Origin of the sequence: Cupriavidus necator N-1 (assembly GCF_000219215.1) — a bacterium.
Lineage (GTDB): Bacteria > Pseudomonadota > Gammaproteobacteria > Burkholderiales > Burkholderiaceae > Cupriavidus > Cupriavidus necator.
Genome location: NC_015723.1, coordinates 1523513 through 1638855 on the forward strand (window position 1 = coordinate 1523513; position 115343 = coordinate 1638855).

Here is a 115343-nt window from a genome sequence, read left to right on the forward strand (position 1 = left end):
TACGCCGCAAGGGCCGCCTTGTCGCTCGCCGGTACGCCGTAGACGCGCACGCCGATGATCGAGCGCTTGTAGATCTCGCCAAAGTCGAGGCCAAACGAAGCAGTCTGCGCGACAGAAGAGACCGTCTTGTACAGGTACTCCTTCTTCGGAATGGCCACCATCAGATCATTCGTGTAGAAACCTGTTGCGTGCCTGCGTGCGCGGTCGGCATAGAAATTGGCTGAGTAGACCAGATCGTCACCAGGTACTTCGTCTCGAATCGCAAGGGCGATATGGCCGGCCGATCCGCCCTTGGAAGTGCCGAAGCTGATCAGCAACTCCAGATCGTAGGGATCCTCGCGAAGAAGGTCGGTAATATGGTCGATGTTCGCGGGATCGGGCCCGCCCTTGCTGCCGAAGCTGGCGGCGACTACCGCCCCGGACCACAAAACGGCCACGACTACAAGCCAGATTGCCAGCCGCATCCCCATCGTACCTCCTACGCCATCGGCTACCACGTTACCCATACAGTGGTTCCTTGGTAATTATTACCGGTGTTAGCGGCATTTGTGTGCATGATGGCCGCACGAGACGCCCGAGAAGCGGGGCTGTCAGAGACGGCCGCAGCTTCGCGGTGGGCGTCCGACAGACGCCGGCCAGAAGCGGTCAATCACATAGCCGCCTCGCGCCCCGATAGCAGTCGGTCCAGCGGGCTGCACACCGCCAAGCCGCCCATCCGCATCACGTGAGTGTAGATCGTCGTCGTGTCCACGTCTGCATGGCCCAGCAGCTCCTGCACCGTGCGGAGATCACACAGCCGCTAGCCAGTTGTAACGGCAGCGCTAGAACGGCAAACTTAATGCTGGATGAAAGTACAGCCAATGAGAGCAAGACTATGCAGGATCAACGGCTACATGCTCGGAATCTGCACGTGTTAGAGCGCATCATCCGTATTAGGGCGCGTTACACATCGCCTCATAACAGGTTAGGCCTCACAAACAGCACCGACCTCAACCGAAGGACCGAAATGACGAAATACCTTATCTCCTTTCCTGGAAAAGCGATGGAAGTCCCCGCCGAGGACTTTGCCGCCGTGGGCGAAGCTGCGCGCGAGGTCATACGCGAGGCGAAGGCTGCAGGCGTGTACGTGTTCAGTGGTGGTATCAACGAGGATGTCGCACCACTCATGGTCGCCTCAGACGGCACGGTCACAAACGAAACCTATCCCCAGACGAAGGAGTTCGACGGCGGCTTCTGTGTCCTGCAGCTCCCGTCGCGCGAAGCCGCCATCCTGTGGGCTGCGAAGATCGCCAAAGCTTGCCGCTGCTCGCAGGAACTCCGCGAGTTTGGGTATGACCCCGAGAGCTGACGGGCAGGGCCCGTACCCACTGCGATCGAAGATCGCTCTCCCGCATCTACTTTCTTTATCGCCGCGTGCGCGGCTCCGCCGATTTAGCGCTCCGCTGCCCCCACTCCGCTGCCCCCAGTCCACGGAACGGCGTATTATCGGTGGCATTCCGCCTGTGACTGCCGGAACGCCTGCGATGACCAACGATCCTCACCTGTCTCCCAAGCTTCACCTGACCGCCGAGCATGGATTCGCCCTGCATGACAGCCGACAGCCTGCTTTTCGCCGAGCATGGCACGTCCACGACTGCGGCATGCTGTTGTGGCCGCGCATGGGCAGGCTCAGGACGGTTTGGAACGATTCGTCCGGCGAGCCAGACGCACTGCATGCCGCTTCGCTGGTGCGCGGTACCGCTGTATTGCTGCATGCGTCGACGTCGCACCTGACGGCATCCGAGCACGGCCTTCAGCAGCACGGGGAACTCTATCTGCCGCCCGATCGCCTGCCCGTGTGCCTACGGTTCGGCGCCATGCACCTGGACGCCGCGACGATCGCGATGCTTGAGGCGCTGCTCGCGCCTACGATCTCATACAACAGCGCGTCCTGGCTCGTGCGCGCCATCGTGGCGCAGATCATGACGAGCCGGCCGCTGGCGATGCCCGAAGAGCCGGCGTCCGTCGCACTGCGCATGGTCCAGCGCTTCCATGCGGCGCTCGAACGCGACATGCCCTTGCCATCGATCGATACCGTGGCCGGCGAACTGGGCATCTCGATCCGTCATTTGCAGCGCGCCTGTCAGATCGAGTTCGGCGCGACGCCCGTGACGGTACGGCGTCGTATTCTGGCCGAGCACGCACGCAAGCTGATTGCAGGAGGCCGGTCCGCCGCCTGCGTCAGCATGGATCTTGGCTTTGCCTCCAGCGGCCATCTGCACCGGCTGCTGCGCGAGGTGCCGGCGCCGTCGTAGCCTAGCGGCCGACGCCTTCAGGCCGTCATCACAATGGCGTCGACCTCAATCTCCGTCCAAGCCCGGTCCGGTAAGCTCGCCACGCCAAGCGCGCTGCGTGCCGGCAGCGGCTGACCGGGGAATGCTGCGCGCATAACCGCCGAGGCCGCATCGAGCACTGCCGCATGTCGTGTAAAGTCCGGTGCCGCGCGGATGAAGCCACGCAAGCGAACGATCTGGATCACGCGCGACAACTCGCCATCGCAAGCCAGCCGCAGTATGGCCAGTGCATTCAGCACCGATACTTCGGCGGCATGGCGGGCGAGTTCCAGATCATCGTCGCTCCGGCATTGGCCGGCCATGGCCACGCCGTTCCGCCGGCATACCTGACCAGCAATCGACACCCATTGCGATGTGCCGACCTGGATCGCGCAATACGGCGCATAGCTGCCACGTGGACTTGACACTTCGGGCAACGTGAATCCGGCTGCGGCAAGCCGCGCCTCGGGGAAGCTGTCCGTCACGCATCGCTCCAAGTCACACTGCCGCTGAGCCAGCATCCATCAGGCTCGCCCGAATCCGTATGGCACGGCGCCACGAGAATTTCCGAGGGGCTGCCCATAGCATCGCCTTGCCAGACCGCGATGGAAGACACCTTTCCGTCAGGGCCAGCCAGTTCACCCGCCTGGTTCAGAAAGCCCCATAAGGCAGCCGCCGCTATGCCGGTGGCGGCATCCTCGGGATAGCCGGACGACTTTGGAAATTGCCGCGCATGGATCACGGGTCGGCCGTCCGCTTTCGATACGCCAAATGCATAGGGATAGAGCCCGGTCGAGCCGATCGATGCGCAGAGCGACTCCATCGTCGAGAAGTCCGGTTGCAAGCTATCGAGCACCGCCACGGAAGGCAAGGCGATGAGCGTCTTGACGCGACTCGTCGCGGCATTGGTGGCCCCATACGTACCGGCCGGAAGACCAAGTTGCGCCCCCACTCGGCCCGATGCCCCGGCGTCCAGCGCCTGGGTACGCACCGCCGGCTGCGAGACCCAAACGGATTGCTGCGCATCGTCCCAATACGCCAGCACGATGCCACTCAGCGTCTCGATGCGCACCGCCGGGGTCGTCCAGCGGCCCCATTGGCGCAACGCCCACAGCGTGCCCACGGTGGCATGGCCGCACATCTCCATCTCGTGCTGCGGAACGAAGAATCGGAAACGCCAGTCGCAACCGATATCACTCGGCAATACAAAGGCGGACTCGTGCCCATATGCGGCAGCAACCCTTCGCATTACCGCCGCGCTCATGCCACGGGCATCGGAGACCAGCGGCACCGGATTGCCGCCTCGCCCATCGCGTACAAAGACCCGGATCAGACTGACATTACTCACCTGTAGCTCCCACGGAACTGGCAATCTTGCCCCAGTACGGGATGTCTGCTTGAACCGCGGCCTGCAGTGCGGCGGGTGTACCGGGGCGCGCCGCCACACCTTTGCTCGATAGATCGGCCACGACCGCATTGTCAGAGAGCACCTTGTTCAGTGCTGCATTGAAGCGATCGACAATCGCAGCGGGCGTTCCCTTCGGAAAGGCGATGCCGTACCACAGTTGCTGCTGGAAGCCTGGCACGCCTTGGCTGGCGAACGTCGGTACATCGGGCAGCAGCGGTGTCGGAGCGGTCACGGCAATGGCGGCAATCTTGTGTGCCTTGATGTATGGCGCCAGTCCCACCGGATTGTCGAACATGATTTGCACCTGTCCACCAATCAGATCAGTGTACGCCGGCGCCGCACCGCGATACGGGACGTGAACCATCGGCACGGCGACGAGCTTCTGAAACTGCTCGCCCATCAGGTGCGACACGGTGCCGACACCAACCGAACCGAAGCTGTGCTGCGCCTTGTCGGCCTTCAGTCTGCTGACAAGCGCCCTGGCATCCGCCACCTGCAAGGTGTTGTTGACGGCCCGCATATAGGGCGACGTGCCAATGAATCCGGCATAGGCGAAGTCCTTCGCCGGGTTGTACGTCAACTTTGGATACAGGGCGACGCTTACCGCGTGCGTGCTCGTCGTGACCACCCCGGCCGTATATCCATCGGCCGCAGCCCGCGCGACATAGGCAGACCCAAGCGTGCCGCCTGCGCCGCTGCGATTGTCGATCACGACGGGGCGGCCGAGCTCACGCTGCAACAGCGGCTGGATGGAGCGAACCACCAGATCGGTACCGCCGCCAGCCGGAAATGGCACGACCACGGTGATCGGCTTTGATGGCCAGGTTTCCGCATACGCGGCGACGCAACTTGCTGCGGCCGCGGCCGCCAGCACTGCGCAGCGGGCCTTGCGCGTTGAAATGGACAGGATGGACATGTGCACTCCGCTTGTTGGAATGCATGGAGTCTACGAACGTGTCGGGCGGGCTACGAACCGGAATGCGACGTTCAGCCATCCGAAATGCGCATGCGCCGGGGGCTTGGAATGACGACCGGCGGTTGCCGGCCAGTAGCGTTCAATCGGCGCACGATCGGGAAAATCGAGGCCGGCAAGGAAGGACTCGTCGGAGAGATCGGCTACATTGGCGTAATTGCACCGGGGACGAGTGCCATCACCAGATTTGAGTCCACCATGAGTACTGCCGCACCTCAAGCCCACGCCTTCTATCGCGAAGTCGCAAATTCGGGCGTGGTCTGGTCTATCCGCGACGACGACGGTTTTCCGGCGCCCTTCGGTTACGACGGAAGGCGCGGGGTCGGAAAGCGCCGGTCGCCCCCCCCTCAACTTACGTCCCTCAGAATGAGGCAGAGTTAGCCGCATGCATGACCGATACACGCGCTCATGTCGGTTTGATCATGTCACGCGCGTATGCGAGCCCCGTGCCATACCCACCACCATGCTCAACCACGATCGAGCGAGCCTTCTCATATGTGTCATGACGCGTCCAGTCTCTCTGAAATTCGAGAAGGAGTTGGAGCCAGGATGTCATGACTGCGCCAGCGGAAGCCATCCGTCGCAACGCAAGGTCATGGCTTGTTGGTGTCAGTCCACCGCAAGCATCGGCAACCACGTAGACTTGATATCCCTCGGACAGCGCTGAAAGAACCGGGAAGCTCACGCAGGCCTCCGTCAGCATGCCCGCGATGATCAGCGTACGCTTTCCGGTAGCCGTAATCGCGTCGCGGACCGCATCGTCTTCCCAAAGGTTCATGTTGCGGCGTTCAATCGGCGTGACGTTTGGCAGCACTTCCCGAAAAGCCGGCATCAATGGGCCGCTGTAGACCTTCGAGGCCGAAGTGGAGACCACAACCGGCAAGTCAAAGGCGACCGCCGTCTTCGCGACCGCAAGGCCATTACTGCGCAGAATCTGGGGGTCCTGAGAACCCGCGGCGAACGCAAGGCCCGCCTGTTCATCAACGAGGATCAATGCACAATCCGCGGGTTCGAGCAACGGTAGTTTGGACATGGGAGTTCTCCTGTTCATTTGAGACCGCGATCTTGCTTCAAGCCGCGGTCTGAGTCAGTCGGGATTGAAGTAGGCAGTTGGCCCCGTTTCTGAAATGACTGGACGTCCTATGGAACGTCCAGCCCGCGAATGCAGAATTACCGCTCGATCACCTGTGCATGGACCGGAGCCAGCGATTCGTGCTTCGTGGCGGTGCGCTGCTCGGCCTTGTGGACCATGGTGTAGGCGTAGTCCACGCCCATGCCGTAGGCACCCGAGTGTTCCTTGGCCACCTTCATTACCGCGTCGTACGTGTCGCGGTTCTTCCAGTCGCGCTGCCATTCAAGCAGCACCTGCTGCCAGGTCACCGGCACCACGCCGGCCTGCACCATGCGCTGCATCGCGTAGTCGTGCGCTTCCTTGGTGGTGCCGCCCGAGGCGTCGGCCACCATGTAGATCTCGTAGTTGCCTTCGAGCATCGCGCAGAGCGCGAACGTGGTGTTGCAGACCTCGGTCCACAGGCCGGCGACAATCACCTTCTTGCGGCCGTTGGCGGCCAGCGCGTCGCGCACCTTCTGGTCGTCCCACGAGTTCATCGAGGTGCGTTCGAGCGTCTGCTTACCCGGGAACACGTCGAGCAGTTCGGGGTAGGTATAGCCCGAGAACGAGTCAGACTCGACCGTGGTAATGGTGGTCGGGATGTCGAAGATCTTGGCCGCCTTGGCCAGGCCGACCACGTTGTTCTTCATGGTCTGGCGGTCCATCGACTGCACGCCAAAGGCCATCTGGGGCTGATGGTCGATGAAGATAATCTGGCTGTTGTGCGGGGTCAGGACTTCCAGTTTGGCGTTCGACATAATGTTCTCCGGTATATGTTGATTCAATGATTTTGAGCTTCTGGCTGCCGGCGCTGCTTTCGCTCTGTTGCGTTGTAGCGTCGTCCATGTGCAGAACTATAGCGGCGATAGCTTTGCTCAAAGTGATCCATTCGCTGACATGTTATTCAAATATTTTGAATTTTTGAGATTCACCAAACGGTAACTCCGGAGGTGCAGCGAGGGATGCGACTCGGGAAGTGCCAACCGGGCACGGGTCGACCTATGGCGCTTCCCGGCCCAGTCGCCAAGGGCAACTCTCGGGTAGGCCGCGCTCCCTTTACTATGCTAGTCACCATCGACCGGCACGGGAGCGAGCTTGGATAACCCGGATCTTCTCGATAGCGACCAAATGACCGCGCACGTCGTCGCTGCCCAAGCGAGCCCGTGCGACGAACTCGTCATCCGCACGCAGCCCACCGCGGTCGACCGCCCGTGCCGGCGCAAGCGTCTGGCACTCGCCGCGACGATCCTCGGCTCAAGCATGGCGTTCATCGACGGCTCCGCCCTCAATGTCGCGCTACCCGCCATTCAGAGCGAACTCGGCACGAGCGTCGCTGCAATGCAGTGGATCGTTAACGCCTACCTGCTCTTTCTCGGGTCCCTCGTGCTGGTGGGCGGATCGATGGGCGACAAGCTCGGCCGCCGCACGGTGTTCATCGCGGGGATCGGGGTCTTCACGCTGGCGTCGGCCGCTTGCGGGTTCGCGCCGGACGCGAATTCGCTGATCGCCGCGCGCGCAGTGCAGGGCATTGGCGCAGCACTGTTCGTACCCAGTAGTCTCGCGATCATCGGCGCCGTGTACGAAGGAGAAGCGCGCGGACGGGCAATCGGCACCTGGGCGGCCGTCGGGGCGATCACGTCCGCGGTGGCGCCGGTGGCGGGCGGCTGGCTCGTCGACGTGTTGTCCTGGCGCGCGATATTCTTCCTCAACGTCCCGCTTGCAGCGGTGACGATCGCGCTCGCGATTTCGTCGGTGCCGAACAGCCACAAGCTCGATGCGCCTCAACGGTTGGACTGGCCCGGCGCGCTTAGCGTCGCAGCGGGGCTCGCTGCCCTCACTTACGGTCTGACCAAGGCGTCTGCGCGCGGTTTCGCGGATCCGCTTGTACTGTGCGCGATCGGCACCGGCGCGTTCGTGCTGGTCGCATTCGTGATGATCGAAGCGAACAGCCGTCACCCCATGATGCCGCTCGACGTGTTCCGCTCACGCGATTTCACCGGCGCCAACCTCGTCACACTGCTGCTCTACTTCGGCCTGAGCGGCGCACTGTTCTTCCTGCCGTTCACGCTGATCCGCGCACATGCCTACACCGCAACCGAAGCGGGCGCGGCGCTGCTGCCGGTGCCGGTCATCATCGGCTTGTTGTCGCGCTTCACCGGCGGCCTGACGAGCCGCTTCGGTTCACGGATCCTGTTGAGCGCTGGCCCGAGTGTCGCCGGAATCGGGTTCGTGATGCTGGCGTTGCCGTTCGTGCGCGGCAGCTATTGGGCCGGATTTTTCCCTGCGCTCAGCGTGCTCGGGCTTGGCATGACGATCACCGTCGCGCCGCTCACGACGATTGTGATGGACTCCGTGCCGGCTGACCACGCAGGCGTTGCGTCCGGCATCAACAATGCGGTTGCACGTGTGGCGAGCCTGCTGGCGATTGCGGTGCTGGGCATCGTGTTCGTGTGGTCGCACCAAGCGGCGCTGTCGGCGCAGCTCGATGAACTGGACGTTCCCAGGGACGCACGCCGGACCGGGCAGTTGCTGGAGCCTGGCGCGCAAGCCGGGGTGGCAGAGGGCGATGCCCATTTGCCGACTCAGACACCCGTGGCGCTGGCAGAAGCCGAAGCTATCACCGACGCGCTGCGCGCCGTTGCGCTGGTGTCCGCTGTGTGCGCGTTCGCCGGAGCGGGTCTCGCGGTGGCGACCATCCAACCCCGCAGGTGATATGCCTCGTGTCTCCGGACGCGTCCGTTGCCTGTCGGCGCCCTCCCCGCGGCGAAGGCAGATGGGTCAAGAAACCGGGGAATGTCGTGCCGCTGGCGCCATTTCTGGCGTCGCAGCCGGATGCCAGTCCAGGCGCAGGAGCAGCCGGTCGCCGCTTACAGCGGCCCGGGCAGCGTCTTCAGGCCGATCCAGAGCACCACGATGACAACATTGACCGGTACGCAGAGCGCGCCGGGCACGTAGAAGAGCGCGGACAGCGCAGGCGCGGACAGCACCAGTTCCACCACGCTACCCAGCCCATAGCAACAGACACCGCACCAGAGCCAGCGCCGCATGTACGTTAGCAGCCAATGCGCGCGCGCCTTGTTGAAATGCCAGGCGAGGGCTCGTTCAGCGCGGTTGCCCTGGCTGGCGTCCCGGTACAGCCAACCGAAGAAAAAGTAGCGGTACAGCAGGGCGCGAAAGGTCTGCTCTTGCATGATCACTCCTTTGGCCGCTGCCAGCCTGTGGAGTGTAAAAGTCATTCAAGCCCACAGCGCAGGCCGGATGCCAGCGGCGCAGGCCAATTTCCGTTCTGTTCAATGTCATTGGTAGAAACGCCCGGCACGGAAGTCAAGCGTGACGGGAATCGCTGCCGGCACAGGACGGTCACGTGGTGGCACTGCTGCGCCGCAGCGCAAATGGGCAAGCGCACTGGAACCCGGCCAGCCATTTGGCCTGACTCGGCAGACGATGCGGTTGCGCCGACTCTCTTGCCTGGGATCACGGCAGCAAGACAGCGATGACTCGGATGGAGGGCCCCCTGGGGCATAAGCTGCCCGCGCCGAACGGGATTTTCCCCTATTTGGAGTAATGGGCTGGTCGTGCTACGCTCCTCAGCGAGCGATACCCGTCCTGACGTCGTGCCCCGGTGGGGCCGCGCATCTGCAGGGCAATCCGCAGGGCGTTTCGGGCTCATTCTCATCGCTTATCCAAATTTATCTGCATTCGAACCTGAGCGGCATTTCTCCGCTCGTGGAGCCGTGCGCGCGGGAAACCGGCACGGATGACGTCGCGTCGTGACCGGCGACGCAACTTCATTTGTGGTTGGTCATCCTCTTGCGCGTGCGCCTCAGGGACGTACCGGACGGGGCATCTCCGTGATCGATCGCGATCCGGGCGCCCCGGGGATACGTGCGCCCAAATGACGCCGCGGGTCTCGAATGCGATCGCCCCCACTCCTGGCAGCAGGGATGGGCGGAAGAAGAAATGACGATGAGACCACGATGACTTACACCACCAATATCGGACGTCGGCAGTTCCTCAAGATACTTGGCTTTGGATCTGTTGCCGTCTCGGCCTCGGCCCTGGGCCTGGGTACAGCCTGGGCGCAGGCGCCTGCCGGCGTGCGCCCCTACAAGCTGCTGCGTGCGAAAGAGACGCGCAACAACTGCACCTATTGCTCGGTCGGGTGCGGCCTGCTGATGTACTCGCTGGGTGACGGCGCCAAAAACGCGAAGCCCCGCATCTTCCACATCGAGGGGGATCCCGATCACCCGGTCAGCCGTGGTTCGCTCTGCCCCAAGGGCGCGGGACTGCTGGACATCGTCCATTCGAAAAACCGGCTGCAGTATCCGGAATACCGCGCGCCGGGATCAAAGGAGTGGGTGCGCATCAGTTGGGACGATGCGACCAGGCGCATCGCCCGCCTGCTGAAAGACGACCGCGACAAGAACTTCATCGCGCGCAACGAGAAGGGCCAGCTGGTGAACCGCTGGCTGAGTTCGGGCATGCTCGCCTCGTCGGCGGCTTCCAACGAAACCGGGGTTCTCGACTTCAAGTTTGCCCGCTCGCTGGGGATGCTCGCGCTGGACTGCCAGGCACGCCTGTGCCACGGGCCAACGGTTTCGGCACTGGCGCCGTCCTTCGGCCGCGGCGCGATGACGAACCACTGGGTGGACATCAAGAACGCCAATGTCGTCATCGTCATGGGCGGCAACCCGGCCGAGGCGCATCCGGTCGGCTTCAAATGGGTGATCGAGGCCAAGATCAGGAACAAGGCCAAGGTCATCGTCATCGATCCGCGCTTCAACCGCACCGCCTCAGTTGCCGATATCTTCTCGCCGATCCGGGCGGGGTCGGACACGGCCTTCCTGATGGGCATGGTCAACTGGCTTCTGCAGCACGACAAGATCCAGCACGACTATGTGCGCGCCTACACCAATGCATCGCTCATCGTGCGCGAGGATTTCGGCTTCGACGAAGGGCTGTTCTCGGGCTTCGATCCGCAGAAGCTCGTCTACGACAAATCCTCCTGGAACTATGAGCTCGACGCGGCGGGGAACGCGAAACGCGATCCCTCGATGCGCCATCCGCGCTGCGTGCTGAGCCTGCTGAAGCAGCACGTGTCACGCTACACGCCCGAGAAGGTCGAGGAGATCACCGGCGTCAAGCGGGCCGACTTCCTGCAGATCGCCGAAATCGTCGGCTCGTGCTCGGCGAAGGACAAGACACTGACCTGGCTTTACGCGCTCGGCTGGACGCACCACACCGGCGGCGCGCAGATCATCCGCGGCGCGGCCATGATCCAGTTGCTGCTGGGCAATGTCGGCATGTCCGGCGGCGGCGTGAATGCGCTGCGCGGGCATTCCAACATCCAGGGCTATACCGACCTTGGCCTGCTGTCGGTGCGGCTGCCTGGCTACATGGACCTGCCCACCGACAGGCAGCAGACCCTGAAGCAATACCTGGCCGATGCCACGCCCAAGGCTGTGCTGCCCGATCAGGTGAACTACTGGATGAACCTGCCCAAGTTCTTCGTCTCATTGCAGAAGAACCTGTTCGGCAAGCACGCCACTGCGGAAAACAACTGGGCCTTTGACCTGCTGCCAAAGTGGGACCGCAGCTACGACATGCTGGCCTATTTCGACCTGATGTACCAGGGCAAGGTCAATGGCTATCTCGTCCAGGGGTTCAACCCGCTGGCGGCGATGCCCGACAAGAACAAGACCTCGGCCGCGCTGTCGAAACTTAAGTTCCTCGTGGTCATCGACCCGCTGGTGACCGAGACCTCCAACTTCTGGCGCAACGAAGGCAAGTTCAACGACGTCAAGACCGAAGAGATCATGACTGAAGTCTTCCGGCTGCCGTCGAGCTGCTTTGCCGAGGAAGACGGGACGGTCGTGAACTCCGGCCGTTGGCTGCAATGGCACTACGCCGGCCAGCAGCCGCCGGGCGAGGCGCGGCACGATCCGGCCATCCTCGGCGGCATCATGATGGAGCTGCGGCGGCTCTACGAGAAGGAAGGCGGCGCCTGCCCGGCACAGGTGTTGCACATGACCTGGGACGAGGCAACCTATCACGATCCCCACAGCCCCCATCCCGAGGAAATGGCCAAGGAAGCCAACGGCTATGCGTTGGCAGACGTGTTCGACGAGACCGGGAAGAAGATCCTGCGCAAGGGCCAGCTGCTGGATTCGTTCGCGCAACTGCGCGACGACGGCACGACCTCAAGCTACTGCTGGATCTTCACCGGCTCCTGGACCGAGGCGGGCAACCAGATGGCCCGGCGCGACAACACCGACACCGGCCTGGGGAACACGCCGGGTTGGGCCTGGTCCTGGCCTGCCAACCGCCGCATCCTCTACAACCGCGCCTCGATGGATGAGATGGGGAACCCCTGGGATCCCAAGCGCCAGATCCTGCATTGGAACGGCGAGAAATGGGTGGGCGCGGACGTGCCCGACTTTCCGCTCACTGCGGCACCCGGCACGCCCGTCGGACCCTTCATCATGCTACCCGAAGGCGTTGGGCGCCTGTTCTCCGTCGGCGGCATGATCGACGGCCCCTTCCCCGAGCATTACGAGCCGATTGAAAGCCCGATCGCGAAGAACCCCCTGCACGACAAGGTCACGCACAACCCGACCGCCCGCATCTTCCAGAACGATGCACAGCGAATGGGCAACCGCACCGAGTTCCCCTATGTCGCCACGACCTATTCCATCACGGAACTGTTCCGCCACTGGACCAAGCACTCGCACCTGAACGCCATGCTCCAGCCCGAGCAATTCGTCGAGATCGGCGAAAAGCTGGCCGCGGACAAGGGCATCGCCCATGGCGACACGGTGAAGATCACGACCAAGCGCGGCCATATCACTGCCAAGGCCGTGGTGACCAAGCGCATGCGCACGCTCCAGGTGGCCGGGCAGGCGGTCGATCAGATCGGCATCCCCTGCCATTGGGGCTTCGAGGGGGCGACCCGCAAGGGCTATCTCGCCAATACGCTTGCGCCGGGTGTCGGCGACGCCAATTCGCAAACGCCGGAATTCAAGGCATTCCTTGTAAACATTGAAAAAGTGGCGGGAGCACAAGCATGAACTCGCAGAACATCATCCGTAGCTCGGCCTCGTCGGAGCTGACACCCGCCCCCCGCATCCGCGACCATCAGATGGAAGTGGCCAAGCTGATCGACGTGTCGATCTGCATCGGCTGCAAGGCGTGCCAGGTCGCCTGCAACGAATGGAACGACCTGCGCGGCGACGTGCAGGAGAATGTCGGCGTCTACGACAATCCGCGCGACCTATCGCCCAACACCTGGACCCTGATGCGCTTCACCGAGCATGAGGACCAGGCGGGCAAGCTGGAATGGCTGATCCGCAAGGACGGCTGCATGCATTGCGAGGATCCCGGCTGCCTGAAAGCCTGCCCGGCGCCCGGCGCCATCGTCCAGTACGCCAACGGCATCGTCGACTTCCAGTCCGACCTGTGCATCGGCTGCGGCTATTGCGTCGCCGGCTGCCCCTTCGACGTGCCGCGTATTTCCAAGATGGACAACAAGGCCTACAAGTGCACGCTGTGCTCGGACCGCGTCTCGGTCGGGCAGGAGCCTGCCTGCGTCAAGACCTGCCCGACCGGCGCCATCGCCTTCGGCTCGAAAGCGGAGATGCAATCCCTTGCCGGCGAGCGCGTGGCCGAGTTGAACGAGCGCGGCTATGCCAAGGCCGGCCTGTATGACCCGGCGGGAGTCGGCGGTACCCACGTGATGTACGTGCTACAACATGCCGACGACCCGAAGCGTTATGCGGGCTTGCCGAAGGACCCGGGGATCAGCTCGGTGGTCGCCGGCTGGAAGGATGGACTGAAACCCGCCGCCGGCTTCGTCGGCGCGGCGGCGGTGGTGGGCATGGCGGCGCATTTCATGGCGGTCGGCCCCAACACCACCGAAACAGACGATCACGACGCCCCGACTGACGGCGCGGCATAAGCGGAGACCGGAAATGGCGACCAACAACGACAGGATCCTGCGCACGAAATTCGCCGAGCGGCTGTGTCACTGGGCGATCGTGCTCTGCTTCTTCCTCGCGGCGGTTTCGGGAATCTCGTGGTTCTTCCCGACGGTGGGCTGGCTGAGCGGCTTCCTTGGCACGCCGCAGATGGCGCGGCTGCTCCACCCGTTCCTGGGCATCGCGGTTTTCGCGGGGCTTTGCTACATGTTCTGGCGCTTCGTGGGCTACAACATGCCCGCGCGCACCGACGCGATCTGGTTCCGCCGCGCCAGGGAGGTGCTGCTGATCCAGCATGGCGGCGAACCGCTGCAGATCGGCAAGTACAACGCCGGCCAGAAGGTGCTGTTCTGGCTCATCATGGCGTCGATCCTGGCCCTGCTGATCTCCGGGTTGATCATGTGGCGCGCCTATTTCGCCGAGTATTTCCCGATTCCCGTGCTCCGCCTGGCGATCCTGGCCCATTCCGTCGCGGGGATCGGCCTGATCCTGCTGATCGTGGGCCACATCTATCTTGCAATCTGGGTCCGCGGCTCGATCACGGGCATGGTGACGGGCTACGTCTCGCGTGCCTGGGCCAGGCAGCACCATGACCGCTGGTATGGCGAGTTGAAGGCGAAAGAGTTGAATCAGTCGAAAGCGGCGCAAGCGAAGGGCCACGAAGCATGAACCAGCATCAGACCACGCCGGGAACACTGTCATCGGACGAGGCCTCCCGCCATTTCACCCCGCTGATCCAGCCAGACCTTGCCGGTCTTTACAGCCGCCGCGCCGCACGCCTGCGTGCGCTGGCCGACGGGCACGACCTTGCCGATTACCTGCTCCTGGCCGCCCGCGTGGCCGAAGTACAGGCATCGCTTGCGCCCGGGGCCGGTGGGTCCGGCCCGGCAGACGCCAGGGCCATCCCGCAGGAGGGGCATTGGGGTGCCCTGCTTGATCGGATGATTGAGCGGCTCGCGCACGATGTTCCCGCCCCGGTCGCCCCGCATCTTGCGGCGCTGCGCGCCCTCCCTGCGGACGCGCGCCTTGGCGCCGCCCAGGCGCTGACCGAGGGCCGCTTTGATGCGGTTCCGGCGGCAATCGCGCCCTTCCTCTGGGCTGCACTCTCGCTGCAATGTGCCAGCGCCGCGCGGGCCGCGCCCGTGCCCGACAGCGGCCCGGCCGAGCACGCGTCCTGCCCGGTCTGCAGCACTGCCCCCGTGGCAAGCCTGATCCTGATCGGCGATCGCCAGGGCATGCGCTATCTGCATTGCGTGCTCTGCGAGAGCCAGTGGCACATGGTGCGGGCGAAATGCACCAACTGCGGCGACGCCTCGGAGCTCGACTACCTCAGCTTCGACACCCCCGAAGCCACGGTGCGCGCCGAAAGCTGCGGCGTGTGCCACGGTTACCTGAAGGTGATCTCACTGGAACGCGACCCGCAGGCCGAGGCCGTGGCCGATGACCTTGCCTCCCTGGCCCTGGACGATGCGGTGACGGCGGAGGGCTATCAACGCACCGGGTTCAATCCCTTCGCGCTGCCGGGATGAGGGGCTGCCCGACATATCCATTGCTAACCGCCAGATTTTTTGCTTACCCGAACGCCCGCACGCCGGTCATCCATTCATGAAGCACGAATCCGAACAGCGCCCAGCCCGCCAGCCCGACGACCGCCACCATCGCATCGCGCGCAGGTGTCCCGGTCGGGTAGCTGGTTCGCGCTTCCCGGTCCCGCCCGCGCGCTGACACGAAGTCCGCCACCGCCCACGCCAGGAACGCGCCAAACAGCACCAATGCGGCGAGTGTTCCGTTGGCAAGCAGGTGCCCCAGGGCCCAGGCCTGCACGCCTGCCAGCATCGGATGACCAAGCGCAGCCTTGATGCGGTTGCGAGGCACATATGCCGCCGCAATCAGCACAAAGGCCGGGATCGTGAGCAATGCGGCAACGTACCGCCCCCACACCGGCGGCGTCCAGACCACCACAGGATGCGCGCTGGCCAGGCCGTAGCCCCAGATAACCAGCGCCAGGCCGGCTATCGAAACCAGGGTGTACAAGCCTTTCCAGCGGCCGGGGCCGAGCCTGGCAATCTGCGCGGTGCGCCATGGGTCAGCAGCCATGCGTACCGAGTGCGCACCCAGAAAAATGAGCAATCCCAAAACCAGTACCGTCATGCTGCCACCCCTTTCTTTAGCGCCCGCCGCACGCCTATGCTAGACATATTGCGTTGCAGCGGTCCAGCCTTATTCAGGAGGGTTTCCCATGCTTCAGAACAGTGACGTCGCGGCCAGGATTCCTGCGCAAGACCTCGCAAGGGCGAGATCCTTCTACTCGAGCAAGCTCGGTCTTGAGCCAGTCGAGGAACGGCCGGGCGGACTGCGCTACAAGTGCGGCAACAGCTACTTCGTACTTTTCGAGTCGGCTGGCTCGGCCTCTGGAAGTCACACACAAATGGCCTGGGAGGTCGATGACATCCAGGCAACCGTTAGCGAGCTGCGGCACCTGGGAGTCGTGTTCGAAGAATACGATCTTCCCGGCCTCAAGACCATCAATGGGATCGCCAGGTCCAGGGGAACTACCTGTCCAAGGGTGGCATAGGCGAGAAAGGTGCCTGGTTCAGAGACAGCGAGGGCAATCTCCTTGCCATCGGGCAACCGATCAGGTGAGTCCGTCGGCCTGATCGAACTACCCGCGGCTGTACCAAGCTGTCTTGTCTCTTGCCTGCAACCCCGGTGGGAGATAAAAGGACTGTTCGAGGACGAGCTGTCATCACCGAAAGCAGGGGGCAATCCATGTGGATGAATTTGCTTCTGATCTTTGTGCCGATCGCAATCGCCCTGGAATTCCTTGCTTCCGATCACCACCTCCTGATCTTTATCGCTTCCTCCCTGGCCATCCTGCCGCTTGCCGGGCGGATGAGCCATGCCACCGAGCAACTCGCAGAGCGCATGGGCGAGGCGGTCGGGGGGCTGCTAAATGCGACATTCGGCAATGCGGCTGAACTTATCATCGCACTTGTCGCCTTGCGTGCCGGCCTCCATCAGGTGGTGGAAGCCTCCATCGTCGGTTCCATTGTCGGGAATATGCTGCTGGTGTTTGGCGCCGCGATGCTCGCAGGCGGCATTCGCTATCCTGAGCAAAGCTTTAACCCGCGCGGCGCGCGTTCCCAGGCGACCATGCTCATACTGTCGGCGATCGCGCTGATCCTGCCTGCCAGCTTTGAAGCGGTAGAAGGCACGACAGCCGTGCTGTACCGGCTCAGCGCCTGGATTTCCATCGCGCTTCTGGTCGTCTATGCGCTGTACCTGGTGTTCTCGCTGGTCACTCACCCCGCGCTGTTCCGCGGCGCATACGAAGCAAAGGCGGTTGCTCCGGAAGGCGTGGAGGACCAGCCCTCCTCGTCCGTAGCGCGGGCGATAGCGATACTGGCGGCAGCCACCGTAGGGACGGCGTGGATGAGCGAGATCATGGTGGGTGCGCTCGGCCCCATGATGCGCGACTACGCCCTCAGCGACATATTCGTCGGTGCCTTTGTGGTAGCGATCCTCGGAAATGCGGCCGAGCATGCATCGGCCATTACCGCAGCCTTGAGGAATCGCATGGACCTGTCGTTCTCCATTGCGGTTGGCTCGAGTGTCCAGGTGGCGCTGTTTGTCGCGCCGGTGCTGGTACTGACGAGCCATTTTCTCGGTCCGGCCCCGATGGACCTGGCCTTTCGTCCCGCCCTGGTCCTGATGGTGGTCCTGTCCGTGCTGGTCACGGCGCAAATGGCGAGCGACGGGCACGCCGACTGGTTCAAGGGCACGCAGCTCCTAATCGTCTATCTTGCCCTCGCCCTCACCTTCTTCTTCCTGCCGCGCTGAAGACTGCCGCGGGCGACTTTGGCATCAGACACCCGCTACCGCCGCCGCGGTGCAGCATGCCGCGGCGGATAGAGTTTCTGGAACTGTGCCGTCGTGATCCCCATTGTGCCCTTGTCATCGATGATCGTCATCTCGCGCCACGCGCTCGGCGCGCCTTCAAGTCCGGGGAATTCCCTCAACTGCCAGATGCGACCCGTCTGCGTGTCGAGCAAGAAGGGGCCTGCACGGACCTGGGGTTGACTCACGATCTGATAGCGGCCAGGTCCAGCCTGTTGCGGCATATCATCGGCTCGCTGGGGCGGCGGTATGGCAACCGCTTCACTGCCGGCAGCGACGGGTGTTTTACCGCTTGCCGGGGCTGGCGGCTGCTCGCGGTTGCCGCATGCCCCGACCAAAGCCATCGACAAGCACAACGCATAAGGTGCAATGTAGTGCATGGTTGGCTCCGTGATCTCGCCCTTCGCATCCATTGGAAAGCCGCCTGGCCGCCGTTCGGCGACCCCACAAGACGCCAGGACATCGCTGCGCGCGGCCGCGCGCTCGCATGGCGCGACGCCTCGCAAACCGGACGTTCGATGCCGAGCCTATGCCATCAGGAGCGCCTCGTATTCCTCCCGGAACTGATGGAGGGAACTGTCCACCACCGTCACGGCGCCGTCGATCAGGCCACAACGCCCGCTGCCGGGAAGGATGCGGCACAGGTTTTCCAACGATTCCAGGTCCGCGCGCACGCCGCGGCCCGTATCGATCCGGTTCAGCAGGCGCATCAGCTGGAAGGTCCCGCCCTTGCATGGCGGGCACTGGCCGCACGAGCCCTGGGCGAAGAAGCTGACGTACTCTGCCACCTTGCGGACGATGCTGGTCCCTTCCGACACCACGATCATCGCACCGGTTCCCAGCCGCGAACGCCGTTGCCGCACGGAGTCGAAGTCCAGCGCCACATCGAGATCGCGCTTGGTCAGCAGCGTATTGGAGGGACCGCCCGTGAAGACCGCCTTGAACTCCTTGCCCTGGAGCATCCCGCCGCCATGCCGGAACACGAGGGTTTCAAGGCTCGTGCCCATCGGCAGCTCATACAGGCCAGGCCGCAAGACATCGCCCGAGAGCGAGTACAACTTGGTTCCGGCGGCATGACCGATGCCGAGGCCGCGATACCACTGGGCACCGTTGCGCAAGATGCCCGGTACGTGGGCCAGCGTCTCGGTATTGTTGACGACGGTCGGTGCGCCATGCACGCCGTATTCGGCGGGAAAGGGCGGCTTGCGGCGCGGAAACGGGAACCCGCCCTCGACGCTCGAGATGACCGCGGTTTCCTCGCCGCCGATATACAAGCCAGAGCTGGGCAGGACGCGAAGCGACACCGGTCCGCCGACCAGCCCGGCCAGCTCGGCGAACTGCGGGTGTGCCTGCCATTGCTGCACCGCCTCGCGCGTCCGCGCCAGCGACAGCGGCTGATGGGGATTGACGTACAGCACGACATGGTTGGCGCGGGTGGCGGCCGCGGCGATCAGCGCGCCCTCGATCACCTGGTGCGGCGTGTGCTCAAGCAGAAAGCGGTCCTTGAATGTCCCCGGCTCGTCTTCGTTGCCATTGCAGATGATGTACTTGTCGCCAGCCGCCGCGGCGGCCACCGGCGCCCATTTTCGATGCGTCGCGAAACCAGCGCCGCCCATCCCGCGCAGGTCGGCCTGCTCGATCTCGGCGATGACCGCGGCCGGTTCGCGCAGGGCCCGGGCCAGCCCCTCTCCGCCGCCGCGTGCCAGCCAGGCATCCAGGTCGGCGCCAACCCGGATGTCCTCGTTGAGCAGAACCTGATTGAGCTGTTCCATCGCGCGCTCCGTGCCCCGCTTACCGGGTGCCGCCGACCGCCCGGCCCCACGCGCCGGAGTGCAACCCTGCGTCGACGCGCAGATCGAAATTCGCGTAGCCGGGGAACAGCTGCGGTGCCTTGAGATGCAGGGGCAGCCCGGCCAGCGTCAGTTCCCGCTGCCAGGCGTGCACGTGGCCGATGCCGGCGCGGGCGGCCATGGCGCTGCGCCCGGCTTGCGCCGCGCTGGCACCGGCGCGCCGGCCCATGCTCAGGATATCGAGCAGCGCGTTGCCCATCAACCGGTTGCGCCCATGAATGCCGCCCGTGACCTCGCCGACGCAATAGAGCCCTGGCACGCTGGTCGCGCCCTCCTTGTCGATGGCAACGCCGCCGTTCTGGTAGTGCAGGGTCGGGTAGACAAGGAACGGCTCCTGGGACGCATCCTGCCCGCACTTGTGGGCGAGATGGCGCAGCGTCACGAGCCGCTTTTCCAGGATGCCGGGGTTCTCCATTTCCAGCGTCGGCGTGTCGAGGAAGACACCAACCTGTCCGCCCCGCTCGATGCCGCGCCCCTGCGCGCATTCGCGCAGGATTGCCGAGGCCACGATGTCCCGCGGCTTGAGTTCATCGACGAAACGCTCGCCCTCGCCGTTGATCAGCTTCGCGCCGGCCGAGCGGGCGGCTTCCGAGATCAGGCCGCCCGCCAGGTGCGGCGGGTAGGCGATGCCGGTGGGATGGTATTGAAACGAATCCAGCTCGCGCAGGCGCGCCCCGATCCGATACGCCAGCACCAGGCCGTCTGCGGTAGCCCCGTAATGGTTGGACGTCGGGAAGGCATTCAGGTGCAGGCGCCCCGCCCCGCCGGTGGCGAGAATCACGGCGCGCGCGCGCACCAGCATAAAGGTGCGCCATTCGAGGTTGTAGATCACCGCCCCGGCGCAGCGCCCCCGCTCGTCGGACAGCAGCTCGACTGCGGGGCAGCGGTTCCACACCGCGATGCCGGCCTCGAGGTCCACCGCCTCGCGCAGCACGCGCATCATTTCCAGGCCGGTATAGTCCCGGTAGGAGAGAATGCGCGCGGCCGATGCTCCCCCTGGCTTCTTGCGCAGAAGGTTGCCGCCGAGGGGCCGGTCTTCCTCCTGATCGAACATCATGCCCAGCCGGATCAGCCATCGGATCACGTCGGGTCCGTCCATCACCATCTGCGCGACCAGCTCGGGCTCGCCGCAGAAGTGCCCGGCGCGCAAGGTGTCCTCAAAATGCAATTGGGGACTGTCGTCCTCGCCGATGGCCGCCTGGATCCCGCCTTCGGCCATCACGGTGTTGCTGTCACCGAGGCGCAGCTTGGTGGCGAGAATCACCTGCGCGCCTTGCCTGGCCGCGGTCAGCGCCGCCGCGCAGCCGCCACCGCCCCCGCCGATGATCAGCACATCGGTGGACACGAGTTGCGCCCCGGCAATATCGACGTCGTCGATCAGCGCATTGGCTTGCAGATAGCGCGCGAGATCCGGCTGACAAGGCTCGCCGCGGTTGACGCCGACGGCCAGCGCGACGCGCGCATTGGGCCCGTGGTCGGGGTGATAGGCCTTTAGCAGTGCTTCGACGGAGATGTCATCGCCGCGCACCGCCGGCGCCACACCTGGACGGTAGCGCTTGCGCGCCTCTTCGTAGGGGATGCCAGCTGGCATGATGGTTCGTCCCGTCAGCGCGGCGGCTGCGCGCCGGGTGCGTCAAAGTCGATCGTCATCGCGCCGTTCTCGATCTGCTGCAGGCGCAGCATGAGATTGGCCGGCCGCAGCGTCTGCGCCGCGATCATCCGCCGCACGAACAGGCCGAGATGGTTGGGCCGGATATGCTCTGGGCAGGCCAGCGTGCAGAGGTTGCACATGACGCATTCGTCGAACACCTGGCCCGAGGCGGTCAGCTTGCCCTCCACCGCGAACCTCACGCCCTCCTGAACATCGAGTCCCTTCGGACAGGCCCGGTCGCATCCGCTGCAGTGACGGCAATGCGCGGCCTCCGGGAATACTTCAGAGATTGTTTGCAAGGCGTCCCAGCTGTCGCCGATCTCCTCGATACGATAGAGGTGCCGCTCCGACGCCGTGAAGTAATCCAGGAACGCGACCTGCATGCCATCTTCGACCAGCGTTTCGCAAGCGAGCGCGGTCTTGACATCCTGCTCGCCGTTGCGCCGCACCATGACGCGGCATGAGCCGCACACCCCCTGGCCCATGCAGCCGACGCCTTCGACAAACGTTTCCCCCGCGTGCAGGAAGGCCTGCAGGATGGAGCAGTTTGCCGGTGCTTCGACCGAGCGTCCTTCGATGCTCAAGCGTACCAGTCCCATCGCGTCGCCTTTATTGCCCGGCGTCGTTAGCGCCACACTGGCATTTCCACAGAAAAGGTCATATAAACCTTAGCACAAGGGAGGTCATTGCGAAGGGGGCGCCGCATCCAGGCTTGCTGGACACCGCTCGCTTCGCCGCTTGCGGCAACCGGGATCGCGGCGTGATCTGCATCGCCGTATTCCCTATGACCGGCGTGCCGCTCTTGCTTTGAATCGGAGCCCTGAGGACCCATGCTGCACCGCACTTCCCACCGCCGCGATCAGGCCGCATGCGTGGATCCGCCTGCGTGCCCAAACGCGACCCGCAGCCCGGGGCTGACCATTTACGCCAGATGGCGCCTTACCATGCGACCAGCGTGCCGGCAAACCATGACGCTCAGGGACCGGGCCATGGCAAGACTGCCGAGATTTTCTTGCGGGCTCCTCGCCGCGCTGAGCTGCATCTGCCTGTTTGGCGCGACGCATGCCTTCGCGCGCCAGGTTTTCGACTCGCCGGATGCAGCCATGGCGGCCTTTGGCCAGGCGGTCCTCAATGACGACGAGACGGCCATGCGAGCCATGCTGGGCGCCAACTACCGCGACATCATTCCCCCGGTCGGCGCCGAAGCGCGGAACAAGTTCAACACGGCCTGGGCACAAGCGCATCGCGTGCAACAAAGTGGCAAGCAAGCGTCCATCGTCGCGGGCGACGATGGATGGACCCTGCCCGTACCGCTGGTCAAGTCAGCCAAGGGCTGGCAGTTCGACACACTGGCCGGCGCCCGGGAAATGCGCCTGCGCCGAATCGGGCGCAATGAACTCGCGGTGATCCAGACCATGCGGGCCGTCTGCGATGCGCAGACCGAATACGCCCAGACGACCCACGATGGCGAGAAACGGCTCGTCTACGCCGGCAGGCTGTCCAGTTCACCGGGCAAACACGACGGGCTCTACTGGCCGAGCGGACCGGATGAGCCGCAAAGCCCGCTCGGGCTGGCTTTCCGTGACGCCGGCACGCGCAATGCGAGCAAGGAGGGTTACCACGGCTACCATTACAAGCTCCTTACCGCGCAAGGGGCGCACGGCGATGGCGGCAGCTTAGACTATGTCGTCGATGGCAAGCTGTTCGGAGGCTTCGCGGTCATGGCCTGGCCGGTACGCTACGGCGACACCGGCGTGATGAGCTTCATCGTCAGCCACAAGGGCCAGGTCTATGAGCGCGACCTCGGTACCAACAGCGCCACCAAGGCAGCGGCAACGACATCCTTTGATCCGGCTCCCGGCTGGCGGAAGGTGTCGCCATGAGCCCGCGCGCCCTGACTACCGCTTGCTGTGTCCTGCTTGTGCTCGGCGGGTGCCAAAGCGCCGCTCCGCCCGCAGCGGGTACGGCCACGCCGGCGATGTCCCGCGAGGGCGCGGTGCAGGCCCAGAAGGAACCCGCGCCTTACAAGGCGGAAGAAATCGAGGCGCTGGTCGCGCCGATCGCGCTCTATCCCGATCCGCTGCTGTCACAGGTCCTGATGGCCTCCACCTACCCGCTGGAAGTCGCCCTCGCCGCGCGCTGGAGCAAGGCCCATCCGAACCTCAAGGGTGACGACGCAGTCAAGGCGGTACAGAACGAGTCCTGGGACGTCAGCGTGAAGTCGCTGGTGGCGTTTCCGCAGATCCTTGCGCCAATGGGCGACAAGCTGGACTGGACCCAGAAACTGGGGGATGCATTCCTGGCCCAGCAGAAGGAGGTGTTCAATGCCGTGCAACGCCTGCGTGTGCGCGCCCAGCAAGCCGGCCACCTCAAGTCGGGGCCGCAGCAGACCGTGACCGTGGAAACAGCAACCTCCGGCGAAGCCGCGCAGCAGACCATCGTGCGCATCGAGTCGGCGGATCCCCAGGTGATCTATGTGCCGGTGTATGACCCGGCGATCGTCTACGGCGGCTGGGGCTATGCGGGCTACCCGTACTACTACTGGCCACCCTACGCGCCCTACTACCCCGGCGATGCCTTCGTCGGAGGCATCGCATGGGGCATCGGCCTGGCGGGGGCCATTGCCATATTTGGCGACTGCGACTGGAACAATGGCGGGGTACATGTGGAGCACCACAAGGCCCGGAACATCGACCGCAATTTCGACGCCAGCAAGTTCAAGGGAGGCCGCTGGCAGCACGACGCGCGGCACCGCCAGGGTGTTGCCTATCGCGATAATGCCACACGGGAGAGATACGGCCGGAGCATGGCCGATGCGGCGGGCCGCAACAACTTTCGCGGGCGCGATGCTTCGGGGGGCCGGGACAATGGCTTCCAGGGCGTGGGCAGTGGCGGCAAAGCGGTGCAGCGTGATGCCAGCCGCGGAAGCGCGAGCCTGCATTCAGGCTCCGGCCGCGCCGGCGGTTTCGGCGGTGGCTTTGGCGGCGGACGAGGTGGCGGTGGACGACGTTAGGGAAGCAATGCCCGTCTCGGGCGGTGTAGGTCGCGTTCCTCTGGTCGGCGGTTGGGCTGCCCTGTCTGCATCCGGAACTCCATCAACTCTTCTGGGAAGGATCGCAAGATGCTCACCAAACTGAAAGCGGCGTTCCTCTACTTCAATAGCGTGGTCCCGTTCCGGCTGGGCCCCGCCCTGATCACGACGGTGGTGCTGATCACCTTGCTGCTGCTGCCTGTGCCAGAGGGGCTCACGCCCAAAGCTTGGGGCCTGGTTGCCATCTTCCTGACCACAATCGTTGCGATCATCCTGAAGGTCATGCCGATCGGGGTGATGGCGATGATGGCCATCGTGGTCCTCTCGTTGTCGCAGGTGACCTCGACCTCGTCCAAGGGGGCGATCGCCGATGCGCTGACCGCCTTCGACAGTCCGTTGATCTGGCTGATCGTGGTGGCCATCCTGATCTCCCGCGGCGTGAAGAAGACCGGCCTGGGCACCCGTATCGGCCTGATGTTCATCGCCCTGATGGGGAAACGAACGATAGGCATCGGCTATGGCCTAGCCACCTGCGAGTTGGTGCTGGCGCCCTTCACACCGAGCAATACCGCGCGCGGTGGCGGCATCGTGCATCCGATCATGAAGTCGATCGCCAATGCATTCGACTCGGACCCGGCCAAGGGCACGGAGGGCAAGGTCGGCACCTACCTGGCGTTGGTCAACTATCACGCCAATCCTATCTCCTCGGCGATGTTCGTGACCGCCACCGCCCCGAACCCGCTGGTGGTGGACTACATCGCCAAGGCGACCAACCAGAGTCTGCATCTGAGCTGGACGAGCTGGGCACTTTGCATGTTGGTGCCCGGCCTGCTATGCATGCTGGTGATGCCGCTGGTTATCTTTGTGTTGTCGCCGCCGCAGCTCAAGGCCACACCCAATGCGGTGGAGTATGCGCACGCCGAAATGGCGAAGATGGGTCCAGTGTCGCCGAAGGAAATGGTCATGATATTCACCTTCGCGCTGCTGCTGCTGCTATGGGCCAACGTTCCGGCGATGGTGTTCGGTCCTTCGCTCACGCTGGACCCGACGGTGGTCGCCTTGGTCGGCTTGTTCGTGCTGATCATCACTGGCACCCTCGACTGGGACGACGTGCTGTCCGAGAAGAGCGCCTGGGACACGCTGATATGGTTTGGTGCGCTGATCATGCTGGCCGAGCAACTGAACAAGCAGGGTGTGATCGGGTGGTTCTCGAAGGGCATGAGCGACGCGATTGTGGCCAGTGGCATCGGCTGGGGTGGCACGGCTGCGATCCTGGTGGCGGTCTTCGTGTTCTCGCACTACCTGTTCGCCAGCACGACCGCGCACATCAGTGCGATGATGCTCGCCTTCCTGACAGTCGGAGTCCATCTGATGCCGCCAGAGTATGTGGTGCCGTTCATGCTGCTTATGGCGGCCGGCTCGGCGATCATGATGACGCTGACCCACTATGCGACAGGCACCTCGCCGATCATCTTCGGCAGCGGTTTTGTCACGATGGGAACCTGGTGGCGCGTCGGCTTTGTGATGTGCGTGGTGGAGCTGCTGATCTTCGCCGTGGTCGGGAGCGTCTGGTGGAAGGTGCTTGGCTTCTGGTGAACACGCAGCCGGACGACGCCCGATGAACCGCTCGTGATCCCGCCAGGTCGACGCGTTCGGCCGCTTCTTCGCCTCGCTCTGAACCCGGAGACGCAAAATGCCATCCGTAACGTCCGACGGTGTTTCGATCCACTACGAGGTCAAGGGCCAGGGTTCGCCCGTGCTTCTCCTGGCGGGGCTTGCGGGAGTGGGCGCCTCCTGGGGGCCACAGATCGACCTGTTCGCCGGGCATCACCAGGTGATCGTGCCGGATCACCGCGGCACCGGTCAGTCCGAGCGCACCGCGCGCGGCATGACGATTGCGCAACACGCGCGGGACATGGCGCGGGTCATCGAGGCAGTCGGGTATGGGCCGGTCCATGTGGTCGGGTCCTCGACCGGAGGCGCCATCGCGCAGCTGCTGGCGATCCATCACCGCGAACGATTGCGCAGCGCGACCATTGTCTCTTCGATTGCTCGCGCGGACGCCTTCTACCGTCGCCAGTTCGACATGCGGCGACGCATGCTGACCGATTCCGGCCTGCGCGCGTCCACCGAGGCGAACGCACTATTTCTGTTCGACCCGAAATTCAGCCGCGAGCACCCGGAGCAGGTGCAGGCGTGGGTGAATGCCGCATCGGCCGGCACGTTCGACCCGGAAATCGGCTTTGCCCGGATCGACATGATCGTAGGACACGACGCCTTCGATGATCTTCCATCGATCACGACACCGACGCTGGTACTGGTGGGCGAGCGCGACTTCTGCGCCCCGCCGTACTTCTCTGCGGAGCTTGCAGCGCGGATTCCGGGAGCGGAGTTTGCCACCCTGGACGGTGGCCACTTCATCTTCCTGGAGAAGCCCGTACTCCTGCACGACACTGTGGAAGCCTTCATTGCCAGGCACGAGCGATGATCGGTTCGAGGACACGGCACCATCATGCCATGTCATGGCTCACCGCCGCCCGCCTCTGCCTGCGCCGGGGCCGCCCCGTCCTCGCGCAGCCAGACAATGAACTCGGCGCCCTGTCCCACCGCGCTCTCCACGGTAATGCGGCCGCCGTAGCGCTCCACCAGCGCATAGCTGATCGATAGGCCGAGGCCCGTCCCCATCTGCTTTTTGGTCGTGAAGAACGGATTGAACAGGTTGGGCAGGTCTTCTTCCCGGATGCCATGGCCGGTGTCGCGCACGTGCAGCGTCACGCCCTGCCCTTCCCAGTCGCGCGTGCCCAGCGTGAGCGTGCCGCCCTCGGGCATGGCGTGGATGGCATTGGTCAGCAGGTTGACCACGACCTGCTGCAACTCGCTGCGGCTGATGCGCACCTGCCGTGTGGCCAGGCAGTCCAGCTCGACCCGGATCGACGCGCCCTTCAGCATGTGCCGGACCAGGTCGACGCAGCCGGCCGCCAGTTCACCCACGTCCAGGCGCTCCATATTGCCGGCGTAGGCCTCTGGCCGGACAAACTGCAGCAGCCGGTTGGTCAGCTGCTGGATGCGTCGGACCTGCTCGTCGATCAGCCGCAGCTCATGGCGGACCGGCTCCGCGGCCGGGCCCAGGATCTCGCGCGCCACGTCCAGGTTGCCCTGGATCACGGCAATCGGGTTGTTGACCTCATGGGCCACGCCGGCGGTGAGCTGTCCCGCCACGGCGAGCTTTTCCGACGTGATCAGCTGCTGCCGGGCCGCCCGCAGGACGGCGTTGGATTCTTCCAGCTCGCGGGTGCGTTCGGCCACCTTGCGATCGAGCGAGTCCGCCCAGTCCTTGAGCTGGGCGTTGCGCTGCTGCAGGTCAGACAGCAACTGGTCGAACTGGCCGGCAAGCTGGCCCAGCTCGTCTTCGCTGCCCACCGGGCCGACGCGTGCCCCGGTGTTGCCGGCCTTGAGCGCGCGCATGGTGCCGACCATCCGCGCCATCGGCGCAAACACGCGCCTGGCCCACAGCAGCGAAAAGAGCGCGCCGGCCACGCCCAGCAGCAGGAACAGGCCCACCAGCACGCCCAGCGCCAGGTCCTTGGCCTGGCTGATCGGCTTGGCCAGGTAACCCACGTACAGCATGCCGATGCGCTGGCCGCGGCTGTCCGCGATCGGCTCATAGGCGCTCATGTACCAGTCGTTGACCACGAAGGCCAGGTCCAGCCATTTCTCGCCGCGCAGCAGCACCTTGTCGCGTACCTGGCGCGAGACCCGCGTGCCCAGCGCGCGCTCGCCATGGAACAGCCGCACGTTGGTGGCGATGCGCGTGTCGTCCAGGAACAGGGTCGCCGTGCCCTGGCTGCCGCGGGGCAATGACTCGGGCTGGTAGACCAGCGCGTTGATGGTGTCGATAAAGCCGAGGTTGTTGTTCAGCAGGGTGCCGCCGTGCAGGATCGCCACCAGTGTGCCGGCTTCATCGAACACCGGCGCCGCCGCGTGCACCACCATGCCGCGGGTTTCCAGGGTCTTGTCGGTGGGCACCGCATTGGCGGTGGGCCGCAGCGCCACCTGCGCGCGCCGGGCAAGCTCGGCGGACACGGCTGCCAGCTGGGCCGCGGACCAGGCGTCGGTGGCGGCCGCCGCGCGGCCGGCCGCGGCGCTGCTCACGATGCGCCAGGCGGCAGGGTCAGCCCCTGTGCCAGCGGGCGCAGCGGCAAGCAGCCGCCCTTGCGGATCCAGCAGTTGCAGGAAGTCCAGCCCGTGCGTGCGCCGCGCGTCGGCCAGGATGGCGGGCATGGCGTTGCCGCGGCCAAGCCCGGCCACCAGCGCATGTGAGCGCGCCTCCTGCAGGACCCGGTCTTCCACGCCGCCCACCATATGCTCGAAGTACTCGTGGGCGACCAGCAGGTCGCTGTTGACCTTGTAGGCCAGCAAGGCCTGGAACGCGCGATTACCCCACAACCCCATGATCAGCAGCAGCACCAGCAGCGCCACCAGCAGCGGCGCGACCACGATGGACACAAGCTTGGCCCGCAGCGAGGCGCGATAGCGGCGCAGCAGCGCGGCCGGGCTCAAGGACGCAGGCCCCACTGCAGGCATTTGCGGTCCAGCGTGCGGCGCGAGATGCCAAGCCGGCGCGCCGCTTCCACCCGGTTGCCGCCCTCGGCCGCCAGTACCTGCAGGATGTGCCTCCGCTCCACCGACTCCAGCAGCGTGCCGTCGTCGGCCGGCATGGCTGCGTCCTCGTGCTCCGCTTCCGGCAGGTTCGCTTGAGGCGAATCGGCCTGGTGCGCGAGCAGCTCGACCGGGTATTCGCCAAGGATCAGCGCCCGCTCCACGAGGTTGCGCAGCTCGCGCGCATTGCCTGGCCAGTCGTAGCCCTTGAGCACCCGGATCAATGAGGGCGAGAGCGGCACCGCGGGCAGTCCGAGCTGGGCCGACAGCTGCTCCGAGAAATGCTCGGCCAGCGGCACGATGTCTTCCGGCCGCGTGCGCAACGGCGGGATGGCGATGGACACAACGTCGAGCCGGTAGTACAGGTCCTGGCGGAAGCGCCCGGCGGCGACCTCGTTGGCCAGGTTGCGGTTGCAGGCCGCGACGATGCGCACGTCCACGGCAATCTCGCGCTCGGTGCCGAGCGGCCGGATGCGCCGGTCCTCGATCACTCGCAACAGCTTGGCCTGCATCCCCAGCGGCAGCTCCGAGATCTCGTCCAGGAACAGCGTGCCGCCGTCGGCATAGAGAAACAGGCCATGGCGCCCGCCGGCCGCGCCGGTGAAGGCACCCTTGGCGTGGCCGAACAATTCGCTTTCGATGATCTCGGGCGCCATCGCGCCGCAGTTCAGCGGCACGAACTGGCCCTGCCGTCCGCTCAGGTGATGCAGTTCGCGCGCCACCACTTCCTTGCCGGTGCCGGACTCGCCCGTCACCAGTACCGTCGATGGCATCGGTGCCACCCGTGCCACCAGCGCCATGACCTTCTTCATGGCCTCGGACTCGCCGATGAAGTGCTTGTGGATGGTGTACTTGTCCAGCTCGCGGCGCAGCAGGTAGTTCTCCCGCGCGAGCCGGGTCCGGTCAAAGCAGCGCCGGATTGCATTGAGCATCTGGTCGACACGGAACGGCTTGACGATGAAGTCCGCCGCGCCCGAGCGCAGCGCGGCGATCGCCGTGTCCATGTCGGCGAAGGCGGTCATCAGGATCACATCGGCGGGGTTGCCGGCCGCGCGCAGTGCCTTGAGCCACTCCACCCCGCTGATACCGGGCAGCGCCACGTCTAGCAGGATCAGGTCGAAATGCCGTTGCTCAAGCAGCGCGGCACCCGCTTCGGCGCTGTCGGCCGTCACCACGCTGCCCACCTTGCCTTCGAGCGCGCGCGACAGGAACGAACGCATGCCGGCCTCGTCGTCCACCACCAGGATCGTGCGGCGCTGCCAGTTGTCGGCATCGGCTGCGTTGCTTTGTCTTTCGTTCATCACTTTAGTAGTTGCGGGGGCAAGAGAAGAGTCTAGCGACAGTGCGCTATCCGCCTGTATTGGGGGTAAACCGAGCCAGCCCCGCAAACCGCGGCCACGGATGGACAGTTTGGCCCGCGCGAGGGGCTGCTGCCAGGACATTTTGTCCACGGCTGCGCCTGACGGCCCGGTCCGCGCGCGGCAAGCCATTGACGGCAAACGAAATCCGCCATGGGCATGGCTTTTGCTGAACCACGCACTCCAGCCCATCGCATCACGCGCAAGAAGAGGCTGCCACTTCCAGGTAGGAGACAACTTCATGTCATACCCCGCGCAAGCGCAAACGCCCTCGCAGAAGTCCCAACACGCGTCGCCGTCCCGGCCAACGTCACGCCCGTCGGCCTTCTCCAAGGAGGCCATCATCGCCCGCCCCGGCTTCAACCGCTGGATGGTTCCGCCCGCCGCGCTGGCGGTGCATCTGTGCATCGGCCAGGCCTATGCCTTCTCGGTCTTCAACGAACCGCTGACCCGGATCCTCGGCGTCACGCAGTCGGCGCCGGGCGACTGGCAACTGACCACGCTGGGCTGGGTGTTCTCGCTGGCGATCTTCTTCCTCGGCATCTCTGCCGCGTTTGCCGGCAAGTGGCTGGAGAAGGTCGGGCCGCGGCGCACCATGTTCACGGCGGCGTGCTGCTTCGGCGGCGGCTTCCTGGTGTCGGCGCTCGGCATCTGGCTGCACCAGATCTGGCTGCTGTACCTGGGCTACGGCGTGCTGGGCGGGATCGGGCTGGGGCTGGGCTACGTGTCGCCGGTGTCCACGCTGATCCGCTGGTTCCCCGACCGCCGCGGCATGGCCACCGGCATGGCGATCATGGGCTTCGGCGGCGGCGCGATGATTGGCGCGCCGCTCTCGGTCGCGCTGATGAACACCTTCAAGAGCGCAACCAGCGCGGGCGTGGCACAGACCTTCCTGGTGATGGGCGTGGTCTACTTCATCTCGATGTCGATCGGCGCGCTGGCCATCCGCATCCCGCTCCCGGGCTGGGCGCCCCCGGGCTACGTTCCCACCACCAAGGCCCGCAAGATGGTCACGCACGCCCACGTGCACATCGACCAGGCGCTGAAAACGCCGCAATTCTACCTGCTGTGGGTGATCCTGTTCCTGAACATCACCGCCGGCATCGGCGTGCTGGGCCAAGCTGCGGTGATGATCCAGGAAACCTTCAAGGGCAGCATCACTGCGGCAGCCGCCGCCGGCTTCGTCGGCCTGCTCAGCATCGGCAACATGACGGGGCGCTTCCTGTGGAGCTCCGCCAGCGACTACTTCGGCCGCAAGATCACCTATGCCATCTTCTTCGCCTTTGGCGCCGCGCTGTACATGGCGGTGCCGGCCGTCGGCGCGTCCGGCAACGTGGCCCTGTTCGTGGCCTGCTACTTCTTGATCCTGACCATGTATGGCGGCGGCTTCAGCACCATTCCCGCCTACCTGGCCGACATGTTCGGCACCGCCTACGTCGGCGGCATCCACGGCCGCCTGCTGACCGCCTGGGCCGCCGCCGGCATTGCCGGCCCGGCGCTGGTCAACTACATCCGCGAGCACAAGCTGGCCATGGGCGTTCCCAGGTCAGAGGTCTATGTCGACACCCTGCACATCATGGCCGGCCTGCTGGTGGCGGGTTTCGTCTGCAACCTGCTGATCCGGCCGGTGCATGAGCGCCACCACCTGCGCGAAGCCACCAGCGCAGCCTGAGCGCCCCCCCGGATTCCGATACCAATACTCAGGAGACACCACCGTGCAAGACGACCGAACTTTCGGCAAGACGCTGCTGCTGCTCGCGTTCTGGGCCTATGTGCTGATCCCGCTGGGCGCGGGCATCTGGTCGACCCTCGGGAAGGCCATGAAGCTGTTCAGCTAAGCGCTCGCCCTGACCGTCCGCTGCATCACGATCCGTCGATGCAGCGGGGTCCATCCATGACTGTGATCCCGCGCAATGGCGCTATCTGTATTTGCTTTGCGGCGCCTGGCGAGCGCTTCTTCCGGCTCTGCAAACTGAGCTTTAGCGGTTCTGCAAGAACTGTATCCTTCGCGGGCAGGCTGTACTCCTTACGCTTGTCCGTAGTGTCGCGCGACACGCCGTCGTGCCGGCGGCAACCCCACGGAGAGCACATCGATGCACGGACTCACAGCCCTGGAGCTCGCTCGAATCCAGTTCGGATTCACGGTTTCCTTTCATATCTTATTTCCCGCCATCACGATCGGGCTGGCATGTTTCCTGGCGTTCCTGGAAGCACGCTGGCTCTACACCAAGGACACGGTGTACAGGACCCTGTACCAGTTCTGGATCAAGATCTTCGCGTTGAACTTCGGCATGGGGGTCGTTTCCGGCCTGGTCATGGCCTATGAGTTCGGCACCAACTGGTCTGGCTTCTCGCAGTTTGCGGGGAGCGTCACCGGACCGCTGCTGACCTACGAGGTGCTGACCGCCTTCTTCCTGGAAGCGGGCTTCCTGGGCGTGATGCTGTTCGGCTGGAACCGCGTCGGGCCGGGGCTGCATTTCTTCTCGACGGTGATGGTGGCTCTCGGCACCATGATTTCCTCCACCTGGATCCTGGCGTCGAACAGCTGGATGCATACGCCGGCCGGCTACGTCGTCGTTGCCGGCAAGGTGGTGCCCACCGACTGGCTCGAGGTGATCTTCAACCCGTCGTTCCCCTACCGGCTCACGCACATGGTGATCGCCGCGCTGCTGTCCACGGCACTGTTCGTGGCGGCATCCTCGGCCTGGCAGCTGCTGCATGACCGCGCCGTGCCCGCCGCCCGCAAGATGCTGTCGATGGCCCTGTGGATGGTACTGATCGCGGCGCCGATCCAGGCGGTGGTGGGCGACGCCCACGGCCTGAACACGCTGGAGCACCAGCCCGCCAAGATCGCGGCGATGGAGGGGCACTGGAACACCGCCGCCAGGGATGTCAAGGGCGGCTTCCCGCTGATCGTCTTCGGCATCCCCGACATGGAACGCGAGGAAACCCGCTACGCCATCGAGATTCCGCGCCTGGGCAGCCTGATCCTCACGCACAGCCTTGACGGCCAGATCCGCGGCCTGAAGGACTTCCCCAGAGAAGACCGCCCCAATGCCACGGTGCTGTTCTTCACCTTCCGCGTCATGGTTGGGCTGGGCGTGGCGATGATCCTGTTCGGCCTGCTGGGTTGGGTGCTGCGCCGCAATGGCGCCCTGTACCGGTCCAAGGCCTTCCTGCGCCTCGCGGTGGTGATGGGCCCCGCCGGCCTGGTCGCGCTGCTGGCCGGCTGGATGACCACCGAGATCGGCCGCCAGCCGTGGGTGGTCTATGGACTGCTGCGTACCCATGATGCCGTTTCCGCGCATGCCGCCGGCCCGGTGGCGCTGTCGCTGGCGTTGTTCGTGGTGATCTACTTCGTCTGCTTCGGCGTGGGCATCCGCTACATGCTCAGGCTGGCCAGCGCCGGCCCCGCCCCCGACGCGCACCCGCACGATGAGCCGTCCTACGGCCCCGGCAGCGTCGTTCCCGCCGCCATCGCCGCGGCTTCCACACCCAACCCGATGGCCCCGCACGGCCAGCGCGAATCCTGAACAGGTGATCAACATGGGTATCAACCTTCCCGTTATCTGGGCCGCCCTGATCTTCTTCGGCGTGATGATGTACGTCATCATGGACGGATTCGATCTTGGCATCGGCATTCTCTTCCCCTTCGTCGGCGACCGTCATGACCGCGACGTCATGATGAACACGGTGGCGCCGGTCTGGGACGGCAACGAAACCTGGCTGGTGCTGGGCGGCGCGGCGCTGCTGGGCGCCTTCCCGCTGGCCTACTCGGTGCTGCTCAGCGCCTTCTACCTGCCGCTGATGTTCATGCTGATGGGGCTGATCTTCCGCGGCGTGGCCTTTGAATTCCGCTTCAAGGCCAGCGACCGCAGCCGCCCCTACTGGGATGCCGCGTTCACGTGGGGATCGGTGGTCGCCGCCTTCTTCCAGGGCGTGACGCTGGGCGCCTATATCGACGGCATCACCATGGAAGGCACCACCTTCACCGGCGGCGCGCTCGACTGGCTGGCGCCGTTCCCGATCTTCTGCGGCGTGGGCGTGGTGATTACCTATGCCTTCCTCGGGGTCACCTGGCTCATCATGAAGACCGAGGGCCGCCTGCAATGGACCATGCTGCGCGTGACCAACGTGCTGACCGGCGTGATGCTGGCAATGGTCGCCGCGGTGAGCGTGTGGACGCCGCTGACCCATCCGGAGATCGCGCAACGCTGGTTCGCGCTGCCCAACCTGTTCTTCTTCCTGCCGGTGCCGCTGCTGGTGCTGTTCTCCGCCTTCGGCATCTACCGGTCCCTGCGCAACCACCCGAACGTGTCGCCGTTCCTGTACGCGCTGCTGATGATCTTCATGGGTTATACGGGGCTTGCCATCAGCATCTGGCCCAATATCATCCCGCCGTCGATCTCGATCTTCGATGCGTCGTCGCCCCCGCAAAGCCAGGGCTTCGCGCTGGTCGGCACCCTGTTCATCGTGCCGATCATCCTGGCCTACACCTCCTGGTCCTATTACGTGTTCCGCGGCAAGGTCAAGCGCGGGGAGGGGTACCACTAATGACCAGGATCCTGCATTCGCGGCTGGCGGCCCGCCTGGGCTGGCTGCTGGCCCTGTGGCTGGCGGGGGTCGGCACGGTCTTCGTCTGCGCCAGCCTGATGAAGCTGCTGATGCGCGCAGCCGGGCTTGCCAACTGAAGCCATGCCGTCCTCAAGCCCGCTCTCCCGCCCCGCGCTGCCCGCGCGCACCACCGGCGTGCTCGACACGCTTGCGGCAGCCTGGGCGCGACGCGCCGACCTTGCACCCTGGCTGCATTCCCTGAAGGTGTTCGGCGCGGCAATGCTGGCGCTCTACGTGGCGCTGGCGCTCGGGCTGCCGCGGCCCTACTGGGCCATGGCCACCGTCTACCTGGTGTCCAGCCCGCTGGCCGGCGCCACCTATGCCAAGGGCACCTACCGCGTCTTCGGCACGCTGCTGGGCGCCGTGTGCGCGGTGGCGCTGGTGCCCTGGCTGGTCGACGAGCCCATGCTGCTGATGGCCGCGATCGCGTGCTGGACCGGCACCATGCTCTACCTGTCCTTGCTGGAACCGGCGCCGCGCAACTACATCTGCCTGCTGGCCGCCTATACACTGCCGATCGTGGCGCTGCCGACGGTCACCAACCCGGCCACCGTCTTTGACGTGGCCCTCACCCGCATCGAGGAAATCATCATCGGCATCGTCTGCGCCAGCGTGGTCAGCGCGGTGGTCTTTCCCTCGCGCACCACGCCGGCGCTGGCCGCACGCGCGTCGGCGTGGCTGGACCATGCCTCGCGCTGGATCACCGACGTGCTGGCCGCCGGTGCCAGCGCAGGCCAGCGCCATGACAGCTTCAGCCTGCTGGCCGCCGATATCCTCGCAATGGAAACCCAGCTGGCCCAGCTGACCTATGAAGCCGACGGCGCCCTGACCCTGCGGCGCGCACGTGCCCTGCACCAGCGCATGACGGCCCTGCTGCCGCTGGTGCTCGCGCTGGCCGATGCCGCCAGCGCCTTGCGCCGGCATCCGGCGGGCATGCCTGACGCCGTCGCGCAGCGCATGCGCGCCACGCTGGCCTGGATCGCCGGCGACGCCGGTGCGTCCCGGCCCCCGCCTTCCTGGTACCCGGCAGGCAGCACGCCGGCCGCACCCGCGGACTGGCATGCACGGCTGGTCGCGGCGACCTGCACTTACCTGGATGAACTGGGCGATCTCTGGCAGGACTGCCGCCTGCTGCAGGCCAGCCTGCGCCAGGGCGGGAGCGAGCCCACCGCGCTGCGCTACCGCGTGGAACCCGCCGGGCAGGCCCGGCACCATGATCACGCGCAGCTGTTGTTCCGCGGCGCTACCGCCGGCTCGGCCACCTTCGTCGCGGGCCTGCTGTGGATGGTGTCGGGGTGGGTCGATGGTGCCGGCCCGGTCGGCCTGGCCGCGCTCGCCAGCTGCTTTATCGCCACCACCGCGGAGCCGCGGCTGATGGCCGGCCGGGTGATCGCGTGGAGCATCGGCTGTGCCTTGCTGTCCTGGTACTACCAGTTCGTGGTGCTGCAACTGGCCCATGACTTTGGCTCGCTTGCCGCCCTGCTGTGCAGCCCCTACCTGGTCATCGGCGCCATGACCACGCAGCCGCGCAACGCGCTGTTCGGCGTGTTGCTGGCGGTCACGGCGGCGTCGTTCCCGGGCCCGCAGCACCTGACCGCCGCCAGTTTCGCCGGCATCTTCAACAGCAGCCTGGCGAGCCTGGCGGCGCTGGTGTTCGCGGCCTTGTGGGCAGTCCTGATGCAGCCCTTCGGCCAGCAGCTGGTGGCCTACCGGCTGGCCAGGGCCAACTGGAACGAGATCGCGCTGGCGGCGCACCCGCGCGCGCCGGTCAACAGCGCGCGGCTGCGCGGCCGCATGCTGGACCGGCTGCTGCGCCAGTGGCCGCCATTGACCCGCTGCAACAATGCCAGCGGCAGGCAGGCCGGCAGCGCCGTTGCCGACTTCCTGGTCGAATCAGCCGCGCTCGCGCTGCGGCGCGTCCCGGCTGGCGTGCCCGCGCCGCGCCGCCGGGCCGTGGAGCGCGTGCTGACAGGGGTCGCACGCCACTACCGCCAATGCGCGCGCACCGGCCATGCTAGCCCGCCCGCGCCGGCGCTGGCCGCGCACATCGACGCGGCCTTCGCGGCGCTGGCCACGACGGCCCATGGCAGCCCGCGCACCGCGCTGGCGGCACTGGCCACCCTGCGGCTTGCCCTGCATCCGCATGAAGGAGATCACCATGCACGCCACTGAGTTCGACCTGTACGGCGTGTTCGTGCCAGCCACCGTGGTGTGGATGCTGGCCGCCTTCGCCGTGACCGCCGGCGTGCGCGTCGTGCTCGCCCGGATCGGCTTCTACCGCATCATCTGGCACCGGTCCTTGTTCAATTTCTCGCTCTATATCCTCGTACTGGGCGCGATCGTCGCGCTCGTCTGGCAGGCCCCATCATGATTCGCAAACTTTCGCTGCTCGGCCCCGTTGCGGTGACCTTGGCGGCCGTGGTCGCCGCGGCGCTGACCGCCTGGCATTTGTGGCAGTACTACACCGAGGCGCCCTGGACCCGCGACGGCCATGTGCGCGCAGAAGTGATCCAGGTCGCGCCGGATGTCTCCGGCCTGGTCACGGCCGTGCTCGTCGGCGACAACGCCCGGGTGCAACGCGGCCAGGTCCTGTTCGTAGTGGACCAGGACCGCTTCATCCTGGCCCTGAAACAGGCGCAGGCCGAGGCCGCTTCGGCGCGCGCCGCGCTGGCACTGGGCCGGCGCCAGGCGTCGAACGCGGCCGGCGTTGCCGCCCTGGCCGCCGCGCAGGCGCGCATCGACGAAGCCGATGCCGCGGTGGACGTGGCCAGGCTGAACCTGGCCCGCTGCCGCGTGACCAGCCCGGTCGACGGCTATGTCAGCGACCGCCTGCCGCGCGCCGGCGACTTTGCCACCCGCGGCAAGCCAGCCCTGTCGGTGGTGGCCAGCGGCTCGCAGTACGTGGAGGGCTATTTCGAGGAAACCAAGCTGCCCGCGATCCGCGTCGGCAGCGCCGCCGAAGTGCACATCATGGGCCAGCGCACCCCCTTGCGCGGACATGTGCAGAGCATTGCGCCCGGCATCGAGGACCAGGACCGCGCCATCGGGCCGAACATGCTCCCCAGCGTCAACCCGACCTTCAACTGGGTGCGCCTGGCGCAGCGCATACCGGTGCGCATCGCGCTGGACCAGGTGCCGGCCGGGGCCCACCTGATCGCCGGCCAGACCGCGACGGTGCGCATCCGGGCGCCGCGCGAATGAGGCGCCCAATTCAGCCGCACCGGTCCCGCCGGAACTGTTCTGCTTCCGCTCCTGCCGATTTGTGCGCCTGCCGGGCGGCCATCGGTTCGTACCATGGATGGCATGGCATGCGCCATGCCCTACCCCATTGCCCCCGGGAGATTCGCCATGCAAGCAGCGCTTGTGCAAAAAATGCCCGCCGCCCGCAGTTTTGAGGCGCCCGAGCCGGACCACGCATCACCCGCCTGCCGGGACCAGCTGGGCCGTCCGCTGCGCGACCTGCGCCTCTCGGTGATCGACCAATGCAACTTCCGCTGCACCTACTGCATGCCCAAGGAGCGCTTCGGGCGCGACTATCCGTTCCTGTCGCCTGAGCAGCGCCTGTCCGATGCCGAATTGCTGCGCATCGTGCGCGCCTTTGTCAGCCTGGGCGTTGAGAAGGTGCGCCTGACCGGCGGCGAGCCGCTGCTGCGCAAAGGCATCGAGTCTCTGGTCGAACGCATTGCGGCCATGCGTACCCTGGAGGGCCGGCAGGTGGAAGTGGCCATGACCACCAACGGCAGCCTGCTGGCCCGCAAGGCGCGTTCGCTGCGCGACGCGGGCCTGGGCCGGGTCACGGTCAGCCTGGACAGCCTCGACGACCAGATCTTCCGCGCCATAAACGATGTGGATTTCCCGGTCGGCCGCGTGCTGGAGGGCATCGACGCGGCCATCGCGGCGGGCTTGGCGCCAGTCAAGGTCAACTGCGTGGTCGAGCGCGGCACCAACGACGCGCAGGTGCTGCCGCTGGTCGAACACTTCCGCGGCAGCGACGTCACGCTGCGCTTTATCGAATATATGGATGTGGAAGGCCCGAGCGGCTGGTCACAGTCGCGCGTCGTCCCGTCCGACGAGATCCGCGGCATGGTCGAACGCGCGCATGCGCTGCTGCCGGTCACTCGGCGCGACGGCGAAACCGCCAGCAACTACCCGCTGGCCGACGGCAGCCTGAAGGTGGGCTTTATCTCCAGCGTTTCGCACCCATTCTGCGGCGATTGCACCCGCGCACGCGTTTCGGTCGACGGCCGGCTGCACCTGTGCCTGTTCGCCACCAGTTCCGTCGACCTGCGCCAGCACCTGGGCACCGCCCACCCGGATGAAGCCGTGGCGGACGCGGTCCGGCAAGCGTGGCAGGCCCGCGGCGACCGCTACTCTGAGCTGCGCGCTGACCGGCTGGCCAGCGGCAAGCGCCAGTACCCGACGGTGCGCATGTCGCTGGTCGGGGGCTGAGCCGCGGGCGCGGCTCCCGGTCACTCAGTCAGGATTCGGGAAGGCCTGCGCGGCAAGCTCCGCGCCGGCTGGTGTCAGGCTCGCGTGACCGCGGCCTTCCTCGTCGATCGCCACGTCCGCCAGTCCGGCGGCCTGCAGCTGCGTCAACACGCGCCGCAGCACGCTCATCGGCAGTTGTGCCCGCTTCGCGATCTTGGCGAGCGACCAGGGGCTGCCGCCACCCTCGCGCCCAGCCTGCCACAGGACCTGGAGCGCCGCGACCATGGCGGGATCGATATCAGCGTCTTGCATGCTCTTCCTCTGCGCGTTCCCGGCTGCGTGCCAGCAGGTGCTGTGCGATTTTGCCCAGCGTCTGCACGGCGGACTCGATGCCGGGCGTCCATTCCGAGCTGTAGTTCAGCCGGATGCAGTTGCCGTAAGTGGCCCCGGGCGCAAACATATGCCCCGGCGCAACGGTGATGCGGTGCTCCAGCGCGGCGTGATACATCTCCATCGCATCGATGCCCTCCGGCAGCTGCACCCACAGCACATAGCCCCCCGCGGGGCGCGACGTGGTGGTGCCGTCCGGGAAGAACCTGCGCACCGCGGCGGCCATGATGCTGGCCTGCTGCGCATAGGCCTTGCGCACCCGCCGCAGGTGGAAGTCGTAGCCGTCGTTCTTCAGGAACTCGGCAATCGCCAGTTGCGGAATCGCCGGCGTGGTCAGCGTGTTGAGGAACTTGAGTCGTTCCACGGCCTCGCGGTAGCGGCCCGGCAGCGCCCAGCCGATCCGGTAGGCATTGGTCAGCGTCTTGGAGAACGACGAGCAATGCAGCACGATGCCGGCCTTGTCAAACGCCTTCAATGAACTGGGATGGGCCTCGCCGTAATAGAGCTCGCCGTAGACGTCGTTCTCGATGACGGGGATGTCCTTCTCGGTCAGCATGGCCACCAGCGCGCGCTTCTTCTCATCGGGCATCTGGAAGCCGAGCGGGTTCTGGAAATTGGGCATCACCATGCAGGCAGCCACGCCCTTTTCATCGATCAGCCGCGCCAGCTCGCCGATGTCGATGCCCTCCGCCGGATCGGTCGCCACCTCGATGGCGCGCATGCCCAGCCGTTCGATGGCATGGAGCATGGCGTAGAAGGTCGGCGACTCCACCGCGATGGTATCGCCCGGCCTGGCCACCGCCTGCAGGCAGAGGTTGATGGCCTCGGTCGCGCCGATGGTGACGATCACCTCGTTCGGATCGATGGCGTAGCCGTTCTCCAGGTAGCGGCGCGAGATCTGCCGGATCAGCTCGGGGCTGCCGGGCGGCAGGTCGTCGAGCATGGTCCACTTGGCATAGCGGCGCGCGATGTTGTTGGCGTACTGGTTGATGCGCTGCCACGGAAACAGCGAAGGGTCCGGATAGGGCGAACCGAGCGGCACGGCATCATCGGAACGGATCGAGCGCAGCGTGGAAAGCACCAGCGCGCTGACGTCCACCGCCGAGGGCTTGGCACTGGGCCTGGACGGGCGCAGCTCGAACACCGGCTCGCCCGGCCGCGCGCGCACAAAGTAGCCGGACTGCGGCCGGCTTTCGATGATGCCGCGGCTCTCCAGCAAGACGTAGGCCCGGATCACCGTGGTGATGCTCATGCGGTGGTGCTGGCTGGTCTGCCGCACCGAGGGAATCCGCTCGCCGGGCAGCAGCACGCCCTGTTGCACCGATGCCTCGATGTCCGCAGCCAGTTTTTCATATAGTTTCACGCTGCGCTCCCCTTTCCCTTGCGCCCCGTCGGTGCCCGGACCGGCCACCTTGCCGGGCCGCCGTCAGCTGAGCCAACGATGGAGATCATAGTACGGCAGGGGCACATTTTGGAGCTGTCCGGCACATTGGGGTTCGACCCGCACAAAGCCGCTGGCCTGGCCGAGCGCCGACACCGAGGCGGCGCCCTGCTGTGCATTGACCTGCACGAAACTCTCGCGGCCGCCGAGGTTGCCGATTTCGCCCACGCGCCAGAAGGCATCGCCCCGGTGCGGGCGCGTGCCGGCCAGCGCCGCCCTGACCCGGCCTACCGGTGGGAACAGCTCGGCGCGCCCCTGCAGGCGGCGCAGCAGCGGCGTCACCAGCAGCGCGAAGGTGGCATAAGCTGCCGCCGGATTTCCCGGCAGGCACACCACGGGCTTGCCGCGCAGGCGCCCCACCGTGACCGGCTTGCCGGGCTTCATGTTGACGCCACGGCAAAGCAGCTCGCCGCCCGCCGAAGCCAGCGCCGCCGCGACCAGGTCGCGCTGGCCGACCGAGGCACCGCCGGTGACCAGCACCAGGTCGGCGTCGGCGGCAAGTTCCCGCAGCATGTCGTGCAAGGCGCGCTCGTCGTCCTGCACGTGGCGGTGGCAACTGACCACGGCGCCCATCGACTGCACCAGCGACTCGAGCATCGGGCCATTGACGTCATGCACCTGATACACGTCGCGCGGCTCGTCGTGCGCCGCCACCTCGTCGCCCGAGGTCAGGATAGCCACCTCCACCAACCGGCAGACCGTGGCCTCTGTCAGTCCCTGCGACGCCAGCGCGGCAATATGCCCCGCATGCAGCAGGGTTCCTGCCGACAGCAACAGGTCGCCCCGGCGGGCATCCTCGCCCTTGCGCCGGATATGCTGGCCCGCCACGGGTGCGCGCGCGCAGACCACACCGCGATAGGTCTCTTCGGCATCTTCCAGCGCGACCACGGCATCGGCGCCGGGCGGGATCACGCCGCCGGTGTAGATGCGGATGGCCTGGCCGGGCAACAGCGGCTGCGGCTGCGTGCCGGCGAAGACGACCTGCTGCAGCGGCAGGCAGGCGCCCTCGCGACAGTCTTCGCAGCGCACCGCATAGCCGTCCATGGCGCTGCGGTCCGCCGCGGGCGTATCCATGACCGCGGCCACGTCGCCGGCCAGCACGCGGCCAGTCAGCAAGCCCAGCCACACGGTTTCGGTCTGCCGCACGGGCTCCGCGCACATCGCGAAGACCGCCTGCGCCTCGTCAAAGTTCAGCATGCTGCGTCTCCGCGGCTGGCGTCCAATGCGGCGCTGGTATAGTCGACATAACCATCCTGGCGGCAGAAGCTGAGCAGGCGCAGGCCGGCCTGCTCGGCGATGCGGATCGCCAGCGAGGTCGGCGCCGAGATCGTCGCCAGCATCTGGATATTCATGCGCGCCACCTTGCGCACCAGTTCATAGCTGGCGCGGCTGGACAGCAGCACGAAGCCGTCGTCCATCGCCATGCGCTGCATCGCCAGGTGGCCGATCAGCTTGTCCAGGCCGTTGTGGCGGCCCACATCCTCGAACACATGCAGGATCTCGCCGCCCGCACCGCACCAGGCCGCGGCGTGGACGCCCCCGGTAGCCTGCATCAGCCGCTGGTGCGACGGCAGCGCCGCGACGGCGCGCTCGATCATCTCGCGCGACGGCGTCAGCCGGGTGGCCGGCTCGGGCATGCGCGCGGGCTCCAGGTCGAGCAGCTCGATGCTCTCGATGCCGCAGACGCCGCAGCCGGTGCGCCCCGCCAGCGCGCGCCGGCGGGCCCGCATGGTGGCAAAGGCGTGTTCGCTGATCTCCATCTGTACCTCGGCGCCGTGCGCGTGCACGCGCACTTCCAGGTCGTGGATCTCCGCATTGCGCCCGACGATGCCCTCGGTCAGCGAGAAGCCGACCGCGAATGCCTCCAGGTCCAGCGGCGTGGCCATCATCACGGCGTGCGAGATGCCGTTGTACACCAGCGCCACCGGGAGCTCTTCCGCCACGTTGTCCGTGGCCGGCTGCACCACGCAGTTCTTGTGCCGCACGATGCTGCGCGCTTCATAGCCTGAGTGTTCAACCAGTTCGGTGCATTGCATGGGGGTCTCGCCAAGATGGATGCCGCGCCGGCACAAGGCCGGCGCTGGTCGGGAGTGATCGGGTCTGTTGGGAATGATGGTAGGCGCGGACCGCCCCGTACGAGGCGTACAGTTGCGCCGATCGCCGGCATCTACAGATGCCGGCGCGCTTCGGGCTTCACTCGCCGGCGCCGGCTTCCCTGTCGTCGTTGCTGGGGAAGCGGTATTGCCCGTAGCGCAGGATCAGCACGCCGAAGGCCAGCATGACCACGCCCGCGCACAAGGCCAGCATGTGGAACTCGGTGGACTCGTTGAAGCGCAGGATCAGGTCGCGCGCCAGCGACACCATCGCGATGTACAAGGGGAAGCGCACGGGCAGCTGGCCCAGCCTCAGGTAGCGCACCACCATCGCCAGCACCTCCAGGTACAGGAACACCAGCAGCAGGTCGGTGATCGAGAAGACCCCCATGGCCGCGACCTTCCAGCCTTCCTGTGCCATGGCAAAGGTCGTGGCCAGGCCGATCACGACCAGGCCAGCCAGTTCCACCATGCCCAGGAAGGATTCCACCCGGGCGCGCACGTGGCTCTGGCCCGGCCGGGCGCCGGGGCTTTTGTCCATGTTCATGGCTGTGCTGGCGCGGTCAGGCCGCCGCCGCGGGCTGCCGACGGGACGGGGTCAGCAACACCGGCACCGACTTCGACGTGGGCGTGCCGCAGCCATCGCCAGTGCTTTCCAGCGGCACCAGCGGATTGGTCTCGGGGTAGTACGCCCCCAGGCAGCCTTGCGGGATGTCGTATTCGACCAGCACGAAGTCCTCGACCTGGCGCTGCACGCCGTCGTCCCAGACACTGGTGATGTCCACGTGCTGGCCCGCCTTCAGGCCAAGCCGCGCCAGGTCAGCGGGGCTGATGAAGACCACCCGGCGCAGGCCGAACACGCCGCGGTAGCGGTCGTCCAGGCCATAGATCGTGGTGTTGTACTGGTCGTGCGAGCGCGTGGTCATCATCACCATCAGCTTGTCGCCATACTTCTGGCGGGCCCGGCTGATGGGGGTGTCCTTTTCGATGCGGTTGACCAGGAACTGCGCCTTGCCCGACGGCGTATGCCAGACCCGGTTGCATGCCGCCGGCGTCAGGTGGAACCCGCCCGGCACCGCCACGCGCGCGTTGTAGCTCTCGAATCCGTCGATCACCTGCTCGATGGCGTCGCGGATGCGGGCATAGTCCTGCGCATACCAGAGCCAGTCGATCTTCTGCGAGCCCAGCGTGGCGGCCGCCATGTGCGCGACGATGGCAATCTCCGACAACAGGTGCGGCGACGCCGGCGCGTTCATGCCGAAGGAGATATGGACCATGCAGACCGAGTCCTCGACCGTCACGCCCTGCGCCACGCCGTCCTGCTGGTCGATCTCGGTGCGGCCCAGCGTCGGCAGGATCAGCGACTCCTTGCCGTGCACCAGGTGGCTGCGGTTGAGCTTGGTGGCGATATTTACGGTCAGGTCGCACTGGCGCAGGGCCTCGAAGGTGCGCGGCGTATCCGGCGTGGCGGTGGAGAAATTGCCGCCCAGGCCGACAAAGACCTTGACCTTGCCCTCGAGCATCGCCGAGATGGTGTGGACCACGTCATACCCGTGCTTGCGCGGCGGCTCGAAGCCGAAGGCGGCCTGCAGGCGGTCCAGGAATTCCTGCTCAGGCTTCTCTTCGATACCCACCGTGCGGTCGCCCTGCACGTTCGAATGCCCGCGCACCGGCAGCAGCCCCGCACCGGGGCGCCCGATGTTCCCGCGCATCATCATCAGGTTGGACAGGATCTGCACCGTCGGCACGGAGTGCTTATGCTGCGTCAGGCCCATGCCCCAGCAGGCGATCACGCGCTTACCCCTGGCGTAGACCTGGGTCAGCGCATCGATATCTTCCTGCGACACGCCCGACTCGGCGACGATGTCGGCCCAGCTTTCCACGCGCAGGTCTTCGATGAAGTCGCCGAAGCCGATGGTGTGCTCGCGCACGAAATCCACGTCGATCAGGCGCTCGCGGCCGTGCCGGATGGCCTCTTCGTCGAGTTCGTCCAGGCGCTTGGCCATGCCCTTGATCAACGCAAAGTCGCCGCCCAGCTTGGGCTGCACGAACATCGAGGCGATCTTGGTGCTGGAGCCGGTGAGCATCTCCACCGGGTGCTGCGGGCTGGTAAAGCGCTCCACCCCGCGTTCGCGCAGCGGGTTGATCGACACAATGGTGGCGCCGCGCCGCGCGCACTCGCGCAGCTCGCCCAGCATGCGCGGATGGTTGGTGGCCGCGTTGTGGCCGAACAGCAGGATGGTGTCGGCATGCTCGAAATCATCCAGCACCACGGTGGCCTTGCCCACGCCGATGGTCGGCGGCAGGCCCCGGCTGGTGGCCTCGTGGCACATGTTCGAGCAGTCGGGGAAGTTGTTGGTGCCATAGGCTCGCACGAACAGCTGGTAGAGGAAGGCGGCCTCGTTGCTGGCGCGCCCCGACGTATAGAATGCGGCCTGGTTCGGGTCCGGCAGCGCGCGCAGGTGGCGCCCGATCAGCGCAAAGGCCTCGTCCCAGGCGATCGCACGGTACTTGTCGGTCTGCGCGTCATAGACCATGGGGTGCGTCAGCCGCCCGTGCTGCTCCAGCTCATAATCGGTCTGCGCCATCAGCGACGTCACCGTGTGCTGCGCAAAGAACTCAGGGGTCACGCGCATGCTGGTGGATTCGGCGGCCACGGCCTTGACGCCGTTCTCGCAGAATTCAAAGGTGGAGGCGTGCTGCCGGTCCGGCCAGGCACAGCCGGGGCAGTCGAAGCCATCGGCCTGGTTCTGCTTGAACAGCATCTTGTACTTGCCTCCGGCAACCTTCTCCTTGATCAGGTTGATGGCAACGTACTTCAGCGCACCCCAGCCGGCGGCGGGGTGGGTGTAGGGGGCGATGTGGCCTTTTTCAGGGGTCGGGGAGCTCATTGGCGTGGTGTCCTGTAACGACGGGGGCGCTGTCCGGCGGCCTGCGCTGCTTATCGAAGGGGGCCGGATCGTTGCGGTGTCACCAGATTAGATTTCCCGGGTGCCCACGGGTACATACAAACAGGCGCTCCCCCGGGGAGCACAGTTGCTTCAGACCAGCGGGAACGCCTTCACCAGGTGCCGCAGCAAGCTGTCAGCCACCGGCGACAGGTGCCGGCCGGTCCGGGTGATGATGTGGATGCGGCTATTGTTCAGGATGGGATTGGCCAGCGGCAATGACACCAGCTGCCTGAACTGCGGCTCCTTCAGCGCCACCGAGCGTGCCGTCATGATGTAGCCCAGCCCCATCGCTGCATATTCCCACAGCACCTTGAACGAGTTGGTCACAAGCATCGGCTTCAGGGTGACGTGCTCGTCCAGCTCCGCCGCCTGGATATGCTTGCGCACACCGAACGATTCCGTCAGCGCCGCTCCCTGGTGCGGCGCCAGGTCCGCGAGCGTCAGCGCGCGGCGCCTGCGCGCCAACGGATGGTCCTTGTGCACATGCACGCGGATCGGCGACAGCCTTGAATAGTGCGAGCGCAGGCGCACATCGTCGGGCGGCTGAAAGACAAAGCCGATATGCGCCAGGTCCTCCAGGATATGCCGCACCGTTTCATCGGTGCCGGCCACCTGGATGCTGCAGCTCACGTCGGGATGCTTGCGCAGGAAGCCCTGCAGCACGGGATCTAGCACCAGGTCGACGAAGCCTTCGCCAAAGACCAGCTCCACGTGGCCACGCCGGGCATTCTTCAGGTTGTTGACCTCGGCAAGGAAAGTATCGTTCAGGTCCTGCTGGCGCCGGGCAAACAGCGCCAGCAGGCGCCCGGCATCGGTGGCGACAACACCCCGCCCGCGCCGCTCAAGCAAAGTCAGCCCGGTATCCTGCTCCAGTTTCGCCACGGCGCGGCTCACCACCGACGGATCCAACTCAAGCACCTCGGCCGCGCCGCGCACAGTGCCGGTCTCGATGATCTGCAACAGGCACAGCGCGCGCTTGCGGTCCAGCACATCTTCCATGTCTTCCTCCTCTGGCTCGCGGCGCCGGCCCAGGACGGCAGCGCGCGGATTCTTCTAATGTTGCAAATTATGCAACGTTTCGCTCTTACCATTGTCATGGTTTCGGCAAGCGCATGCGTGGAGAATGCGGTGGACGACCACGCTCCGATACCGCCATGAACCAGGCCCCGCTTGCCGATCTGCACCAATCCATCCAGACCCTGTCGCCGGAGTTCGTTGAGATCCGCCGAAAGATCCATGCGCACCCCGAACTGGCCTTTGAAGAGCGCCGGACCAGCGACCTGGTCGCCGGGCGGCTGGCGGCATGGGGCTACGAAGTGCATCGTGGCATGGGCACCACCGGTGTCGTGGGCAGGCTCAGGAAGGGGCAAGGCAGCAAGGCGCTGGGCATCCGCGCCGACATGGACGCGCTGCCGATCCAGGAGAAGACCGGCCTGGACTACGCCAGCACCATCGCCGGCAAGATGCACGCCTGCGGCCATGACGGGCACACGGCGATCCTGCTGTGCGCCGCCAGGTACCTGGCCGAGTCCGCCGATTTCAATGGCACGCTGAACCTGATCTTCCAGCCGGCCGAAGAGAACGAAGGCGGTGCGCTGCGCATGTTGGAAGATGGGCTGTTCGAGCAATTCCCCTGCGACGAAATCTATGCGCTGCACAATTCCCCGGGCCTGCCGGTCGGCCAGATCGGGGTCATCGCCGGCCCTGCCATGGCCTCGTTCGACCGCGCCACGGTCACGCTGCGCGGCCGCGGCGCCCATGGCGCCATGCCGCATCATGGCATCGACGCCATGCAGTGCGCCGCCAGCATTGTGCTGGGCCTGCAATCGATCGTCAGCCGCGAGATCGATGCGCTCAAGTCGGCGGTCATTACGGTGGGCTCCATCCAGGCCGGCACCACCTACAACGTCGTGCCCGATAGCGCAACGATCAAGATCGGCGTGCGCACGCTGGACCCGCAGGTGCGCACGCTGGTCGAGGCGCGCATCAGCGAATTTGTCGCCGCCCAGGCCCAGAGCTTCCGGCTGCAATCCGAGGTCGTCTACGAACGCAAGTACCCGGTGCTGGTCAACCACGACGCGCAGACCGAGCGCGCGCGCCAGGCCGCGATCCGGCTGGTGGGCGCGGACAACGTGGTCGAGCGCCCGCCGGTGATGGGCAGCGAGGACTTCGCCTACATGCTGGAGCACCGGCCCGGTGCCTACATCCGGCTTGGCAACGGCCTGGGCGAAGATGGCGGTTGCATGGTCCACAACCCCCTGTACGACTTCAATGACAAGGCTCTGCCTGTCGGTGCCGCATTCTGGGCACACCTGACGCAAAGCTATCTGGTTTGAACAACAATTCCCCGGGGACATCCGCCATGGCTTCACTGAACCGCCGCCGCTTCCTTCAATACGCCGGTCTTTCCGCCGGCACCTCCGTGCTGGCCGGCCTGCCGGCCTTTGCCGCAGACAACTTTCCCGCCAAGTCGCTGTCCCTGGTGGTCCCCTACCCGGCCGGCGGTGCCAGCGACACTTCTGCCCGCATCTTCGGGGAATCCATCGGCAAGAGCGTCAGGCAGCAGGTGATCGTCGAGAACTACGGTGGCGGTACTGGGCTGATCGGCGCCAACAAGGTGCTGGGCGCACCGGCTGATGGCTACACCTTCTTCCACGGGTCGATCAACGAGGTCTTCCTGGCCCCCATGCTCAACCCGGCGGCGCGCTACAAGCCGCAGGACTTCCAGCTGGCCGCACCCATCAGCGACGCCAACATCGTGCTGCTCGTCAGGAACGGCATTGCCGTCGATGTCCTGGACAAGTTCCTGGACTATGCGAAGCAAAGCAAGGGAAAACCGCTGACCTACGCCACGGTCGGCATCGACTCCATCTATCACCTCATGGGCGATGCCCTCGCTGCCCGGCTCGGCGTGCCCTTCCTGCACGTGCCGTACAAGGGCGGCGCACCGGCGCTGCAGGGCCTTGCCGGCGGTGAGGTCGACTTTGCCATCCTGCCTTACCAGTCCAGTTTCGACAGCATGCAGCAACAGGGCCGGCTGAAGGTGCTAAGCAGCTTCGCCAGGGCTCTGCCCCCGGCACTCAAGCATATTCCGCTGATCTCGCAAAGCCGGATGGTGCCCGACTTCGAGTACTCGATCGGCGGCGGCTACTTCGTCAGGCAGGGCACGCCCGCGAGCCGGGTGGCGGTACTGCGCAAGGCGATTGGCGAAGCCCTGGCCAAGCCCGAGATCCGGGCCAAGCTGGAAGCCGAGGGACGTACGGTCGCACAGCCGATCGACAGCCAGGAGCAGGCGAATCAGGTCTTCGACCAGTACCTGGGACGTGTCACACAACTGATCCGGAACGTGGGCCGCAAGACCAACGCGTCCTGAAGGCTTGTCGCAGCAGGCGCCTGAGCTGGCCGGTCAGGCTGCCTTGGGTGACACACCCGGGGCAAGCCGTTCGGCCAGGAAGGCCTGCATTGCCGCCCAGGACCGGCGGTCCGCCGCCGCATCATAGGCAATGCCACGTTCCGGAAGATTCGCCCCTCGAACGTGAATGCGTGCCGGGCATGGCCATAGGCATGTAGCTGCCAGTCCGCGCCGGCGCCGGTCAGTTCCCCTGCAATGCCGAGAACGTCGTTCGGCGGCGCGACCGGGTCTTCCCAACCATGCAGTAGCAGGATGCTGGAGGTGATGGGTGCTTGCGGGCCGATCCGCGGCGCGTGGAGCACCCCGTGAAAGCTGACGGTAGCCAGAAGGTTTGGCGGGGCCGCGCGCGCCAGATACGGGGCGCACAGGGCGCCGAAGCAATACCCGAGCGCGGCCATCCGGTGCGCATCGACTCCGGGAAACCTGGTGGCCGCATCGAACCCGGCCAACAGGCGCCGGCGAAACAGGCGGCGATCGGCCATCATCGGGCCCATGAGATGCGCGTTGTCTCCCAGCTCGTCACCACGGACGCCCTTGCCGTACACGTCTGCGGCAAAGCCGATGTAGCCCAGTGCCGCGAGCTGGTCGGCGCAGCGGCGCATCGCGGCGTTGAGTCCACTCCATTCATGGGCCAGCAGCACGCACGGCGTGCGTTGCGCCAGCCCGGCGGGCCGCGCTACATACCCTTCGAAGACAGTCGTGCCATCCGTGTACTCGACCAACGATCGTTCCAGCGGCAGTTTCCCGGCGTCCATAGCATGCTTCTTTCGAGCCGCCAGAATGCGGCAGGCTGGGAGCGCTGTATTGAACGTTTGGGACGCCAGGTGCTTGCGTCGTCAGAGATAGAAGGCCGGGGCATCGTCTGGCAGGCGTCCGAAGTACTCGGCAAGCGGCGATGGCCCGTTGCGCGCATAGTCGCCCGGCGTCTGGGCCAGGCGCCGTCGCCAGCTCCGGATCTTATGCGGCTGATCGCTATAGCCCGACAGCGCGTCGCCCTCGCCGCGTTGCACGGCCTGGATGCTGAACTGCAATCGCTCCAGGTCCATCAACTGCTTGGGGCCAAGGCCAAGGTGCCGCTCGAACCAGCGGTTCAGCTGGCGCCGGTTGACGGCGGTCAGGCTGGCGACTTCCTGCACCTGCCGTCCCTGGCGCAGCAGCGCATGCGCCGCCCTGATCGTCGCCAGTTCCGCAGGCGGCCGGATAGCCGTCATGCGCTGCAGCAACCACGCGTCCAGCTGGCAGGCAATCCGCGCCGGCGTCCAGGCGGCGCTCAGGTCGGCGCTGAGCGCGTGGGCCGCGCCATCCCCAAGGTATCCGGCCAGGGCATTTAATAGCACTACCGGCGCTAGTTGACGGTGTGGCCGCCGCGGCGCGCCTTGTGATAAAGGCACTCACAGATGAATTTGTAGAGATCGCTACATAGTTGATCAACACTCTACAAATACTTAGTATCGGCCCATGGAACCAGCTCCGGAACTGTGGACCCTCCTCGTCATCAGCCTGCCAACCAAGGGCGCTACTGCCCGGATGCGCATCTGGCGAGCCCTCAAGGCACTAGGCTGCGCTGCATTGCGCGACGGCGCCTATCTGTTGCCGACGGCAAGCGCGCAAAGCGCTCAACTGCGCGACCTGGCCGATGAAACCATCCAGGAAGGCGGCCAGGCCTGGCTGCTGAACGTGCGCGCGCAAGATCCGGCGGAGGCTCACGCCTACCGGACACTGTTTGACCGCACGGCCGACTACGCCGGCTGGCTGGCCGCCCTCTCCGAGGACCGCAAGAGCTTGTCCGGCCAGGATGAAGCCGGGATCGCCCGCCTGCTGCGCCGGCACGGCCGTGCCTTTGATGCCATCGCCGGGACCGACTTTTTCCCCAACGACGCCTCGGCCAACGCCGCCTTGCAATGGCGGGACTTCAACAGTGCGGTCGAAACCCTGCGCTCGCCAGGCGAGCCCCAGCCTGCAAGCGGCGGCATCCCGCGCCGGGATCCTGCCCAATACCAGGGGCGCGACTGGGCAACGCGGCGCCACCTGTGGGTGGACCGGGTTGCCTGCGCGTGGCTGATCCAGCGTTTTATTGACCCGCATGCGCGCTTCCTGTGGCTGGAGCATCCCGCGGACTGCCCGCATGACGCGCTGGGTTTCGACTTCGACGGCGCCGCCTTCACGCATGTGGGCGACAAGGTTTCATTTGAGGTGCTGCTGGCCAGCTTCGGGCTGGACGCCGACCGCGGACTGGCCCGCCTGGCCAGCATGGTCCACGCCCTGGATATCGGCGGGGCCCAGGTGCCCGAAGCCAGCGGCTTCGAAGCCGTACTTGCCGGCGCGCGCGAGCACCTGGCGGATGACGACGCACTGCTGGCCGAAATCGGCCGTACCCTGGATTCCCTTTATGTGCATTTTTCCGGAAAGCGATAGCACCATGCCCCTGAGGTCCACGACATGAGCAACGTCTCCCAGGCCCCAACCCCTCCGGCCGCACTCACGGAACGGCCGCGCTACACCCTCTGGCAGCTGGTCGGCTACATGCTGCGCCTGGGCACGCTCGGCTTCGGCGGTCCGGTGGCGCTGGCCGGCTATATGCATCGCGACCTGGTAGACCGGCGCCAGTGGATCACCGACGCCGACTACAAGGAGGGGCTGGCCCTGGCACAGCTGGCACCTGGCCCGCTGGCCGCGCAACTGGCCATCTACCTGGGCTATGTCCATTACCGGATCGCGGGCGCGACGCTGGTCGGGATCGCGTTCGTGCTGCCGTCATTCCTGATGGTGCTGGCGCTGGGCTGGGCCTATGTGCGCTTTGGCGGCCTGACGTGGATGCAGTCCGTGTTCTACGGCGTCGGGGCCGCGGTGATCGGCATCATTGCGATCAGCGCGTACAAGCTCACCACCAAGAGCGTGGGCAAGGACCGCCTGCTGTGGGCGATCTACCTGGTACTTGCCGCGGTCACGGTGGTCACCGAATCCGAAATCGCGTGGATGTTCCTCGCGGCCGGGCTGCTGGTGTGGTTCTGGCGCGCCCCGCCCAAATGGCTGCGCCAGGGCGGCCTGCACGCGGCCGCGGCGACACAGCTGCCCCTGGCCGGCGGCGTGGCCGGCGCCATTGACTGGCCCCTGCTGGCGCAGATTGCCGTGTTCTTTGCCAAGGCGGGCGCATTTGTGTTCGGCTCGGGGCTGGCCATTGTGCCGTTCCTGTACGGCAGCGTGGTCACCGACTTCCATTGGCTCAATGACAAGCAGTTCGTGGATGCCGTGGCGGTGGCCATGATCACGCCCGGCCCCGTGGTGATCACCGTTGGCTTTATCGGCTACCTGGTGGCCGGCTTTCCGGGCGCGTCGGTTGCGGCGCTGGCCACCTTCCTGCCGTGCTACCTGTTCACCGTCCTGCCGGCCCCCTACTTCAAGAAATACGGCAAGCTGCCCGCCATCCTAGCCTTTGTCGATGGCGTGACCGCTGCCGCGGTGGGAGCCATCACCGGCGCGGTGATCGTGCTGGCCAGGCGTTCGATCGTGGATGTGCCGACGGTGCTGCTGGCGCTTTGCACGGTGGCGCTGCTGCTCAAATTCAAGAAGCTGCCCGAACCCGTGATCGTGGCCGGCGCCGCGCTGATCGGCCTGGTGGTCTATCCGCTCATGCATCATTGAGGGGGGTGCCGCGCCGAGTCTATGAGATCGCTTTGCGGTCTCGGGCGCGCAACCGGCCCACTGCCCTGGTGGCCGAAGCCACTTGCGATGGGCGGCTTTAGGGAATCTAATCCTACGGAGGAGGCGTCCCGATGCGGATCTGAGAACCCCGTGGGCGCCAACTTTTTTTGCCGAACGCCATGCCAGCCTCCCGGTCAGGGACCACCGGCTTCCCCACGATCCTGTTTGGCGCTTTCGATCGCCACAACTTCGGTGACCTGCTGCTGCCGCATGTGGTGCGAAGCCTGATCGGGCAGGCCAACCCGTTCTACGGGGGCCTGGCCGAGCGCAACCTGAGAATCCATGGCGGCCATCGGGTCCACACCCTAGCGCGGCTGGCAGCCACCGTGGGCGACAGCGCCGTCGATGTCATCCATGTGGGTGGCGAAACCCTGACCTGCTCGCTCTGGGAGGCGGCCGTGATGCTGCAGCCTCCCGAGCAAGCCCGGGCGGTGGTGGCGCTGCTCGATGCCCGGCCGCACGAGCGGACGGTCTGGGCCCAGGCGCAGTTGGGCGTACGGGACCGGGTCCCCTACCTGTTGCCGGCCGGCATCTTTGCCAATGTCCGGCGTGTCATTGTCCACGCCGCCGGCGGCATTGACTTTGGATCGGTTGAGCCTGCCATGCGGGCCGAGGTGGTGGCCAAGCTCGGGGCCGCCACCAGCGTCGGGATACGAGACCATCAGACCCGGGCCATGCTCGCGGAGAACGGCATTGACTGCCGCCCGGAGCCTGATCCGGCCGTGCTGGTGGCCGAGCTGTTCGGCGACTGCATCCGCCGGCGCGCCCGCCAGGGCGAGTGCGCCCGCATCGTGTCAGGGTTCCCTGCCGGATACCTGGCCGTGCAGTTCAGCGCGGATTTTGGCGACGACGATACCCTTTCACAGCTGGCCGCCCAGCTCGAACGTATCGCCCGGACCAGGATCCTGGGCCTGGTGCTGTTTCGCGCCGGCGCCGCGCCCTGGCACGACGACCTGGCCTGCTACCAGCGCCTGGCGGCACGGCTGCGCGGCACGCCTGTGGTCCTGTTCGACTCGCTCAACCTGTGGGATATCTGTGCGCTGATTGCGCACAGCCAGGGTTTTGTCGGCAGCAGCCTGCACGGCGGCATTGTCGCCGGCGCATTTTTCCTGCCATGGCTTGGCCTGCTCCGGGCCGCACAACACCCTGGGACCAGCAAGCAAATCGCCTTTGCCGCGGCCTGGGGCGCGGCCGGGGCGCCGGCCGCGGTCACCGTGCAGGATCTTGCGGCCGGCCTGGACGAAGCGATGGCGTCCCGGACCGCGCAGCGTAGGGAATTGGCTAGGGAATGGGCCAAGGCCTGCAGGACCGCATTCCAGTTGGTTCAGGAGAACTAGCACGATCGAGTCCCGCGGGGCATGACGACTGCTATCGGCACATCGCCATCAGCTGTACCCACGCCAGCGCAAAAGTCGGGTCGAGCCAAGATGTCAGTGCCACCATGCACAGGCCCGCCAGGCCGAGTACCGACAGCCATATGCCGAGCGCCGGTCCGCGGCGCAGACTCATGACCGCACAGGCGCGAGGCCGGTCCTGACAATCTGCCGGTCGTCGATCGGGAAGTGCAAGGCCGCGGCCAGTACGCCCAGCGCCATGGCGCTGAACCAGACCAGGTCGTACGAGCGCGTCAGTTCGAACGCGAGCCCGCCCAGCCATACGCCGAGGAACGAGCCCAGCTGGTGGCCGAAGAACACGAAGCCGAACAGCGTGGCGAGATAGCGCACGCCGAACACCTGTGCGAGGATCCCGTTGGTCAGCGGCACGGTGCCGAGCCACAGGAAGCCCATCGCCGCGCAGAACAAGTACAAAGTGGGCGTGCTCAGCGGCAGCAGCAGGAACAGCGCCATCGCCGCGGTGCGCACGAGGTAGATCCCGGCGAGCAGGTATTTCTTGCTGTGGCGCCCGCCCAGCAGGCCGAACACGTAGATGCCGGCCACATTGGCGAGCGCGATGATGGCGAGCGCGGCCATGCCGTCGGCCGGACGCATGCCACGATCCAGCAGATAGGCGGGCAGGTGGCTGGCGATGAAGGCGAGCTGGAAGCCGCAGGCAAGAAAGCCGAGGTTCAGGAGCCAGAAGCCGGAATGACCGAATGCCTCGCGCACCGCGCCGAGCAGCGACGGCTGGCCGCGGGCCGCGTTGGTCTCGTCCGCGGCCGGCGCCGGCGCGGCGGCAATCCGGTCCTCGAACGGCAGCGCAAGCGGCAGCAGCACGGCCAGTGCCAGGGCGAGCATCAGCAGCGTGGTCGCCCATCCCGATGTGACCAGCAGCCCCTGCGCGGCCGGCACCAGCGCGAACTGCGCGATGCCGCCGACGGCGCCGGCCAGGCCCAGTGCGCGGCTGCGCTGCGCGGTGTCAGCCATTCTGCTCAGCGCGCCATACACTACGCCGAAGGTCGTGCCGGACAGCGCAATGCCGATGCAGACGCCTGCCGACCAGACGAAGGCCGGTGACGTGTCGGCCTGTGTCATCCCGCAAAGTCCGGCGGCATATAACGCCAGTCCGCCGGCCATCACCTTCCACGAGCCGTACCTGTCGGCCAGCATGCCAGTGAAGGGCTGCACCAGCCCCCAGACCAGGTTCTGCACCGCCATCGCGAAGCCGAAGGTCTCGCGGGTCCAGCCGCGCTCGGCGATGATGGGCAGCAAGAACAAACCCTGCACATGGCGCACGCCCAACGCCAGCCCCATCAGCAGGCCGCCCGCCAGCACGAGCACCCACAACTCCCGCCACCATGGCGTGGCGGACTGCGGCGTGGCGATGGCGGCGCAAGTGTGCGGCAGGCGAGAAGTCATGACGGCCCCTTGTCGGACAATGGCGCCGGCAGGCGCGCGATGGCTCTATTGCAGCCGCCCCGGCGCCGTGCTTCAAACGATCATTTGGTCGTTTTGCCATGCGCGCCGCGCATGGCAAGAGGGCCGGGGATCGTGCTGTAATGGCGTATCGCGAATCTGCCAGGAGGCCACCGCATGTCCGTCCCGCTTGTCCGGCTGTTTCCGCTCGACCTGCTCAAAGGCTTCGTCGCTGTCGGCCGACGCATGAGCATTACGCAGGCAGCGGACGACCTGTGCCTGACGCAGTCGGCGGTAAGCCGGCAGATCCACGCGCTGGAGGAGCAGCTGAAGGTGCCGCTGTTCGTGCGCAAGCATCGCGGCGTGGCCTTCACTGCCGAGGGCGAACGGCTGTTTCGCAGCGCCGACAGCGCACTGCAGCAGTTGCAGGACGTGGTAGCCGAAGTGCGCCGCAACGAGGGCCAGCGCGCCGTCACGGTCACCGCCAGCATCGGCGTGACCGGCTTGTGGCTGCTGCCGCGGCTGGGGAACCTGCAGAAGACGCATCCGCATCTGGATGTGCGCCTGTCCGCCAGCAACCGTATCAGCGACTTGCGTGCCGAGGGCATCGACCTCGCCGTGCGCTACTGCCGCGACGCCGCGGCGCCGCCCGATGCTGTGCGCCTGTTCGGCGAAAACATCGCCCCGGTTGCCCATCCATCGCTGGTGGCCGGGGTCGCCCGGCACGACGAGGCGCTGCTTCAGTTGCCGCTGCTGGAATTCGACGATCCCCGTCCGTGGCTGCAATGGCGCAGCTGGCTCGAGCCACGCGGCTACCGCCAGGCGAGCCAGCACGGCGTGCTTCGCTTCAATCAGTACGACCAGGTCATCCACGCGGCGCTGGCGGGACAGGGCGTCGCACTGGGCCGGCTCGAGCTGGTGCGGCCCCTGATCGATGGCGGCCAGCTGGTGATCGTGCCGACGGCGCTACAAGCGCCGCCGAGCCCCAACGCATACTGGCTGGTCCATGCCTCCGCCGATCCGCGCGAGGACGTCAGGTGTGTAGCCGAGTGGATTTGCCAGGAAGCCGCACACACCGTCAGGACACGTGCGAGCCCCGTAGCCACCTGAGCCAGGGGAAGCCTGCACGGCGCGGGGGTGGCGGCGCCTCGATCCCGCACAAAACGGGGCCGGCGCCGTGCAGCGCCGCCAGAAACACGTCGGCGTCACCATGCAGCTGATAGCGCTCGCCGGGTGCGAGCAGGACGTCCGGGGACGGCCTGTCCCGTGTTTCGAACGTCAGCCACAGGCTGCCGCCGCGGCAGACCAGGTCCGCGCCGGCCCGCAGTCGCAAGCGCAGGCATTCCGCTTCAAGGCAAAGGGTGTATGGCATGAAAGGCTCCGGTGAGCCATTTCATTGTGCGAGCCGGCGTCGCGGCTTGCCATGAGCATTGCGTCGGCCAGCCATGCGTTATCCGATCGCATACGGCCCGGCAAAGCCACCGGGATTGCCGAGTCCCTGGTAAACGAAAAGGCGGGCTTCCGAAGATGCCCGCCCGTCTTGCCGCGAAACGCCTGCGGACCTGTCCGTCAGGCTGGCACTTGCGTCCCCGCCGCCGCCGTCTCCTTCGAGAAAAGACTCCTGGAGGTGGCAACATGGCTGGCCAGCACCGGCCGCAAGACCATGATCGCCAGGAAGGCCGCGGTCAGGTCCATGGCCGCAACCGTGTAGAGCACCGTCGACCAGGTGCCGCTCGCCTCCATCATCAGGTTGCCGACCGGCACGAACAGTGCGCCGATGCCCTTGGCCGTATAGAGCACGCCGTAGATCTTGCCGATGTGCTTGGTGCCGAAGGCATCGCCGGCAAGTGCCGAGAACAGCGAGTAGACCTCGCCCCAGGCCAGGAACACCACGCCCGACAGGATCAGGAAGGCGTACGGGTTGCTGCCGAAGTAGCCGAGCGCGATGATGCCAAGGCCTTCCAGGGTGAAGGCGATGACCATGGTCTTCTCACGGCCGATGTTGTCCGAAATCCAGCCGAACAGCGGACGCGAGATGCCGTTCATGATCCGGTCGAGCATCAGCGCGAGCGGCAGTGCGGCCATCACGAAGAAGTGCAGGTCGACCTTGAACTCCTTCACGCCCAGGTCCTTGGCGATGACGCCAAGCTGGGCCACGGCCATCATGCCGCCGGTGACGACCAGGATGAACATCACAAACATCAGCCAGAACAGCCTGGTGGACATCGCTTCCTTGAGCGTGTAGTCGCGCGTGGCCTGGACCAGCTTCTGCGATGCCCTCACCTCGCTACCCTTTGGTGCGCGCAGGAACCACGCCGCGACAAAGGCGAGCCCGCCCTGCAGCAGGCCGAAGAACAGGAAGGTGTGCTGGAAGCCCTGCGACTCGATCATGGCCGCGATGGGCAGGATCGTCGCCGCGGAGCCGGCGCCGTAACCGCCCGCGGTCAGGCCCACCGCAAGGCCACGGCGGTCAGGGAACCACTTGAGCGCGTTGTTGATGCAGGTGGCGTAGATCGAGCCCACGCCAAGGCCGCCAACGGCTGCGCCGACGTAGAAGCCCATCAGGGTAGTCGCCTGGGAATTGATGCACCATGCCGCGCCGATGAAGACCGCGCCGAAGGCAACCATCATGCGCGGGCCGAACTTGTCGATGAAATAGCCTTCGATCGGCGCCAACCAGGTCTGCACAAGGACGAAAACGGTGAAGGCGATCTGGATGCTGGCGCGCGACCAGCCGTAGGTGCCCTGGATCTCAGGGACGAACAAGGTCCAGGCGTACTGGATATTGGCGGTGGCGATCATGCAGACCACACCGACAATCAATTGCAGCCAGCGTGTGCCTTCCGGGACCTGGCGATTAGCGCCCAGCGCTGCCGATGGATTATTCATTTGCGCGCTCCTTGAATCTTTTGACCATTCAATTGCGGGGGTGCGGGCGGGTATGCGGACGCGCTTCGCCTCAGCATAAGGGTGGCTGCTGGCATTTCATGTCTCCTGTGTCATTGGCATTTATTTGCCTCTTATTCCGACGCCGACCTGAGGTCTCCGCCCTCACCCCTCTTCAAGTTCGGAGTGGCGATGGGATACACAGTATGTGATATATCAAGCAAGTCAAGAGAAAGGGATAGCAGGGTTTTCACTGAATTTATGACGGGGAAGGATCGGCACCGGATATTCACGCTGAATATGCATCATCGCCCCCGGAGAAAGGCGTCGCCAGGCGCCACCCGATGCCCATGAAACCCTTTGCTGGAGCCGCTTCCAGGCGAATCGCCGCCGATAGATGAGCGTTCGTTTTGAATGAATGAGGAAAAGGACTTAAATTTAATCATTACGAATTTGTAATGCCCGGAAGTCCACCCACCGGTCAGTCAGCATGATTACAAAAATGTCATGATTACAGAAATGTCATGATTTTGACTGCGTCGAATGATGAGCTAAATAAATCAGATCGATTAATACCGTACAAACAGCATCCTCGCGTCCCCAAAAAAAATGCCCGCAGGCAAGCCTGGCGGGCGTAGGCATGATGCGTGACATCAGCCGCAGCATGTAGATGCAGTTATAGGCGATTATTCGAGCCAGATAAACAAATAAAAATGCTTATTGCCGGGCAGCGGCCAGAAACACCTCGAAAACCCTGACGGATTTACCGAAACACCCTGAACGCCATTTTGGCCGATTCAGAAGATGGCATTTTTGTCATGATGGGTTTCGATTTGCAGGCGACCAGAGGCACCGCTACCCGGGTCGGAAGGCAAGCCCTGTAGACAAGATCATCCAGGCTACCCCCGAGAGTAGACGAAACGGTAAGTCCTGTAGAACTCCTGGGAAGCCCGGCGATCAGGTTGCCCGTCCATCGCTATAGATAGAATGGAAAGCATTTGGCCATCAAGTAGATGTTTTGGTAAATTCTGTAGAAACTCTGGTAAGCTCCGGGCAAACCCGCACCCAAGGATTGCGACTTCATATGTCTCATGCGCCACTAGGCTACGATGCGCTTATCCGCAAGTTCGGCTTGCGCGTCCCGCCGCTGCGCTCGACGTCCGCTCTCGCCGACAAGACCGGGGTCCTCAGCACGCACACCGGACCGGACGGCACCACGCGCACCGTGTACCCAAGGAACCGCTACCGCGGCGCCGACACGACCGTGGACCACCTGACGTTCGCGCTGAAGAAGGAGCACCTGGACCTGACCGTGCTGGCGGCGCTGTTCGAGCATGCGCAAGCGGTGCAGGCTGTACGCGAGTGGCTGGCGGCCACCCCGACCTCCCGTTATGCGAGGCTGAGCGCGTTCTATGCCAAATGGCTGGCCGGGGCGCAATTCGACTACAAGCTGCCGGCCGGGGCGCCCAGGGTACTGGCGCTGGACGAGACCCACTACCTGACCGGCCCGGCAACGCCGGACCTGCAGTTCGGCATCCAGAACAACCACCTTGGCCCGGCCGCGTTTTGCCCCCTGGTGCGCCGCACCGAGAAGCTGGCGCAGTACATTGCCGCCGACCTCCCCGGCCGCGTGGCCGCGGCCATCAAGCGGCTCGAGCCAGAGTTGCTGGCGCGCGCGGTGGACTACCTCTACCTCGCGGAAACTCGATCGACCTACTCCATCGAGCACGAGATCCCCGATAACCAGCGGGTCGCCAAGTTCAGGCGACTGCTGGAGTACGCCGGCAATCCCGCCCCGCTTACCGAAGAGCAGCTGTGCGAGTGGCAGAACGAAATCATCTCGGGGCTGCGCGCTGAATTCTCCTACCGCGACAAGCAGAACTGGCTGTCCCGCGGCGGGCGCATGCGCAACATCGCGGACTATATTCCCCCGCCGCCCGAGCAGCTTGGCGCGATGATGGACGGGATTGCCGCGGTGGCGGGCCTGGTCGCTGCACAGGCGGCAAACCCGATCGTGGCCGCGGCGTGTGTATCGTTTGGCTTTGTCTTCGCCCACCCGTTCTACGACGGCAACGGCCGGCTCCATCGGTTCCTCATCCACCATTTGCTGCGCCAGGCCGGTGTCACGCCCGATGGCGTAGTGCTGCCGGTGTCGGCGCGGATGCTCAAGCAGATCGATACCTATGCCGCCCTGCTGAAGTCCTATTCCGCCCCGCGGACGGCCCTGCTCAACTACGCGCTGGATTCGGACAGCGACACGATCCTGATCAAGTCGCCACAGCCCGGCTGGCTTTACGCATCCTTTGATGCGACAGCGCTGTGCGAATTCGTCTTCGAATGCATTGAGCAGTGCGTCGAGCAAGACCTTGCGCAGGAGATCCAGTACCTGCGCGCTTACGATGCCAGCGTCACACGCCTGGAAAGCTGGCTCGACCTGCGCCAGTCACGCCTGTCGAACCTGATCGACCTGATCGTCCAGAACCACGGCGAGCTGTCCAGGCGCAAGCGCAAGCTGTTCGAAGACATCACGGACGACGAGCTCGCCCGCATTGAAGCCGTCGTGCGCGACGAATTCACGGAATACCTCGAGCTCCACGGCAGCCGCTGAAGCGGCGGCACCGCGTTGGCACGCCCGGTGCGGTCACCGTGCGGCGGGTGCGGCGCTACTATGTTTCGCTCTGTATCCCGGGCCGCTGCAGACATGAAAGATTGCACGGATGCCCGGAAGCGGAAACAGCCGGGATACGTGCGGACGGTGGAATGCGTCTATCGCCAACACCGGGAGTTCTCCGCCATGTCCATCCATCCGCCGCCCCGCCCCTGCCATCGTGCCTGCTACGGCACCGCGCACGCCAACGGGGGCCGCCCATGATCGACGCCTTCCTTGCCTTTGCCGCAGGCGTGCTGACCATTGCCTCACCCTGTGTGCTGCCGGTGCTGCCCATGCTGCTCGCCGGCTCGGTGGGCGAATCCGGCCGGCTGCGCCCGCTGGCGATCGCGCTTGGCTTCGTCAGCGCCTTTTCCGCGCTGGGCATTGTCTTCGGCGCGCTGTCCAGCGCCTTCAGCGAAGCCCCGGGCGTGGTGCGCAACGCGGCCATCCTGTTCCTGCTGGGCGCCGGCCTGGCGCGGCTCTGGCCGGCGGGCTTCGAGCGCCTGGCGGCCCCGTTCGCCGGCGTGGTCGACCGCCTGGCGGGCGCCGGCGGCCGGACCGGCACCGGCGTGGCCGGCGGCTTTGTGCTGGGCATGACGCTGGGCGCGGTATGGACCCCGTGCGCCGGGCCGGTGCTGGCGTCGATCCTCGCGCTGGTGGCCAAGGCGCAAGACCTGCATCGCGCCGCCGGGCTGCTGGCGCTGTTCGCGGCTGGCGCGGCCATCCCGATGCTGGGCATTGCCTATGGCGGCCAGTTCGCCACCACTCACGTGCGCCGCCTGGCCCGTCACACGCACCGGCTGCAGCAAGCCTTCGGTGTGCTGGTGGTGGCGACCGCCATCGCCATGTACTTCCAGTACGACACGCTTGCCGTCGCCTGGCTGACCTCCCTTTTCCCTGCCTCCCAACCTGGAGCCTGAACCATGCACCGCTTCCTTCGTACCCTGCTGGCCACCACCGCCATCGTTGCCGCCCAGTATGCAGCCGCCGCCCCTGCCGACTATGGCAAGGCGCCTGAATTCACCGGCATCGACAAGTGGCTCAACGCTGAACCGCTGACCGTTGCCGGGCTGCGCGGCAAGGTCGTGCTGGTCGATTTCTGGACCTACAGCTGCATCAACTGCATCAACACGCTGCCCCATGTGCGGCAGTGGTACGACAAATACCGCGACAAGGGCCTGGTTGTGGTCGGCGTCCACACCCCGGAGTTCCCCTTCGAGAAGTCCACCGCCAACGTGCAGGCAGCGCTCAAGCGCTTCGATATCCGCTACCCGGTCGCGCAGGACAACGCCTATGCCACCTGGAACGCCTGGCGCAACCAGTACTGGCCGGCGCTCTACCTGGTCGATGCCAACGGCACCGTGGTCTACAAGCACTTTGGCGAAGGGAGTTACGCCGAGACCGAAGCGGCCATCCAGAAGGCGCTGGCCGGGCGCAAGTAAGGCTGACATACCGCCGCCATCGAGCGCGGATGGCGAACGAGCCTGCCGCGCCCCGGGCCGTGCTCTCAGGCACGGCCCGGCCCTTGGAACCTGTCTCGGGTTCCAAGACACATCCGAGCCGGTTTCCCGGCACACCAGACGAAAATTTAGATTCCTCCACAATTTATTGTTAATGCGAATCATTACTATTACTATTACAACTCACGGAGTTCTATTACAGCACATTTCGCACATCACTACGTTGGCCTGACCATCACCATGCAAACCGCAACACGCTCAGTCACCCTGGCGGGGCCGGCCGGCCGCTGCCGGGTACGTCCGCTCGCTCTTCTTGTGGCCGCCATCGGCGCGGGCACTCCGCTGCTGTCCGAGGCGCAGGCAATGGCCGCCGCGTCCGCCGTCGCGCAAACCGGCACATCCGGTGCGAGCACAAAGCAGGACAGCCCGCCTGCCAAGGCCGACGGTGGCGAGCTGAATGCGGTGGAGGTCAGGGTCGACCGGATCAAGAGCGACCTCGTCAGCCCGACGCGCCAGGTAACGGTGCTGGAACGCGAGGAAATCGAGGAACTGAAGGTGGGTTCCAACAATCTCGCGACCATGCTGAGCAAGCTGATCCCGGGCATGGCGGACTCCAGCCGCACGGTCACAGACTTCGGCCAGACGCTGCGCGGCCGCGGCACGCTGATCCTGGTGGATGGCATTCCGCTCAACACCAACCGGGATTCGGCGCGCAACCTCGCCACCATCGATCCCAGCAATATCGAGAAGATCGAGGTCATGCGTGGCAGCAGCGCAATCTACGGCGCCGGCGCCAACGGCGGCATCATCGCGATCACCACGCGGCCTGCGGGTGGCCCGCCCAGCGCGGATACCACCGTGACGCTGGGCACCCCGCTGACGCGGCTGAGCAAGGAGGGGCTCAGCGCCAATGTCCAGCAGCACTTCTCCGGCAGCCAGGGGCCGATCGACTACGCGTTCCACCTGGGCGCGCAGCATATCGGCAGCCCCTATGACGCCCACGGACACCGCATCGCACCGGAGCCGAGCCAGGGTGACCTGTTCGATTCCAACGTTTACAACGTGAGCGGCAAGCTGGGCTGGCGCATCGACAGCCAGCAGCGCATCGAACTGAGCGTGAGCCAGTACCAGGCCAAGCAGAACACCAACTACGCCTCCGATCCCTCGGTGGCCAAGCTGCCGCCTGGCACCGCGGCCGCGCGCGCGATTAAGGGGTTGCAGCTCGAAAACCAGAACGAGCTGCGCAACACCGTCGTCAACCTGGGCTACCAGAACCTGGACCTGCTCGGCAGCACCGTGTCCACCCAGATCTACTACCGCGACTACTTCACCCGCTTCCCGCCGTTCGATGCGCGCGCGGTGGCCACGCGTGGCGGCAACGTGGACCAGGTCAGCCAGAACAGCGATGTATTTGGCGGGCGCCTGACCATCAGCACCCCGCTGGGCGCGGACAAGAAGACCAAGCTGCTGTGGGGCGCGGACTACAACCAGGAGCGCAGCGACATGCCGCTCGATGTGTTCGATCCGCGCACCTATGACCAGAGCGGCGGCCTGGTCTTCAACAAGACCGGTTCGCTGACCTACATGCCGCCGCTGGCCACCCGCAGCGGCGGCGTCTTCGGGCAGCTGCAGCACAAGTTCAACGAGCAATGGTCGATGGAGGGCGGCGTGCGCTACGAGCGCGCCAACGCCAGCTTCGACGACTTCGTGCCGCTGTCGCAATCGAAGGTCAGCAACCCGGTCGCGGTCAAGGGCGGCACGGTCAACTATGGCGCGTGGCTGTTCAATATCGGCGGTGCGTACGCGCCGGTGAAGAACCAGGAGTTCTATGCCTCGTTCGGCCAGGGCTTCCAGTTGCCCGATATCGGCCTGCAGATCCGCAATGCGCGCCCGGGCTTCGATATCAATTCGTCCAGCCTGGAGCCGGTCAAGACCAACAACTATGAAATCGGCTGGCGCGGCGCGTTCGGCAATACGATGGCGAGCCTGGCGCTGTTCTACACCACCTCGCAACTGGGCGACGTGCAGAGCTTCAACAACGGCCTGATCCTGACCCGCACCAAGGAACGCATCGCGGGCGTGGAGGCTTCCGCCGACTACCTGAGCGACAGCGAGACCTGGGGCGCGGGCGGCACGTTTACCTGGATCAACGGCCGCGAGCAGCCGCAAGGCAGCAGCAGCTTCCAGAACATGACCGGCTACCGCATACCGCCGCTGAAGCTGACCGCCTACGTCCAGTACCGGCCGATCAGCACGTGGAGCAACCGCCTGCAGGTGACCTACTACGGCGGCCGCGACTACCGCCTCAACGACCAGAACAGCTTCGGGCGGCGCGAGGTCAGCAGCTACACCACCGTCGACCTGATCAGCCGCTACCAGGTCAGCAAGAAGGACACGATAACGGTGGGGATTGAGAACCTGTTCAACCGCTACTACTACCCGTTGTACAGCCAGCTGATGCGCAACAGCAACAACACCAGCCGCCTGCCGGCTGCGGGCATCACGCTGACCGCGATGTACCAGCACCGCTGGTAAAGCAGCCGCCGGACGGCGATGGCCTTGTCGGGGCCATCCTCGGCCGGCATTTTTTTAAGCTCAGATGTAAATAATTATCATTTACAAAGCGATACAAATTGCCCAGGCACGGTGCCGGGCAACATCGAATGAGGGGTAAGCCATGGTTTGCAACAGCATCATCGAGAGTATCGGCGGGACACCCGTGGTCCATCTGCGCCGCCTGTTCGGGGACACCGGGGCCGAGGTCTTTGCCAAGCTGGAGCTATTCAATCCCGCCGGCAGCGTCAAGGACCGCCCTGCCCGCTACATCATCGAAAAGGGCCTCGCCGAAGGCACCATCGGCGCCAACGCCCACATCGTCGAAAGCTCGTCGGGCAACCTGGCGATCGCGCTGGCCATGGTATGCCGGCTGAAGGGACTGCGCTTCACCGCCGTGGTCGACCCGAAGATCTCGCAGACCAACCTGACGATCCTGCGCTGTTATGGCGCCGGGATTGAGCTGGTGACCGAGAAGGACAGCCAGGGCGGCTACCTGGAAACGCGTATCGCGCGCGTGCGGCAGATGCTGCTCGACCTGCCGGATGCGGTCTGGATCAACCAGTACGGCAATCCGCGCAACTGGGAAAGCCATTACCACGGCGAAGGCGAGGAAATCCTGCGCCAGCTCGACCGGCCGGTCGACGTGCTGGTGCTCGGCGTGAGTACCTCGGGCACGGTGCATGGCATCGCGCGCCGCCTGCGCGAGGCGTGGCCCGCGTTGAAGGTGGTGGGCGTGGACGCCGCCGGCTCGGTGCTGTTCGGCCACCCGCCGGCCAGCCGCGAGCTGCCGGGCATCGGCGCGAGCCGCGTGCCGGAGCTGCTGTGCCGCGAAGAAATCGACCAGGTCATCCATGTGGACGACCACGCGGCGGCCCTCGGCTGCCGGCGCCTGCTGGCGCAGGAAGGCATCTTTGCCGGCGGGTCGTCCGGCGCGGTGGTCGCCGCGATCGGCCGCCTGTTGCAGGACCTGCCACGCAGCGCACGCCCGCCCCGCATCCTCACCCTGTTTCCTGACCGCGGCGAACGCTATCTCGACACCGTCTACGACGACGCGTGGCTGGAACGCGTCGCCGCCATCCATCGCGCGCGCACGGCTTCGGCTGCCGCGCAATCGTCCATCCCTGCACACGGAGTGACCGCATGAACGCCCCCATCCAGACCCCCGCTGCCGAGCTGCGCTACCTCAGCCGCGCCGACCTGATCGCCCTTGGCGCCGACCATTCCGACGCCTTTGTTCAGGCTATTGCCGAAGGCCTGGCGCTGCATGCGCGCGACGAATGCGTGCAGCCGCTCAAGCCTTACCTGCGCTGGGCCGGCGCCGACCATATCGCCGACCGCATCATTGCGATGCCCTGCTACGTCGGCGGCGACAACCCGGTCGCCGGCATCAAGTGGATCGGCAGCCGCCAGCACAACCCGCAGCGCCATGGTCTGGAACGCGCCAGCGCCGTGATCGTGCTCAACGACGCCCAGACCAATTATCCGGTCGCCATCATGGAAGGCGGCCTGATCAGCGGCATGCGCACCGCGGCCATCACCGCGGTGGCGACGCGCCACCTGGCGCGCGCGAGCTTTACCGACGTGGCCTGTATCGGCTGCGGCCCGATCGCGCGCATGCAGCTGCAGACGCTGCTGGAGCAGTTCCCGGGCATCCGCTGCATCCACCTGTTCGATCTGTCGCGCGACGCAATGCAGGCGATGCGCAGCCAGCTGGGCGCGCGCTTCCCGGCGGTTGGCTGGGAGCTGTCGGCAAGCGCCGAGGCGGCGGTGCGTGCCGCCGACGTGACCGTCACCTGCACGGTTGCGGATGCGCCGTACCTGGAGCATGCCTGGCTCAAGCCCGGAGCCTTTGTCGCCAACGTCTCGATCATGGACGTGCACAAGGACGTCTATGAGAAGATCGACAAGGTGGTGGTGGACGACTGGGACCAGTCCAACCGCGAGAAGAAGATCATCAACCAACTGGTGCTGGAAGGCCGCTTCAGCCGCGAGCAGCTGCATGCCGAGCTGGGCGAGATCGTGATCGGCGCGAAGCCGGGGCGCGAGCGCGACGACGAGATCATCCTGCTTAACCCGATGGGCATGGCGCTGGACGATATGGTGTGCGCGCGCCATTTCTACCAGCTTGCGCTGCAGCGCGGCGTCGGCGTGCGCCTGCCCCTGCTATGACGGTGCTGCCACACCACCCCGTACGCGAGCGGATGCTGGCGCAGGACCTGCTGGACGCATTATGGCAGGAGAACCTGTACGGCATGCGCGAGCACTGCCGGCTGGTAGCCGCTGACGACACGCCGCTGGCCGCGCTCGCCGTCGACCTGGGTACGGCCGGCACGCTGCTTTGGCTTGGCCGCCGCCTCGACGGCCCCCGGCCGCTGCAGCTTGGCGCCGGCGATGACAGGCCGCCCGTCGTCCTGCAACGCGACGGCAGCTCCATGCCGCTCGGCGCCGCCGCGGCGTTGGAAGCCTTGCAGTCGGCGGACTGGTGGCCCGGCCGCAGCGGGCGCCTGCAGACGCTGTTCGCGCTGGCCGAGGCGCAAGCCGCGCGCACGCTTGCGCACGAGCCGGCCATCCTGGATCGCCTTGCGGCGGCGCCGCGCTCGCTACTGTCGTGGGAGGCGGTTTGCTGCCTGCGCGACCGCCCTTTCCATCCGCTCGCTCGCGCCAAGGCCTGGGGCGATGCGACCGGGCCGCACGCCGGCTTCGACGCGGAATCCGGCCAGCCCGTATGGCTGCACTGGATTGCCGTGCCGTTACACCGGCTCCGGACCGGTTCGGCGATGGAAGCGTCAGCGCAACCGCTGGCCCGCTCGCTGCTGCCGCCCGACGAACTCGACCGCCTGGTGGCACGCGCGGAAGCCGCCGGCGCGCAGCGCGGCTACCTGTGGATGCCGGTGCACCCGTGGCAATGGCAGCAGCAGGCCCACGCCGCCGCCAGCGGGCAAGCGCCATGCATCGACCTCGGTAGCGGCATCGGTGCGGCCTACCCGACCGCCTCACTGCGCTCGCTCGTCATGCATGGCCGGCCCGAGCTCCACCTCAAGCTGTCGCTGGGCGTGCAGGCACTGGGGGCCAGGCGCACCCTGCCCGCGCGCTACCTGCACAACGGTGCGCTCGCGCAACAATGCCTGGCGCAGCTGCGGGCGCGCGATCCCTGGCTCGGCCAGCACCTGCTGCTTTGCGACGAGCGCGACTGGTGGGCACTGCGCCAGCACGACTCGCTGATCGCTGAGCCGGGCGAGCTCGCCTGCGTGCTCAGGCGCTACCCCGGCGACCTGGCGGCTGGCACGTGGCTGTTGCCCATGGCGGCGTGCGCGGCGCTGACCGCCTGCAACGACCTGCCGGCGCTGCGCCGGCTGTCCTGCACCGATGCCGACGAGGCCTGGGCGGCATTCCGGTGCATCGCGGCCCTGATGCTCGAAACCGGCCTGCGTTGCTTTGCCAACGGCGTCATGCCCGAGCTGCATGGGCAGAACGTCGTGCTGGTGGTCGGCGAGGCAGGCCCGCGGGCGCTGCTGCTGCGCGATCACGACACGCTGCGCATCTGCCCGTCCCTGCTCGCAGAGGCCGGCGCGGACGTGCCCGCGTACGCCGTGGACACCGCCACGCCGAATACGCTGATGCTCGATGCGCCGGCGCAACTGCTCGCGTACTTCCAAACGCTGGCGATCGAGGTCAACCTGTACGCCATCGCCGCCGCGATCGCCGTGGCCTTCGACAGCGACGAGCGCACGGGCTGGCGCATCCTGCGCGAGGAGATCGCCCGATTGCTGGCCGCCGGTACCGGCAACCGGACCGCAGAGATTGCGCGGACCGCGCTGCTGGATGCGCCGGAATGGCCATTCAAGCAATTGCTTGCGCCGCTGCTGGCGCGCGACACCGCCAGTACCGGCATGCCCAGCGCGCTCGGCAGCCTGCGCAATCCGCTGCGCGAGAGCGGAGTCCCGTCATGACGCCGGCGCCGCAAGCCGGCCCGTCGCGCGACATCGCCCTGCTGCTGGCCGGCCAGGCGGTGGTGACGACGGGCCTGATGACGCTGGTGCCGATCATGCCGCTCTACCTGCGCGACCTCGCCGGCCCCGCTGCCGCGCACTGGAGCAGCCTGGCGCTGGCCGCGCCGGGCGTCGGCGCGCTGCTGCTGGCGCCGTTCGCCGGCAGCTGGTGCGAACGATGGGGCTACCGCCGGCCCTTGCTGCTGTCGTTGTCGGCCTTCACCGCCAGCCTGCTGCTGATGGGGCTGTCCACGCACGTGGCCGGCTTCATGGTCGGCCGCCTGTTGCAGGGCGCGAGCGCCGTCGGCGTCTTGCTGACCATCTGCATCGGCCGCGTCAGCACGCCCGGCATGCGCGGCCGTGCCTTCGGCATGCAGGAATCGGCCGTGGCCACCGGCGCGCTGCTGGGCCCCGTGCTCGGCGGCGTGCTGCAGGACTGGTGGACGGTGCGGCCGATGCTGCTTGCAGTGGCCGCGGCCAATGCCGTGCTGACGCTGCTGCTCGCATGGCGGCTGCGCGAGCCGGCGCCACAGGCGTTGCCAGGCGCCGGCTCGTCGCGCGGATTCGCCGCCATGCTGGCGGACGCGTCGCTGCGCCGCTGGCTGCTGGCCGGCTGCCTGACGCAGGCCGGCGCGTTCGCGCTGGTGAACGTGTTCGCGCTCTACCTGCAGCAGCGCTACCCGTACGATGCCCTGCTCGGCAGCAAGACCGGCTTCCTGCACGCGCTGGGCTGGCTGGCCGCGATGCTCGCCAGCCCGCTGTGGGGCCGCTCAGCGACCGCGGCACGACCGTGCGCGTATTCATGTTGGCCGCCGGCGGCTGCGCCGTCGCGCTCGCGTTGCTGCCGCTTGCCGATGCGCTCTGGCAGATCGGCGCGCTCCGGGTCGTGCAGGGCGCGCTGTTCGCCGCGCTCGCGCAATCCATGCTGTCCTATTGCTGCGCCCGCCTGCCCGCGAGTTTGCACGGCAGCGCCACCGGCATCGCCAAGAGCGCCATGACCGCCGGGCAACTGGTCGGGCCGCTGGCGGTGATGGCGTGGCTGCCACGCTCCGACCCGGCGGGCACGTTATGGCTGATCGCCGCCATGTTCGCGCTGGCCGCCGCACTCGTCGTCCCTGATCGCTCATCGTTGTTTGCCACCGTCCCTGATGCGAGGTAACTGCATGCTTTCCACTCTCCTGCCATCGACCACCGTGGCGCCGCAAGGGCGCCTGCGCGCCCATCGCCCGGACCGGGATGCCGCCGCGCCCGACGCCGTCGAGCGCCGCCTGATCGAGCAATTCTTCAACACCTACTGCCGCGAGACCGGCATCGTCGATCCCCGCCTTGACGCGCACCTTCCGGCCCCGGTGCCGGCTGCGCTGAGAAGTACCCTTGCGCGCTGGCGTGCCGAGGGGCTGGTACCGGCGGTGCTGGCACTGGCGGATCGCGACGGCCGCCACCGCTGGCTGGCTGCTGCGCTCTCCTACGTATCCCCGATCGGCTACCACCGGCTCGCGGATGCGGTGCTGTCCGACGGCAGCGCCTTCGCCCCGCTGCGCCGCGCCGAGAATCTGGCCGATGCCATCACCCAGGCGCTCGCGCATGCCTACCCACAGAGCGCCGCCACCGACTGGCCGGAGCGCTTTGCCACGCTGATGAAGAACGGCGTCCAGAAGGTGCGCCTGTACCACCGCGAAGCGCCCGCACGGCAAGCGCCCTCGCGCTTTATCGCTGCCGAGCAGGGGCTGCGCTTCGGGCACATATTCCACGCCACGTCGAAGGCGTCGGAAGGGTTCAGCCACGATGCGCTGCAACGCTATGCGCCGGAGCTCGGCGCCGCCTTCCAGCTGCACTACTTCGCCGTCGCCAGCGACCAGTTGGAGAGCAGCGCCATCGACGGCCAGCCGCTGCCTATCGACCCCGCGGCAATGGAGGCCGCCGCGGACCTGCTCAAGGAGGGCGACTACCGCCTGCTGCCCTGCCATCCCTGGCAAGCCACGCAGCTGCTCGCGCACAGCGAGATCCAGCCACTGCTGGCCAGCCGCGCGATGATTTCCCTCGGGCCGCTGGGAGAGCTGGCCTGGCCGACCTCGTCGGTACGCACGGTGTGGCTGCCGCAGCAGCAACGCTTCCTCAAGCTGGCGCTCGATATCCGCATCACCAACTTTGTCCGCAACAATCCGCCCGAGCACGTGCGGCGCGCGCTGGATGCCAGCCGCGCCATCGCCATGCTGCCCGAGGCGGCGCGTTCGTCCGCACACTTCACGGTGCTGGCCGAAACCGGCTACGCCGTGCTGGCCCTGCCCGACAACGCGCTGCGCGCGAGCACCGCGGTGATCTTCCGGCAAGGCATGACCGGCCCGCATGGCGACGCCGCGCAAGTGCTCGCCACGGTGCTGGAGGAGCCCGCGCATGGCGCCGGCATCCTGGACGGCCTGCTGCGCGAAGCGCTGGGCCATCAACCCGGCGCGGCGGATATCCGCCGCTGGTGGGCGCGCTATCTCGATGTCACGCTGCTGCCGCTGGCGCGCCTGTTCGCCGAGCACGGCGTCAGCCTGGAGGCACACCTGCAGAACAGCATGGTCGCGTTCGCGGGCGGCTGGCCGGTGCACGGCTATGTCCGCGACATGGAAGGCGCCAGCATCAGCCGCGCCCGCTTTGCCTGGGCGGCGCAGTTCGATGCCGACAGTCCCGCCCTGTACACCGAGGAAGCCGCGCTGCATCGCTTTGCCTATTACGTGCTGGTCAACCATATCGGCCACTTCGTCGCCTGCCTGGCGCGCACGGGCGGCTGCGACGAAGCCACGCTGTGGCAGGACACCGCAGCCGCGCTCGACGCAGGCGGCCCATCGCTGCGCCAGCTGCTGGCGTCGCTGCAGGGCCTGCCCACCCTTCCCGCCAAGGCCAACATGCTGAGCTGCTTCGGCCGCCACGGCGAAACGCCTGCGTGGGCAGGCGTCCCGAACTTCCTCGTATCCGCACCGCTAGCCTGAGCCCCCGATGAACACCACCGATTACCAACGACTGATCCAGAGCCCGCAATACCAGCAAGCCGCCCGCCGCGTGCTGCGCCAGCTGCTGGAAGCCCTGTTGTTCGAAGACTGCCTGCGCGACGTGATTGTCAGCGACGCCGGCGTCGAACTGCCCGGCGTGACGGCAGGCGGCCAACCCGTCAGCTATCGCTGCGCCGCGCAGCGCACCGCCAGCTTCGGCCGCATCCGCATCCGTGGGCCGGTGCTCCGTTGCGAAGGCGAGAGCCAGGCTGAAGCCGACGACGTCGCGCAACTGCTGTCCGAGCTTGCCGGCCAGCTCGATGCCGACCCGGTGCGCCTGCAGCAGTTCGGGCTGGAGCTGCTGTCCACGCAGGTCAAGGACGCGCAGTCCCACCATGCCAACGGGCACGCCGGACAACCGTTGCGCGATGCCGGCTACGATGCCATCGAAGCGCGGCTGACGGGTGCCCATCCTTACCACCCGGGATATAAATCGCGCATGGGTTTCACGCTGGCGGACAACGGACGCTACGCGCCGGAATGCGCCGCGCCCCTGCAGCCCGTGCTGCTGGCAGCGCGCCGCTCGCATTGCCGCTGGAATCTCGGCAACGCCGAGGCATCGCCCGAGAGCCTGCTGCCACCGCCGGCGCGCGCCGCATTTGAGGCCGCTTTGCGCGAGCATGGTGCCAATCCCGCCGACTACCTGCCGCTGCCCGTCCACCCGTGGCAATGGGACGAGGTCATCGCGCCGGGCTACCACGGCGCGTTCGCGCGCGGCGAGCTGATCGCCGTCGGCGAGATGCCGGGCCGCTACCTGCCCCAGCAGTCGATCCGCACCCTCGCCAATGCCGATCAGGCCGATGCGTTGTCGCTCAAGCTGGCCATGAATCTCGTCAACACGTCCACTTCGCGCGTGCTGGCGCCGCACACGGTATGCAACGCCGCCGTCTTGAGTGACTGGCTGGCGAGCCTGGTGGCGCGCACGGAATGGACCGAGCCGATGGCCGCGCCGGTGTTGCTGCGCGAAGTCGCCGGCGTCAGCCATGTGCCCGCCGCGCCGGTGCAGGGCCAGTACGGCGCGCTTTCCTGCATCTGGCGCGAAAGCATCCACCGCTATCTGGCACCCGGCGAGGCCGCCATTCCCATGACCGCGCTTACCCATATCGATGTCGACGGCCTGCCGCTGATCGAGCCGTGGGTCCGCCGTCATGGCGTGCGCGTCTGGCTGCAGCGGCTGGTGGAGCGTGCATGGCTGCCGGTGCTGCACCTGCTCTGGGAGCACGGCACCGCGCTCGAGTCGCACGCGCAGAACATGCTGCTGCTGCACGTCGACGGCCTGCCGCAGCGCGTGGCGCTCAAGGACTTTCACGACGGCGTGCGCTTCTCGCGCCAGTGGCTGTCCGGCGCCGCGCCGCAACTCACGCCGCCGCCGGCCGAGCATGCGCGCGTCAACCCGAACTCGTTTATTGAAACGGACGATGCCGATGAACTGCGGGACTTCACCTGCGACGCACTGTTCTTCGTCAACCTGGCCGAACTGGCCCCACTGCTTGCCGGCCACTACCAGCTCGAGGAAACAGCGTTCTGGGCCATCGTGGCAGGCGTGATCCGCAGCTACCAGCGCGCACACCCGCGCCTGGCTGAAAGCTTCCGGCGCTTCGACTGCTTCGCGCCCACCATGTCGATCGAACTGTTGGCCAGCCGCCGCTTCATGCCCGAGATCCGGCTGCGCACGCGGCAGGCGCCCAATCCGCTGGCGCTGGCGGAGGCGGAGGCGGAGGCGGCATGAGATCGCTGAAGGCGCGTTTGTCGGATCCGGGCGGCGGCCAGGTGCACGGCCTGTTCTGCTCGACGCCTGCGGCACTGACCGTCGAGCTGATCGCTGCCGCCGGCTATGACTTCGTGGTGATCGACCTGGAACACACGCTGATCGATGGCGCGCAGCTTGGCGCCATGCTGCTGGCGGCGCGCGCCAGCGGCATCGCGCCACTGGTGCGCGTGGCGGCCCCGCACCAGGTGGCGCCGGCGCTGGACGCCGGCGCCCAGGGCATCGTCTTCCCGCGCATCAGTGCTGTAGCGCAGGCAAGGCAGGCGGCCAGGCTCTGCCACTACGCACAGCATCAGCCCATGCCCGGCGAGCGGGGGCTGAACGCCACCTGGCATAGCGCGTTCGGCCGCGACGATCTTGCCGCCGCCACTGCCGCAGCGGGCGCCGATACGCTGGTCGTGGCGATGATCGAAGACAGCGCCGCGCTCGATGCGCTCGATGACATCGCCGCTGTACCCGGCATCGATGTGCTGCTCGAAGGCGCCGCGGATCTCTCGCAATCACTGGGCGTGCCATGGCAGACGCGTCATCCGCTGGTGTGGGACGCCGTGGCGCGCATTGCCGATGCGGCGCGCGCGCATGGCAAGCATTTCTGCGCGCTGCCGCGCACCCCGGAAGACGCCGCGCTCTGGCGCCGGCAAGGCACGCGCATGCTGCTGCTCGGCGACGACCGCGGCATCGCGCGCCGGGCCATGGCCGCACACCTGCAATCCCATTCCCAGTCATCAACATAAAGCCGCCCCTTCCCGCCACCCCATGAACCCGCAAAACATCACCCGTTACCTGGATGAACTTGATCCCCGCAAGGGGCCTGCGTGCGCCTATCTCTATGACCTGGACCACCTGCGCACGCGCGCGGCTGGCCTCGCTGCCGCCTTGCCCGAGGACTGCGATCTCTACTACGCAATCAAGGCCAACAGCGATGCGCCAGTGCTGCGCGCGCTGCTGGGCGCAACGGCCGGCTTCGAAGTCGCGTCGCTGGGTGAAATCGAACGCGTGCGCGCCGTCGAAGCCGACGTGCCGGTCGTATTCGGGGGCCCGGGCAAGACCGATGCCGAGCTGGAGGGCGCGCTGCGCCTCGGCGTCAGGCTGATCCACGTCGAAAGCGCGCTGCAACTGCGCCGGCTGGACCGCATCGCGCAACGCATGGGCCGCCGCGCCGACGTGCTGCTGCGCGTGAATCCGGCCTACGGCCTGCCCGGCGCCACGCTGCAGATGGGCGGGCGTCCGACGCAGTTCGGCATCGACCAGGCGGAACTCCCCGCCGTGATCGCGTTGGCATGCGACCTGCCCGGCGTGCGCCTGGTCGGGCTGCACCTGCACGCGGGCTCCAACAGCCTGGACGCCGACCAGCATCTCGAACTGATTTCACGCCATATCGCGCTGGCGCAGCAATGCCGTGACGAACACGGATTGGCGCTGGAATGGCTGAATGTCGGCGGCGGCATCGGCATCGACTACACCGATCCCGATCGCACCTTTGACTGGCCGCGCTTCTGCGCCGGGCTGGCGCAACTGCTGCAGCAGCGGCGGCCCGGCTGCCGCATCGTGCTGGAATGCGGCCGTTTCATCAGCGCCGACTGCGGCTGCTACGTGGCTGAAGTCATCGACCTCAAGCACAATCACGGCAAGCACTTCGCCATCGTGCGCGGCGGTACGCACCATTTCCGGCTGCCGGTGTCGTGGCAGCACAATCATCCGTTTTTCGTCGCGCCGAACGACGCGTGGCCTTACCCGTTTGCGCGCCCGGAGCTGACTGACGCAAGGCTCACGATCTGCGGCGAGCTTTGCACGCCGAAGGACGTCTTCGCGCAGGAGGTAACGGTGCCGCGCGTGCGCGTGGGCGACCGCATCGTCTTTATGCTGGCCGGGGCCTACGGCTGGCACATCTCGCACCACGACTTCCTCAGCCATCCGCATCCGGAAAGGGTGTTTTTCGGCGAGTAGCCGGCCCCGGACCTGTTCCGCGCGCCGGCGCGCGGCGCTGTTCCACGGTTCTTATCCTCCCGTGCAAGGGAGCTGATACAAATTGTATGCAATTTTTGTATCACGGAGTGCTTATCCCTGCTATTCTTGCTCCCCGGTTGCGGCCTGGAACCTGATCCCGGCCATGCTTGCTGCAGGCGGTCTTCTCCGCCTGTCCGGCAGCGCGCAACGACAGGGCCGGGGGCTGCCCCTCCCCCGGCGCCAGAAGAACAAGACAGTCCGGAAACATATCCGGCCAGACAACAGGAGACATGAATGGCGCCCTTGCTGTTCAAGGTGGAAGACCGCCCCCCGCGGCTGACGACGTTTTTGCTTGCGCTCCAGCATCTGCTGGCCGCCCTGGGCGGCATCATTGCGGTGCCGCTGGTCATTGGCGGTGCCCTGAAACTGCCGCCGGACCAGGTCATAGCGCTGGTGAATGCCGCCCTGCTTGGCTCGGGCATCGTCACCATCATCCAGTGCAAGGGCATTGGCCCGGTGGGTATCCGCATGCCATGCGTGATGGGCACCAGTTTCGCCTTTGTCGGCGCGGCCATCAGCGTGGGCGTCGAACACGGCGTGGCCGGCATCCTGGGCTCGGCGCTGGCGGGCTCGCTGGTGATGATCCTGGGCAGCTTCTTCATGCCGGCGATCCGCAAGCTGTTTCCGCATACCGTCACCAGCGTGGTGGTCACCATGATCGGCCTGTCGCTGATTCCGGTGGCCATCGACTGGGCCGCAGGCGGCCAGGGCAGCAGCCGCTATGGCGCGCCCGGCAATCTGGCGATTGCCGTCGCGGTGCTGGCGCTGGTGGTGGCGGTGGTGCAGTGGGGCAAGGGCATGCTGTCGGCCTCGGCCATTGTCGTCGGCATTGCCGGCGGCTACCTGCTCTGCCTGGCACTGGGCCTGGTCGATTTCACCCAGTTTCACCAGGCACCCATCATCGCGGTGCCGCAGCCGCTGCACTTCGGCATGTCGTTCCCCATCTCGGGCATTGTCGCCATGTCGATCGCTTTCCTGGTGACCATCGTCGAGTCCACGGGCACGTTCATGGCACTGGGCGCGGCCACGCAGCGGCCGATTTCCGGCAAATGCCTGTCGCGCGGCATCCTGTGCGATGGCTTTGGCTCGGCCTTTGCGGCACTGGTGTCGAGCCCGCCGTTGTCGACCTTCGCGCAGAATGTCGGCGTGGTCTCGCTGACCGGCGTGGCCAGCCGCCATGTGGTCGCGCTGACCGGTGTCATGCTGCTGCTGGCGGGGCTGTTCCCGGTGCTGGGCGCGTTGGTGGTGGCGATCCCGCAGCCGGTACTGGGTGGCGCCGGCCTGATGATGTTCGCGATGATCGTGTCGGGCGGGATCCAGATGCTCAGCACCGTCAAGTTCACGCAGCGCAATACCCTGATCGTGGCCGTGTCGATCGGCTGCGGCCTGGCGGTGACGTTCCGCCCGGAACTGCTGTCGAAGCTGCCGGCCTTTGTCCACGAAGTGTTTGGCTCCGGCATCACGGTGGGCTCGCTGTCGGCGGTGATCCTCAACTTGCTGCTGCCCGGCGGCAAGGACGAGCCGGCTGAAGACGCCGGCCACGGCACCGTCGGCGAGGCTGCCTGAGCGGCCTGCCAGGGCCTGCGCACCACATCAAACGCCCTCGGCACCACTTCTGCAAGTATCCTCCGGTCGAACCATATGGGCTGGCGCCGGTCATATCCTGACGTTTTCACTTCAATGAGGAGAAGCAATGGATTGTCCGGTGTGCCCGCAAACGCAACTCGTGATGTCCGAACGCCAGGGCATCGAGATCGATTACTGCCCGAAATGCCGCGGTGTCTGGCTGGACCGGGGCGAACTCGACAAGATCCTCGAGCGCTCCGTGGCAGCCGCCCCGGTGCAGCAGGTGCCCATGCAGCAAATGCCGCAGCAAACTCCGCCCCCGCGACAGGAATACCAGCGCGGCCATGGCGACCGCGACCGGCACTATGAGCGCGAGCAGAAGCACTATAAGAAGAAGAGCATCTGGCACGAGCTGTTCGACTGACTCTGGCTTGCCAGTGAGCAAGGGCGACGCAAGGTCGCCCTTTTTTGTTGCCGGCCGCTATTGCGCTGTCCCGCGCAAACCGGACCGGCACAACCGGGGCTTAGCGCGCTGCCCTCACGCCGCCTTGCGCCTGCGCCTTGAAGCTTCCGCGGCAGCATCGCGCAACTCTGGCGGCAAGGCACGCAGTTCCGCGGTGAAGAACGCACGCTCGGCCGGCCGCAGCGCAGGCAGCTGGGCGGCCAGCCGCTCCACTGCTGTGCACGCCATTGCGGTCGCGCCTTGCTCGTGGGTGAGATACCAGGCCGATTCGAGCAGCAGGTTGGCCAGCTGCAACGGCCCCAGCCTGATGTGGCCGGCGTCATGGTCTTCCAGTGCGAACGCAGCCACGGCCGACCAGCGCACGAAGCCCTTGGCCGGCGCGAACGGCGCGTGGAACGGCCGCAGGGCGTCGACAGCGTCCGCAACGGACAACGGGCGCTGGCGGCGGAACGCGGCCATGCTGTCGTTGGCCCTGGCTGGCCGGTCGGACGGCGGGGTATCGGGCCCGCAGCTGCCGCGTGCGATGCGCAGCAGGAAGATCGCGTTCCACGCCGTGCCGCCGCCTACGCCGAACCGGTCGCAGATCCACTCCGACAAGCCCAGCCAGCGCATCGCCTGCCGCTGCACCGCGCTGGCGGACAAGACCCGCGCGGCATCGACCAGGCCGTGCTGCCAGAACAGCCACAGGCACAGGCCGATATTGGCCGCGGCATGCTGCACGGCGTCGACGGAATCGGCCTCGTAGGCTGCCTGCAGCGCGCCGGCGAAGGTATCCAGCGCCAGCTGCGCGGCCTGCGCCGTGCAGGCATGCCCGGCGCGCATGGCATCGGCCTTGTGCAGCAGCGCTTCCAGGTTCAGCACTTCAAAACGCACGCGCGGGTTGTAGCGCACCACCAGGCGCAGTTCCGGATCGGAGTGCAGTCCTTCCAGGCCGGCACGCGCGCCGTCGCTGTCGCCGCGGGTATAGCGTTCCCAGGCCCGCACGATATGCGCCATGGCGCAGAACGCGGGCGTCGCCGCGCCTGCCTCGGCCGCCTGCACCAGGCGGTCGACACGCCTGAGCGCCGCCCGGCTCTGATCGAGGCGGCCGCAGCGGCGCCAGGCCAGGCTTTCCTTGAGCAGCGACAGGGCTTGCTGGAAACCGTCGCCGGCACTGCGGCCAGCCGCGCGGAAGGATTCGGCCACGGCTGAGCCATGCATGCCCGCGTGGCCGTCCTGGGCGCCGCGCATGGCCTGGGTCAGCTCGCGCCAGAAGGCCATGTCGCGCATCACGTAGCCAACGCCGTCCGGCTGGCCGGCCGGCGCCGCTTGCGGCGCCGTGGCAAAGGCAAGATGGCCGGCCAGCGCGGCCGGGCCCAGCGTGCGCCCGTCCGCCACAAAGCGCAGGCGCCGCGCGCTCGCTGCCGTGATCCAGAACGGCCCGCGGCTGCGGTGCGCCGGATTGGCCGCAGCGGGATCGCGCTGGCGGTCGGCGCCCCATCCGACCGCCACCTGCCAGCGCGCAAAGTCCGCAAACGCGCGCGACGCCAGCATGCGCAGGTTGGCCGCCGTCGGGAAGGCGCTGCGCACCACTGCCGCGGTGACTCCTCCCTCCCCGGTGCGATGCGCATGCCAGATGCGCGCCAGCAGCCAGACCGACTGGTAGCGCGCGGGTTGGCCGTCGACCCGGTACGGGGCCGACACGTCGATACGGATCGGGGCAGGCGTGGCTGGCATCAGGCAGTCTGGGAACGGGGAAATCGCGGGGAAAGCCAGGCGGCGCCCGTCATGTTACGCAAGTTACAGCCGGCGCGGTTGGCGTTATCCGGGCGCTCTCCTATGCTGCGCACCACGGTCCGGGCCCGGATTGCCATCCCCTCAACTCCTCTGCACAGCCATGAACAATCATCTTGCTCGTTTGCTGACACCGATGGCGATCGGCCTCGGCCTGCTTGCCGCCACCGTGCCCGCCCTGGCGGCACCGAAAGAAGTCCCGCTGGATGCCGCGGCGCTGTTCCGCCAGGCCGATGCCACCGGCACCATGGTGATCTACGACCTGCGGCGCGACCGCATGCTGACCTACAACAAGCCGCGTGCGTCCACGCAGTACTCGCCGGCGTCGACCTTCAAGATCCTGAACTCGATGATCGGCCTGGAGAGCGGCGCCGTGGCCGACGTCAACCATGACAAGCTGCCGTGGGACGGCAAGGTCTGGCTGGTCGGCGGCAAGGCCATCCTGCCCGAGGCCTGCAACGCTGACGTGCCGCTGCGCGTGGCCTTCCCCAACTCCTGCGTGCCGGCCTACCAGGCGCTGGCGCGGCGGGTTGGCAGCGCGGCCTACCAGCGCTACCTGACTGCGTCGCACTATGGCAATGCCAACAGTTCAGGCCAGGTCGACCGCTTCTGGCTGAACGGCACGCTGCAGATTTCCGCCTACCAGCAGATCGACTTCCTAAAGGGCGTGGTGCAGCGCACGCTGCCGTTCTCGCCAACCACCTTCAAGGCAGTGGACGACATTACGGTGATGGAGCGCACCGCCGCCTACACCCTGCACGCCAAGACCGGCTGGGCCGATTCGGCCAGGCCGGCAGTGGGCTGGCTGGTGGGCTGGGTTGAGCGTGGCGATGATGACTACCTGTTTGCGCTCAATCTCGACATGCTGCGGCCCGAGCACGCCAAGGCGCGCATGGAGATCGCACGCGCGGCGCTGCGGCAGGCGGGCGCGTTGCCGGATTGACGCTTCCGAAGGCGGCCGCCGGATGCGCGGCCGCCTGTAGCCACTACCCTAGACACTTCATTCAGGCATTTTCTCCCCCGTATTTCAGATCCGTCTGATTTACCTGCCAACCCCGGATCGATAGCTTTGGCTGGTCGGCATTTCCCACCGCGTCGCCCGACGCAACCAATCCGTAATGGGATCCGCCGGCGCCTGTATGCAACGGGAAAGCAAGACCGTTCCCACAATCCGGAGGTGAAATCCAATGAGAAAAATAGCCATGCCGGCAGCCCTGCTGTCAGCCATCGCGTTGCTGGCCGCCTGTGGCGGCGGCGGGGACAATGCGACGCCCACACCGGCGCCACAAACGCCACCGTCTGAAAATAGTCCGGCACCGGCACCCGGGCCAAAGCCGGATCCAGCACCGCAACCTGAACCCACTGGCGAGCTACGGCCGAGCCTGAGCGCACCGCAACCGGGCTCGACGGCAGCGGTCGGCAATGGCAGCGAAGGTCTCTGGGTCGGCGTCATGAACGCCACGCTGGTCGACAACAGCGGGAAGTTCGTGCACGCGAGACTGACGGGCGTGCTGGGAGGCGCGTTCCAGTTCTCTGGTTCGACCTGGACACTGGGCCCCGGCACGCTGTACGAAACCGGCTTTGCCTACCCGGCCACCGGGGCCGGCACCATTACCCCGGGCCAGCGCTTTGACGGCAATTTCGTCGCCACGCCAGGCAACCCTACCAATGTGCTATCCGGTACCTACGATCCGTCCAACGCGCTAGCCGTGGACCACGGCTGCCATCGCCGGCAACTGGAAGCAAGACGGCTTTGCCATGCAGATCGACGACGCCGGCAACGTCACCGGTACCTATACCAGCGGCACCCGCATTTGCGACCTGCAGGGCACGGCAACGCTTGCCACCCCGGGATCGGCCAAGAACCTGTATGCGGTCAGGATCGTTGCCGAAAACTCCACGCAGCCGGGCAGCACCGGCTGCGCGCTGTCGACTGGCGTGCCGCACAACGGCTTTGCCGCGATCCGCCTGATGCCGGCCGACGGCAGCATCATCGTGAACAGCAGCACGCGCTATGCGCGCACGCTGGTGATGGCCGGCAGCACCGGGACCGGCGGGTATTTCACCATGCAGATGACCAAACAATAAGCCCGCTCCCGGGCAGCACCCCGGCGGTCCCCCTGCGCACGGACCGCCGCTTTCTTCCGCATCCGAGTCACGACAGTGGCTTCCCCATCACCTGGCGCCCAGGCGCCGCATCCGCCCTCCGGGTTTCCCCGCGGTTGAGTTCTGCGCTCTCATATCATTTAATTCAAGGTGAATTAATTAATAGCGGACGGAGACAAGATGACCGCATCCAAAGCGGGCCGTGGCGTGAATTCCGCCAGCCTGCGCCTGTACAACGAACGCGCGCTGCTGCTGGCGCTGCGCCGTGCCGGCGAGGCCTCCAAGGCTGATCTGGCGCGGATGGCGCAGCTGACCAATACGGCGGTGGGCAGCATCGTGCAGACCCTGTCCGAGGAAGGCCTGGTCGAGCAGTCCGGGCGCCGCACGGAAGGCCAGCGCGGCCAGCCCGCCAGCCTGATCCGGCTGCAGCCCAAGGGCGCCTTCGGCATTGGCGTACGGCTGGACCGCGGGAGCATCGAGGTGGTGATGGTGGACTTTGCCGGCCATATCCTGGCCAGCCGCGCCCACCAGCTGGTCCTGCCCCACCCTGACCAGGCGCTGGACATGGTGCGGCACGATATTGCCGAGCTGCGCGCCCTGCTCACCCCCGCCGAACAGAAGCGGCTGCTGGGCATCGGCGTGGCGCAGCCCTATAACCTGGGTGCCTGGCTGCGCGAGCTGGACGTACAGGGCGAGGCCTTCCAGGCAAGCTTCCGCGCCTGGGACCAGGCTGACTTCCCGGCAATGCTCAACGCCGCCACCGGCTTGCCGGTCTTCGGCGAGAACGACGGCACCGCCGCCGCGGTGGCCGAGCTGTTCTACGGGCGCCACCATGCCCAGCATTTCCTCTACGTCTTCCTTGGCCCCGCCATCGGCGGCGGCGTGGTGCTCAATGGCGACTGCGTGCGCGGTGTCTCCGGCAATGCCGGCGATATCGCGATGATGCCGGTGCCGCCCAGCACCCTGCCCTCCGCGCCGGGTGCCGCCGGCAACGGCAAGCGGCGCGACATCCTGATCTCGCGCGCGTCGCTCAACGCGTTGACCCGCCACCTGCGCCACCACGGCGTGGTGGTCAACGGCCATGCCGACCTTCAGCGCCAGGTCGAGCTGGGCCACCCCGCGGTCGAGGAATGGATTGCCGACTGCGTCGATGCGCTGGCGCCTGCGCTGCAGTCCGCCCTCGCCGTGCTCGACGTGCCGCTGGTGATCTTCGATGCCGATATCGACGGCGGCCTGGTCGCCACGCTGATCGCGCGCCTGCAGCAGGCGCTGGATGAAGGCGCCCCCGAAGCCCGCGCGCCCGCCACCGTGGTGCGCGGCTGCTTTGGCGCCAACGCCGGCGCGGTGGGTGCCGCGTCGCTGCCGATGTTCATGAACTTCTCGCCGCGCGCCGAGCTGTTACGGGGTGCGTCTGCCATCGTTCCGGAGGCCAGCCATGCCATTGTCTGAAGCACCGCGTACCTCGCCCATGCCAGCGCACCTGCATGGCGGCCATGCGGGCCCCGCCCCGCTGCTCGAGCTGCGCAATATCTCCAAGACCTTCCCCGGGGTGAAGGCGCTCAGCAACATGGAGCTGACCGTCTACGCCGGCGAAGTCCATGCCCTGATGGGCGAAAACGGCGCGGGCAAATCCACGCTGATGAAGATCCTGTCCGGCGCCTATATCGCCGACCCGGGCGGCGAGTGCCGCATCAGCGGCGAGCCGGTGGCCATCGACGGCCCGGCCACGGCGCGTGCCCACGGCGTGGCCGTGATCTACCAGGAGCTGAGCCTGGCCGCCCAACCTGAGCGTGGCCGAGAACATCTACCTGGGCCGCCACCTGCACCACCGCGGCATGGTCGACCGCGCCGCCATGGCGCGCGCCTGCGAGGCCACGCTGGCCCGGCTGGGCGCGGACTTCACGCCGCAGACGCCGGTGCATACGCTGTCGATCGCGCAGCGCCAGCTGGTGGAGATTGCTCGCGCGGTGCATTTCGAGACCCGCATCCTGGTGATGGACGAGCCCACCACGCCGCTGTCCACCCGCGAGACCGACCGCCTGTTCGCGCTGATCCGTCAGCTGCGCGCCGAAGGCATGGCCATCATCTACATCAGCCACCGCATGGCGGAGATCGATGAGCTGGCCGACCGCGTCACCGTGCTGCGCGACGGCTGCTTTGTCGGCACGCTCACGCGTGAGGCGCTGACGCAGGCGGCGCTGGTCAAGATGATGGTCGGGCGCGACCTGTCCGGCTTCTACACCAAGACCCATGGCGAGGCCGCGCCGGGCGAGATCATGCTGTCGGTGCGCAATATGTCCGATGGCCGGCGCGTGCGCGGCTGCAGCTTCGACCTGCGCGCCGGCGAGGTGCTGGGCCTGGCCGGGCTGGTGGGCGCCGGGCGCACCGAGCTGGCGCGGCTGGTCTTCGGCGCCGATGCCCGCACCGATGGCGCCGTGTTCGTGGCCGGCACGCCGCTGGCCGTCACCGGCCCGCGCCAGTCAATCGATGCCGGCATTGCCTACCTGACCGAAGACCGCAAGCTGCAGGGCCTGTTCCTGGACCAGAGCGTGCACGAGAACATCAACCTGATCGTGGCCGCGCGCGATGCGCTGCGGGGCGGGCGCCTGAACCGCGCCAGCGCGCGCCAGCGCACCGCCGCGGCGATCCGCTCGCTCGGCATCCGCGTGGCGCACCCGCAGGTCAACGTGGGATCGCTGTCCGGCGGCAACCAGCAGAAGGTGATGCTGTCGCGCCTGCTGGAAACCCGGCCGCGCGTGCTGATCCTGGACGAGCCCACGCGCGGCGTGGATATCGGCGCCAAGGCCGAGATCTACCGGCTCATCAATGAGCTGGCGCGCTCCGGCGTGGCGGTGCTGATGATTTCCAGCGAACTGCCCGAGGTGGTCGGCCTGTGCGACCGCGTGCTGGTGATGCGCGAAGGCGAGCTGGCCGGCGAAGTGCCGGGCTGCGCCGATGCCGCCGCCATGCAGGAACAGATCATTGCGCTGGCAACCGGCGCCGGCGAGCAACAGCCCCCGGTCTTGCATTGAACCGCTGAATTCCCGTACAGGCCGGCAAAGAACGGCCGCACCGGGGCGGCATCCCGCCTCGCAGCATCAGGAGACACTTATGCGCAATCCCCTCTCATCCACGTCCCATGCGGCCCATGGCGTCACCGCCCAGGCTTCCACACCGCTGGCGCGCGCCACCGGACGCGCCACCACGCAGGAACGCCTGCGCGCACTAGGCATGCTGCCGGTGCTGGTGCTGCTCTGCCTGGGCTTCACGCTGCTGACCGAGAACTTCGCCAGCCTGCAGAACCTGTCGATCATCGCCCAGCAGGCGTCGATCAACCTGGTGCTGGCCGCGGGCATGACCTTCGTGATCCTGACCGGCGGCATCGACCTGTCGGTGGGATCGATCCTGTCGGTGTCGGCGGTGGTGGCGATGCTGGTCTCGCTGATGCCGCAACTGGCGGCGCTGAGCGTGCCGGCAGCGCTGCTGTGCGGGCTGCTGTTCGGACTGGTCAATGGCGCGCTGATCGCCTTCATGAAGCTGCCGCCGTTCATCGTGACGCTGGGCAGCCTGACCGCGGTACGCGGGCTGGCGCGGCTGGTCGGCAACGACAGCACGGTCTACAACCCGGATATCTCGTTCGCCTTTATCGGCAACGGCGATCTGCTGGGTATCCCCTGGCTGGTGGTGATTGCCATTGCGGTGGTCGCGGTGTCGTGGCTGGTGCTGCGCCGCACGGTGCTGGGGCTGCAGATCTACGCGGTCGGCGGCAATGCCGAGGCGGCGCGCCTGTCGGGCATCAAGGTATGGGTGGTGCTGCTGTTCGTCTATGCGGTGTCGGGCCTGCTGTCGGGGCTGGGCGGCGTGATGTCGGCGTCGCGGCTTTATGCGGCCAACGGGCTGCAGCTGGGGCAGTCCTATGAGCTGGATGCGATCGCCGCGGTGATCCTGGGCGGCACCAGCTTTGTCGGCGGGGTCGGATCGATTGCCGGCACGCTGGTGGGCGCGCTGATCATTGCGGTGCTGTCCAACGGGCTGATCCTGCTGGGCGTGTCGGATATCTGGCAATACATCATCAAGGGCCTGGTGATCATCGGCGCGGTCGCGCTCGACCGCTATCGCCAGAAGGGCTCCGCCCGTACCTGACACGCTGCCGGACAGGAGAAACATTGTGATCCAACCCATCCTCAAAGCCCTGGCGGCCGGCGTGCTGGCCGCTCTGTGCGCTGCACCGGCCATGGCTCAGGCGCCCGCGCAAGACGCGCACGCTTCGGATGCCCAGGCCCCGCAACGTCCGCTCAGGAAGGTAGGCGTGACGCTGGGCTCGCTGGGCAATCCATATTTCGTCGCACTGGGCCGCGGTGCCGAGGCCGCGGCCCGGCAGGTCAACCCGAAGGTAAAGGTCACCGTGCTGTCGGCGGACTACGACCTGAACAAGCAGTTCATGCACATCGACAGCTTTATCGTCGCCGGCGTCGACCTGATCCTGATCAACGCCGCCGACGCCCGCGCCATCGAGCCGGCGGTACGCAAGGCGCGCAAGGCCGGGATCGTGGTGGTGGCGGTCGATGTGGCCGCCGCCGGCGCCGATGCCACCGTGCAGACCGACAACACCCAGGCCGGCGAACTCGCCTGCGGCTTTATCGCCGACCGGCTCAAGGGCCGCGGCAACGTCATCATCCAGAACGGCCCGCCGGTATCGGCAGTGTTGGATCGGGTCAAGGGCTGCAAGACTGTGCTGGCGCGCCATCCCGATATCCGCATCCTGTCCGACGACCAGGATGCCAAGGGCTCCCGCGAAGGCGGGCTGAACGTGATGCAGCTGTACCTGACGCGCTTTCCCAAGGTGGACGCGGTCTTCACCATCAACGACCCGCAGGCCGTGGGCGCGGACCTGGCCGCGCGCCAGCTTAACCGCCGCGGCATCGTGATTGCCTCGGTCGACGGCGCGCCTGACATCGAAGCGGCGCTCAAGGCCGACACCCTGGTGCAGGCCTCGGCCAGCCAGGACCCGTGGGCCATTGCCCGCACGGCGGTGCTGCTGGGCGTGGGCATGATGAATGGCCAGCGCCCGCCCAACCCGACCGTGCTGCTGCCGTCCACGCTGGTGACGCGCGCCAATGTCGGCCAGTACAAGGGCTGGGCCGCGCCGCGGTAAGCGGCATGGCGGGTCCCTCCACCTCTTCCACTATTTTCTGATCCATGATGGCTAGCCACCCTGCCGGCGCTCCGGCACCTGAACCTGCCCCGGAGTTCGATTTCGTATTGTTCGGCGCCACCGGCGACCTGGCGCGGCGCAAGCTGCTGCCGGCGCTGTTCGATGCCCACGCCGCCGGTTCGCTGCATCCGCGCGGACGCATCCTGGCCCTGGGCAGCCAGCCGCTGTCGCATGATGCCTACCTGGCGATGCTCGACGACGAAGTACTGCCCGCGCTGGCGGGCAACGCCGCGGCCGCAGCCTGGCAGAGTTTTCTCGACCGCATCCTGTACCTGCAGGTGGATGCCAACGCCAATGCCGGCTTCGATGCGCTGGCCGAGCTGGTCAATGCGCGCGCGGCGCCGGTGGTGGTGTTCTACCTGGCCACGGCCCCGCACCTGTTCGTCACCATCTGCGAGCAACTGGCGCGCGTGGGCCTGACCGGCCAGCGCAGCCGCATCGTGCTGGAAAAGCCGCTCGGGCACGACCTGGCCTCGTCCGAGGCCATCAATGCCGAAGTGGCGCGGCACTTTGCCGAGGACCAGATCTACCGGATCGACCACTACCTGGGCAAGGAGTCGGTGCAGAACCTGATGGCGGTGCGCTTTGGCAACGTACTGTTCGAGCCGCTGTGGCGGCGCGAATGGGTGCGGCAGGTGCAGATCACCATCGCCGAAGAACTGGGCGTGGAGCGCCGCGGCAACTTCTACGACGGCATCGGCGCGCTGCGCGACATGGTGCAGAACCACCTGCTGCAGCTGCTGTGCATGGTCGCGATGGAGCCGCCCACGAGCCTGTCGGAAGACGCCATCCGCGACGAGAAGCTCAAGATCCTGAAGGCGCTGCGGCCGATCCGGCCGGAAGACGTCGCCGAGAAGGTGGTGCGCGGGCAATACGCCCGTGGCGCCGCCGGCGGCGACCCCGTGCCCGGCTATGCCAGTGAGCCCGGGATCGCGCCCGACAGCCGCACCGAGACCTTCGTCGCCATCCGCGCCGAGATCGCCAACTGGCGCTGGGCCGGGGTGCCGTTCTACCTGCGCACCGGCAAGCGCATGCAGTCGCGCGTGGCGGAGATCGTGATCCATTTCCACGACGTGCCCTACCCGCTGTTCCCGCATCCGCTGGGGGTCATGTCCGGCAACCGGCTGGTGATCACGCTGCAGCCCGAGGAAAGCATCCGGCTGTATTTCCTGACCAAGCAGCCGGGCGACACGCAGGCACTGATTCCCGCGTCCCTCGACCTGCAACTGAACACTGCCGCCCCACGTGTGCGGCGCGTGGGCGCGTACGAGCGCCTGCTGCTCGACGTGATCCGCGGCCGGCTGGGCCTGTTCGTGCGGCGCGATGAGCAGGTGCAGGCATGGCGCTGGGTCGCGCCCATCCTGAAGACGTGGGAGAACTCGCCCACGCCACCCAAGCCTTACACCGCCGGCACCTGGGGCCCGGCGGCCTCCAGTGCCCTGCTGTCGCGAGACAGCATGGCCTGGCATGAAGAGATGTAGCCCACGTATTGCGGAGTATCCAAGATGACCACTTCCCTACCCGCCTGGCAAGCCCTGCGCGCGCACGCCGACACCCTGCGCGGCACCCATATGCGCGACTGGTTCGACGGCCCGTGCGGCCCGCTGCGCGCCGAGCGCTTCACCGCCGAAGCCTGCGGCCTGACGCTGGACTACGCCAAGAACCGCATCACCGACGAAACGCTGGCGTTGCTGTTCACCCTGGCTGGCCAGGCGCGCGTGGCCGAGCGGCGCGACGCCATGTTCGGCGGCGAACCGGTCAACACCACCGAGCACCGCGCCGCACTGCATATCGCGCTGCGCGCCTATCCGGAGGATGGCTATCGCGCGCTCGGCGTACCCGTGGGCGCAGACGTCGCCACGGTGCTGGCGCAGATCGAGCGCTTTGCCAATGCGGTGCGCAGTGGCGCCTGGACCGGGTTCGATGGCCGAGCGATCACCGACGTCGTCAATATCGGCATCGGCGGTTCGGACCTGGGCCCGCGCATGGTCTGCCGCGCGCTGGGCGATGCACAAACCACCGGCCCGCGCATGCACTTTGTCGCCAATGTCGACGGCAGCGATCTGGCACGCACGCTGTCCGGGCTGGATGCCGCCACCACGCTGGTGATCGTCTGCTCCAAGACCTTCACCACGCTGGAAACCATGGCCAACGCCTGCACCGCGCGCGACTGGTTCCTGCAGCAAGGCGTGACCCGTGCCGGGCTGGCGCGGCATTTCGTGGCGGTGTCGACCAACCGCGATGCGGTGGCCGAATTCGGCATCGACCCGGCAAATATGTTCCCGTTCTGGGACTGGGTGGGCGGACGCTTCTCGCTGTGGTCGGCGGTAGGCTTGTCGATCGCCGTCGCCATCGGCTTCGAGCGCTTCCGGCAATTGCTGGACGGCGCGCGCGCGATGGACCTGCATTTCGCCAGCGCATCGCCCGAGCGCAACCTGCCGATGATCCTAGGCCTGCTCGATGTCTGGTACCGCAGCTTCCTCGGTGCCGGCAGCCGCTGCGTGGCGCCCTACTGCGAGCCGCTGGAACTGCTGCCGGCCTTCCTGCAGCAACTGGAAATGGAAAGCAACGGCAAATCCGTGCGGCTCGACGGCGGCGCGCTCGATGCGGGCTCGGCTGCGGTGGTGTGGGGCACGACCGGCACCAACGGCCAGCACGCCTACTTCCAGATGATGCATCAGGGTTCCCAACTGGTTCCGGTAGACTTCATCGCCACGCTGGAACCCGTGAGCGACTTGCCCGGCCACCATACCAAGCTGCTGGCCAACTGCTTTGCACAGGGCGAAGCGCTGCTGCGCGGGCGCACCGCCGACGAAGTGCGCGCCGAGGGCGTGCGCGACGAAGCGCTGGTGCCGCACCTGGTATTCGAGGGCAACCGGCCCAGCAACACGCTGCTGCTGCAGCGGCTGGACCCGTACCACCTGGGCGCGCTGCTGGCGCTGTCGGAACACCGCACCTTCGTGCAGGGTGCGCTGTGGCAGATCAATTCGTTTGACCAGTGGGGCGTGGAACTCGGCAAGAAGCTGGCCGCGCCGATCCAGCGCGAACTGGAAGGCACCGCCGGAGCCGCCGCGCATGATGCCTCGACCGCCGCACTGATCCGCCGCGCCCAGGCAGTGCGGGCAACGGCCGCAAGCTAACCCGCGGCAGACAACACAGGAGACTCCGATGTCCACGCCCCTTCCCCGCTATGTCGTGTTCGGCGAAGCCCTGACCGACATGGTCCGCCAGGCCGACGGCAGCTGGCTGGGTCTGCCCGGCGGCTCATGCTGGAACGTGGCGCGCGTTGGCGCCCGGCTGGGCATTGCAACCGCCTTTGCGGGCGCCGTCAGCCAGGACCTGTTCGGCGATGACCTGGCCCGGGCCAGTGCTGACGCCGGCCTGGACGGCCGCTTCCTGCAGCGGGTGGCGCGCTCGCCGTTCCTGGCCTTTGTCGCGTCACGCCATCCGCCGCAGTACTTCTTTGTCGGGGACGACAGCGCGGACCTGCATTTCGACCCGGCCCGCTTGCCAGAGGGCTGGCGCCAGGCGGCAGAGGTGATCCACTTCGGCTCCATCAGCCTGGTGCGCCAGCCGCTGGCGGCACGGCTGTGTGAAGAAGCCACGCTGGCCGCAACGGCGGGCAAGCGCATTGCCTTCGACCCCAACTTCCGGGACCTGATGCGCGCACCGGGCTACGCCAACGTCCTCGCACACATGCTGCGACTGGCCAGCTACGTCAAGATCTCCGACGAAGACCTGGCCGGGCTCTTTCCCGCGCTCGATACCGACGCGGCACTGGCACAGGTACGCGCCATGGCGCCCGATGCAACCGTCATGCTGACGCGCGGCGCGCATGGCATGACGTTGCTCAAGGGCAGTATTGTCGTCGAGCAGCCCGCGCTCGCAGTTGATGTGGCCGATACCGTCGGCTGTGGCGATGCGGCGATGGGCGGCTGGATGGCCGGCGTGCTGTCCGGCGCGGCGGGCGACCTTGCCGCACAGGCGCGGCTGGCTGCCGCCGCGGCGGCCATTGCTGCGACCCGGGCCGGCGCGTATCCGCCGCGACGCGAGGAAGTAGAAGAATTACTGGCTGCCTGAAGGGCCGGCGGCAGGAGCCGCAAGCGATCAGCAATTGGAAAGCCGGTGCCAGCAAGGAAAGCCCTTTGGGAAAGCTCTGAATATGCGCCAGATTTCCAGAAAATAACCTCCTCGTTACATTGTCGGTGGCAAAGTGATGTGCTAGCCAGACGAGCCTTGGCCACAGGCAAACGTTGTTCGAGCGTCCTATGGGCGTACGAAACTATCGTGGTGCGCACCTGCCCTATCTCGCAGGAACGCCCTCACGGACTGAGGTATTCGCTGACACTGCATGACAGGATTGGCTGCCGTTTGCTTGGTTTTGACAATGCGCACGGCATCAATGAGGGATCCGGGCCAGGAGTGCGGACGCGCATTGAGTACGGCCACCAGCACATGGCGGCGGGCGTTCGATTCTACGACTACCAGGATGCTTCCACGTTGCTGGAAGATTTCTGGACAGAGGTCGACAAGATCCTGCAGCAAAAGGAGTGAATGATGAGCGGCAACCTCAAGATTGGCATCGCCTCACTGGAAGACTTCAAGGCCCGCACCATGGCGATCGCCCGCGGCAAACTCAAGCCCGGAAAGGATGAGCCCAAGGTCTGGTTTCAATCGCTGGACGTGCTGGCAAAGGTCCTGTCCCCCGCCAATCGCCAATTGCTTGCGCTGATCGCGGAAACGAATCCTGAATCGCTCGAAGAGCTATCGCAGAAGACCGGACGCGCCGTGTCGAACCTGTCGCGGACCCTCCGCACGATGGAGGGCTACGGCTTGATTCACTTTGAACAAGGGCCACGCCGCAGGCTTGCTCCGCGCGTTGACTACAGCGGCGTGGAGCTTGAGCTTGCTTTTCACTAGCGTCCGCTGACATGGTTGGCGGCATGGCCGGCGCGCTTGCCACTACGGCAGGAACGCCGGCGACAGCAGCCGCAGCCCGATCGTAAAGAAGCGCGCGCCGGTACCGCCGCCGAACACGTTGCCGTAGGTGGTATCGACCTGCACGCGGTCCTGCACCACCCAGAAACGGAATCCCGCCTGGAATAACGGATTGCCGCGGTTCTCGCCGAAGGTTTCGGCAACCAGGAACACGCGCGGGTGCAGTGCCGTCTCCGTGCCGAAACCCCATGTCATGCGCGTCTGGTTGTTCTCGGTGTCGCGGTTGGCGCCGACGTTCAGGTGCGCGACGAAGCGGTCGTCGGCAAACGAGACCGACACCGGCACATTGAGATACAGGTTGCCGAACAGCTTGCGTTGCTCGGCATTGGGATGATGAATAAGGCCAGCGGACAGCGCAATGCCATAGCCGTTGGTCTCCAGCGGCTTCAGCAGCGTCTTGGCCTGGAACTGCACATTGGTGGCATCCAGCCCGCCATCGATCCGCTGCAGCGATCCGCCCAGCGTCAGTTCCAGGTTGCCGGTGGGATTGCACCCCGGCAGCGCCCAGAGTTCATTGCCGCCGGACTGGAACTGCATCCACGATTCCAGCTGGCAGGACTTGGGATCGACAATGCGGGCATCGTCGGTGATCAGCGGCCGGGCCGCGAGCGCTGGCCGGCAGGCCGCGGCCACGATGGCCACTGTGGCCAGACGCACGAAGAACTGGTGCCACACCATGGCAACCCTCCTGACAAATACCGCCACATGGCCGCGAACGTTACGCGCAGGCCATGACAAGACATTGAAGGACAGGAAGGGAGGAACGGCACCGGCGGGCGCAGGCTTGCACCTGGCCAACGGGGGACACTGCGAGGCGCGATGGCGGCACCGCAGCGAAAGACGACTGCAGTGGCTCAGCGCACCCCGGCGGCCCGGGAAACTTCCCTTCCGCGAGAATGACTGGGACAACTGTCCACGGATAACTCCGCTGATAAGAACGGGGCGCAGTGTAATGGCAGGCCAGCGGCGCGGTCAACCCGAGCCATGCGCCACGCGCATGCATTCATGCGGAGATATCGCTACCGTCTGCGCCCCGCCTTCTCCTAACATCGGCTGCACCATCTGCCAGGCCGGCTGAGACGACACCGGCCCTCGCCCCCCGGCAGCTGCCACAGAGGAGGAACCCATGCAAAACAGTGCTGCGCCCACGAGCGCACCCTACACACCAGCAGCGCCAGCGGCGCCCGCCATCCAGCCCAGCCAGCGCCGCCGCGCCATCATCGCCACGGTGATCGGCAATGGCCTGGAATGGTTCGATTTCACCGTCTACAGCTTCTTCGCGGTCATCATCGCGAAGCTGTTCTTTCCCACCGGCGACGACCTCAGTTCGCTGCTGCTGGCCGTGGCCACCTTCGGCGTGGGCTTCTTCATGCGCCCGGTGGGCGGCATCGTGCTGGGCATCTACGCCGACCGCGTGGGTCGCAAGGCAGCACTGTCGCTGACCATCCTGCTGATGGCGCTGGGCACCACGCTGATCGGCATTGCGCCGACCTATGACCAGGTCGGCATCTTGGCCCCGCTGCTGATCGTGATCGCGCGCCTGATGCAGGGCTTCTCCGCCGGCGGCGAGATGGGCGGCGCCACCGCCTTCCTGACCGAGTACGCCCCGGCGCGCCAGCGTGCCTACTACTCCAGCTGGATCCAGGCCAGCATCGGCGTGGCCGTGCTGCTGGGCGCGGCGGTGGGCACCTTCGTCACCAGTTCGCTGAGCACCGAGGCGCTCAACAGCTGGGGCTGGCGCCTGCCGTTCCTGCTGGGCATCGTGATCGGCCCGGTGGGCTACTACATCCGCCACCACCTCGATGAAACCCCGACCTTCCGCGACAACGCCGAGCGCGCCGATTCACCGCTGAAGGAAATCGTGCAGGCCTACCCGCGCGAGACCCTGGCCAGCTTCTCGATGGTGATCCTGTGGACGGTGTGCACCTATGTGCTGCTGTTCTACATGCCGACCTACGCGGTCAAGGTGCTGAAGGTGCCGCAGGCCGACGGCTTTATCGCCGGCATGGCTGGCGGCAGCGCCATCATGGTGTTCGCGCCGCTGGTTGGCCTGCTGGCAGACCGTATCGGCCGGCGCGTGCTGCTGAGCGGCTCGGCGCTGCTGATCCTGGTGCTGGCGTGGCCGATGTTCACCTTCATCAACCATGTACCCGGACTGTCGTCGCTGCTGGTGTTCCAGCTGGTGTTCGGCGTGCTGATCGCCACCTACACCGGCCCGATCCTGGCGGCCTTCTCCGAGCTGTTCCCGGCGCGCGTGCTGTCGACCGGCCTGTCGGTCGCCTACAACTTCGCGGTGACGATCTTCGGCGGCTTTGCCTCGTTCATCATCACCTGGCTGATCGCCACCACCGGCAGCAGCATGGCCCCGGCCATCTACGTGATGATCGCCGCCGCCATCAGCCTGGTCGGCACCCGTTTCGTGCGCGAACCTTCCTACCTGCAACAACGCTGATATGTCCCAGAGTCCCCAGATCCTTTTCCACGGCGGCGATGTGCTCGAACCCGGCACGGGCGAGCTGCTGCGCTGCCACGACGTGCTGGTTGAAGGCGAGCGCATTGCCGCGGTCGGCCCGGCCATCGATGCCCCCAGCGCACAGCGCATCGACGCGCGCGGCAAGACCGTGATGCCCGGCCTGATCGACTGCCACGTGCACGTGCTGGCCTCGCTGGCCAACCTCGGCCTGAACGCGGTGCAGCCCAACGTGCTGGTGGCTATCCGCGCGCTGCCGATCATGCAGCGCATGCTGGAGCGCGGCTTCACCACCGTGCGCGATGCCGGCGGCGCCGACTGGGGCCTGTCGCAGGCGGTTGCCACCGGGCTGGTGCCGGGGCCGCGCATCTTTGCGTCGGGCAAGGCGCTGTCGCAGACCGGCGGCCATGGTGATTTCCGTCCGCGCTCAGATGTGCTCGAGCCCTGTTCGTGCGCCTTCCGCGCCGGTGCCATCGCGCGCGTGGTGGATGGCGTCGATGCCGTGCGCCTGGCCGTGCGCGAAGAAATCCAGAAAGGGGCCAGCCAGATCAAGATCATGGCCTCGGGCGGCGTGGCCTCGCCCACCGACCCGATCGGCAACACCCAGTACAGCGAAGACGAGATCCGCGCGATCGTGGCCGAAGCCGAAGCCGCACAGACCTATGTGATGGCCCACGCCTACACCGGCCGCGCCATCACGCGCGCGGTGCGCTGCGGCGTGCGCACCATCGAGCACGGCAACCTGGTCGACCGCGCTGCCGCCGACGAGATGCGCAAGCACGGCGCCTTCGCGGTGCCGACGCTGGTCACCTACGACGCGCTTGCGCGCGACGGCGCCCGCCTGGGCCTGCCGGCCGATTCGGTAGCCAAGATCGAGACCGTGCGCCAGGCCGGCCGCGACTCGCTGCGCATCTATGCCGATGCCGGCGTGCCGATGGGCTATGGCTCGGACTTGCTGGGCGAGATGCACGACCACCAGGCCGAAGAGTTCCGCATCCGCGCCGAGCTGCTCGGCAATCTGGAAGCGATCCGCTCGGCCACCTCGATCGCCGCCGCCATCCTGCAGCGCGAAGGCGAGCTTGGCACCGTGCGCGCCGGCGCGCTGGCCGACCTGCTGCTGGTCGACGGCAACCCGCTGGCCGATATCGGCCTGATCGCCGGCCAGGGCGAGCGCCTGAGCGTGGTGATGCAGGCCGGCCGCATCCACCGCCGCGAAGGCTGACCCGGGCGGCGCGCCCCTCCCGCTGGCCTACACCGGCGGTCTATCATGGGGGCCTCTCTGACCGGAAGCCCCCATGCGCATTTCCCCGCTCCCGCCCCTGCCCAACCTGGTCGCGTTTGAAGCCGCGATGCGCCACGGCAGCTTCACCCGCGCCGCGGCCGAACTGCACCTGACCCAAAGTGCGATCAGCCGCCAGGTGGCCCAGCTGGAACACTTTCTCGGGCGCAAGCTCTTTATCCGCGAACCGCGCGCGCTGCGCCTGACCGTCAGCGGCCAGCGCTATGCCGAGGTGGTGCAGCGCCTGCTGGTGGGCTGCGCCGAAGCAACCGAAGACGTGATGAAGGTGCGCAGCCATACCGCCTTGACAGTGGCGTGCTCCAGCGGCGTTGCGGTGCTGTGGCTGACGCCGCGGCTGACCTCGTTCCGCGAGGCGCACCCCGAGATCCAGCTGCGCCTGACCGTCAACGACAGCCTGGCGTCACTGTCGCCGGCGGAGTTCGATATCGGCATGTACTACCTGCGCGAGGGTCCTCCGCCCGGACTGGCGGCGCGACGGCTGTATGGCGAGGAAGTGTTCCCGGTGTGTGCGCCGGGCTACCTGAACGGCCGCACGCTGGCCCCGGCCGCGCTGGCCAATGAAACGCTGCTGATGCTCGACGACGGCCAGCGCCAGTGGATGTCCTGGCAGACCTGGCTGGCCAGCCAGGGCCTGCCCGATGCCACGCTGCGCAACGTGCTGACCTCCAACCAGTACCCGATCCTGCTGCAGCTGGCCATGGAAGGCCAGGGCATCGTGCTGGGTTGGCGCCATATGATCGACGCCTGCCTGCGCGAAGGCCTGCTGGTGCGCGCCAGCGACGCCAGCGCCAGCCTGGGCGGCGGCTACTACGCGGTGTGGCCGCGCGACCGGATGGAACCGGCCGCGGCACGCGCGTTCCGCAGCTGGCTGGTGCGGCAGGCGACGCCTGCACCAGCCTGAGCCCTCACGCTCCAGCCTTGTAGTTCGTATCCTTGACGATCTTGACCCACCGCGCCGCATCCTCGGCAATGGTCGCGGCGAACTGCTCCGGCGTGCCACCCACCACCTCATAGTCGATCGCTGCCAGGCGCTGCTTGATCTCGGGCTGCGCCAGGATGCGGTTCACTTCCTGGTTCAGCCGCGTGACAATCTCCTTGGGCGTGCCGGCCGGCGCCAACAGGCCCGCCCAGGAATTGAAGGCCATGCCGTCATAGCCGGCCTCATGCATGGTCGGCACATCCGGCAGCGCGGGCGAGCGCTTGGACGCGAACACCGCCAGCGGGCGCAGCTTGCCGGCCTTGATCATCGCCATGCCGTTGAACGGGTCGATGGTCATGTCGACCTCCCCCGCCACCACCGCCTGCATCTGCGGCCCGGTGCCGCGGTAAGACACGCTGACAACGTCCGGCGTGCCCGCCGCGGACTTGAAGGTGGCGCCGATCAGCTCGATCATGCTGCTGCCGGCCGACAGGCTCAGCGGCTTGGTCTTCGACTTGGCCAGCGCCACGAACTCCTGCACGGTCTTGGCCGGCACCGACGGGTGGACCACCATCACGAAGCCGATATTGCTGATCTGCGAGATCGGCGCAAAGCTCTTCAGCGGCTCATAGCCCGCCTTGTACAGCACCGGGCTGAGGGTCTGCGCGCCGGCGCTGTTCAGCAGCAGCGTGTAGCCGTCCGGCGCCGCGCGCGCCACGATGTCCGTGCCGATGATACCGTTGGCGCCGGGGCGGTTTTCTACCACCACCGACTGCTTGAGCGCTTCGCCCAGCTTCTGCGAAATCAGCCGCGCCACCACATCGGTGGCCCCGCCTGGCGCAAACGGCACCACCATACGGATGGGCTTGCTGGGATAGGTGTCACTCCAGGCCAGCGCGGGCATCGCGCCCAGCACGGCGGCGCACAGCATCAGGCGGCGGCGCGAAAACGGCTTCATTCGGGGGTCTCCTGGACGGCGGTTGTCGAAATCCGGCGCCGGCACGACGCGCGGCCATCAGGGGCCTGGTGCGTGCCGATATTCATATTGATGAATTGAATTTTACGCACATAAATTTCGACGTCAACCGAGGGTATGTGCTGACAGCCCTCCGGGGCGCATGGCCGAGCGCGTCGCAGCCCGGTCGTCAGTGGGCCGACGCGAGGGTGAGGGAAAGCAGGGTTATCGAGAGACGATATCCTTCCTCATTGGCCCTAGCATGCCGAGCAAATCTTTCTGTTCCTGAGGCGACACCTTGAATTTGGCGAGCGACTTCACCAGGTCTTCCACCAGCGCATCAAACTCGCCATTGGTGATTCCCATGCCGGCGTGCGCGGTCCTCATGTCACGCCCAGAGTAAGTGCATGGCCCCCCTGCGCCAGCACAAATCTGTTCAACCAGTCTCGTCTTCAGACGCGGAATATTGGCCGTGGCGAACTTTGCATTGATGCGCGAGTCGGCAGCAACATTTCCAACAAAATCGTCGACGACCGCTGTAATCGCCTGGATGCCACCAAGCCGTTCGTATAACGAAGGCATGGTTGGCTTCGGCTTGTCCGGCATGGCGCAACCGCCGAGTCCAATCAATGCGGCCAGCAGAACGCCGTACAGAGAAGGCGGAATGCGCATGGTTGTCTCCTGCCACGGGCGGGAAGGTATTCGAGGGGGGACGGGGCAGCGGCCTTAGCGAAACCGCGCGACAGCCTTCAGAAGGGAATCGCCACGCTGGGTGAGGCGGGGACACGCTTGACCGGAAGGCTGGTTTTCCAGCGTGACAAATTGATGCGCGAGCAGCGTGTCAATCGCCATGGGGTCCAGTTCTTCCGGGTTCGGGGCTTGCTTGACCAGAATGAGTGCGGCAAATTCATGAGGACTCAGCACGTTCGTCTCCTGCGTCTTTTTGATTTACTGGGAAGCGTTGATGACTATCGTCGCGCCGGGCGCCTGGTCCATGCGGCGAATTGCCCCCCTCTGCAAGGTGCTTGACCACCGGGCGCGTACCGCGCGCGCCGGGAAAATTCATTCAATACCGCCCTATACGAATTATCAAGGCGTGACGTGAATTATTTAAGACAGTCTTCGGCAAATAGACGCCCACGCGCGCGACTTGATGTACGACGCGCCTGGGCTACCACGGAATCGGCTGGCGATCGCGGAAGAACCCGCCGGTGGGGCCATCGTCGGGCAGCGTTGCCAGCCAGATCACAGTGTCGATGCCCTGCTCCGGCGAGCGCGGCGCATCGGGGCCGCCCAGGTCGGTGCGACACCAGCCGGGGCACACCGAGTTGACCTTGACACCGCTATCGGCCATCTCGGCGGCCAGGATGCGCGTGACGGCATTCAGCGCCGTTTTCGAGATTCGGTAGGCCGGCACGCCGCTGCCCATCTCCGCCAGCTGTCCCATGCCCGAAGCCAGGTTGACCACCCGGCCGGCGCGGCTGGCGCGCAGCAGTGGCGCCAACGCCTGGGTGGTCCGCAGCACGCCGAACAGATTGGTTTCCAGGGTGCGGCGCAGGGTCTCGAGCGGCAGTTCGAGCAGGCTGGTGCTGTAGTGATCGAGTGAAACACCAGCGTTGTTGATCAGCACGTCCACGCGACCGAAGCGTTCGGTCAGCCAGCTGGCCAGCGCGGCCGCCGAGCCTTCCTCCGTGACGTCAAGGGGACGGCATGCAATCGGATGCCCCGCAAGCCGGAGTTCTGTCTCAAGCGCCGCGAGGTCCGTCGGCTTGCGCGCCGTGGCGACGACCAGATGACCTTCAACTGTGGCCAGACGGCGCGTGGCTGCGCGGCCCAAGCCGCGGCTCGCGCCGGTGATGACGGTAATGGGTTGGTTGACCATGCCTGAGTCCTCGCCGCTCGCGCAGATAATCATCTATACACCGTCGCCCGCAACCTTGTGCCAGCGGATCCCCCGGATCCTGGCCTGACTTCGAACCCGGATGTCGGAACAAATGAGGACCGAATTAGTTCTAATTAGCAAATACTGGTGGCGACGATGCTCAGACTAAGCAAGCTGACTGACTATGGCACGGTGATCATGACGCACTTGGCGCGAAACCCGGGCCGAATCTACAGTGCCGCAGAGGTCGCCGCCGCGATCGGCGTGGCGGTACCGACGGCAAGCAAGATTCTGAAGATGCTGGCAAGACACCACTTGCTGGAGTCCATGCGCGGTGCCAATGGCGGCTATCAGCTGGCGCGACCGCCGGAACAGATCTCGATCGCACAGGTGATTGACGCCATGGAAGGCCCGGCCGGCATGACCGAGTGCAGTGTCGCTGCCGGCCTGTGTGCGCAGGAGGGCCTGTGCGCCATCCGTGCCAACTGGCAATCGATCAATCGAGTCATTTTTAGCGCACTGAATGGCGTGACGCTGGCAGATATGGCGCAACCGGTATTGCACCCGGTGGATATTGGCGCCTTGCGCGCCCGACGCACAAACGGGCCGCAAGCCGACATTCAGTGATTCAGGTGACAGTGGCAAGCGAAGGCAGATCATGGCAACCCCGGCACGCAAGCTCGACGAACTGATCAACCAGGGCTATAAGCATGGCTTCTACACGCCCGTGGAGACGGACACGGTACCGTGCGGGCTGGATGAGGACGTGATCCGCATGATCTCGGCCATCAAGGACGAACCGGAATTCATGCGGGAGTGGCGTCTCAAGGCCTTCCGCCACTGGCTGACAATGTCCGAGCCGCACTGGGCGACGGTCAAGCACCCGCCCATCGACTACCAGGCGATCGCCTACTATTCAGCGCCGCACTCCCAGAAGGCGGGACCGAAGACGCTGGACGAGGTCGATCCGGAGTTGTTGCGCACCTACGAAAAGCTGGGCGTGCCGCTGCACGAGCGTGAACTGCTGGCAGGCGTGGCCGTGGACGCGGTATTCGACAGCGTCTCGGTGGCCACCACCTTCAAGCAGAAACTGGGCGAACTCGGCATCATCTTCTGCTCGTTTTCCGAGGCGGTGCGGGAGCATCCGGCGCTGGTGCAGCAGTATCTCGGCTCGGTCGTGCCCTATACCGACAACTTCTTCGCCTCGCTCAACTCCGCCGTGTTCAGCGACGGCTCGTTCTGCTATATCCCGCCCGGGGTACGCTGCCCGATGGAGCTGTCGACCTACTTCCGCATCAATGCCCGCAACACCGGCCAGTTCGAACGCACTCTGATCATCGCCGACCAGGGCGCCTACGTCAGCTATCTGGAGGGTTGCACCGCGCCGATGCGCGACGAGAACCAACTGCATGCCGCGGTGGTGGAGCTGATCGCGCTGGAAGACGCACAGATCAAGTACGCGACCGTGCAGAACTGGTATCCGGGCGACAAGGACGGCAAGGGGGGCATCTACAACTTCGTCACCAAGCGCGGTGACTGCCGCGGCGCGCGCTCGAAGATTTCGTGGACCCAGGTGGAGACCGGCTCCGCCATCACCTGGAAGTATCCGAGCGTGATCCTGCAGGGCGACGACTCGGTCGGCGAGTTCTATTCAGTCGCGCTGACCAACCACTACCAGCAGGCCGACACCGGGACCAAGATGACGCACCTCGGCAGGAACACCAGGAGCACCATCCTTTCCAAGGGCATCTCGGCCGGCCACGGCCAGAACGCTTACCGCGGGCTGGTGAAGATGGCCAGAAGCGCGGTCGGCGCGCGCAACTACTCGCAGTGCGATTCGCTGCTGCTGGGCGACAAATGCGCCGCCCATACCTTCCCTTATATCGAGGTTAAGAACGCCACCGGCCAGGTCGAGCACGAGGCCTCCACCTCGCGCATCGGCGAGGACCAGTTGTTCTATTGCCAGAGCCGCGGGGTCAGCGCAGAGGATGCGGTTTCTATGATCGTGAACGGTTTTTGCAAGGAAGTATTCAAGGAGCTGCCGATGGAATTCGCGGTGGAAGCGCAGAAGCTGCTGGGCGTGAGCCTGGAAGGCAGCATCGGGTAAACGTGGCGCGCACGGCGCGCGCCGCAGGGCGCACTGGATGAAAGAAGCCGGCCATGCTTGAGATCCGCAAGCTGCATGTCAGCGTAGATGACAAGCCCATCCTGCACGGCATCGACCTCGCCGTGAAGGCCGGGGAGGTGCACGCCATCATGGGCCCGAACGGTTCGGGCAAGAGCACCCTGGCCCACGTACTGGCCGGGCGCGACCGCTTTACCGTGACAGAGGGCGAGGTCCTCTATGACGGCACCAGCCTGCTTGGCATGCCGCCGGAAGAGCGCGCCCGCGCGGGCATCTTCCTCGCCTTCCAGTATCCGGTGGAAATCCCCGGCGTCTCCAATATCTACCTGCTCAAGGCGGGGCTCAACGCGATCCGCAAGCACCGCGGCCAGCCAGCGCTGGACGCCATGGATTTTCTCGCCCTGGTCAAGGACAAGCTCCAGCTCATGGAAATGGACCAGGACCTGCTTTACCGATCGGTGAACGAAGGCTTCTCCGGCGGCGAGAAGAAGCGCAACGAGATCCTGCAGATGGCGGTGCTGGAGCCGCGCCTCGCCATTCTCGACGAGACCGACTCTGGCCTCGACATCGACGCGCTCAAGATCGTCGCCAGGGGCATCGAGGCCATGCGCAGCCCGCAACGCGCGATTGTGCTGGTCACGCACTACCAGCGCCTGCTCGATTACATCGTGCCGGATCAGGTTCACGTGCTTGCGCAAGGCCGCATCGCCAGGTCTGGCGGGCCCGAGCTGGCGCGCGAGCTGGAGCGGCACGGCTATGCCGGGATGGAGTCTTCAACATGAGCGCAAGCGGACTGGAGCACTATCTCGCCGAGTTCGCCCGCGTCGAGGCCGCACTGCCCGGCCGCCGCCTGGGCTGGCTTGCGCACGCGCGCCGGCAGGCGCTGGAGTATTTCGCCCAGGCCGGGTTCCCCACGCTGCGCCAGGAGGACTGGAAATACACCAGCGTGGCCGCACTCGAGCGAAGCCGCTTTGCCGTGGCACTGCCGCAGGGCGGCGACGGCCTGGACGGCGCGGTGGCAGCGCAGATCGAGGCGCTCGCCCTGGCCGGCGCGCACCTGATGGTGTTCGTCAATGGCGTGCACCAGCCGCAATGGTCGCGCATTGGTGCCCTGCCTGCGGGCACGGAGCTGGCCAGCCTGGCCGCGACGCTGGAGCGCGCGCCGGACTGCCTGGAAGCGCTGCTCGTGCGTCGCACAAGCGAGTACCCGTCCGGTTTTGCGTCCGGTTTCGCCGCCTTGAACATGGCGCTCATGACTGATGGAGCCTATATCCGCGTGGCGGCGGGCACCGTCCCCGAACAGCCAATCCACTTGCTGTTCCTCGCCACGGCTGGCGAGCTGGCAACCCATGCGCGCAACCTCGTGGTGGCGCAAGCCGGCAGCCAGGTCTGCATCGTGGAGCATCACGCGGGCCTGGATGGCCTGGCCTATTGCACCAATACCATCACCGACATCGTTGCCGAGCGCGATGCGCAGGTCGAACATCACAAGCTGCAGCAGGAGAGCCTCAAGGCCTTCCATATCGCCGGCGTGAACCTGGACCAGCGGCATGGCAGCCGCGTCGCCTCCAGTTCCTTTGCCCTGGGCGCCGCCCTGGCGCGGGTCGACATTGAAGTCGGGCTGAATGCCGAGCATACCGATTGCTCGCTGGACGGGCTGTATATGACCGGCGGGCGGCAGCATATTGACCACCACACCCGCATCGACCACGCCAGCCCGCACAGCAAGAGTCGCGAGTTCTATAAAGGCGTGCTGGCGGGCGCCTCGCGCGCCGTCTTCAACGGCAAGGTGGTGGTGCATGCCGATGCGCAGCACAGCGACGCGCATCAGTCCAACCGCAACCTGCTGCTGTCCGACAACGCCGAGGTCGACACCAAGCCGCAACTGGAGATCTATGCCGACGACGTCAAATGCAGCCACGGCGCCACCGTAGGCCAGCTCGATCCCGAGCAGATCTACTACCTGCGCTCGCGTGGGATGGACGATGCCGAGGCGCGTGCCCTGCTGACCTTTGCCTTCGCCGAGGAGGTCGTCAGGCGGCTCGGCCCTGCCCCATTACGCACGCGGCTGGAAACGCTTTTGCGCGGCCGGCTGCCGGAGCCCGTGAAGGAACTGCCATGAACACGGCTGCGCATGAACTGATGGCCGTGGAGCAAGCGTTGACGGTCGCCAGCCCGGAGGTAGAGCGGCTGCGGCAGGATTTCCCTATCCTGCGCCAGACCGTCAACGGCAAGCCGCTGGTCTATCTGGACAACGCCGCCACCACCCAGAAGCCGCAAAGCGTGATCGATTCCGAAGCGCATTACTATGGCGCGCTCAACGCCAATATCCACCGCGGCGTGCATACCCTGAGCCAGCGCGCCACGGATGCCTATGAGGCCGCGCGCGACGCAGTGCGAGACTTGATCAACGCCGCCGGGCGCGAGGAAATCGTGTTCGTGCGCGGCACCACCGAGGCGATCAACCTGGTGGCGGCAACTTTCGGCCAGCGCCTGCGCCCGGGCGACGAGATCCTGATCAGCGCGATGGAGCACCACTCCAATATCGTGCCGTGGCAACTGGCGTGCCAGCGCACCGGCGCCTTGCTGCAGGTGGCACCGATCAACGATGCCGGCGAGCTAATGCTGGAGCAGTTCGCGCAATTGCTCGGCTCCCGCACCAGGCTGGTCGCGCTGACGCACCTCTCCAACGCGCTTGGCACCGTCAACCCGGTGCGACACATCATCGAGCTGGCGCATTTCCATGGCATCCCGGTGCTGATCGATGGCGCCCAGGCCGTGCCGCACCTCAAGGTCGACGTGCAGGCCCTCGATTGCGATTTCTACGCGTTCTCCGGGCACAAGCTTTACGGCCCCACCGGCGTCGGCGTGCTCTACGGCAAGGCCGCGCTGCTCGATGCCATGCCGCCTTACCAGGGCGGCGGGGACATGATTCGCGAGGTCACGTTCCGCAAGACCACCTACAACGGGCTTCCCTACAAGTTCGAGGCCGGCACCCCCAATATCGCCGGCGTCATCGCCCTTGGCGCCGCCATCAGGTACGTGCGCGCGGTCGGCCTGGAAGCCATCGCCGCCCACGAGCACGCGCTGCTCGCCTACGCCGGCGCGCAGGCAGCGAGGATCGCCGGCCTGCGCATGATCGGCACGGCTGCCGACAGGGCGAGCATCCTCTCGTTCACCCTGGACGGCATCCATCCGCACGATGTCGGCACCATCCTCGATCAGCACGGCGTGGCGGTCCGTGCCGGCCACCATTGCGCCATGCCGGTGATGGAGCGCTTCGGCGTGCCTGCCACGGTGCGGGCTTCCTTCGCGTTGTACAACACGCGTGAAGAAGTGGATGCACTGTTTGCTGCCGTGCGCGCGGCACAGGAGGTATTCGCCTGATGTCTGACCTGCGCAACCTCTACCAGGAAGTGGTTGTCGACCACAGCCGCTCGCCGCGCAATTTCGGGCGGCTGGCGGCAGCGAACCGCAGCGCCGAGGGCTTCAACCCGCTGTGCGGCGACCGGTTGACGCTGTACCTGAGAATCCGCGACGGGGTGATCGAGGACGCCAGCTTCGAGGGCTCGGGCTGCGCCATCTCCACCGCCTCGGCCTCGCTGATGACAGAAGCGCTCAAAGGCAAGACCGAGGCGCAGGCGCGGGTTTTGTTCTCCGGCTTCCACGCGCTGGTGACCGGAGCGCCGGGGCAGGCCGAGGTGCCGATGGGAAAGCTGGAGGTCCTGGCCGGCGTGCGCGAGTTCCCGGCACGCGTGAAGTGCGCCACCCTGGCGTGGCATACCATGCAAGCCGCTTTGGAGAACAGCGCCAGGCCGGTCTCAACGGAGTAAAACCATGAGCATGATCGATTGGCTGCACAAGGCCAGGGAACACGAAGACAGGTTCGAGCCTGAGCCGGACAGCCTCGAGGGGCGGGTGATAGCGGCCTTGCGCACGGTGTACGACCCCGAGATCCCGGTCAATATCTACGACCTTGGCCTGATCTACCAGCTATCGGTGGACGAAGCCAGCGGCAAGGTGGGCATCCGCATGACGCTGACCGCACCGGGCTGCCCGGTGGCGCAGACATTCCCTGGCGTGGTGGAGGGCGCCGTGATGGAAGCCAGCGGGGTGGAAGAAGTCGAGGTGGAACTGGTGTGGGACCCGCCCTGGTCGAGAGAACGGATGAGCGAGGCGGCACGCCTGGAACTGGGGCTGCTCTGAAATGAGTGATTGGATCGATGTCGCCCAAGCCCAGGACTTCGCGCCCGGCACTTGCCGCAGCGTCGATGTCGATGGCGTCCAGGTCGCGGTATTCAATGTGGATGGCAATTACTACGCCATCGAGGACCTCTGCTCGCATGAGGCCGAGCCGCTCTGCGGCGGCGACGTGGAAGGCCAGGAAGTCGTCTGCCCGCGCCACGGCTCGCGCTTTTCCCTGCTGACGGGCGAGGCGCTGTCCCCGCCCGCCTACGAACCGGTGGCGACGTTCCCGGTCCGGGTGGCGGACGGCAAGGTGCAGGTCAGGGACGAGCGCGGGGAATAAGCGTACATCCCGAGTCGGTGCAAGATCAGTCACTTGGCCTGGAGCAGTCTGGACGCACTGTCATCAGGCAGCACCGCCTTGCCATCCCCGTCGATCCCACCTCTAATAGTGTTGAGTACCGTCCAGGCGACCAACGACGGCCAGGAGGCGAAATGCGCTGCACCAGTTGCGGTTTCGCGAACCTTGCGGGAGCCAACTTCTGTGAGGCATGCGGGGCAAGGCTTGGCCGAGCCTGCCCACAGTGTGGCGAAGAGGCCACTGCAGCCGCGAAATTCTGCCGCGCTTGCGGCTTTGCGCTGTCCGACGCCCCTGCCAGCACTGCTTCCACGCCAGTGCCGCCTGCGGCCACGGCCCCGGTCCTCTACACGCCGCCCCACCTTGCCGGGCGCATCTTGGCCGAGCAGGCTGCAATGGAGGCCAGGGGCGAGACTGCCGGCGAGCGCAAGACCATCACCGCGCTGTTTGCCGACATGGCGGGCTCGACCGCGCTGACGCAGGACCTGGACCCCGAAGACGCGCGCCGGCTGATCGACCCCGTGGTGACGCTGATGATGGAAGCCGTCCACCACTATGAGGGCTATGTGGCCAAGTTCCTCGGCGACGGCATCCTGGCGCTGTTCGGCGCGCCGATTGCCCACGAGGACCATGCCTTGCGCGCGCTCTACGCGGCGCTGCGCATGCAGGATGCGATGCATCGCCACAGCGACCGGGTGCGGCTGGAGCAAGGCATTCCGCTGCAGATCCGGATCGGCGTCCATACCGGCGAAGTCGTGGTGCGCTCGATCCGCAAGGATGACCTGCATACCGACTACGATCCGGTCGGGCACACCATCCATATCGCTTCGCGCATGGAGGGGATTGCCACGCCGGCGTCGATCCTGGTCAGCGAATCGACTCACAGGCTCACCGAAGGCTATTTCGAGTTCACGGCGCTGGGGACCACCCATGTCAAGGGCGTGCGCGACCCGCTCGCGGTGTATGAGGTGGTTGGCCTGGGTGCCTTGCGCACGCGCCTGCAGGTGGCAGCGCACCGCGGACTGGCCAGGTTTGTCGGGCGACAGGATGAGCTGGCGCACTTGCACGCGGCGCTGGAGCAGGCCAAGGCGGGGCACGGGCGCATTGTTGCAGTGGTCGGCGAAGCGGGGGTCGGCAAGTCCCGGCTGTTCCATGAATTCAAGGTCAGGTCGCAGCAGGGCTGCCTGGCGCTGGAGACCTTTTCGGTCTCGCACGGCAAGGCTTTTGCCTACCTGCCGCTGATCGAGATGCTGAAGAGCTATTTCCAGATCACGGCGCAGGACGGCGACCGCAGCTGCCGCGAAAAGGTCACCGGCAGGCTGCTGACGCTGGACCGTTCGCTGGAAGAGCACCTGCCCTACCTGCTCTACCTGCTCGGCACCATTGAGCCTGACTCGCCGTTGCCGACCATGGACCCGACCATCCGGCGCCAGCGCACCTTCGACGCCATTGCGCGGCTGCTGGTCCGGGAAAGCCTCAACCAGCCACTGGAAGTCATTTTCGAAGACCTGCAATGGCTGGACGGTGAGACCGAGGCGTTCCTCAACATGCTGATCGACCATGTACCCGGCGCGCGGATCCTGCTGCTGGTGAACTACCGGCCGGAGTACAGCCATCACTGGAATGCGGACGGGCATTATTCGCAGCTGCAGCTGCAGCCGCTGGGGCAGGCGGAGGCGCAGGAACTGCTGACCGCGCTGCTCGGGGACGACCGCAGCCTGGTGCCGCTGAAGCGGCTGGTCCTCGACAAGACCGAAGGCAACCCCTTCTTCATGGAGGAAGTGGTCCAGACCCTGGCCGAGGAAGGCGCGCTGCTCGGCCAGCCCGGCTGCTACCGCATCGAGACCGCGCCGGCCCTGCTCCATATCCCCACCACCGTGCAGGGCGTGCTGGCCGCCCGTATCGATCGGCTGCCGCTGGCCCAGAAGGAGCTGTTGCAGACGCTGGCCGTGATCGGCAAGGAGTTCCCGCTGAGCCTGGTCCTGCGCGTGACCGGCTTGCCGGAAGACCACTTGCATCCGCTGCTGGCCGACCTGCAGGCTGCGGATTTCGTCTACGAACGTCCAGCGTTCCCCGAGGTCGAGTACGCCTTCAAGCACGCGCTGACCCAGGAGGTGGCCGGCAGCTCGCTGCTCACCGAGCGGCGCAGCGCGTTGCATGAAAGCTCCGCCCAGGCCATCGAGGCGCTCTTCCATGGCCGGCTCAAGGACTACTGCAGCGAACTGGCGCACCACTACAGCCTCAGCGGCAACATCCCGAAGGCGGTCGAGTACCTGCACTGCGCCGGCCAGCAGGCACTGCTGCGCTCCGCGCAGGCCGAAGCGATCCGGCACCTGAGCACCGCCATCGACCTGATCAAGCGGCAACCCGACAGTGCCGAGCGCGCGCGCCAGGAACTGACGCTGCTGCTTGCGCTCGGGCCCGCGCTGATTGCGGCCCGGGGCCAGGCATCACCCGAAGTGGAGGGCAATTACCGGCGGGCGCTGGCCTTGTGCGAGCAAGGCCAGCAGACGCCCTACCTGTTCTCGGCACAACTGGGGCTGTGGGCGTTCTATCAGCTGCGTGCGCAATACCAGGTCTCGCTGCCTTTGGGCAAGCGGCTGCTTGCGCTGGCCATGAAGTCGCAGAAGCCCAAGCAACTGGCGGAGGGCCATCGCGCGATTGGCGCCACGCTGTTCCGCCTCGGCATGCTGGACGCCGCGCGCAAGCATGTTGAGGCGGTGCTCGCGGTGCCGCATCCTGAACAACCAGCGTACGACTTCCTGACGGGCTACGGGCGCGACCCGGCCGTCCACGCTACCAGTACGCTGGGCTGGATCCTGTGGTACCAGGGGTTGGCGGACCAGGCACTGGCGCGCTGCCAGGAGGCGCTGGCCATGGCCCGGGCCCGGCCGGATGCATACAACCTTGCGCTGTGCCTGGTATTTGCCGCGGAACAGCATCGATGCCGGCACGAAGTCCGGCTGACACAGGAGTATGCCGAAGCCGCCATCGCCATATCGGGCGAACAGGGTTTTCCGATCTACCTGTCGTGGGGCACCGTCCTGCAGGGCTGGGCGATGGCGGAGCTGGGCAGTCACCAGGAAGGCGTTGCGCTGACGCGCCAGGGCGTAGCCGCCTATGAGGCCACCGGCGGCAGACTGGGCATGCCGAACCTCCTGGCCCTGGTTGCCGAGGCCTGCGGCAGGGCAGGCCAGACCACCGCCGCGCTGGACGTGCTCACGCAGGCACAGGCGCTGGTGGAAGAGACCGGAGAGCGGCTCGATGAGTCAACCGTGTACCGGCTGCGCGCCGAGATGCTGCTGCAGCTGTCGGCAGAGCACCCCGCGCCGCCAGCCGCGCAGGTGGAAGCCGAGGCCTGCTTGCACCGGGCCATCACGGTCGCCCACGAACAACGTGCAAAACCGCTGGAACTGCAGGCCACCCTGAGCCTGGCCCGGCTGTGGCGTCAACAAGGCAAGGGCGACGCGGCGCGTGAAGCGCTGGCCCGGATCCATGGCAGCTTCAGCGAGGGCACCGATACCGCGGACTGGCGGGAGGCCCAGGCGCTGCTCGAAGCGCTGACCGCCGACCACGCCAATACCACGGAGCGCCCGCACGCATGACTCCGACGCCAGCCCTCCCCCTGCAAGACCGCTTTGTCGCCCTGTGGACACGTGCGGGCGGCACGCGCGCGGCCGACGCCTATACCGATCTCGCCTGTTACTACGGTGAACCGACGCGGCACTACCACACCCTCGACCATGTACGCCGCTGCCTGCACGACCTGGACTGGGCGCGCAGCGCGATACCGGATACCGACGAGGTGGAGCTGGCGCTCTGGTGCCACGACGTCATCTACGTGCCCGGCGCCACGGACAACGAGCAACGCAGCGCCGAATGGTTGCGCCATTGGGCAGGCGGCACCATCGCCGCCGCCGCGCGCGTGGCCGCCCTTATCCTGGAAACCACCCACGCCGAAGTGCCGGCAAGCCTGGCTGGCCGCTTCACCGCCGATATCGACCTGGCGGCGCTGGGCTGCAGCCGCGCGCGCTTCCAGGAAAATGGCGCCAACCTGCGGGCCGAACGCACCGACGTGGACGACGCCGCCTATGACGTCGCCGAGCGCGCCTTCCTGGGTGCGCTGCTGGCCAGCCCACGCATCTACACCACCGATCTGTTCCAGGCGCGCTACGAGGCGCAGGCACGCGCCAACCTGACGTGGCGGCTGGCACAGCCGGTCTGGCCTACAGGAACTCTCCGCTGATATCGATGCTGGAGCACCGGCCCACGCTGTCGTAGTGCTGCTCCAGCCACCGGCTCGCTTCTGCCCGGCCCTTGTCGCGCAGCGAGCACAGGAAGTCCCAGTCGGCGTTGTACTTGGTGGAGACCCCCAGCGCGGCCATGGTCTGGTCCGAGCGGATCGAGTGGATCCACATCTCCTTCATCTCCGTGCGGTCGACCTTGCCCTGCTGGATCAGCGACGTGACGAAGGCAATGGCGCGCATCTCGCGCATCAGCGACGAGTTGAAGCTGACCTCATTGACGCGGTTCAGGATATCCGCGGCCGTGGTCGGCACACCGTGGCGCACGATCGGGTTGATATGGACGATCACGACATCGTGGGTCTGGCAGTGATAGATCAGCGGAAAGATCGCCGGGTTGCCGACATAGCCGCCATCCCAGTAGTGCTGGCCGTCGATGCTGACCGCCTGGAACAGCGTAGGCACGCAGGCCGAGGCCAGCACGGCGTCGATGCTGAGTTCCTCGGGCGGGAAGATGCGTATCCGGCTGGTCTCGATATTGGTCGCACACAGGTACAGCTGGATCGGGCAATGCTCGCGCAGTGCCGCAAAGTCGACCTGGCTGCCAAGCACTTCGCGCAGCGGATTCAGGTTATTGGGATTGAACTGGTATGGCGACAGCAGGCGCAGCGCGATGTCGGCCATCGCATACATCGGGGAATGGTTCAGGCCCAGCGTATGGCTGCTCTTGAACCAGGGCAGCCACCGGAACGGGTTGTAGCGCTGCGCCGAGTGCGCGATCGCCTCCCAGAAATCATGCAAGGCCAGGCGTGCGCCGTCACTGCCGCCCTGCAGCAGCCCGTAGGCCAGCACCGTGGCGTTCATGGCCCCGGCGCTGGTGGCGCTGACGCCTTCGATCGCCAGCCTGCCGTCCTCCAGCAGCCGGTCGAGCACGCCCCAGGTAAAGGCGCCATGCATGCCGCCGCCCTGCAGGGCGAGCGCCACAGGCTTGGGTTGTGCAGGCTCTGGCTGCATGCGTTCTTCCCTTCAGCGGCGGCAACCCGCCATGATCAAGTGTAGGGAAGAACTGTGCGCGCAGCGTAGTGCCGGACGCGCGCAGTGGCACACACCACGCATGCCCTGGCCAGGGGACGAAACGCTGGCGCACAAGGCAACTGAGCCAGGCAGCGGCCAGGTACTACAATGGCCGCATAAAAAGCAGAACAGCTCTCCTTCGTGCGTCAAATACCTCACTTTCCAGCCCGAAAAGCCATTTCCCGCCCGGCCTCACTAATCGTGGCCGCCAGCCTTGTCCTGGTCTGCATGATCGCGGCCCTTGGCGCGCTCGCGCTGGTGCAGATGCGCAGGGATGCACTGGACAATGCCGGCGAGGCCGCGGCCAACCTGGCGCTGACGCTGGAACGCAGCATCACGCGCAACCTGCAGATCCACGAACTGGCGATCGGGGGCGTGGTGGAAGCCATGCACGATCCCGCACTGCTGGCGCAACCGCCGGCGCTGCGCCAGCGGCTGCTGTTCGACCGTTCGATCAATGCCGAAGACATGGGCTCGCTGCTGGTCACCGACGCCAACGGCATGCTGGTATTCGACTCGCACCAGTGGCCGCCGCGCCCGGTCAACGTCTCTGACCGCGACTACTTCCAGGCGCACCGCAGCGGCGATCACAGCGGCCTGTTCCTGAGCCGGCCGTTCCAGCCGCGCCTGACGCCGGAGAACAAGTCCATCGGCATCAGCCGGCGGCTCTCCGGGCCGGACGGCAGCTTTGCCGGCATCGTGGTCGGCACCTTGCGCCTGAACTACTTCCGCAAGCTGTTCGATGGCGTAAGCCTTGGCGCGGGCGGCACCCTGACGCTGCTGCGTACGGACGGCACCATCATCATGCGGCGGCCCTATGAAGCCGAATCGATCGGGCGCGACATCTCCGGCAGCCCGTCATTTGCACCACTGCTGCAAGGCACGCAAGGCACGTTTATCGGCGTCGCGGCAGTCGACGGAATTCAGCGGCTTTACAGCTTCAGGCGCATTCCGGGCTTTCCGCTGCTGGTCGTGGTGGGACGCGCCACCCACGACGTGCTGGCACCGTGGTACAAGCGCGCCTGGGTGTTCGGCGCGCTGATCATCGCGCTGGACGCGATCATCATCGCGCTCTCGGTATTGCTGTCGCGCCAATGGCGGCGCCGCGCCGAGATGGAAGAGCACCTTCGCTGGATGGTCAACACCGATGGCCTGACCGGCCTGGGCAGCCGCCGCGCGCTGGACGATGCCGCCGACGTGGAATGGCGGCGCGCGCGGCGGCACGGCGAGCCTTTGTCGCTGCTGATGCTCGACGTCGACCATTTCAAGGAGTTCAATGACCGCTACGGACACCAGGCCGGTGACGATGCGCTGGCCGCGGTGGGCGCCTGCATCCAGCGCCATGTGCGGCGGCCGGGCGACTATGCGGGGCGCTATGGCGGCGAAGAGTTTGCCATCCTGTTGCCCCACACCAACGCAGCCGGCGCGGCCGCCATGGCCGAGACCATCCGCGCCGCCGTCCAGGCCTTGCGGATTCCGAATGCGGCCGGCGCCGACGGGCACTTGACGGTCAGCATCGGTGCGGTGACCGATGCCAACAGCGCTGGCAACGAAAAGGATTTCGCGGAGCTGCGCGCCTTTCTCCGTGCCGGCGACGAAGCGCTCTACCTGGCCAAGCGCTCCGGGCGCAATTGCGTCGCAACCTTCGGCGCGACGACGGCGGTGGCAATAGCGCCCTGAACGCGTGCCGCTGCGTGCTCGCTACACAAAGTGCCTATGCCCGCCAGACCTGCAGCAGATCCCACGCCGGCTCTTCCCCTTCCGGCTGTGGCAACGCTTGCGCCTCCGCCAGCATCGCACCGGCCTGCGCCTGCAGCTTTTCCAGGCAGCGCGACAGCACGCGCGCCTCTTCCGCCGTCAGGCAGCCAGCCAGCCGCGTATTGAAGTCCCGCGCCTGCACGAACGCTGCACGGTAGACGGCTTCGCCTTGCTCGGTCAGCGTGAAGGCTGCTGCGCGCCGGTCCTGGGTACGCGTTTCGCGGCGGACCAGGCCGCGTTCCACCAGGACGTGGACGGCGCGGCTGGCCAGCACCTTGTCCAGGCCGGCGCTTTCGGCCAGTTCGGTCAGCCGGGTGCCGGGCTGCTCGCCAAGGAAAGAAATCATGCGCCATTCGCGCCGCGTGACGCCCGCCCTGGCGCGCAGGTGCAGCGCCGCGGCGCCCAGCGCGACGCGGTTCAGGTGGTAGACCCGGTAGTTGATGAAATCTACCAGCCGCTGCGGCCGCTGCAGGCGGTTGCCGCTGTTGTCGTGTGCCATGCCACACCTGCCAATTAGTTGACTTTGTCAATTATATCGACGGGTGTTAGCTTGCATCGACGCCGCTTGCCGGCGGACAACAAACTGGAGACATCGTGAGCCCTCGCACCTTCCTTCCCCGATTCGCCGCGTGCCTGCTGGCCGTTGCCGCGGCATGGTCCGCACCCGCCAGCGCCCAATCGGACCGTCCGCTGCGCATCCTGGTGGGCTACCCGGCCGGCGGCACTGCCGACCTCGCCGCACGCCTGGTCGGCGACAAGCTGCGCGAGACCCTGAACCAGACCGTGGTCATCGAGAACAAGCCCGGGGCCGGCGGGCGGCTGGTGATGGACTACGCGCGCACGCAGCCGGCCGATGGCAATACCCTAGTGGTGGCCAACTCGGCGGTCATGACGATTGCGCCGCTGGTCTACCGCAAGCTCAACTACGATATCCAGCGCGATTTCACGCCGGTGGCGCAGGCCGCCAACTTCCAGCTGGCGCTCGCCACCGGGCCGGCCAGCCCGGCGCGCACGCTGAAGGACTATGTGGCATGGCTCAAGGCCGGCCCGCAGAACAACTCCTACGCCTCGCCGGCGCTGGGCAGCATCCCGCATTTCTTCGGGCTGATGATCGGCAAGCAGGTTGGCATCGACATGCTGCACGTCCCCTTCAACGGCTCGGCGCCGCTGATGAGCGCGCTGGTCGGCGGGCAGGTGCCGGCTTCGGTCGACACCCTTGCTGACCTGACCGAAATGCACCGCGCCGGCAAGATCCGCGTGCTGGCGACTTCCGGCACCCACCGCTCGGTGGCGCTGCCCGATGTGCCGACTTTCACCGAGCTTGACTACAAGGGCATCGAAGGTGAAGGCCGTTACGGCCTGCTGGCACCCGCGGGCACGCCGCGCCCGGTGCTCGACAAGCTCAACGCCGCCATCGTCAAGGCCGTGCAGTCGCCGGACGTGCGCGAGAAGTTCCTCAAGCTGGGGCTGGAACCCGCAACCGGCCCGGCCGACGCCTTTGCCGGCGTGCTCAAGGCTGACGCCCGCAAGTGGGCACCGGTGGTAAAGGCATCCG

At 66.4% G+C, this 115343-nt stretch carries 101 protein-coding genes and 3 pseudogenes (2 of these 104 running past the window's edge); 69 read left to right on the top strand and 35 right to left on the bottom strand.

Features of this window, described 5'->3' with window-relative positions:
- Together CNE_RS25005 and CNE_RS43310 are read right to left on the bottom strand one after the other, a co-directional pair.
- Nucleotides 1-506, bottom strand: the 5' portion of a protein-coding gene (locus CNE_RS25005; protein ID WP_228772344.1) for a hypothetical protein. Its footprint begins 694 nt before the window's first position; only the first 506 of its 1200 coding nucleotides appear in the window; its start codon is at nt 504-506; the stop codon falls past the left edge of the window.
- A 143-nt stretch (nt 507-649) separates the two neighbouring features.
- Nucleotides 650-790: pseudogene (locus CNE_RS43310) on the bottom strand (integrase); the annotation flags it as partial.
- Nucleotides 791-1006: 216 nt separating this feature from the next.
- Between CNE_RS43310 and CNE_RS25010 the strand changes: the two are divergent.
- A complete protein-coding gene (locus tag CNE_RS25010; RefSeq protein ID WP_193351069.1) occupies nt 1007-1348 on the top strand; it encodes a YciI family protein in 342 nt (113 codons plus the stop codon).
- Between the two features lie 175 nt (nt 1349-1523).
- Nucleotides 1524-2294, top strand: a complete 771-nt coding sequence (locus CNE_RS25015; protein WP_013953082.1) for a helix-turn-helix transcriptional regulator — start codon at nt 1524-1526, stop codon at nt 2292-2294.
- A 17-nt stretch (nt 2295-2311) separates the two neighbouring features.
- Here CNE_RS25015 and CNE_RS25020 read toward each other — a convergent pair whose 3' ends face one another.
- The 5 genes from CNE_RS25020 to CNE_RS25045 all read right to left on the bottom strand — a co-directional run bounded on the left by CNE_RS25020 (nt 2312) and on the right by CNE_RS25045 (nt 6562).
- Nucleotides 2312-2797: a RidA family protein gene (locus CNE_RS25020; protein ID WP_013953083.1), complete on the bottom strand. Its 486-nt coding sequence runs from the start codon at nt 2795-2797 to the stop codon at nt 2312-2314.
- A complete protein-coding gene (locus CNE_RS25025; RefSeq protein ID WP_041228647.1) occupies nt 2794-3660 on the bottom strand; it encodes a PhzF family phenazine biosynthesis protein in 867 nt (288 codons plus the stop codon). Before CNE_RS25025 ends, CNE_RS25020 begins: the two co-directional genes overlap by 4 nt.
- A complete protein-coding gene (locus CNE_RS25030) occupies nt 3653-4636 on the bottom strand; it encodes a Bug family tripartite tricarboxylate transporter substrate binding protein (protein ID WP_013953085.1) in 984 nt (327 codons plus the stop codon). The genes CNE_RS25025 and CNE_RS25030 overlap by 8 nt, the downstream gene beginning before the upstream one ends.
- Before the next feature lie 463 nt (nt 4637-5099).
- Nucleotides 5100-5726: a hydrolase gene (locus CNE_RS25040; RefSeq protein WP_013953086.1), complete on the bottom strand. Its 627-nt coding sequence runs from the start codon at nt 5724-5726 to the stop codon at nt 5100-5102.
- Between the two features lie 137 nt (nt 5727-5863).
- Nucleotides 5864-6562, bottom strand: a complete 699-nt coding sequence (locus CNE_RS25045) for a hydrolase (protein WP_013953087.1) — start codon at nt 6560-6562, stop codon at nt 5864-5866.
- A 370-nt stretch (nt 6563-6932) separates the two neighbouring features.
- Between CNE_RS25045 and CNE_RS25050 the strand changes: the two genes are divergently transcribed.
- Nucleotides 6933-8516, top strand: a complete 1584-nt coding sequence (locus tag CNE_RS25050; RefSeq protein ID WP_013953088.1) for an MFS transporter — start codon at nt 6933-6935, stop codon at nt 8514-8516.
- A gap of 155 nt (nt 8517-8671) precedes the next feature.
- Here the strand turns inward: CNE_RS25050 and CNE_RS25055 are convergent, their stop codons facing one another.
- A complete protein-coding gene (locus tag CNE_RS25055; protein WP_013953089.1) occupies nt 8672-8995 on the bottom strand; it encodes a hypothetical protein in 324 nt (107 codons plus the stop codon).
- Nucleotides 8996-9781: 786 nt separating this feature from the next.
- Between CNE_RS25055 and fdnG the strand changes: the two genes are divergently transcribed.
- Genes fdnG through fdhE form a run of 4 tightly spaced genes read left to right on the top strand, consistent with a single transcriptional unit; the run spans nt 9782 to nt 15306 of the window.
- A complete protein-coding gene (gene fdnG, locus CNE_RS25060; protein WP_080569595.1) occupies nt 9782-12871 on the top strand; it encodes a formate dehydrogenase-N subunit alpha in 3090 nt (1029 codons plus the stop codon).
- Nucleotides 12868-13758 carry a formate dehydrogenase subunit beta gene (gene fdxH / locus CNE_RS25065; RefSeq protein ID WP_013953091.1) on the top strand — a complete coding sequence of 297 codons (891 nt, stop codon included), beginning with the start codon at nt 12868-12870 and terminating at the stop codon, nt 13756-13758. Before fdnG ends, fdxH begins: the two co-directional genes overlap by 4 nt.
- A 13-nt stretch (nt 13759-13771) precedes the next feature.
- Nucleotides 13772-14446, top strand: coding sequence for a formate dehydrogenase subunit gamma (locus CNE_RS25070; protein WP_013953092.1), 675 nt, complete (start codon nt 13772-13774; stop codon nt 14444-14446).
- Nucleotides 14443-15306, top strand: coding sequence for a formate dehydrogenase accessory protein FdhE (gene fdhE / locus CNE_RS25075; RefSeq protein WP_013953093.1), 864 nt, complete (start codon nt 14443-14445; stop codon nt 15304-15306). The genes CNE_RS25070 and fdhE overlap by 4 nt, the downstream gene beginning before the upstream one ends.
- Nucleotides 15307-15349: 43 nt before the next feature.
- Here the strand turns inward: fdhE and CNE_RS25080 are convergent, their stop codons facing one another.
- Nucleotides 15350-15928, bottom strand: a complete 579-nt coding sequence (locus CNE_RS25080; RefSeq protein ID WP_013953094.1) for an NnrU family protein — start codon at nt 15926-15928, stop codon at nt 15350-15352.
- Between the two features lie 88 nt (nt 15929-16016).
- On the opposite strand from CNE_RS25080, the gene CNE_RS42920 reads away from it, so the two are divergent.
- On the top strand, nt 16017-16352 hold the full coding sequence (locus CNE_RS42920; RefSeq protein ID WP_013953095.1) for a VOC family protein: 336 nt from the start codon (nt 16017-16019) through the stop codon (nt 16350-16352).
- 194 nt (nt 16353-16546) lie between these two features.
- Complete coding sequence (gene cax / locus CNE_RS25090; protein WP_013953096.1) at nt 16547-17617, top strand: calcium/proton exchanger; 1071 nt, start codon at nt 16547-16549, stop codon at nt 17615-17617.
- Nucleotides 17618-17652: 35 nt separating this feature from the next.
- On the opposite strand, the gene CNE_RS25095 is transcribed toward cax, so the two are convergent.
- The 4 genes from CNE_RS25095 to CNE_RS25110 form a co-directional block, all read right to left on the bottom strand.
- On the bottom strand, nt 17653-18054 hold the full coding sequence (locus CNE_RS25095; RefSeq protein ID WP_013953097.1) for a hypothetical protein: 402 nt from the start codon (nt 18052-18054) through the stop codon (nt 17653-17655).
- A gap of 147 nt (nt 18055-18201) precedes the next feature.
- On the bottom strand, nt 18202-19446 hold the full coding sequence (locus CNE_RS25100) for a complex I 51 kDa subunit family protein (protein WP_013953098.1): 1245 nt from the start codon (nt 19444-19446) through the stop codon (nt 18202-18204).
- A 19-nt stretch (nt 19447-19465) separates the two neighbouring features.
- Entirely contained in the window at nt 19466-21115 is a 1650-nt protein-coding gene (locus CNE_RS25105; RefSeq protein ID WP_013953099.1) for an FAD-binding protein, read from the bottom strand.
- 14 nt (nt 21116-21129) lie between these two features.
- Entirely contained in the window at nt 21130-21768 is a 639-nt protein-coding gene (locus tag CNE_RS25110) for a 2Fe-2S iron-sulfur cluster-binding protein (RefSeq protein ID WP_041228890.1), read from the bottom strand.
- 396 nt (nt 21769-22164) lie between these two features.
- Between CNE_RS25110 and CNE_RS25115 the strand changes: the two genes are divergently transcribed.
- The 4 genes from CNE_RS25115 to CNE_RS25130 all read left to right on the top strand — a co-directional run bounded on the left by CNE_RS25115 (nt 22165) and on the right by CNE_RS25130 (nt 26694).
- The gene (locus CNE_RS25115; protein WP_013953101.1) at nt 22165-23058 is read left to right on the top strand and encodes a DUF2950 domain-containing protein; all 894 of its coding nucleotides are present in this window, start codon (nt 22165-22167) and stop codon (nt 23056-23058) included.
- Nucleotides 23059-23153: 95 nt separating this feature from the next.
- Nucleotides 23154-24188 carry a DUF3300 domain-containing protein gene (locus tag CNE_RS25120; RefSeq protein ID WP_148271664.1) on the top strand — a complete coding sequence of 345 codons (1035 nt, stop codon included), beginning with the start codon at nt 23154-23156 and terminating at the stop codon, nt 24186-24188.
- A gap of 108 nt (nt 24189-24296) precedes the next feature.
- Complete coding sequence (locus tag CNE_RS25125) at nt 24297-25802, top strand: DASS family sodium-coupled anion symporter (RefSeq protein ID WP_013953103.1); 1506 nt, start codon at nt 24297-24299, stop codon at nt 25800-25802.
- 97 nt (nt 25803-25899) lie between these two features.
- Nucleotides 25900-26694: an alpha/beta fold hydrolase gene (locus tag CNE_RS25130; protein ID WP_013953104.1), complete on the top strand. Its 795-nt coding sequence runs from the start codon at nt 25900-25902 to the stop codon at nt 26692-26694.
- A 32-nt stretch (nt 26695-26726) separates the two neighbouring features.
- Here CNE_RS25130 and CNE_RS25135 read toward each other — a convergent pair whose 3' ends face one another.
- Together CNE_RS25135 and CNE_RS25140 are read right to left on the bottom strand one after the other, a co-directional pair.
- On the bottom strand, nt 26727-28790 hold the full coding sequence (locus CNE_RS25135) for a sensor histidine kinase (RefSeq protein ID WP_013953105.1): 2064 nt from the start codon (nt 28788-28790) through the stop codon (nt 26727-26729).
- Nucleotides 28763-30166, bottom strand: coding sequence for a sigma-54-dependent transcriptional regulator (locus CNE_RS25140; RefSeq protein ID WP_049800646.1), 1404 nt, complete (start codon nt 30164-30166; stop codon nt 28763-28765). Before CNE_RS25140 ends, CNE_RS25135 begins: the two co-directional genes overlap by 28 nt.
- Before the next feature lie 298 nt (nt 30167-30464).
- Between CNE_RS25140 and CNE_RS25145 the strand changes: the two genes are divergently transcribed.
- From CNE_RS25145 to moaA, 9 genes are all read left to right on the top strand, one after another.
- The gene (locus tag CNE_RS25145) at nt 30465-31895 is read left to right on the top strand and encodes an L-lactate MFS transporter (RefSeq protein ID WP_013953106.1); all 1431 of its coding nucleotides are present in this window, start codon (nt 30465-30467) and stop codon (nt 31893-31895) included.
- A 43-nt stretch (nt 31896-31938) separates the two neighbouring features.
- A complete protein-coding gene (locus CNE_RS42755) occupies nt 31939-32061 on the top strand; it encodes an MFS transporter small subunit (protein ID WP_010809255.1) in 123 nt (40 codons plus the stop codon).
- Between the two features lie 255 nt (nt 32062-32316).
- Entirely contained in the window at nt 32317-33756 is a 1440-nt protein-coding gene (locus tag CNE_RS25150; RefSeq protein ID WP_013953108.1) for a cytochrome ubiquinol oxidase subunit I, read from the top strand.
- A 13-nt stretch (nt 33757-33769) separates the two neighbouring features.
- The gene (cydB, locus tag CNE_RS25155) at nt 33770-34777 is read left to right on the top strand and encodes a cytochrome d ubiquinol oxidase subunit II (protein WP_013953109.1); all 1008 of its coding nucleotides are present in this window, start codon (nt 33770-33772) and stop codon (nt 34775-34777) included.
- Nucleotides 34777-34914, top strand: a complete 138-nt coding sequence (locus tag CNE_RS39465) for a DUF2474 family protein (protein WP_013953110.1) — start codon at nt 34777-34779, stop codon at nt 34912-34914. The genes cydB and CNE_RS39465 overlap by 1 nt, the downstream gene beginning before the upstream one ends.
- A gap of 4 nt (nt 34915-34918) precedes the next feature.
- Nucleotides 34919-37009, top strand: coding sequence for an FUSC family protein (locus CNE_RS25160; protein ID WP_013953111.1), 2091 nt, complete (start codon nt 34919-34921; stop codon nt 37007-37009).
- Nucleotides 36996-37208, top strand: a complete 213-nt coding sequence (locus tag CNE_RS25165) for a DUF1656 domain-containing protein (RefSeq protein ID WP_013953112.1) — start codon at nt 36996-36998, stop codon at nt 37206-37208. The genes CNE_RS25160 and CNE_RS25165 overlap by 14 nt, the downstream gene beginning before the upstream one ends.
- Entirely contained in the window at nt 37205-38038 is an 834-nt protein-coding gene (locus CNE_RS25170; protein ID WP_013953113.1) for an HlyD family efflux transporter periplasmic adaptor subunit, read from the top strand. The genes CNE_RS25165 and CNE_RS25170 overlap by 4 nt, the downstream gene beginning before the upstream one ends.
- Nucleotides 38039-38185: 147 nt before the next feature.
- Nucleotides 38186-39286, top strand: coding sequence for a GTP 3',8-cyclase MoaA (gene moaA, locus CNE_RS25175; protein WP_013953114.1), 1101 nt, complete (start codon nt 38186-38188; stop codon nt 39284-39286).
- 24 nt (nt 39287-39310) lie between these two features.
- Here the strand turns inward: moaA and CNE_RS25180 are convergent, their stop codons facing one another.
- The 7 genes from CNE_RS25180 to CNE_RS25210 form a co-directional block, all read right to left on the bottom strand.
- On the bottom strand, nt 39311-39577 hold the full coding sequence (locus tag CNE_RS25180; RefSeq protein ID WP_010814452.1) for a helix-turn-helix domain-containing protein: 267 nt from the start codon (nt 39575-39577) through the stop codon (nt 39311-39313).
- Complete coding sequence (locus CNE_RS25185; RefSeq protein ID WP_013953115.1) at nt 39564-41018, bottom strand: aminotransferase-like domain-containing protein; 1455 nt, start codon at nt 41016-41018, stop codon at nt 39564-39566. Before CNE_RS25185 ends, CNE_RS25180 begins: the two co-directional genes overlap by 14 nt.
- A gap of 63 nt (nt 41019-41081) precedes the next feature.
- A complete protein-coding gene (locus CNE_RS25190) occupies nt 41082-42293 on the bottom strand; it encodes a molybdopterin molybdotransferase MoeA (protein ID WP_013953116.1) in 1212 nt (403 codons plus the stop codon).
- Nucleotides 42287-43132 carry a formate dehydrogenase accessory sulfurtransferase FdhD gene (fdhD, locus tag CNE_RS25195; protein WP_013953117.1) on the bottom strand — a complete coding sequence of 282 codons (846 nt, stop codon included), beginning with the start codon at nt 43130-43132 and terminating at the stop codon, nt 42287-42289. The genes CNE_RS25190 and fdhD overlap by 7 nt, the downstream gene beginning before the upstream one ends.
- Before the next feature lie 157 nt (nt 43133-43289).
- A complete protein-coding gene (locus CNE_RS25200; protein ID WP_013953118.1) occupies nt 43290-43736 on the bottom strand; it encodes a phosphate-starvation-inducible protein PsiE in 447 nt (148 codons plus the stop codon).
- Nucleotides 43737-43752: 16 nt separating this feature from the next.
- A complete protein-coding gene (locus CNE_RS25205; protein ID WP_013953119.1) occupies nt 43753-46080 on the bottom strand; it encodes an FdhF/YdeP family oxidoreductase in 2328 nt (775 codons plus the stop codon).
- A 150-nt stretch (nt 46081-46230) separates the two neighbouring features.
- Nucleotides 46231-47139: a LysR family transcriptional regulator gene (locus tag CNE_RS25210; protein WP_013953120.1), complete on the bottom strand. Its 909-nt coding sequence runs from the start codon at nt 47137-47139 to the stop codon at nt 46231-46233.
- A 155-nt stretch (nt 47140-47294) separates the two neighbouring features.
- Here CNE_RS25210 and CNE_RS25215 point away from each other — a divergent pair, with 155 nt between their 5' ends.
- Together CNE_RS25215 and CNE_RS25220 are read left to right on the top strand one after the other, a co-directional pair.
- The gene (locus tag CNE_RS25215; RefSeq protein WP_013953121.1) at nt 47295-48476 is read left to right on the top strand and encodes a M20 aminoacylase family protein; all 1182 of its coding nucleotides are present in this window, start codon (nt 47295-47297) and stop codon (nt 48474-48476) included.
- Nucleotides 48477-48502: 26 nt separating this feature from the next.
- The gene (locus CNE_RS25220; protein WP_013953122.1) at nt 48503-49513 is read left to right on the top strand and encodes a tripartite tricarboxylate transporter substrate binding protein; all 1011 of its coding nucleotides are present in this window, start codon (nt 48503-48505) and stop codon (nt 49511-49513) included.
- Here CNE_RS25220 and CNE_RS39470 read toward each other — a convergent pair.
- Together CNE_RS39470 and CNE_RS25225 are read right to left on the bottom strand one after the other, a co-directional pair.
- Nucleotides 49438-50307: a dienelactone hydrolase family protein gene (locus CNE_RS39470; RefSeq protein ID WP_238553093.1), complete on the bottom strand. Its 870-nt coding sequence runs from the start codon at nt 50305-50307 to the stop codon at nt 49438-49440. The genes CNE_RS25220 and CNE_RS39470 overlap by 76 nt on opposite strands.
- Nucleotides 50308-50388: 81 nt before the next feature.
- Nucleotides 50389-50889 carry a helix-turn-helix transcriptional regulator gene (locus CNE_RS25225; RefSeq protein ID WP_228772340.1) on the bottom strand — a complete coding sequence of 167 codons (501 nt, stop codon included), beginning with the start codon at nt 50887-50889 and terminating at the stop codon, nt 50389-50391.
- A gap of 121 nt (nt 50890-51010) precedes the next feature.
- On the opposite strand from CNE_RS25225, the gene CNE_RS25230 reads away from it, so the two are divergent.
- From CNE_RS25230 to CNE_RS25240, 3 genes are all read left to right on the top strand, one after another.
- Nucleotides 51011-51967: a chromate resistance protein ChrB domain-containing protein gene (locus CNE_RS25230; protein ID WP_013953125.1), complete on the top strand. Its 957-nt coding sequence runs from the start codon at nt 51011-51013 to the stop codon at nt 51965-51967.
- A gap of 24 nt (nt 51968-51991) precedes the next feature.
- Complete coding sequence (locus CNE_RS25235) at nt 51992-53194, top strand: chromate transporter (protein ID WP_013953126.1); 1203 nt, start codon at nt 51992-51994, stop codon at nt 53192-53194.
- A gap of 179 nt (nt 53195-53373) precedes the next feature.
- Nucleotides 53374-54591 carry a polysaccharide pyruvyl transferase family protein gene (locus tag CNE_RS25240; protein WP_013953127.1) on the top strand — a complete coding sequence of 406 codons (1218 nt, stop codon included), beginning with the start codon at nt 53374-53376 and terminating at the stop codon, nt 54589-54591.
- 168 nt (nt 54592-54759) lie between these two features.
- Here the strand turns inward: CNE_RS25240 and CNE_RS25245 are convergent, their stop codons facing one another.
- On the bottom strand, nt 54760-56049 hold the full coding sequence (locus CNE_RS25245) for an MFS transporter (protein ID WP_013953129.1): 1290 nt from the start codon (nt 56047-56049) through the stop codon (nt 54760-54762).
- A 174-nt stretch (nt 56050-56223) separates the two neighbouring features.
- Here CNE_RS25245 and CNE_RS25250 point away from each other — a divergent pair, with 174 nt between their 5' ends.
- Entirely contained in the window at nt 56224-57156 is a 933-nt protein-coding gene (locus CNE_RS25250; protein WP_013953130.1) for a LysR substrate-binding domain-containing protein, read from the top strand.
- Here CNE_RS25250 and CNE_RS39475 read toward each other — a convergent pair.
- Entirely contained in the window at nt 57125-57418 is a 294-nt protein-coding gene (locus tag CNE_RS39475) for a DUF2917 domain-containing protein (protein WP_013953131.1), read from the bottom strand. The genes CNE_RS25250 and CNE_RS39475 overlap by 32 nt on opposite strands.
- A 197-nt stretch (nt 57419-57615) precedes the next feature.
- On the bottom strand, nt 57616-58935 hold the full coding sequence (gene oxlT, locus CNE_RS25255; RefSeq protein ID WP_013953132.1) for an oxalate/formate MFS antiporter: 1320 nt from the start codon (nt 58933-58935) through the stop codon (nt 57616-57618).
- A 1081-nt stretch (nt 58936-60016) separates the two neighbouring features.
- On the opposite strand from oxlT, the gene CNE_RS25260 reads away from it, so the two are divergent.
- The 15 genes and pseudogenes from CNE_RS25260 (at nt 60017) to CNE_RS25325 (ending at nt 78387) form a co-directional block, all read left to right on the top strand.
- Nucleotides 60017-61540 carry a Fic family protein gene (locus tag CNE_RS25260; RefSeq protein ID WP_013953133.1) on the top strand — a complete coding sequence of 508 codons (1524 nt, stop codon included), beginning with the start codon at nt 60017-60019 and terminating at the stop codon, nt 61538-61540.
- A 260-nt stretch (nt 61541-61800) separates the two neighbouring features.
- Nucleotides 61801-62502 carry a cytochrome c biogenesis CcdA family protein gene (locus CNE_RS25265; RefSeq protein WP_013953134.1) on the top strand — a complete coding sequence of 234 codons (702 nt, stop codon included), beginning with the start codon at nt 61801-61803 and terminating at the stop codon, nt 62500-62502.
- A gap of 3 nt (nt 62503-62505) precedes the next feature.
- Nucleotides 62506-63024 carry a thioredoxin family protein gene (locus CNE_RS25270; protein WP_013953135.1) on the top strand — a complete coding sequence of 173 codons (519 nt, stop codon included), beginning with the start codon at nt 62506-62508 and terminating at the stop codon, nt 63022-63024.
- Between the two features lie 258 nt (nt 63025-63282).
- Nucleotides 63283-65577 (top strand): TonB-dependent receptor, encoded by a 2295-nt coding sequence (locus CNE_RS25275; RefSeq protein ID WP_013953136.1) that lies wholly within the window; start codon nt 63283-63285, stop codon nt 65575-65577.
- Nucleotides 65578-65719: 142 nt separating this feature from the next.
- Nucleotides 65720-66742 carry a 2,3-diaminopropionate biosynthesis protein SbnA gene (gene sbnA, locus CNE_RS25280; RefSeq protein WP_013953137.1) on the top strand — a complete coding sequence of 341 codons (1023 nt, stop codon included), beginning with the start codon at nt 65720-65722 and terminating at the stop codon, nt 66740-66742.
- Entirely contained in the window at nt 66739-67767 is a 1029-nt protein-coding gene (gene sbnB, locus CNE_RS25285; protein WP_013953138.1) for a 2,3-diaminopropionate biosynthesis protein SbnB, read from the top strand. Before sbnA ends, sbnB begins: the two co-directional genes overlap by 4 nt.
- Before the next feature lie 296 nt (nt 67768-68063).
- Nucleotides 68064-69548: an IucA/IucC family protein gene (locus CNE_RS25290; protein ID WP_404997179.1), complete on the top strand. Its 1485-nt coding sequence runs from the start codon at nt 68064-68066 to the stop codon at nt 69546-69548.
- Between the two features lie 95 nt (nt 69549-69643).
- Nucleotides 69644-70300 (top strand): annotated as a pseudogene (locus CNE_RS42925) (MFS transporter); the annotation flags it as partial.
- An 89-nt stretch (nt 70301-70389) separates the two neighbouring features.
- Complete coding sequence (locus CNE_RS42930) at nt 70390-70746, top strand: hypothetical protein (RefSeq protein WP_330995908.1); 357 nt, start codon at nt 70390-70392, stop codon at nt 70744-70746.
- A gap of 4 nt (nt 70747-70750) precedes the next feature.
- Nucleotides 70751-72562 carry an IucA/IucC family protein gene (locus CNE_RS25300; RefSeq protein WP_013953141.1) on the top strand — a complete coding sequence of 604 codons (1812 nt, stop codon included), beginning with the start codon at nt 70751-70753 and terminating at the stop codon, nt 72560-72562.
- 7 nt (nt 72563-72569) lie between these two features.
- Nucleotides 72570-74351, top strand: coding sequence for an IucA/IucC family protein (locus CNE_RS25305; protein WP_013953142.1), 1782 nt, complete (start codon nt 72570-72572; stop codon nt 74349-74351).
- Nucleotides 74348-75124, top strand: coding sequence for an HpcH/HpaI aldolase family protein (locus CNE_RS25310; RefSeq protein ID WP_013953143.1), 777 nt, complete (start codon nt 74348-74350; stop codon nt 75122-75124). The genes CNE_RS25305 and CNE_RS25310 overlap by 4 nt, the downstream gene beginning before the upstream one ends.
- A gap of 22 nt (nt 75125-75146) precedes the next feature.
- On the top strand, nt 75147-76337 hold the full coding sequence (locus tag CNE_RS25315; protein WP_013953144.1) for a type III PLP-dependent enzyme: 1191 nt from the start codon (nt 75147-75149) through the stop codon (nt 76335-76337).
- A 294-nt stretch (nt 76338-76631) separates the two neighbouring features.
- Nucleotides 76632-77963: a nucleobase:cation symporter-2 family protein gene (locus tag CNE_RS25320; RefSeq protein ID WP_013953145.1), complete on the top strand. Its 1332-nt coding sequence runs from the start codon at nt 76632-76634 to the stop codon at nt 77961-77963.
- A 127-nt stretch (nt 77964-78090) separates the two neighbouring features.
- Nucleotides 78091-78387, top strand: a complete 297-nt coding sequence (locus CNE_RS25325) for a TFIIB-type zinc ribbon-containing protein (protein ID WP_013953146.1) — start codon at nt 78091-78093, stop codon at nt 78385-78387.
- A gap of 114 nt (nt 78388-78501) precedes the next feature.
- Here the strand turns inward: CNE_RS25325 and CNE_RS25330 are convergent, their stop codons facing one another.
- Nucleotides 78502-80142: a hypothetical protein gene (locus CNE_RS25330; protein ID WP_013953147.1), complete on the bottom strand. Its 1641-nt coding sequence runs from the start codon at nt 80140-80142 to the stop codon at nt 78502-78504.
- Nucleotides 80143-80302: 160 nt separating this feature from the next.
- Here CNE_RS25330 and blaOXA point away from each other — a divergent pair, with 160 nt between their 5' ends.
- The 11 genes and pseudogenes from blaOXA to CNE_RS25385 all read left to right on the top strand — a co-directional run bounded on the left by blaOXA (nt 80303) and on the right by CNE_RS25385 (nt 92440).
- On the top strand, nt 80303-81142 hold the full coding sequence (gene blaOXA, locus CNE_RS25335) for an OXA-1206 family carbapenem-hydrolyzing class D beta-lactamase (protein ID WP_013953148.1): 840 nt from the start codon (nt 80303-80305) through the stop codon (nt 81140-81142).
- Between the two features lie 815 nt (nt 81143-81957).
- A complete protein-coding gene (locus CNE_RS42245) occupies nt 81958-82287 on the top strand; it encodes a hypothetical protein (RefSeq protein ID WP_013953149.1) in 330 nt (109 codons plus the stop codon).
- 198 nt (nt 82288-82485) lie between these two features.
- Entirely contained in the window at nt 82486-83754 is a 1269-nt protein-coding gene (locus CNE_RS25345; protein WP_013953150.1) for an ROK family protein, read from the top strand.
- 19 nt (nt 83755-83773) lie between these two features.
- Nucleotides 83774-85337 (top strand): annotated as a pseudogene (locus CNE_RS25350) (sugar ABC transporter ATP-binding protein).
- Between the two features lie 79 nt (nt 85338-85416).
- A complete protein-coding gene (locus CNE_RS25355) occupies nt 85417-86448 on the top strand; it encodes an ABC transporter permease subunit (protein ID WP_013953152.1) in 1032 nt (343 codons plus the stop codon).
- Between the two features lie 91 nt (nt 86449-86539).
- Nucleotides 86540-87460, top strand: coding sequence for an ABC transporter substrate-binding protein (locus CNE_RS25360; RefSeq protein WP_238553140.1), 921 nt, complete (start codon nt 86540-86542; stop codon nt 87458-87460).
- A gap of 44 nt (nt 87461-87504) precedes the next feature.
- The gene (gene zwf, locus CNE_RS25365) at nt 87505-89001 is read left to right on the top strand and encodes a glucose-6-phosphate dehydrogenase (protein WP_013953154.1); all 1497 of its coding nucleotides are present in this window, start codon (nt 87505-87507) and stop codon (nt 88999-89001) included.
- Between the two features lie 24 nt (nt 89002-89025).
- Nucleotides 89026-90660 (top strand): glucose-6-phosphate isomerase, encoded by a 1635-nt coding sequence (gene pgi / locus CNE_RS25370; protein WP_013953155.1) that lies wholly within the window; start codon nt 89026-89028, stop codon nt 90658-90660.
- Between the two features lie 28 nt (nt 90661-90688).
- On the top strand, nt 90689-91600 hold the full coding sequence (locus tag CNE_RS25375; protein WP_013953156.1) for a carbohydrate kinase family protein: 912 nt from the start codon (nt 90689-90691) through the stop codon (nt 91598-91600).
- Nucleotides 91601-91807: 207 nt separating this feature from the next.
- Nucleotides 91808-92074 carry a DUF6516 family protein gene (locus tag CNE_RS25380; RefSeq protein ID WP_013953157.1) on the top strand — a complete coding sequence of 89 codons (267 nt, stop codon included), beginning with the start codon at nt 91808-91810 and terminating at the stop codon, nt 92072-92074.
- Complete coding sequence (locus CNE_RS25385) at nt 92075-92440, top strand: HVO_A0114 family putative DNA-binding protein (RefSeq protein WP_112776617.1); 366 nt, start codon at nt 92075-92077, stop codon at nt 92438-92440. It abuts the gene before it with no gap.
- Between the two features lie 42 nt (nt 92441-92482).
- Here CNE_RS25385 and CNE_RS25390 read toward each other — a convergent pair whose 3' ends face one another.
- Entirely contained in the window at nt 92483-93196 is a 714-nt protein-coding gene (locus tag CNE_RS25390; RefSeq protein WP_013953159.1) for a hypothetical protein, read from the bottom strand.
- Nucleotides 93197-93644: 448 nt separating this feature from the next.
- Between CNE_RS25390 and CNE_RS25395 the strand changes: the two genes are divergently transcribed.
- From CNE_RS25395 to CNE_RS25405, 3 genes are all read left to right on the top strand, one after another.
- Entirely contained in the window at nt 93645-94970 is a 1326-nt protein-coding gene (locus CNE_RS25395) for an MFS transporter (RefSeq protein WP_013953160.1), read from the top strand.
- A gap of 1 nt (nt 94971) precedes the next feature.
- A complete protein-coding gene (locus CNE_RS25400) occupies nt 94972-96210 on the top strand; it encodes a metal-dependent hydrolase family protein (RefSeq protein WP_013953161.1) in 1239 nt (412 codons plus the stop codon).
- 73 nt (nt 96211-96283) lie between these two features.
- A complete protein-coding gene (locus CNE_RS25405) occupies nt 96284-97189 on the top strand; it encodes a LysR substrate-binding domain-containing protein (protein WP_013953162.1) in 906 nt (301 codons plus the stop codon).
- A gap of 4 nt (nt 97190-97193) precedes the next feature.
- Here the strand turns inward: CNE_RS25405 and CNE_RS25410 are convergent, their stop codons facing one another.
- The 4 genes from CNE_RS25410 to CNE_RS25425 form a co-directional block, all read right to left on the bottom strand.
- Nucleotides 97194-98165, bottom strand: a complete 972-nt coding sequence (locus CNE_RS25410) for a Bug family tripartite tricarboxylate transporter substrate binding protein (protein ID WP_013953163.1) — start codon at nt 98163-98165, stop codon at nt 97194-97196.
- Between the two features lie 222 nt (nt 98166-98387).
- Entirely contained in the window at nt 98388-98834 is a 447-nt protein-coding gene (locus tag CNE_RS25415) for a group I truncated hemoglobin (protein WP_013953164.1), read from the bottom strand.
- Nucleotides 98835-98888: 54 nt separating this feature from the next.
- On the bottom strand, nt 98889-99086 hold the full coding sequence (locus CNE_RS25420) for a hypothetical protein (protein ID WP_013953165.1): 198 nt from the start codon (nt 99084-99086) through the stop codon (nt 98889-98891).
- 247 nt (nt 99087-99333) lie between these two features.
- Nucleotides 99334-100044, bottom strand: a complete 711-nt coding sequence (locus CNE_RS25425; RefSeq protein WP_013953166.1) for an SDR family oxidoreductase — start codon at nt 100042-100044, stop codon at nt 99334-99336.
- A gap of 156 nt (nt 100045-100200) precedes the next feature.
- Here CNE_RS25425 and CNE_RS25430 point away from each other — a divergent pair, with 156 nt between their 5' ends.
- The 10 genes from CNE_RS25430 to CNE_RS25475 all read left to right on the top strand — a co-directional run bounded on the left by CNE_RS25430 (nt 100201) and on the right by CNE_RS25475 (nt 110958).
- Nucleotides 100201-100671: an SUF system Fe-S cluster assembly regulator gene (locus CNE_RS25430; protein WP_013953167.1), complete on the top strand. Its 471-nt coding sequence runs from the start codon at nt 100201-100203 to the stop codon at nt 100669-100671.
- 31 nt (nt 100672-100702) lie between these two features.
- The gene (gene sufB, locus CNE_RS25435; protein ID WP_013953168.1) at nt 100703-102151 is read left to right on the top strand and encodes a Fe-S cluster assembly protein SufB; all 1449 of its coding nucleotides are present in this window, start codon (nt 100703-100705) and stop codon (nt 102149-102151) included.
- Nucleotides 102152-102204: 53 nt separating this feature from the next.
- Complete coding sequence (gene sufC / locus CNE_RS25440) at nt 102205-102951, top strand: Fe-S cluster assembly ATPase SufC (protein WP_013953169.1); 747 nt, start codon at nt 102205-102207, stop codon at nt 102949-102951.
- Nucleotides 102948-104291 (top strand): Fe-S cluster assembly protein SufD, encoded by a 1344-nt coding sequence (gene sufD / locus CNE_RS25445; protein ID WP_013953170.1) that lies wholly within the window; start codon nt 102948-102950, stop codon nt 104289-104291. Before sufC ends, sufD begins: the two co-directional genes overlap by 4 nt.
- On the top strand, nt 104288-105556 hold the full coding sequence (locus CNE_RS25450) for a cysteine desulfurase (RefSeq protein WP_013953171.1): 1269 nt from the start codon (nt 104288-104290) through the stop codon (nt 105554-105556). The genes sufD and CNE_RS25450 overlap by 4 nt, the downstream gene beginning before the upstream one ends.
- Nucleotides 105556-106002: a Fe-S cluster assembly sulfur transfer protein SufU gene (sufU, locus tag CNE_RS25455; RefSeq protein ID WP_013953172.1), complete on the top strand. Its 447-nt coding sequence runs from the start codon at nt 105556-105558 to the stop codon at nt 106000-106002. Before CNE_RS25450 ends, sufU begins: the two co-directional genes overlap by 1 nt.
- Nucleotides 106003-106006: 4 nt before the next feature.
- Entirely contained in the window at nt 106007-106375 is a 369-nt protein-coding gene (locus CNE_RS25460; protein WP_013953173.1) for an SUF system Fe-S cluster assembly protein, read from the top strand.
- Between the two features lies 1 nt (nt 106376).
- The gene (locus CNE_RS25465; RefSeq protein ID WP_013953174.1) at nt 106377-106697 is read left to right on the top strand and encodes a non-heme iron oxygenase ferredoxin subunit; all 321 of its coding nucleotides are present in this window, start codon (nt 106377-106379) and stop codon (nt 106695-106697) included.
- A 152-nt stretch (nt 106698-106849) separates the two neighbouring features.
- Nucleotides 106850-110317, top strand: coding sequence for an adenylate/guanylate cyclase domain-containing protein (locus CNE_RS25470; protein ID WP_013953175.1), 3468 nt, complete (start codon nt 106850-106852; stop codon nt 110315-110317).
- A complete protein-coding gene (locus CNE_RS25475) occupies nt 110314-110958 on the top strand; it encodes an HD domain-containing protein (RefSeq protein ID WP_013953176.1) in 645 nt (214 codons plus the stop codon). The genes CNE_RS25470 and CNE_RS25475 overlap by 4 nt, the downstream gene beginning before the upstream one ends.
- Here CNE_RS25475 and CNE_RS25480 read toward each other — a convergent pair.
- Nucleotides 110939-111970: a patatin-like phospholipase family protein gene (locus CNE_RS25480; RefSeq protein WP_013953177.1), complete on the bottom strand. Its 1032-nt coding sequence runs from the start codon at nt 111968-111970 to the stop codon at nt 110939-110941. The genes CNE_RS25475 and CNE_RS25480 overlap by 20 nt on opposite strands.
- A 261-nt stretch (nt 111971-112231) precedes the next feature.
- On the opposite strand from CNE_RS25480, the gene CNE_RS25485 reads away from it, so the two are divergent.
- A complete protein-coding gene (locus CNE_RS25485) occupies nt 112232-113710 on the top strand; it encodes a sensor domain-containing diguanylate cyclase (protein WP_080569596.1) in 1479 nt (492 codons plus the stop codon).
- Between the two features lie 34 nt (nt 113711-113744).
- On the opposite strand, the gene CNE_RS25490 is transcribed toward CNE_RS25485, so the two are convergent.
- Nucleotides 113745-114287, bottom strand: a complete 543-nt coding sequence (locus CNE_RS25490; protein ID WP_013953179.1) for a MarR family winged helix-turn-helix transcriptional regulator — start codon at nt 114285-114287, stop codon at nt 113745-113747.
- 95 nt (nt 114288-114382) lie between these two features.
- Between CNE_RS25490 and CNE_RS25495 the strand changes: the two genes are divergently transcribed.
- On the top strand, nt 114383-115343 hold the 5' portion of the coding sequence (locus CNE_RS25495; RefSeq protein WP_013953180.1) for a Bug family tripartite tricarboxylate transporter substrate binding protein. The gene runs 17 nt beyond the window's last position; the window shows 961 of its 978 coding nt (coding positions 1-961); the start codon lies at nt 114383-114385; its stop codon lies off the right edge, out of view.

Excerpts from the sequence above, each read along its gene's own strand:
- CNE_RS25160 (WP_013953111.1), top strand. The coding sequence starts at position 34,919 with ATGCCGTCCTCAAGCCCGCTCTCCCGCCCCGCGCTGCCCGCGCGCACC.
- CNE_RS25310 (WP_013953143.1), top strand. The coding sequence starts at position 74,348 with ATGAGATCGCTGAAGGCGCGTTTGTCGGATCCGGGCGGCGGCCAGGTG.
- sbnB (WP_013953138.1), top strand. The coding sequence starts at position 66,739 with ATGAACGCCCCCATCCAGACCCCCGCTGCCGAGCTGCGCTACCTCAGC.
- sufU (WP_013953172.1), top strand. The coding sequence starts at position 105,556 with ATGTCTGACCTGCGCAACCTCTACCAGGAAGTGGTTGTCGACCACAGC.
- CNE_RS25315 (WP_013953144.1), top strand. The coding sequence starts at position 75,147 with ATGAACCCGCAAAACATCACCCGTTACCTGGATGAACTTGATCCCCGC.
- CNE_RS25475 (WP_013953176.1), top strand. The coding sequence starts at position 110,314 with ATGACTCCGACGCCAGCCCTCCCCCTGCAAGACCGCTTTGTCGCCCTG.
- CNE_RS25120 (WP_148271664.1), top strand. The coding sequence starts at position 23,154 with ATGTCCCGCGAGGGCGCGGTGCAGGCCCAGAAGGAACCCGCGCCTTAC.
- CNE_RS25140 (WP_049800646.1), bottom strand. The coding sequence starts at position 30,166 with ATGAACGAAAGACAAAGCAACGCAGCCGATGCCGACAACTGGCAGCGC.
- sbnA (WP_013953137.1), top strand. The coding sequence starts at position 65,720 with ATGGTTTGCAACAGCATCATCGAGAGTATCGGCGGGACACCCGTGGTC.
- CNE_RS25215 (WP_013953121.1), top strand. The coding sequence starts at position 47,295 with ATGAACCAGGCCCCGCTTGCCGATCTGCACCAATCCATCCAGACCCTG.
- CNE_RS25230 (WP_013953125.1), top strand. The coding sequence starts at position 51,011 with ATGGAACCAGCTCCGGAACTGTGGACCCTCCTCGTCATCAGCCTGCCA.
- CNE_RS25480 (WP_013953177.1), bottom strand. The coding sequence starts at position 111,970 with ATGCAGCCAGAGCCTGCACAACCCAAGCCTGTGGCGCTCGCCCTGCAG.
- pgi (WP_013953155.1), top strand. The coding sequence starts at position 89,026 with ATGACCACTTCCCTACCCGCCTGGCAAGCCCTGCGCGCGCACGCCGAC.
- CNE_RS25115 (WP_013953101.1), top strand. The coding sequence starts at position 22,165 with ATGGCAAGACTGCCGAGATTTTCTTGCGGGCTCCTCGCCGCGCTGAGC.
- CNE_RS25235 (WP_013953126.1), top strand. The coding sequence starts at position 51,992 with ATGAGCAACGTCTCCCAGGCCCCAACCCCTCCGGCCGCACTCACGGAA.
- zwf (WP_013953154.1), top strand. The coding sequence starts at position 87,505 with ATGATGGCTAGCCACCCTGCCGGCGCTCCGGCACCTGAACCTGCCCCG.
- CNE_RS25250 (WP_013953130.1), top strand. The coding sequence starts at position 56,224 with ATGTCCGTCCCGCTTGTCCGGCTGTTTCCGCTCGACCTGCTCAAAGGC.
- CNE_RS25385 (WP_112776617.1), top strand. The coding sequence starts at position 92,075 with ATGATGAGCGGCAACCTCAAGATTGGCATCGCCTCACTGGAAGACTTC.
- CNE_RS39465 (WP_013953110.1), top strand. The coding sequence starts at position 34,777 with ATGACCAGGATCCTGCATTCGCGGCTGGCGGCCCGCCTGGGCTGGCTG.
- CNE_RS25055 (WP_013953089.1), bottom strand. The coding sequence starts at position 8,995 with ATGCAAGAGCAGACCTTTCGCGCCCTGCTGTACCGCTACTTTTTCTTC.
- blaOXA (WP_013953148.1), top strand. The coding sequence starts at position 80,303 with ATGAACAATCATCTTGCTCGTTTGCTGACACCGATGGCGATCGGCCTC.
- CNE_RS25205 (WP_013953119.1), bottom strand. The coding sequence starts at position 46,080 with ATGAGCTCCCCGACCCCTGAAAAAGGCCACATCGCCCCCTACACCCAC.
- CNE_RS25050 (WP_013953088.1), top strand. The coding sequence starts at position 6,933 with ATGACCGCGCACGTCGTCGCTGCCCAAGCGAGCCCGTGCGACGAACTC.
- fdxH (WP_013953091.1), top strand. The coding sequence starts at position 12,868 with ATGAACTCGCAGAACATCATCCGTAGCTCGGCCTCGTCGGAGCTGACA.
- CNE_RS25320 (WP_013953145.1), top strand. The coding sequence starts at position 76,632 with ATGGCGCCCTTGCTGTTCAAGGTGGAAGACCGCCCCCCGCGGCTGACG.
- CNE_RS25145 (WP_013953106.1), top strand. The coding sequence starts at position 30,465 with ATGTCATACCCCGCGCAAGCGCAAACGCCCTCGCAGAAGTCCCAACAC.
- CNE_RS25330 (WP_013953147.1), bottom strand. The coding sequence starts at position 80,142 with ATGCCAGCCACGCCTGCCCCGATCCGTATCGACGTGTCGGCCCCGTAC.
- CNE_RS25125 (WP_013953103.1), top strand. The coding sequence starts at position 24,297 with ATGCTCACCAAACTGAAAGCGGCGTTCCTCTACTTCAATAGCGTGGTC.
- CNE_RS25105 (WP_013953099.1), bottom strand. The coding sequence starts at position 21,115 with ATGCCAGCTGGCATCCCCTACGAAGAGGCGCGCAAGCGCTACCGTCCA.
- oxlT (WP_013953132.1), bottom strand. The coding sequence starts at position 58,935 with ATGAATAATCCATCGGCAGCGCTGGGCGCTAATCGCCAGGTCCCGGAA.
- CNE_RS39475 (WP_013953131.1), bottom strand. The coding sequence starts at position 57,418 with ATGCCATACACCCTTTGCCTTGAAGCGGAATGCCTGCGCTTGCGACTG.
- CNE_RS25070 (WP_013953092.1), top strand. The coding sequence starts at position 13,772 with ATGGCGACCAACAACGACAGGATCCTGCGCACGAAATTCGCCGAGCGG.
- cax (WP_013953096.1), top strand. The coding sequence starts at position 16,547 with ATGTGGATGAATTTGCTTCTGATCTTTGTGCCGATCGCAATCGCCCTG.
- CNE_RS25325 (WP_013953146.1), top strand. The coding sequence starts at position 78,091 with ATGGATTGTCCGGTGTGCCCGCAAACGCAACTCGTGATGTCCGAACGC.
- CNE_RS42920 (WP_013953095.1), top strand. The coding sequence starts at position 16,017 with ATGCTTCAGAACAGTGACGTCGCGGCCAGGATTCCTGCGCAAGACCTC.
- CNE_RS25220 (WP_013953122.1), top strand. The coding sequence starts at position 48,503 with ATGGCTTCACTGAACCGCCGCCGCTTCCTTCAATACGCCGGTCTTTCC.
- CNE_RS25135 (WP_013953105.1), bottom strand. The coding sequence starts at position 28,790 with ATGCCTGCAGTGGGGCCTGCGTCCTTGAGCCCGGCCGCGCTGCTGCGC.
- CNE_RS25400 (WP_013953161.1), top strand. The coding sequence starts at position 94,972 with ATGTCCCAGAGTCCCCAGATCCTTTTCCACGGCGGCGATGTGCTCGAA.
- CNE_RS25260 (WP_013953133.1), top strand. The coding sequence starts at position 60,017 with ATGTCTCATGCGCCACTAGGCTACGATGCGCTTATCCGCAAGTTCGGC.
- CNE_RS25460 (WP_013953173.1), top strand. The coding sequence starts at position 106,007 with ATGAGCATGATCGATTGGCTGCACAAGGCCAGGGAACACGAAGACAGG.
- CNE_RS25045 (WP_013953087.1), bottom strand. The coding sequence starts at position 6,562 with ATGTCGAACGCCAAACTGGAAGTCCTGACCCCGCACAACAGCCAGATT.
- sufB (WP_013953168.1), top strand. The coding sequence starts at position 100,703 with ATGGCAACCCCGGCACGCAAGCTCGACGAACTGATCAACCAGGGCTAT.
- CNE_RS25425 (WP_013953166.1), bottom strand. The coding sequence starts at position 100,044 with ATGGTCAACCAACCCATTACCGTCATCACCGGCGCGAGCCGCGGCTTG.
- CNE_RS25490 (WP_013953179.1), bottom strand. The coding sequence starts at position 114,287 with ATGGCACACGACAACAGCGGCAACCGCCTGCAGCGGCCGCAGCGGCTG.
- fdhD (WP_013953117.1), bottom strand. The coding sequence starts at position 43,132 with ATGCAATGCACCGAACTGGTTGAACACTCAGGCTATGAAGCGCGCAGC.
- CNE_RS25275 (WP_013953136.1), top strand. The coding sequence starts at position 63,283 with ATGCAAACCGCAACACGCTCAGTCACCCTGGCGGGGCCGGCCGGCCGC.
- CNE_RS39470 (WP_238553093.1), bottom strand. The coding sequence starts at position 50,307 with ATGGACGCCGGGAAACTGCCGCTGGAACGATCGTTGGTCGAGTACACG.
- CNE_RS25430 (WP_013953167.1), top strand. The coding sequence starts at position 100,201 with ATGCTCAGACTAAGCAAGCTGACTGACTATGGCACGGTGATCATGACG.
- CNE_RS25465 (WP_013953174.1), top strand. The coding sequence starts at position 106,377 with ATGAGTGATTGGATCGATGTCGCCCAAGCCCAGGACTTCGCGCCCGGC.
- CNE_RS25300 (WP_013953141.1), top strand. The coding sequence starts at position 70,751 with ATGCTTTCCACTCTCCTGCCATCGACCACCGTGGCGCCGCAAGGGCGC.
- CNE_RS25405 (WP_013953162.1), top strand. The coding sequence starts at position 96,284 with ATGCGCATTTCCCCGCTCCCGCCCCTGCCCAACCTGGTCGCGTTTGAA.
- CNE_RS25010 (WP_193351069.1), top strand. The coding sequence starts at position 1,007 with ATGACGAAATACCTTATCTCCTTTCCTGGAAAAGCGATGGAAGTCCCC.
- CNE_RS25360 (WP_238553140.1), top strand. The coding sequence starts at position 86,540 with ATGGCTCAGGCGCCCGCGCAAGACGCGCACGCTTCGGATGCCCAGGCC.
- CNE_RS25410 (WP_013953163.1), bottom strand. The coding sequence starts at position 98,165 with ATGAAGCCGTTTTCGCGCCGCCGCCTGATGCTGTGCGCCGCCGTGCTG.
- CNE_RS25015 (WP_013953082.1), top strand. The coding sequence starts at position 1,524 with ATGACCAACGATCCTCACCTGTCTCCCAAGCTTCACCTGACCGCCGAG.
- sufD (WP_013953170.1), top strand. The coding sequence starts at position 102,948 with ATGAGCGCAAGCGGACTGGAGCACTATCTCGCCGAGTTCGCCCGCGTC.
- CNE_RS25080 (WP_013953094.1), bottom strand. The coding sequence starts at position 15,928 with ATGACGGTACTGGTTTTGGGATTGCTCATTTTTCTGGGTGCGCACTCG.
- fdnG (WP_080569595.1), top strand. The coding sequence starts at position 9,782 with ATGACTTACACCACCAATATCGGACGTCGGCAGTTCCTCAAGATACTT.
- CNE_RS25345 (WP_013953150.1), top strand. The coding sequence starts at position 82,486 with ATGACCGCATCCAAAGCGGGCCGTGGCGTGAATTCCGCCAGCCTGCGC.
- CNE_RS25305 (WP_013953142.1), top strand. The coding sequence starts at position 72,570 with ATGAACACCACCGATTACCAACGACTGATCCAGAGCCCGCAATACCAG.
- fdhE (WP_013953093.1), top strand. The coding sequence starts at position 14,443 with ATGAACCAGCATCAGACCACGCCGGGAACACTGTCATCGGACGAGGCC.
- CNE_RS25100 (WP_013953098.1), bottom strand. The coding sequence starts at position 19,446 with ATGGAACAGCTCAATCAGGTTCTGCTCAACGAGGACATCCGGGTTGGC.
- CNE_RS25240 (WP_013953127.1), top strand. The coding sequence starts at position 53,374 with ATGCCAGCCTCCCGGTCAGGGACCACCGGCTTCCCCACGATCCTGTTT.
- CNE_RS25245 (WP_013953129.1), bottom strand. The coding sequence starts at position 56,049 with ATGACTTCTCGCCTGCCGCACACTTGCGCCGCCATCGCCACGCCGCAG.
- cydB (WP_013953109.1), top strand. The coding sequence starts at position 33,770 with ATGGGTATCAACCTTCCCGTTATCTGGGCCGCCCTGATCTTCTTCGGC.
- CNE_RS25265 (WP_013953134.1), top strand. The coding sequence starts at position 61,801 with ATGATCGACGCCTTCCTTGCCTTTGCCGCAGGCGTGCTGACCATTGCC.
- CNE_RS25095 (WP_013953097.1), bottom strand. The coding sequence starts at position 18,054 with ATGCACTACATTGCACCTTATGCGTTGTGCTTGTCGATGGCTTTGGTC.
- CNE_RS25210 (WP_013953120.1), bottom strand. The coding sequence starts at position 47,139 with ATGGAAGATGTGCTGGACCGCAAGCGCGCGCTGTGCCTGTTGCAGATC.
- CNE_RS25395 (WP_013953160.1), top strand. The coding sequence starts at position 93,645 with ATGCAAAACAGTGCTGCGCCCACGAGCGCACCCTACACACCAGCAGCG.
- CNE_RS25270 (WP_013953135.1), top strand. The coding sequence starts at position 62,506 with ATGCACCGCTTCCTTCGTACCCTGCTGGCCACCACCGCCATCGTTGCC.
- CNE_RS25390 (WP_013953159.1), bottom strand. The coding sequence starts at position 93,196 with ATGGTGTGGCACCAGTTCTTCGTGCGTCTGGCCACAGTGGCCATCGTG.
- CNE_RS25150 (WP_013953108.1), top strand. The coding sequence starts at position 32,317 with ATGCACGGACTCACAGCCCTGGAGCTCGCTCGAATCCAGTTCGGATTC.
- CNE_RS42930 (WP_330995908.1), top strand. The coding sequence starts at position 70,390 with ATGTTGGCCGCCGGCGGCTGCGCCGTCGCGCTCGCGTTGCTGCCGCTT.
- CNE_RS25450 (WP_013953171.1), top strand. The coding sequence starts at position 104,288 with ATGAACACGGCTGCGCATGAACTGATGGCCGTGGAGCAAGCGTTGACG.
- CNE_RS25415 (WP_013953164.1), bottom strand. The coding sequence starts at position 98,834 with ATGCGCATTCCGCCTTCTCTGTACGGCGTTCTGCTGGCCGCATTGATT.
- CNE_RS25030 (WP_013953085.1), bottom strand. The coding sequence starts at position 4,636 with ATGTCCATCCTGTCCATTTCAACGCGCAAGGCCCGCTGCGCAGTGCTG.
- CNE_RS25130 (WP_013953104.1), top strand. The coding sequence starts at position 25,900 with ATGCCATCCGTAACGTCCGACGGTGTTTCGATCCACTACGAGGTCAAG.
- CNE_RS25470 (WP_013953175.1), top strand. The coding sequence starts at position 106,850 with ATGCGCTGCACCAGTTGCGGTTTCGCGAACCTTGCGGGAGCCAACTTC.
- sufC (WP_013953169.1), top strand. The coding sequence starts at position 102,205 with ATGCTTGAGATCCGCAAGCTGCATGTCAGCGTAGATGACAAGCCCATC.
- CNE_RS25190 (WP_013953116.1), bottom strand. The coding sequence starts at position 42,293 with ATGCTGAACTTTGACGAGGCGCAGGCGGTCTTCGCGATGTGCGCGGAG.
- CNE_RS25200 (WP_013953118.1), bottom strand. The coding sequence starts at position 43,736 with ATGAACATGGACAAAAGCCCCGGCGCCCGGCCGGGCCAGAGCCACGTG.
- moaA (WP_013953114.1), top strand. The coding sequence starts at position 38,186 with ATGCAAGCAGCGCTTGTGCAAAAAATGCCCGCCGCCCGCAGTTTTGAG.
- CNE_RS25165 (WP_013953112.1), top strand. The coding sequence starts at position 36,996 with ATGCACGCCACTGAGTTCGACCTGTACGGCGTGTTCGTGCCAGCCACC.
- CNE_RS25170 (WP_013953113.1), top strand. The coding sequence starts at position 37,205 with ATGATTCGCAAACTTTCGCTGCTCGGCCCCGTTGCGGTGACCTTGGCG.
- CNE_RS25355 (WP_013953152.1), top strand. The coding sequence starts at position 85,417 with ATGCGCAATCCCCTCTCATCCACGTCCCATGCGGCCCATGGCGTCACC.
- CNE_RS42245 (WP_013953149.1), top strand. The coding sequence starts at position 81,958 with ATGCAGATCGACGACGCCGGCAACGTCACCGGTACCTATACCAGCGGC.
- CNE_RS25040 (WP_013953086.1), bottom strand. The coding sequence starts at position 5,726 with ATGTCCAAACTACCGTTGCTCGAACCCGCGGATTGTGCATTGATCCTC.
- CNE_RS25180 (WP_010814452.1), bottom strand. The coding sequence starts at position 39,577 with ATGCAAGACGCTGATATCGATCCCGCCATGGTCGCGGCGCTCCAGGTC.
- CNE_RS25375 (WP_013953156.1), top strand. The coding sequence starts at position 90,689 with ATGTCCACGCCCCTTCCCCGCTATGTCGTGTTCGGCGAAGCCCTGACC.